Genomic DNA, 115,343 nt, shown 5'->3' with positions numbered 1-115,343 from the left:
TACCGTTGCCAGTCTAAGTCTCAGTCGTGACCTGATTCAATCCGGCGTCGGCCGTGATTTCAAAATTGTCTTCACTCCACTGCATGGAACAGGTAATGTGCCTGTACGTCGTGTGTTGGAACAGATCGGTTTCGAGCAGGTTCACATTGTGGCAGAGCAAGAACAGCCTGATGCTGAATTTTCCACAGTGAAATCCCCTAACCCGGAAGAGCGCGAAGCATTTACACTTGCAATGAAGCTGGGTGAATCGGTGGGTGCTGACATTCTGATCGGTACAGATCCAGACGCAGACCGCATGGGTGCGGTAGTGAAAGACAAGGATGGTAAGTATTTCGTACTGTCGGGTAACCAATCCGGAGCGATCATGGTGCATTATGTGTTGAGTCGATTACAAGAGACAGGTAAGCTGCCGAAAAACAGCGCGGTTGTCAAAACGATTGTAACAAGCGAGATGGGAGCGGTCATTGCCGAGCATTACGGTGCAGAAGTGATGAACACCCTGACAGGCTTTAAATATATCGGTGAAAAAATGAACCAGTTCGAAGCAACCGGCAGTCATACGTTCTTGTTCGGTTATGAGGAGAGCTACGGTTACCTGGCAGGCAGCTACGCACGTGACAAGGATGCAGTCCTGGCTGCAATGCTGATTGCTGAAGCAGCTGCTTATTATAAAAACCAAGGCAAAACGCTCTATGATGTCCTGCAAGAGCTGTACAGCCAATTCGGATATTTCCTGGAGAAGCTGGAGTCCCGTACGCTGAAAGGCAAAGATGGCGTAGCTCAAATTCAGGCGAAAATGACCGACTGGCGTTCTAATCCACCACAAGAAGTAGCCGGCATCGCTGTACAAGATGTGCTGGATTACTCCCTTGGCTTGGATGGCTTGCCTAAAGAGAACGTTCTAAAATTTATTTTGGCAGACGGATCATGGTTCTGCCTGCGTCCTTCGGGAACAGAACCGAAGATCAAAGTATACTTCGCCGTGCGCGGAGAGAACCTGGAAGACGCGGAAAGCCGTATCGAGCGTTTGGCTACTACGGTGATGACGCGTGTAGACGCACAATAAATACGAATGCAGTACTGAGCAAGAACATGAGAAAGCCTCTCCGCACCGTAAGGTTGGTTGGCGGAGGGGCTTTTCTTTTAGGTAAAAAGGGTAAATGTCTACGTCTATTTTGGATGAATTGCGGATAGATGCACGTTTGTTGACACAAGCTGTTTGTATCCGGTATTTATTCACTATTATGCAATGAAAATCATGAGCTGAACGTGCATTTGGTTCCAACACTTGAGGAGGTACATGTAGTGCGTCAAAAATGGCTTTATTGGAATACCGCTTCACGGAAGTGGCTGTGGATTGTTGTCATTATCGGTTTGATTGCTTCCATCCCTGTCATCAGTGATCGGGTACAAACGGAATCTTCCGCCAAAAAGGTGGAGCTTGTCTTCAATTATCGGGGGCTATTGGATATCTCGGCTTATCAGGCCCATCCGCAAGACTTCATGAATGAACAACTGACTCGGTTGAAAGACGCCGGAGTGACAACCATGGCGGTGTTCGAAAGTACACTGGATGAGTTGAAGAAGTCCCGCCGTCTGATGGTATATAACGGGCAGGATCTTGCGAACATGACCAAAAATGTCATTCCTGCTAACGATAATTACACGTATGTTCTATTCACAAATGAGGAAAATGCACAAACGTATACCCCTATCATTGAACAAACGTTCGCCGATCGGGAGATTCCTGTGCTTCCATGGGAATATGAAGGTCGTAGCGGCTTAATATTGCAGACTCCACCGGAGAATGCCAACATGCAGCCTTTGCAACCAGATCCGGTTGCCGTGAAGATGCTGCGTGATAAGGGATTTTACATTTTGCCACGGATTTCAGACAGTGTGCCTTATAATCAGGAATCCATGGAACGCCTGCTTACCTTCTTCGAAGAAAATGGGGTAAAGCGCATCTTGTTTGATGGTGATGCTGTGAAAGGGTACAATGATAATGCAGAGATGAAGAGTATCGATATGTTTGCCCAGTTGCTGAACAAGCACCATATTGGACTGGCGGCTATTGAGAATTTGAAGAAACCACAATCCGGTTTTGAGACTCTCTCCTATAAAATTGACTACAATGTAACTCGTCTGTACTCCTTAAGTGACGGGGATGCCAATCTGGATGTAGATACCATTGCTGACCGTTTTGTTTTGGCTACCAAAGACCGCAACATTCGTATGATCTATATGAATGCTTCGCCAAGTCGGAATACGGCCAAAGCCATGATCACCAATCCAATTGATAATCTGATCAATAGTTTGGGTGAGCCAGGTCATGCGATTGAACGTATGGGTAAACACGGCTTCGAACTCGGACAAGCTGAAGCGTTCACGGTTAAGGATTCTTCCATTCAGCGTTATGCTAAGCTGGTTGCCTTGATTGGTGCAATCGCAATGATTACGCTTATGGTTTCATATTTTGTACCACTGCTGACATTGCTTGTATTTGCACTGGCTCTGGTGGGTAGTGCCGGGTTATTCTTGCTCAAACCGACGTTGCTGGAGCAAGGAATTGCATTACTGGTAGCCATTAGTGCGCCAACCATTGCGATGGTGCTGGCGGTTCGTACAGTGAACTATCAGCAGCAGCGGCAGCCAGACGCGCCTGCGGGTCGTCGACTGGCACAAACGTTATTCTTATATGTAAGAACATCGATTCTGTCGTTCCTGGCGGTGCCTTTTGTCATCGCATTGCTGAACAGCATTACGTACAGTCTGGTTATCAACCAGTTCCGAGGCGTTAGCCTGTTGCACTTTGCACCTATGGCGCTGGTAGCAATTTATATTGTGTTTTACCGTGGTTCGGGTACATTTTCCATTAAACAAATTAAGGATATTCTTCGTACACCGATTAACGTATTGATGGTTGTATTGGCACTGGTTGCTGCTGTGGTTGGATACTATTATTTGAGCCGTACAGGAAACTCGGGTTCGGTTACACCGTTCGAAATGTTCCTGCGTACTACGCTGGAAGACACGTTCGGCGTGCGACCAAGATTCAAAGAATTTATGCTGGGACACCCGCTGTTTATCGTTGGCGTGTTCGCCGCTTTAAAATATCGTAAAGTCATCTTTGTGCTCATTATTGCAGCAATTGGACAATTGTCCATGGTGGATACGTTCGCGCATATCCATACGCCAGCTGTATTGTCACTCATTCGTGGAGTGATGGGATTGGGACTTGGCTTAATCTTCGGTATCGTTGCTGTGGGTGTGTGGCAAGTAGCGGAAGGATGTTGGAAAAAATGGTCACCACTTCTCAAAAGTTAGTCATCTCAGGATATTACGGATTCCACAACAGTGGAGACGAAGCGGTACTAAAGTCAATTTTGACTGCGCTGGAAGAGGAGAGTCACAGATCGAATGTCACGATTGAGCCGATTGTGCTCTCCGGTGATCCGGAGTGGACCACTTCAATGTATGGTGTACGTTCAGTACATCGGATGAAGTTGAAGGAAGTTCGCGAAGCGATCAAGGAAAGTGATGGTTTAATAAGTGGAGGAGGAAGTCTGCTGCAGGATGCAACTGGACTGAAATCCATCCCTTACTACCTGGGTGTCATCAAACTGGCCCAGTGGTTGAAAAAACCAACATTTATTTATGCGCAGGGCATTGGACCTGTAAATCGCAAAATTTTCAATCCGATGATTCGTTCGGTCTTTAAGGCTTGCAACTATGTATCTGTACGTGATGAACAATCCGCTGAATACTTACGTGGGCTCGGATTGCAGTGGAATCAGATTCATGTGGTCCCTGACCCGGTGATGGGTCTGCCACTGCCTGAAGCCAATGCGGAAGAAGTAAGTTCAGTCGCGGTTAATGCTCAAGGAGCAAGCGTTCATACCAAACTCCCTGTGATCGGCGTTTCGGTACGTTTCTGGGAGTCGGATCGTAAAGAGCTTACAGCGATTGCTGCTGGACTTAAGAAGCTTTGCTCCAAAAAAGCCGTTCACTTGCGCTTTATGCCATTTCACTTACCGATTGATGAGCAGGCTTCAAGGTTTGTCATGGAAATGCTCGGTGACCTCGGTAACAAGGGTAGCGAAGTAAGCATTACCAAGGATCTCACCGATCCGCAGCTGATGCTGCAGGAAGTCAGCAATTGTGATGTCGTTATCGGCATGCGTCTGCACAGTCTAATCTATGCAGCTTCGCAGTATGTTCCACCCGTTGGTATCTCGTATGATCCGAAGATTGATCAATTCATGCTGCGTCTGGATAGTGAAACCGTGGGCAGTACGGATGCGCTGGATGGGGATAAACTGGCGAAGACAGTGGCTAACCTGTTGGATCAGCGTTCACAGTGGCTGAAGGAACATGAAGAAGGCATCACCGAATTGAAGCAGGAAGCCAAAGTGCCTGCTCAGCAAATTATTAAATATTTAGGCCGCAAAGGGTGAAATAAGATGAATCAGACCGGACCAATACCTACCGTTTCAATCTATGGTATTCCTTTTTCCAAACTAACAATGAAAGAAACGGTGGAGGTTCTACGCCAAGCAGTGCTTACAAAGCAGCCGCACCATGTCATCACAGCCAATCCCATCATGGTCATGGCCGCGCTGGAGAATCCAGCGATGATGAAGGTTATGCAATCTGCAGAAATGATTGTTCCCGATGGAACAGGTGTTGTATGGGCTGCCAATTATTGTGGGGAGCCTGTGGCAGAGCGGGTGCCTGGATTTGATCTTTTACATGAATTGCTGCGTGTTGGAGAAAACTATCGGTGGGGCGTGTATCTGCTCGGTTCCACACCTGAGGTGATTCAAGAAACGGCAGTTCGGTTACAAGAGCAATATCCGGCGATTCGAATTGTAGGTTATCGCGACGGGTATTTTGGTCCGGCTGAGGACGAGCAGGTTGTCGCTTCCATCCGTGAAGTTGCACCTGATCTGCTGTTTGTTGCACGTGGGGCAGACACGCAGGAACCGTGGATTCACAAGTACAAAGATGCGCTTCAAGTTCCCGTTACCATGGGGGTTGGAGGCAGCTTTGATGTGATTTCGGGCAAATCCAAACGTGCACCTAAAGTGTTCCAAAAGTTAAGACTGGAATGGTTTTATCGTCTGCTTCGCGAACCTAGTCGGGCTGGCCGAATGCTTGCGCTTCCGAAATTCGCTGTCAAAGTGATGCGGGACAAAGAAAACGTGACTAAAGTCCGTTAAAATTAGGCTATTACGCGTAAAATGCACGTTTTTGCTAAAAATTGAGGTTGGCATTTCGCCTGTGATCAGCGTATAATTCATTCCGGATTACATGTGTGCCACTCAAATAAAAACGTTTAGTTGCACATGGCCACTCCGATGTCAGAATAACCTTTTGATCGCTGTTATCCCTGGATTTCTTTTATTAACCTTTGTAAGGTTGAAATCCCGTGATAAAGGCGAACGCTTCGCTTCTACAGGTTATTTCTGCCCTCTCCGTTCTGGTTCAAATGGTATTTTTATTAAAAGTGACGAACAATAATTTATATATAAAAAGAGATCAGGGGATTTATAATTTCTTACAGGTATTATAATTGGGGGTCGAATGTTCAAATGGTAGCGATCTTTATCATTGGATTTATCGTGTCAATGGGACTGGCTCTTGCCCTGACACCACTTGTCAAAAAGTTCGCAGTCAGAATCGGAGCAATGGATACGCCGAATGCTCGTAAAGTGCACACTCGGATTATGCCACGTCTTGGTGGTTTAGGGATTTTCCTGGCCTTTGTCATTACGGTTGCTGCACTGCTTCCTTTTGTGTCAGCATGGTTTACGACAAGAGACATGAGCTTTGTCAGTGCTTTTCTGATTGGTGGATCGATCATCGTACTGATTGGTGCATTGGATGACCGTTTTGAACTGTCAGCCAAAGTGAAGCTGTTCGGACAAATTGTTGCTGCTGCTGTAGTCGTATTCGGATTCAATATCCGTGTAGACTTCGTAAATATTCCTTTTCAGGATGCGTACTCCTCACTGGAAGCTTGGGTTTCCATTCCGCTGACGATTCTCTGGATCGTTGGTGTAACGAATGCGATTAACCTGATTGATGGTCTGGATGGTCTGGCTGCCGGTGTATCCGGTATTGCCATTGGTACCATTGCCGTGATGTCCTTCCTCATGGGTAATATGATGATTGCTTTGATGTGTCTTGTACTGCTTGGTAGTATTGTTGGATTCTTGTTCTTCAATTTCCACCCAGCCAAGATCTTCATGGGGGATACGGGATCTCTATTCCTTGGTTTCTCTCTGGCAATGCTGTCCATGCTTGGATTCAAACAAATTGCTGTCGTATCCTTCATTACACCGTTGATCATTATCGGTGTGCCGCTCTCGGATACCTTCTTCGCTATCATTCGTCGTGCGGTACAACGGAAACCGATTTTCTCACCGGATAAAGGTCACTTGCATCACTGCTTGCGTGAACTTGGATTCAGTCACCGTCAGACAGTGCTGATCATCTACGGTATTGCCGCATTTTTCGGTGTACTGGCGATTATCCAATCTTCCGCTGCGATGTTCGAAGCCAACTGGGTAACGTTCGTCGTGATCTGTATCATGATGTTCTTCCTCCAGGTTGGAGCAGAAGTCATCGGACTTGTAAGCAAAACCAGAAGGCCGGTCATTAACTTCCTGATGCGTATGCGCGTCAAGATGAACCCGGAGACCCGGTCGAAATCCTAAATAGAAACGCTTGATTACTGATCTTATTGAATATTCTTTCAGACCCAAACCTTGTCCCCTGTGGACAAGGTTTTTTGTTTATTTTGCTGTTTTTACTAAATAATTGGAACCTTTCGGCCGATAAAAAAGTTAACTGACTTAAATAGAGGAGAGATGATTGCATGCAGCGTACGAAGAAGCCGATGATTTGGCTGATGATGGTGGCACTGGTTGTATCTCTAATACCAGCAGGCCTTGCACCAGTCGCGTCGGCGGCAGGACAGACGAGTTATTTTACTCCAGATAATGCTGGGAACGTCCAATTGAAAAATACAGTAGGTCTCAAAATGAGTGGAACTGGCTTGGATGTGCTATCACGTTCAACTGCTTTTGTTGTAACTAACAGTGAACAGGCGGTAACGGGTACGTTCACTAACGTAACAGGCTCTACATTGGGTGCCAACGTTCAACTGATGAATCTAAAGGATGGCACTTGGGTTCCAGACAGCACGCGAGTAGCACCAGCGGTTGTAACGGTTGATCCAGATCGGCCAGACAATCGTTTTAAAGCAACACTTACATTGTTTCCCGGAATGAACAAAGTAACGTTTACCGGTTCCCAGGGACCAAGCGAACGTTCTGAAAGCTTCTATATCTTGTATGACTCTGTACCATACATTGAAAAGCTGCAAGTTTTGGGTGGAGCCGATAATCTTGATCTAAATGAAGGATCACAGGTTGTTGTAGATACGGGTGATGTGACTATTCAAGGTGTAGCCCACAACTCCTCTAAAGTAACAGTAAGTTTGAATAATGGTGAGGCATTACCAACAGCATTGTCTCAACAAGATGGCACATTTTTCTCGCCAATGCTTCGATTGAAGGCAGGCAAGAATGATCTAATCATCACAATTGAAAGCGGCGTAGACAAAAATAAATACACTTATTCTCTTCTCTACTATGATGAGGAAAATCCATTCTCTCAACTGGATTTGAATGAGGGTTCGGATGGACTATCGCAGAGTATGCTATCGGAAAGGCCTACTTATGGAGGTGACCCTTTACAAGCCAGTGTAACTGTTCAATTACTTTTGCCGGATGATAAAACAACTGCTGTTCCTGAAATCTCGGTGGATGGCGCATTGAGTGGCATTGTTCCAAAAATTGAACCCATTCCTAGTGTGGGAATCAACACGCCTTCATATGCTCTGATTTCGTTTAAAATACCATCATTGAAGTTTACAGAATCAGGAACTGCCCCTAATACTACGATCGATCGCTTGCAAAATCATTCGTTGAGTGTGAAGTATGGAAAAAACACAGCAAGTGTAAATATGAATTTTCAATATCTAGAGAATGAAACGGTTATTACGAATTTAAAATATCTTAAGGACTATAGCGGCTCTGGTGATGCACCAGAAGGGGTGCCTCTTTCGGGTTCAAGTGTCACTTCTGCGGATTTCTATATCCTCGTAGAAACCAGCAGAAATCCTAATGGAAGTGTGTTGACAGCCGAATATCTTCCAAGAAGCACAAGCTCGATTGAGCTCTCACCACCGATACAAGTATCACCAACTAAATACATCTATCAAATCAAAGGCTTCAAAAACGGAAATCAAACCGTTCAGTTCAAGTTTGCTGGATCAACATCAAGTCGTAATGCGACGATCTCGTTTGCATCCAAAAACTACATCTTCGTGAGCAACCTGACGGATGGTCAGACGTATGACATGAACTCCAAAAAAACAGATAAATTATTGGTTGAAGGTAAGTACGTTGACTTTGCAACATTAGATAGCAAGTACTTTGTAGCAGAGATTTTCGCAAATGGTGTAAAAGTGTATTCGACACATCCTGCAGCAAACACGACTCAAAAACAGTTGACTTTGGGCGCGGACGGAAGCTTTAAAGACGTTCAAATTGACATTGACGGGGATAATGGACCTTTATTCTTTGGGGAAAACCGCATCGTATTAACGGGTACAGGAACTGGAGAGAAAGGCCAGCTGAATGAAGTAACCAAAGAATTGCGCATATACATTAATGATAATAATGTATCGACAATCAACAATTTCCAGCCTGCACCAAGTAAAAATCGCTCCACATTCCTTGATCCGTATAATCCGGATGATCAATGGGTGAAAAACCTGTTTAACCTGTCCACGGATTTCACATTTGCCGACAAGAAATACACGACCAGCCTTAAAAATTTCGACTTGGCAATACGTGGTGCAGGGGCTATTCGAATGAGCCTGAGTATGGGGACTCAAACTATTTTTGACGTGAATATACCAGAAGGATCGGCAGGTAATACAACTTGGGCAGATCCAATAATTTCTCCGGAGTATGCCCTGAACAATGGTAATGTTATTGTGGATCGTGCCGGAAATCAAAAGGACTTTGTTGTACGGTTAAGAGATCTGAAAGCTGAGACGCCAGGGACATACATCTACACACTGGACCTTTACAACAAAACTGGAGCAAAGACAAGTCAAAAAGTAGAAGTGGTCAGAGAAGCTGCAGGTTATCGTATTATAGCTCCGCAACCTACTTCAGGTAGTCAGATTGTTGTCAACAAAAACTTTGTTCATTTTGATATTGAGGCAGAGGGAGCAACGTCCGTTATTATTGATAAAGAGACAGCTAAAAAGCTTCAAGGAACAGAAACGGACCGTTTTGCTCTTGATTATGTTGGACTCAAATCCGATAAAGTGAACAAAATTAAACTAACAATTGATCGTAATGGTGTAAAAACAACGAATACAATTGAAGTGTACTATACTAGTGCTACCGGAGTGGATTCACAGTATATGGCTCCTAAAGTAGCCACTAAGTACTCTGCCTTCAATAAACAGCTCGAGCTAAGCTTCCCCAAAGGGACGGTAATGGAAAGTTTAGACACCAGTGGAATCGCAAAGTTCTATCCTAATAACAAACTGTTGTTTGGTATTGCAGATCCGAATACTGGTATTGTGGAACGTCGTAACGATTACGGAAGTATTGTTGGTTTCAAAACAGAAGAAGGAGATCCCAATCCATTAAGCGTACCGGATGATTATTACAGAAGGTTCTCGGCAATCACGGGAGATTCTGTGAACTTTAGTCCGATTTCAGACATTTACTGGATTAGTGGAGGTTTAGGGGAGTCGGGCACAAGAGGCACTGACAACTACAAAGAACCAACAAATGGGATAGGTCCATACACTATAGATTCATTGTATGGTAACCCATTAACACCAACTGAGCGCAAAATCAAACCATCTCAACGTGGTACATTGACATTGACTTACGATTCTAACGTGGTAGATGACGCGGGCTCCACAATCTCGGTATTCTACTACTCTTCAAGTAGAGAATGGAAACGTATTGGTGGAGAAGTGGATTCCAAGAAGCATACAGTAACCGTTCCGTTCGATAATTTCGGGTACTATAAGGTCATGAAGCTTAGAAGAAGTTACAACGATATCACGAACCACGGTTGGGCCAGAAATATTCTTAATGCATTATACGCCAAAGGATTTATGGCACCATTGCGTTTTGAACAATTTGGAACAGATGATCGGACTTCCAGAGGAGAGTTTGCCACACTTTTGGTAAAAGGATTGAATCTTCCGATTACTTCTGATAGCAGAAGAACATTTACAGATGTGGCGCCTGGAACAAGTTCATATACTTGGGATTATGACAGTATTGAGACAGCCGCCAGAGCAGGTATCATTACAGGATTGACCGATGGTGTGTTTGGACCGGATCGTCCTCTCACACGTGAACAGGCAGCGGTCATGATAGCGAGAGCACTTGAGCTCAAGTTAGCTGCAAATGACAACAAGCTCCAAAGTGCATTGGCCAAGTCTTTCATCGACTCGGGCAGCATGGAGAACTACGCAGGTCCTGCTGTGCAAGCCGTTACCAAAGCGAAGATCATGGAAGGATCTCCTGTAACAGTTACCGGCCAAAGCAAACCACAGTATGCATTTAACCCGAAAGGAAACCTGACTCGTGCAGAAGCAGGTAAGATCGCGGTTGAATTGCTCAAGAAGAGTACCAAAGTATTCCCTAAAAACTTGAGTTAATTTATGTGATAGTATCGATGCATTTTAGGAAGGACCTGTCCCTTGCGCTAAAGGGGCAGGTCCTTTTTATGACTGTTATATAACTGATAAGAACACTTTTATAATAGAAGAAATAAGTTTTTTACCAATAACTATTTTTGTAATTTGCTAGAGTTTAAGATACAATAACGGTAAATACACAATGATCTAGAGGGTGAAGTTAGCTAATGAAACCGATTTATTCGAAGGCCCAGCTGGGCTACATGAAGGCAAAGACACAGTTCGAGAAGCAGGCAGTCATTCTGGAGAAAAAGTTGGAAGATACACGTAAGACGGAGGAGATCTCTCAGGAAGTGATGGAAGGGCTTGTACAGACTACTGGCTTCCATGATGCGTATAACAATCTGGTTCTGGCTGAGAATGAACTGATTGAATGGTCTCACACGACGATGAAGCATGAGAAAACGTACCGTGAGAACAGACAACCAATCGATGATATGTATCTGAGATTGAACAGTGATCCGCAGATGCGAGCTCAAATTATCGACCTTGCGATGAAAATTCGCTAACCTATATAACCAGAATAGTACGAAAAGCATCCCAGAATGGGATGCTTTTTATTTTATTTATTGTGGAATTTGTCGCTTCATAGTGTGAAACTCTGGGTATAAATAAACGTTGGCAACATAGAAGAAGCACCCTTTATATTGGAAAGAACACAGTTGCATCAATGTTTTATATGGGTTTTGAATGGCTATCTTACCCGCACTGTACCTATACATAAATAAATTCAAAACTTTTTTTGTGGAATCCGCAACTTTTTGAAATCTGCTGCGTTTAAGATGTAGAGTCAAAAACATTGGGCCTGTTACCAAGATTGACCTCGTGAAGAATCTTGTCTATTTATTAGAAAAAATTGCTTTACGACTCGGAAGACCCATTGTATAATACGTAGGTAGGATTAGGAAACTACTCTATTTTCGTATGGTTCTGCTTTACAACCTAGTTTACAAGTTTCTGTGATATGCTCACAGACATCATTTATATTAACTTGCTCACAACTCTGGAAAGGGGGTGCAACAATATATGAGGAATACGAGCGACCCTATTAAAGAAAATTCAAATGTTATGAACACCCAAGGAGGAGAAAAAAAGGTTATGAAGAAAATTTTATCCGTAGCATTGTCTACAGCAATGGCATTCTCGATGTTTGCATCTGTAGCATTCGGTGACACAGCAGTTTCACCACAACAACAGTTTGATGCATTGAAAGCAAAAGGTATCTTCACTGGTTACCCAGATGGTACTGCAGGTTTGGATAAAGACATGACTCGCGCTGAGTTCGCTAAAGTCATCACTAAATTGCTGGGTCTGAAAGAGATCACTGGAACTCTTTCTTACACTGACAAAAACTACACAGCTAAAAACTGGGCTGTACCTTACATCGAAGCAGTAACTGCTGCGGGTATCATGGAAGGTAAAAACGTTGAGAAGAAAATCTTCGACTTCAACGGTAAAGTAACTGTTTCCGAGATGGCTACCATCTTGACTCGTGCACTTGACCTGGAAATCCCAGCTGAAACTAACAACAATGCAGCTGATTGGGCTAAAGGTTACGTTCAAGCAGCAATCAACGCTGGTTTGATCGATTCTAAAGCTAACTTCGGTGCTAACGCTTCCCGTGAATTGCTTGTAGGCGCTGCTTACGCAATTGACCAAGCGCAAAGCTTGAAAGTTACTAAATACGAAGTAAGTGAAGGCGGTAAAGTCGTTACTTTCACAATCAGTGACGGCGAAACTGTAAAAGTTACTTTGGATAAAGCTCTTGAAGCTAACAAAGAAACTGAAGTGAAATTTACTTACAAAGATAAGAACTTCACTGAAAAAGTTACTTATGTTGTAGAAGCTGCAACTAAAGTACAATCCGCTACTTCCACTAACTTGAAAGAAGTAGACGTGGCTTTTGACGGTAAAGTAGACAAAGCTACTGCAACTGACAAAGGTAACTACACTGTAGACAGCAATTCCAAAGGAATCAAATCCATCACTTTGTTGGCTGACGGAAAAACAGCTCGCCTGTTGTTGAACGAATCCAGCAAATTCACGCAAGGAACTACTTACAAAGTAGCTGTGAAAAATATTAAATCTTCTACTGGAACAGTATTGCCACAAGGTGAAGTTTCCTTCACATCTGCTGACAACACTCTGCCTACAGTAGCAGAAGTTAAAGCTCTGGGAACTAAAGTTATCAAAGTGACTTTCTCTGAGCCGGTTGTAGCTCCAACAAGCAGCAACTTCCAATTGGATGATAAAGCATTTGTTGGATCTGTAACTCAAGGTGCTAACCAACGCGAAGTGATTCTGCGTGACTTCACTGGTACAATCTCTGAAGGTGCTCACAAGTTGACAACTTCTTTGGTTGAAGATTTCGCTGGTCTGAAATCTTTGGCTGCAACAACTGACTTCTCTGTAGCTGTTGACACTGAAGGTCCTAAAGTGACTGAGATCTCTGCTACATTGGAAAAAGTAACAGTTACTTTCGATGAGGAAATCGATCCTAACTCCGTTACTAACGATAGCTTCTACTGGAAATCAGGCGATACTAAGAAAACTGGTAAAGTAACACAAGTTGCTTCCAATGTTTATGAAGTTGAGTTTGATCAAGCTAACCGTCTGCCAGGTTATGAGTCCACTTTGTTCGTAGAAGTGAAAGACTATTCTGGTAACGCTAATGCTGTGAAAGAACACAAAATCAATGCAACTGTTGACTTGGTTCGTCCACAGGTAGTTGAAACTACTTTCGGTGATCGTACAAACACATTGACTGTACGTTTTGATAAAGCTGTAAGTGCAGCTGATAAAAAATACTTTACTGTGAAAAAAGGCTCTGATAACGTTCCAGTGAACAATGTTACAGCTGCTGATAGCTCTAATAAAATCTTCTATGTTACTTTCTTTGATACATTGAAAACTGGAACATACAACATTAAAGTAGCTGATGTTCAAGACACAACTGCATTGAGAAATACTTTGGTTGAGTACAATGGTACATTTGTGGCTAATGACAACCAAAGTCCTAATATCTCTTCTGTAGATTACAATGAGTCTTCCCGTAAAGTTACTTTGAACTTCGGTCGTGAGATGGATCTTTCTACGCTGAATAATAAAGGTAACTACTACATTAGCTTCCAGAAAAATGGTGGAAATGTACAAAACATTGCATTGCCAAGCGAAGTTACTGTTAATGCAGTAAACGGTGGTAAATCAGTTGTAGTACAATTCCCAGAGAACATTGATGGAACTAGAGTAACTTTCGGACCTAGTGGTTCAGTTCAAAAAATCACTACAACAGGTTTGAAATCTAGAACTGGTCAAGTAGTATCTTTGAGCGAAGCTACTCTTGCTACTTCCGCTAAAAATACTTTGCAATGGTCTGGAGCAGTTCAAAAAGATGCAAGAACATTTGAACTTGAATTCAACCAAGTAATTGCTAACGCTAGTGCAAATGATTTCCGCGTGAACGGTCAATACCCTGTTTCTGTAAGTATCGATGAAAATGTAGTTACACTTAAAACAGATCGCGACTATACAGGTGGTACAATCACTGTAGTTGCTAACAACTCCATTGAGACTTATTCAAACAATAGATTGAATCTGTCAACAGATGCTACATCTCCAGTAAATAATGCAGTTTCTCCACGTGTTGTTGGAGTAGGTACTGTATCTGGAACTGGTTTGGTAGCAGTGAGAGATTCGAGCAATAAATTTATTGTTAGATTCACTAACAATGTAGGAACATCTTCTGCAACGACTGAAGCACAACTTGGTAATGATTTCGTTATCATTAACTCCGCTACTGATAAAAAACTGACTGCAGGAGCAGATTATACTGCTACGTCTACAGGTACTTCGACAGATGTTGTAATTCAACTTCTTAACGATTTGAAAGCACCTGTAACAGTTAAAGTTAAAAAAGATGCTGAATTCTTGCGTGCTAATGGTAACGGTCCTTTGGCTGCTGAGTCTAGCGTATATACTGTTGCACCTTCAACAACTGCTTCCACTGACGTTGTAGATGGAACTGCAGTTTATGCAGCGCCTGTAGCTGCTGATACAGCAACAGTTAACGAAAAAGGTTTGAAATTCACTTATGGCGACACAGGAGTTACTGGAAATATCACTATTAATTTAGTGGTAAACGCAGCTGCTACTGTACCTGTAGCGTTCAGCGATGATTTCAAAACTATCACTGTTGATGGTACTGCTACTGTAGATCAAATCGTTGAAGCTGCTAAAAAAGTTACTAACTTGCCTTATAAAGTAGAAGCTGGTGCTGGAGTTCTTCCAGCAGCAACTACCACTTATGCTTTGACAGGTGGTGTTGATCAAGCAGTAGGTACAGTTACTATCACTCTTGATAAAGCTGCATCTAGCATTGTTAATAACAAGATCTCCGTTTCTACTACAGCTGGAACTAAAAACTACGATGCTAAACTTGATTTAGCTACTGGTGCTACAACTTCTACCAAAGTTATCGTTGAAGTTGGGGCTGATACAGTTCGTAACGGAGTATTGGCTGGTAAAGTAGTTGTTGATAACAAAACAGTAGCTTTGGACGAAATTATCGTACCTTAATTGACTGTAAATATTGAAAACCCAGAGGACTTAGTTCTCTGGGTTTTTGTTTTTTTTACAACAACATCGTAACTTTCTCACTCTCTCAAACGTTTATACTGATATTAACAAGCAAGTTATAGGGAGTTTGGAATTGGATCACAATAAGGCCATGATGACTTTTATAGCAAGCATGTTGTTAATCAGTTCAAGTGGAGGTATTGAATTAGCTGCGAATACGAATAGCGTATTGGGTGATTCATTACATAGTGGTACAACCCTGAGGATATCTGAGAGCATAGCAAAAACCTATCCTGTGAGTAAAATCGTATCCAAGAATGAATCAGTTAAACAAAATGTTAACGTTGATGCTTTAGAAGTAAATCTCGAAAATGGAACGAAAATTCCCCAAATCAATAAGCAGATAGAAATACCATTTACACAAGCATTGGATACAGCTACTCAAGACTTATATGCATATGACCTAGTGATCAAACAACTTGGAAAAACAAATATCCCAACATTGATACCAATGATCGACTACACTATTGCTGTTGAAGGAAACAGATTAATTGTAACTTTTTTAGTAGATTACTCTGACGAGTATTCCGTACAAGTTAGGGACTCCTTCTTTATTCGTGCCAATGGAATTCCTGCTTCACAGTCAGAGGTGTTCACGACAACAAGGAATGTTCAATTAATAGAGGAATAAGCAGATCCTCATTTTACTTGCCTAAAAACCAACAACATCGTAACTTTCTTTCCCTCTCAAACGTTTATACTATAAAGCAACAAGCAACTTATGGGAGGTTTGGAAGTGGATCATAAAAAGGTCATGATGACTTTGTTGGCAAGCATGTTATTTATTAGTACAAGTGGAGGTATCGCAGCTGCTGCGAATACGTCGACGAGTTCAAATAAAACATCGAAGAACAATGAAACTAACAATACAACGAAGAAAGAACAAACAACCACAGTTACAAAAGTAGTACATACATTGGCCAACGTTCCAGCAGTGAAAGTTACTGCGCGGAGTACCGTGAAGTTAACGGATGTGAATCTCTTGTCTCAAGATGATGGGAACACGGTAACATATACACTGACATATAAAAACAACGACAGCACACCAATGATGATGCTCGATTATTGGAGCAAAGTGAAGACCAAGGGTGGGACGACCTTTTCTCCGAAACTGATCGCCAAGGACCAGGAAAAAAAGACGGTATCACCTGGTTCTACGGTTGATCTTACTTATGTCATGAAGGTTGGACGTGAAGTGAAGCTGAGCGACCTGAACTTCCTCATCGTAAAATGGGATTTCAGTAAACCTAATTATGAAAGCACATTGGGGAAATTCAACGTTCCTGCTTCATATAGCATTACCACACCCGTAGGCAAAACAAAAACAGTTCGTTTGAGTGATTCAGCGGTCAAAGTTAAGGTGTCTGGGATCAAAGTATATCCGGGTGAAGATAAGAAGCAGTACGTCAAAGTTGGCGTGAACCTCAATAACATTAGTTATAAACTGCTGGATAACCCGAATATCAAGTGGATTTTGCGTACACCGAATGGTACGAACTATCCGTTAACCCCGGACAAAGACAGTACAGGCATCAGCATTCAGGCACAGGCCAATAAAACATTGAGCTTAATGGCCTCTTTACCCACAGCGTTGAAACTCGAAAAATCCGAATTGCTTCTTGTGGAAGAACAAGGTGAAGAGAAGACAGCCCTGCCTGTGGCCGCTTTACAACTGCCAGAAGCTAGTCAATCTAATGTAGATACAGCAGTAAACCAACCGAATATCATTTCTATTGATGGCCAACCTGTATCCACACTTCTTGAATCTGCACGTGTTCGTGGAGAAAATGAAGAATACGATCTAACGATGCAATGGGTTATTAAGAACCAAGGGAAGAAAGAAGTTAAAGTTCCTAAATATGGATTAGAGATCCGGACAGAGGATGGTACTTCCTACCCGATTGAGACGAAGGCACTCGATGATCTGAAGTTAAAGCCAGGTGCAACCAAGACAATTAAGCTGATCACGACCATTCAAGGTGATGGGGATACCAGCAAAATTAAACTGTATGCGATGACTCCGATAACGAAGGAAGAAAGTAAGGAAGGAAACACGAATCCTAGTAGCTTTGAGTTCTCCTATCCGGTAGGCATCTACGCTATTCCAGAGTCTGTAACTAGTGGAGATGGGCTTACTACTGAAACGGTGATCAAGAACAGCAAAGGTACATTCGGAGTGTCTGTCGGTTCTCTCCAACGCCTGCCATGGACAGACAGTGATATTATTGCTGCCAAGGTAACCATTCGTAACGCATCGGCCAAAACGGTTCAATTACCTGAACTGGAAGCGATGTTCACTATCGATTCCGCACGGATTGATGGAGATACGAAGCTGATTCGTGCGCAAGGTGGTAAGTTGCTCGGCCCAGGTATGACAACAGAAGCTTATCTCTTGACCAAAATTCCATCGGAATTGAACATGAGCCGTCTGGAAGTGACTTTATTAGAGAAGGTAAGCGAAGAAGAATCGAATGATTGGATTACCCTCAGTACGTCAGGCTTGATTCAACCACTTTCGTATGTAGGTGCAGGGAAGACCTTTACTCAAGGTACTGCCGAAAAAGAAACCGAGCTGGGTGTACGCAGAACCTATGTATATCCGGGATCTTCGTCCGATATAGTCTATACTGAGTTCGAAATGACGAATAAATCATTGCGTCAGAGCGGTCTTGCAAAATTAGTAGGGTATTATAAAACAGCCGATGGACAGTATTACAAGGCAACGGCTAAACAGGCTGATCGTGTACCAGGACCGGGTCAGAAGAGTGTTGTGACCTTCTGGGCCAAAGTACCGAAGAGTGTAACATCAACATCCGATATGCGACTGATCGTGGGTGAAGGTGTGGCTGACAACAAATTTGTATCCGGCGAAGGTGAAGCAACGGCGTATGTTAATGCCATGTCATTTGAGGTGCAGCCAAAATCCTTACCTGTCCTGTCGTCTCTGAATGATATCGACTTGTATCCGTACAAATTCTCTGGCAGCAATATCAGAGCGTATCTCACAGGTGGTACAGCGGTACAGATTGAGATGATTTACTCGTTAACCCAGGAAGAGGCCGTGGACAGCGGTGAATACGGACATAAATTGATTCTTTCTCTCACAGATGGATCTGGTAAAGTGTTCGATAAAGAGCTCACGCCGGGTACTGATCTGAAAACGGGTATTAATCAGACACTCAACTGGAGCATCGATGACACGGTCTTTGATAAAATACGCGGAGGTTCATATCGCGTAGCGTTGTATGATGTGTTTGAGGGGCAACGGATTCGCCTTGCAGAGCAAGGATACAGCTACGATGTGTCCAAACTGCCAAAAGAAGAACCAGAGTTTCCGGAAGAGGGTTCCGGCAACAACAATACAAAATAATAAGTAGATAGATTATCTATACTTCTATACCGGAATACAGACAAAACCTCGTTCCCGAGAAATCGGGAGCGAGGTTTTGCTTGTCCCCACAACATTTTTTCTCTATAGTTAAAGTTAATAGATTTCCAGAGGAGGAAAATAAATCACATGAAACCTTATATGAAAGTATCCCTGGCTGCGCTGGCAATTGGTGTTGGCGTATGGGTTGGCTCAGTATACAGCAATACGGCAATAGGTGCAGGCACAATTCAACCAGGAACAGCAGATGATCCTGTAGTCACCAAAAGTTATGTAGATCAACAAATTCAGCAGGCGCTGAGTGGCAAGATCTCCACGGGCAGTGGCAATACCAGTAGTGGTGCAGATAGTAATGCAGGCAATGGTAGCAATACTGGCTCAACTGGAACCGGAAACTCAAGTAACACAGGTGGCGATACCACGCTTCCTCCATTAGTATCCGGTGCTTCGGATGCGCTTGAGATCGTTATGGTGAAACCGGGTCAACAGTTGATCGGTGCAACTGGTGCGGAGTTCATCGTACGTAGCGGCAAGGCTGTAATTGTTAGTGAAGGTACGAATGGTGTAGCCGATCTGACGGACGGGGTTGATTTAACGAATGGTCAGGAAGCACCGAACAATCACCTGCTCTCTTTTCCAAAGGATGGGCGAGGTATTACGGTTCTTGAAGGTAACAAATATAGTCTGACCGTTATGGTTCGCGGTGGATACTCTTTGAAGTAGTTTGAGCATTGTAACCTGAAATTATTCAATATTACGTAATAAGGATTGCTGAGATTACCCAGTTCTAACAAACATTAATACGGCTAGCCTGCCTTGTTCCTGCTCACTCTATAACTGTACACAACCAATAATCGGAGGTGCAGGAATCATGGCTAGAAGTAACCGCAAAGTGGTACCCGAAAGTCGTCAGATGTTGGATCAGATGAAGTATGAAATTGCCGCTGAGTTTGGTCTGAATGTGGGATATGGCGGTAGAGGTCTTGCTGGTGCAGATACCGAATTTGGTTCTGAACTGGGTGAGGTAAGTGATCACTCCTATGGCCAGTACAAAGGCTGGGGCCATCTGACTTCCCGTGAGAATGGATCGGTTGGTGGAGAGATTACAAAAAGGCTGATTCGCCAGGCACAGCAGCACTTATAGGGTGTTTTCCTTATCCCAATCTGTTTGACACGTCTTGACAAATACGTTAAGATGGCAGTTGAGGTACGCAACCTTTTCCGCTAGGGAAAGGTTGATTTTTTGTTGAGGCCATTACCTGAAAAATCCTTATCTTCGTAACTGCGGACCCTGCGTCCTTATTCCGCCCGGAAAGCTTTCGAGGGTACAGTGAACGAATCAACGTAAATGTTTTGTTCGGGCAATCGCCATACTACTCGTTATGGGAGGTTGAAACTTCAATGTCTATTAAAGGCCGACATCTATTCACATCGGAGTCTGTAACTGAAGGACATCCGGATAAAATTTGCGACCAGATCTCGGACGCCGTGTTGGACGCGTTCCTGGCGAATGATCCAAACGCTCGTGTAGCGTGCGAAGTTTCCGTAGCAACAGGACTTGTGCTTGTCATCGGTGAGATCAGCTCCGCGTCTGAATATGTGGACATTCCGTCCATCGTTCGTAATACGATTAAGGAAATCGGGTACACTCGTGCCAAGTTCGGTTTCGATTATAATACTTGTGCAGTCCTGACTTCTCTGAACGAGCAGTCTGCTGACATCGCACAAGGCGTTAACGCAGCTCTGGAGAACCGTGACCCGGAACAAATGGCTCGCGAGACAGAGAATATTGGTGCCGGTGACCAAGGCCTGATGTTTGGTTTTGCAACCAACGAAACACCTGAACTCATGCCTTTGCCAATCGCATTGTCCCACCGTATCGCTCGCCGTTTGGCTGAAGTGCGTAAAAACGGTACATTGGAATATCTTCGTCCGGATGGTAAAACTCAAGTAACGATTGAATATGACGGTGACAAACCGGTACGTGTTGATACCATCGTCGTGTCTACTCAGCATGCTGAAGAGACTCTACTTGCGCAGATCCAAAAAGACATCAAAGAACACGTAATTCTGCCTGTCGTTCCAGCTGAATTGCTGGATGAGCAGACTAAATATTTCATCAACCCAACAGGACGTTTCGTTATTGGCGGACCTCAGGGAGATGCAGGCCTGACTGGACGTAAAATCATCGTAGATACGTACGGCGGTTATGCACGTCACGGAGGTGGCGCATTCTCCGGTAAAGATCCAACAAAAGTAGACCGTTCGGCAGCTTATGCAGCTCGTTATGTAGCGAAAAACCTCATTGCTGCAGGTCTTGCCGACAAAGTGGAAATCCAGCTCGCTTACGCGATTGGGGTAGCCAACCCGGTATCGATCAACGTGGATACATACGGAACAGGCAAAGTCAGCGAAGAGAAATTGGTTGAGCTTGTGCGTAACAACTTCGATCTTCGTCCGGCTGGCATCATCCGTATGCTGGATCTGCGTCGCCCAATTTACAGACAAACGGCTGCTTACGGTCACTTCGGTCGTACAGACCTCGATGTACCTTGGGAACAAGTGGACAAAGCAGACGTTTTGAAAGAGCAAGCAGGTCTGTAAGTTAACGATAAAGTCATCAATAGAAGCCCTTGGTTCCGATATGGAATCAGGGGCTTTTTACTTTAGACATTCGTATTTTCTTTAGCTTAGGATTAGAAAATAAATTGACATATTATAACTATTCACTAATCAAATATTTCCTTTTAGCCGAAATACATAAAGAGGTCTATACATTGTTCAGACAGATGAATATGGACGAGGAGGAACGAAAGGTGAGCATAAAAGGATTGATCCGTAAGGGGATCATCGGGTTATTAATTGCGTTGTTGATCACGCAAGGTTGGTATAGTGGTTTTGATTGGAAAGAAAGTAAAGTGTATGCTGATGATTTGACAAGTTTAGGAATTGAGTCTTCCGTACCAGCATTAGGAGCAAGCAATGCTGATAGTACATCACCATTTATTCTTGTTTTTAAGAAGCCGGTTAAAAAAGTTGTAGGAACGCAAGAGAACATATCCATATACAGATTGCCGGAGGAACGGCTTGTAGCAGAGGTTCCTGTGAGTTCTGGGGTGAACCTCATTCCTGACTCGCTAGGAACTCCAGATGTAGGAAAAACAATTACTTTTCAGTTACCTGAATCTCTTAAAGGTGGGTATTACGCAATTAGAATTGGTGGTAAATCTTTTGAATATGAAGCTAATGAACCCTTTAATGGATTGAATCAGGAGGCATGGTCATTCAGTACCAAGGGAGTAGGGGCGACAACGGCGGTTTCCTTTTCACCAGCTAACGGTGCAGTATCCGTAGCACGAGACTCAAATTTACGGGTAACTTATAGCAATCCTATTGAGGCCGGTGTGGGAGAAATTGAAATTTTCGAAGATGGTGTGCTGTTTGAGAAATATGATATGACATTAACGCAACCTCGTGTTGTGATTAGTGGGAATACACTTACGATTGATCCTATAAGAAGTTTTTCCAATAATGCTACTTACTCAGTTGGTATATCTCAAGGGGCTTTAAGAGATAAGGCAGGGAACGATGTTGCTGGAACAGGACTTAATGGATGGAACTTTAAAGTGTTTCAATCTGATCCTACTTCCTTAACAGTATCTTCCCTTTCACCAACTAATGGAGCAAGTGGGGTGGCGCTGACAGGAGAGTTGATAGTTACGTTTAACAAAGAACTGGATCCTCGTTATCCGGGATCAGTGTCGCTGAGAAATGCCAGTGGTGCAGTAATTGCAACAACAACAGCAGTGAACAGTTCGAATAATCGACAGTTACGAATCATCCCGCTAAATAGTCTAGCGAGTAATACCAGCTATATCGTGGACATTCCAGGAGGGGTATTACAGGACAAATCAGGAAATATATACATGGGGCTGAACGGAGCGTCGTCTTGGACATTCAGAACATTAACGCTGGATCGAACAGCTCCGGTTCTAAAGACATCTAAAATGTACAGTAATACTATTATTCGTCTCACTTATGATAAATTGCTCTCGAGTATAGATCCTTATACTTCAAGCTTCACGGTTACCGTTAACGGGGAGTCACGAAGTGTGAGCACGTCTTATGTGTCTGGGGATAGCGTCTACGTTGTACTAGATACAGGCGTAGCTGTAGGGCAAGTGGTACGAATTGCTTACTCCCCTGGATCATCAACGCGCAAGATTCAGGATTTATCTCTGAATTCCGCCGCTGCTTTCTCGGCCAGAGATGTGGAGAACAGTCTTGAATCGATTATGTCCAAACCAAGAGAAGGTAGTGCCTATAATAATACGATTAATCTCTATTATCCGGAGACCGTATATATTAATTCTAGTGAAACATTTAAACAATTCAGTGTGACTGCAGATGGGTCAGCAGTGGGTGTAAGTAGTATGTCGACTAACAACAGCTCTCTTGTTACTCTGAACTTGAGTCGTTCGATCACGAATGGTGAAGTCGTCCGTGTATCCTATCAGCCGGGTGAATGGTCTGTGAAGGATAGCCGCGGTCAGGCTCTTGCGGGTTTTAGCGGCTTTTACGTTCGTAATAGCATCGATACCAAGAATCCTGAATTCCAGAGTGCAGAGGTTAGCGGCAATAAATTGTGGATTCGTTATAACGAGCCGCTAAGTCGATCAAACAAGCCACTGAAGAGTCAGTATTCCGTACTGGTAGACGGCAAAGCCTTGTTTGTAAACGATTCGGAAATCGAGGATGATATTGTCACACTTACACTCGCTTCAGCGGTGACGAGCACACAGACCGTTACGCTGTCTTACGTTCCGGGGGCGAGCCGTCTAACGGACCTGAACGGTAACCCTGCTGGATACTTGGATTTAATCCCCGTGAAGTATACATACGGAAACGGAACGATCTTGTCGGGTGTACTACAAGGAGACACAATACTTATCAACTTCCGTCATGCTTTAAAGACAGAGTCGGTATTAACACCTTCTCAGTTCAATGTTCAGATCGGTGGCAACACAGTATCCGTTAACTCAGCATCTGTATCCGGCTCAGTCGTTACCTTGAAATTACCAAGCTCGGTAACTGCGGGCCAGACGGGTACAGTTAGCTATGCCCCAGGTTTAGTTTCGCTTAGAGATGCTCTTAATTCTGAAGTAGGGGCATTCGGCCCACTGACGTTGCAGCAAAGTGTAAGCTCTACTCCTACTACCACTCCACTGGAGGGAAAACCTTCCTGGATCACCGAATGGAGTGCTGCTGAATCCGGATTTGGGCAAGCGATGTTTGTGATGAATAATGATACGGCTTCTGTAGAAACCTCAACTTCACGCAATAATCGTTCTACGCGGCAGTTTACCATAGATGAGACGAAGCTTGCCCAAGCATTCGAGTATGCTTATTCAAGCGGGAAATTAAATCAACCCGTAATGTTTGAAGTACCAGAAAGTGAGGCGACTGCTTCTGTTGGCATCCCGTTTCATACACTCTCTCGGATGGCTGCAAACTATCGGTCGGGTTCAATTGGAATTAAGTATAGTGACAGTGTGTGGATCGTTCCCTTTTCCAAACTAGACGTTGTGGCTATGGGACAAAGTGCAGGTATAACGACTGCTCCTGGTACTGCTATATTATACGTACAGTTGGAGGCTCTTCCTATTTTCTCCTTAGGAACGCTGGAGTACATGCTGTCAAGTTTCAACGCTCAACGTTTGGCTAATGTAACAGAAGTCCATATTGATCTTTACAATGGTAATACCGGACAAAATGTAGAACAGAACATCAAAGGCCAGTTTTGGATGCAACTCCCTGGAAACACGTCAACAACCTTATCTAGTATGACAGCTGTTGATCCAGTTACACAGACTTTATCCTATGTACCAACAACATTCAGAAACACGACAGCTGGAATAATTGCTAAAGGGCAATTAAATGGCAATCAGATTGTAGTGCCTGTAACTCATTTGGTTAGTTTCCCGGATGCAAAGCCCTGGGCGCGTGATGCTATTACAGAGTTGGCATCAAAATGGATCATTAGTGCCGACAACCTTACTGCTTACAAGCCAGATAAGAAAATTACGAGAGCAGAATTTGCGGAATTGATTGCTAAAGGGCTGGGTCTGAAAGGGAATCGTGAAGCTGCGCAACGTTTCCGTGATCTTAATGGGAATAGTACAACGATTGCTTATGTTGGAGCTGCGGCAGAAGCCGGAATTATTAAGGGGGTTGAGGACAATAAGTTCAAACCCAATAGCTTAATAACCCGAGAACAGATGGCAATCATGATGATTAGGGGGATGGAATATGCTGGGCAATCAGCGACTCTTCAATCATCAGCTAAAGACACCTTATCTAAATTCAAGGATAACAAAAGTATAAAATCCAAAGATTCTGTTGCTAAAGCAGTACAGACAGGAATTATTCAAGGGGTGACTAAAACGGAATTTCAGCCCTTGGAAAACGCAACAAGAGCGCAGGCAGCAGTCATGCTAAAGCGCATGCTTAACAAAATAGGATATCTATAAAATAAAAAAAATTATTATGACTCAAAAAGAAGCATATCAGATTAAAACTAACTGATATGCTTCTTTTTTTTGAGATGGTTCTTGGGAATTTTGTAGGAGAACATGAAATTTAACTGCGAATCTAGAATTCAGAAAAAATTTCAAAACATAAGCTTGAAATCCATATTTTTAATCAATGAGTGCTAATATAGGCTCTAGGCGTAACTTTTTCCACAAAAAGTAGTCTATTAATAGAAGAGTATACTAGAAATCTCGCTATCTGCTGCCACATGGCAGAGATCGTGATATCTAAGATTGATATACAAGATGGGAGAGACGTTTCAAACATGCTGGGGAAACAAGGGAAACGGCTGAACGACGTTAAGGGTAGCAAGGCGAAGAAATGGGCGATTGTGACGCTGGCAGGCGTGATCTGGATTGCACCGGTTCTGGGAGCGGGACAACAGGTGTGGTCGGGAAGTTCATGGCAGTCAGTGGCTGCAGCGGCCTCTACAACAACAAGCAAATTGAGTGAAGAAATTCTGACTTCGGGTGCGAAGTTGATGAAATACAATTATACAACGACACGTTCCGGCTCGAAGGTGAACGTACTGGCAGATGTAATTCAAGTGGATTTGCAAAATCCCTATGTGAAGCTGGATGTCATGACAGGCAAGGGTGGCAATCTGAATAGTAAACAAAGCACGGGTGGCATGGCTAAGGAAAATGGTGCAGTAGCCGCCGTGAACGGCGATTATTTTAATGTATCCGGGGAACTTGCCCCAATTGGTGGACAGGTCTCGGATGGGGTGCTCGTATCTACTCCATCCGAACTGTCAGGGATGTATGCCCTCACCGTAACCAAAGACGGCAAGCCGATGATTGATGAATATTCATTCGATGGCACCGTGAAGGCAGATGATGGTTCAACGTTTGCTTTGCGTGGGATAAATAAAGAGGACTACACGGTCGAATCGAGCTCGGTGAAGTACAGTCACGCCAATTCGATGTATATTTATACACCGGCTTGGACGTCAACGAAACGGCCGAATGATCCTTCCACAACACCAACCGAGGTACTTGTGCAGAACGGTGTGATCACCCAAATTTCGGATAAAAAAGCGTTAAACATGACGGTGCCGGCAGATGGGTACATTTTGCGTGCGCATGGAACGGCAGCGACATGGATTATGACTCACTTGGCGGTAGGCCAGACGCTGAATGCGGATTACAAGTTGAAAGCCAAAACGACGGGGGAGACCGTTGATCCAAGCAACCTGCAGATGATGATCGGTGGACATACCATTCTGGTGAATGGTGGCAAGGCGGCTACTTTTTCCCGTGATATTGCTGCTTCCGGTATCGGTGGCATTCGTGCGAGAACAGCAGTCGGCTACTCCCAAGATGGTCGGTATGTCTACATTATTGCAGCGGAGAAAAACAGTAACAGCAGCGGTTTGTCGCTGACCGAACTGCAATCCTTCATGACCAGCATTGGTGTATGGAAAGGCATGAATCTGGACGGAGGCGGTTCCACAACGATGGTAACTCGTCCGCTTGGTGAGGAGACAGCAGGGCTTACGTTCAACACGGAGTACGGTACAGAGCAGCGTCAGGTCGTAAACACGCTGGGCGTGTTCTCTACGGCTCCGGAAGGTAAGCTGCAGGGCTTTGCCGTGAGTGGCAGCCAAACATTGCTAGTAGGGCAAGAGGGTAAGTATACAGCCAAAGGATATGACACCTACTACAACCCGATTGCGACAGGCGACATCAAGATGACATGGAAATCGAGCAACAACGGCATCGTGAGTGTAAGTAATGGAACGATCAAAGGTGTGAAACCAGGTACAGTGACGCTGACTGCAACAAGCAATGGAGCTTCATCTTCCATTAAAGTTACCGTGTTGGGCGGAAGTGAACTGGCTTCGCTGACAGCAGGATCTGGCTTGGGATCGCTCCAAGCGGGTACAACGATTTCCATTCCAGTAACGGCGAAGACCAAAGACGGACAAAGTGTGACAGTTCCGGCGGATTCGCTGACATGGGAGTTTATTGGATTCAAAGGTAAAGTGTCTGCAGACCAATTAACCGTATCCTCCGTGAACGCTGGCGCTCAAGTTGGCTATGCGATCGGTCGTTATGACGGCTACAGCACGGTGGTTGTGCTCTCCGCTGCGGCAAGTGAAACGATATGGGAGAACTTCGAGAATGTAAGCTACCCGATCAACTTCACGACCAACGCATCAGGTGTAACTGGATCGGCTTCCGTGACAGCGGGAACAGGTGAAAAAGCTGGCTCCAAGGTGTTACAGCTGAGCTATGACATGACCGCAGGAATAGGTAAAATGTATGCATATGCCCAATTGAACGGTTCCACTGGCAAAGAGATATCTGCAACAGCGACATCCATGTCGATGGATGTTATGGGAGATAAGAGCCTAAACTGGCTGCGTGCTGAATTTACGGATGCCAGTGGCAAAACGGTATATGCCGATCTCGCTAAGGCAATTGATTGGGATGGTTGGAAAAAACTGAACGTGGACCTGAATGGGTTGAATATTTCTTATCCGGCGAAGCTGAAACGGGTTTATGTGGTGAATGTGGAAGAAGGTCAGGATGAGCGTGCGAAGACAGGCAAGGTTGCTTTTGACAACATTGCTTTCACCATGCCATCCAAATCCAGTGAAGTGGGCTTGCCTACAGGAACTGCTTCTCTGGTGCTTGGACAGAAATCCATGACCGTAAACGGAACGAAAAAGGCAATCGATTCTGCGCCAGTACTGAAAAATGGTACAACATATGTTCCAATCAAGCATGTATTGGATGCTTTTGGCGGACAGGCGAGCTGGGATAGCAAAAATCAAAGAGTTACCGTCGTGCGCGGTGGCAAGCTGATTGATCTGGTTGTAGGCCAGAAAGAATTCATCATCAATGGCAAAAGACAAAGTGCAACAGTAGCACCTTACGTATCTGGTGGTAGGACTTTAGTCCCTCTCAGACTCGTTTCAGAGCAGCTTGGACTGACTGTAAAATGGGAACAGAACACGAAGACCGTTACCATCTCATCGTGATATGGTATGATATATACCGGAAACGATAGAAATGGAGTCGAACAAACGTGGATTTACAAGCCGATGCCATAGACCGCGTCATAAAAAACGCCATACAAGTCATGGAAAACAGTAAATATCAAATGTTTGAGATTATGGACTCGACTCGGAATGAGCTGAAAACGCTGAACGAGGAATTGAAGTCGGTTCTGAAGGAGACGGCGGAAACGATCGAGAAAGTAGATCAATTGGAGCTCAACTACCGCCGCTCCCGGATCCGGCTAACTGAGGTTAGCCGCGACTTCGTCCGTTATTCCGAGCATGATATCAAGCAGGCGTATGAGAAAGCGACGCAGTTACAGCTGGATCTGATGATTTACCGTGAGAAGGAAATGTATCTGAAAGCCCGTCGGGATGATCTGCAGAAGCGTGCCAAAAATGTGGAAGCTTCCGTGGAGCGCGCCGAGACGATCGGTTCCCAGATGGGGGTTGTACTGGAGTATCTGTCGGGTGAGCTGGGTCAAGTGACCCGCATCATTGAATCCGCCAAAAATCGACAAATGATTGGTTTAAAAATAATTTTGGCCCAGGAAGAAGAGCGGAAACGTATTGCCCGTGAGATCCATGACGGACCTGCGCAGATGCTCGCGAATCTAGTGCTTAGGACGGAAATTGTAGAAAGAATGCTCATAAAGCAGGATTTTAAGATGGTCCAGGCCGAAATAGTAGATTTGAAAGGCCAGGTTCGTTCGAGTCTTGGAGAAATGAGAAAAGTTATTTTCAATTTGCGTCCTATGGCACTGGATGACCTGGGATTGATTCCAACGCTTCGGAAGTACGTGCAGGATTTTGAAGAAAAAACAAAAATCCGCTCGCTTTTTGAAACGAGAGGCAAGGAACACCGTTTATCTTCGGCAATGGAGGCTGCGATCTACCGCCTCGTGCAGGAAGGTCTGTCCAATGCTGCAAAGCATGCTTATCCCACTTATGTTGTAGTGGAAATTACATACCAGGCTCAGCTCGTTAAGATTGTCGTGCAGGACAATGGGCTTGGGTTCAAACCGGAGCTTCTTGCGAAGAAGAGCAAGGATCATACCCACTTCGGTCTGATTGGGATGAGAGAGCGGGTTGAACTGTTAGAAGGAAGAATAGAGATCGAGTCCGCGGAAAATCAAGGAACCAAAATAGTGATTCATATCCCGACAAACGTGGATAAGGGAAAGGAGTAGCAGGATGGAAAACCGTGATACTGGAAAGACATCAATTAAAGTTCTTTTGGCTGATGATCATCAGCTGTTCCGTGAAGGTCTGAAACGCATTTTAAATATGGAGGACGACATTGAGGTCATCGGCGAATGCGGCGATGGGATTCAGGTGCTCGAATTCTGTAATCAGGATAAACCGGACATCGTATTGATGGACATCAACATGCCTGTGGAAAACGGGGTTGAAGCGACGGAGAAATTGCGTGAGCTGTTCCCGGATGTCAAAGTCATTATCTTGTCTATTCATGATGATGAGAGTTATGTGTTCGAGACGCTGCGTAAAGGTGCTAATGGCTACCTGCTCAAAGATATGGAGGCCGAGTCCCTGATCAATGCGATTCGTTCTGTTCATGAAGGGCATGCATTCATCCACCCTAAAGTAACTGGCAAACTGATCATGCAGTTGCGTCGTATGACGTACCTTAATGAGACAGGGGCAATGAGCGAAGGAGCTTCGAAGGAAGCAGGCGTTAAATTTGTCGCTGGCGACAATAATCCGCTTACTCGTCGTGAGGCTGAAGTATTGCGTCTGATGGCTGAAGGTAAGAGCAATAAAATGATTGGTGAGTTCCTGTTCATCAGTGAGAAAACAGTAAAAAACCATGTCAGCAGTATTTTGCAGAAGATGGAAGTGGATGATCGTACACAAGCGGTTATCAACTCGATCAAATATGGTTGGGTTACCCTCTAATATACGATTGTATTTAGAAGCAGTTTGATTATAGCAATTATAGGATTCTGTTTACTCGCGCCCATTCCAGAGTGTTGGACTGGTTAGCGGGTTAATGGACTTTATTACTGCAAATGAGCAAAGTGTGAAGTTAGGCGAACTTATGTTCAAGCTTCGGCATGAATGATTGAACGACCTGGCCTGTCTTCTTCGTCCGGTGTCGATCAGAATGGAATATGCGCTTTAGGATTTGCAAGTGTAACCCTTCGGGGAATGCAGCATATACTGCTGTATACAGGGATGTTCGCCATGGGTGAGCATGACCTTCCGAGGAGGTGCAGTTGCCATGGTTGCTCATCTGACTATGATTCTGCTCATATACTTCCTGGCGGCAATGGCCGTTCATGCCATGCACCAGCGCCATCTTTCCCGTCCGGACCCCGAGGGCTACGAGCAGATTATGCTCATTCCTTCCAATCAGGAGCAGCGGATTGAAGGCATTGTAAGAGCGCTTTGCCGGGAATTATTTTACCGTGGAAAGAGCTTCACATTGACGGTTGTCGCTGATCGTACGGAAGCCGAAACGGTTCGTATTATTGAGAAGCTTATGCATAGGCAAGGAATGGAGTTATCTTACTTGTCTGCTGTCCCTTCGGATATGGAACAGTGGAATCAGACTGGGAGTCATTCTTTTCGCCTTATCGATTTGCGTGAGCCAAAGCAGTAGATGCTTTTTTTTTGCAACAGTCGGGCTCATTAATTGTGCAAGCTGCTGAGACAGACTGGCTAAAGCGTGTCATCAGTCAGAATACACTTTCAATGAGGTCATGCCGGTTTGCCAAAATAAGCATAAATCTCATCATGTTTGAGGTTAAAGATTACAGCTTATGCTGTAGTCTTTTTTTGTCATTGTAGCCAAGCTTGCTGTTAAATTAAATATGGGTTTTTATGCAATCTATGGTTATTGTCCCTGTTGGAGTCTTGTGGGGATTGCAGCAAGAACCTTTTTGAAATCAGAAATCTTAAGTTAAAAGTATAGACGATGCAGATTGGAAAAAGTTTCGCATGATCAAAGAAAGATTATCGCTACTCATTGAATAGGTAAAATGATCGTAACGATTGCTTTTGGAAACTACACGACTTGTGGGACAACTGCATAATTGATATAGTGATAATACAAATGGATATTGAATGTATGAGATATGGACATGAAGCACATGCTCCGACGAATAGTCGGTTGGCATGTGCTTTTTTTGCGTTTTGGGACATGGAGGATGAGGGAGGAGAGCAGATGAAGGTTGGGTTGTATGTGTGCCGAGTGAGAGAAGAGTGGAAGATGGTGCTGTCACTGGATATCCGAGTGGATGTGGCGTGGTGGCTTGAGGGATTGAGCGGACAAAGGGTGTTGCGATGGTTAATGTTAGGCAGGGAGTTACCTTTAAGTCATGCCTCGTGGATGGTAGAGAATTTTGAGATGGAGCGAGGTATGGATCAATGGGGAGAGGGTCATTGGCAGGCGTATATGCTGCGCAAACTGGAAGAGTACGAGAGGGCCTCCGGGGAACTTGCGGCTAGGGGAGAGATGGCAGGCAATGCAGGGATTGTCGCTGAAAGAGGTGCGGAGGTGGGCGGGATGCCAGAGTCGTATCCCGCCGGGGAGTGGGCTCAGCTGGAGCGGGGCGCTGCCCTGCTGGCTGAGCGGCTTCTCGGCCGCCAATTGCTGGCGGCCGAGGCAGAGGCGCTGCTGGCAGATACCTCGCCGCAGCTTGCCTCGGTTTGGCGCGCGGCTGCGCAGCTCGCGCACTTGCGTGGGCGGCTGAGCATAACAGCCGCCCTGGAAGGGCCTGCCAAGCGGCGGCGGCAACGCCTTGCGTGGCTTGGTCGCGCGCACAGCGCGCCTCGCTGCCGCCGATGCGGCAGCTTTGCCGGGCAGCGCGTGCCCTGCGCTGCCTGCGGCCTGGCGGCGTGCGCCTACTGCGAGGCTTGCCTCGCGCTGGGGCGCAGCCGTGCCTGTGCGCTGCTGCTGCGTAGCGCAGCGCCAATGGCCGAGCCACGCGGTGCATCGCAGCGTGGCTCGGCCATTGTCCCCACCGAGGGCGGACTTGCCCGGTGGGGGCTCAGCCCTGCGCAGAGCGCGGCGGCTGCCGCGGCGCTTGCGTTTTTGGCCCAGCCATCCGCAGGGGATGGGCCGGGGAGGTTTTTGTTGTGGGCCGTGACCGGGGCCGGTAAAACCGAGATGATATTCCCTTTGCTCCAATACATATTGGAGCGCGGTGGAGGAGCGCTTGTGGCTACGCCGCGCCGGGACGTCGTGCTGGAGCTTGCCCCTCGTCTCGCGAAGGCGTTTCCTGACATCTCACTTGCTACGCTATACGGAGGCAGCACCGAGCGCTGGAAAGACGCGCAGCTCACACTCGCGACCACGCACCAACTGATGCGTTTTTACCAGGGATTCGATCTGGTCATTATCGACGAACTCGACGCATTTCCCTATCATAATGATCCCATGCTCGCTCATGCGGCGGCGTCCTCGTGCAAGCCTGATGGCCATTTTGTGTACTTGTCCGCTACGCCACCAGCTAGGCTACAGCGGGAAGCAGCGCAAGGGAAACTCACTCACGCCAAAGTCCCGGTCCGCTTCCACCGTCACCCTTTACCAGTACCGCGTTTACTGAAAATGCTTACCGTCGCCGAGTGTATTCGGAAGCGAGAGCTGCCCGCCACATTAAAAAAGAGCATTCAAACCTCCTTGCTACGGGATGCACAGGTATTTGTTTTTGTGACACGGATCGCTCAGATTGAGGCATTTGTAAATCTCATGCGTCGCATGTTTCCACAAATCCATATCGAAGGAACATCATCCCAAGATCCGGATCGCGCGAGCAAAGTTATTGCGTTTCGTGAACGGACCATACGTCTGCTCGTGACCACCACTATCTTGGAGCGGGGCGTCACCATTCCACGTAGCGATGTATTTATTTTGGATGCGGATAATGGTCTCTTTGACGAAGCTTCTCTGGTACAGATGGCGGGTAGAGCGGGTCGATCTATGGATGATCCAGCAGGAAGAGTCGTCTTCGCATCATCCCGTCGTACGCGTTCCCAGGTGAAAGCGGTGGCCCAGATCCAAAAAATGAACACCATCGCAAAACGCAAAGGCTACCTTCACCCGCCAACACACCCATAGATACGAAGGGAGGCAACAATCTAATGTCGAACTGGCTAAGCAGTATCACTGACCACGTACACCAACTTACCCATCGCCTGCATGGATTACTCGCCCCACCCGGAGCGACTTGTCTAACCTGTGGTACACGAGCCATATTGTCTCCGATCTACCCCGGCATCTGTCCGCGTTGTGTGCAGCAAATTCCATGGATTCGTTCCATTCGCTGTCTGCGTTGTGGTCGAGGGATCGGCTGCCCGGACTGTGTCCGCCCACACATGCAAAACCGTTCTTTCGTATGCAACCGCAGCGCCGTCCAGTATAACGCTCTAATGAAGGAATGGATTGGGATGTACAAATTCAGAGGCCACGAGCGCTACGCGCCACTGTTAACGGCTCTTACTGTTCAAGCATTTCAAGCAATGAGTGAAGAATTCAACCCTGTTTTGGCAAAAGAAACCCTGGCCCCCGCGGCTCATCCCGAAGCAGCGACGCGCAGCCGCCAGTCTCTGCTCCAAAACAATAAGCCGCGATGGCGGCCAGACGCCGTGACCTATGTCCCCGTCAGCGACGAACGCCTTGCCGAGCGCGGCTTCAACCAGGCCGAGCGGCTCGCAGCAGGACTTGCCGCAGCCGTCCGCCTGCCTGTAGTTGATCTGCTGCAGCGTCGGATCAACACCGCCAAACAAAGTTTCAAAACACGCGGCGAGCGTATTCAGACCATGCAAGATGCATTTGCAATGCAGCCGGATGGCCTGGAGTTGATACATGACTTGTATCAAGGCAACTCTCAATTCGCGCAAAAGGAGATGCATTCACAGCCAGCTAATTCTTATACGATTGGACAAGAAGCCTCTTCGAATTTCAGACCAACAACACAAGGCTGGAAAATTGCTCCCATACGCTTGCTAATGATCGATGATATTTATACAACCGGTAGTACTCTGGATGCCTGTGGAAAGATGATCTTAAACGCTGGATCTTCTATTAACCTTCCAATAGAGATTTACACGCTGACTTTGGCCAGATCTTAAGTTTAAAAATCGATAAGTGATATATGAAAAATGTATATTATATTTAACGTGATTGCATATCTGCATTATAGGTGGCATATTACTGATTTTCGAATAGCATTTGTGGGGTTTGTGCTCATTAGTTCTTCAACAGAGAAAGATTAGTGTGTATTTCTGCAAAATAACTTGTTCACATATCTATAAGATTGCGCATACATGCACCTTATACCCCTTTTATATTCGCAAAGAGGCTATGGACTTAAAGTGAGAAAATAAGGTAATGTATAGTTATTATCCATTCGGAAGAGGAAGTTTGAGAGGGGCGTTTTAGCGATGAATCTGGGTAATTGTCCGCGTTGTGGCAGATTATATGCGTTGAATTTTCGGGATGTATGCTCGAACTGTATAAAGGAAATTGAACTGGAATACCAGACTTGTGTGGATTATCTACGCGAAAACAAAGGCACTAACATACAGGAACTGTCTGATGCAACAGACGTTTCAATCAAAAATATTACCAAGTTCATTCGTGAGGGACGGATTTCCATCGAAAACGCCCCCAATATGATGTATCCTTGTGAAGTGTGCGGAACCCTGATTCGTGAAGGCCATATGTGCGACTCTTGCCGGAATCGTTTGACGAAAGATTTGGCTGGAGCGGCTCGAGAAGTAGGTCAGAAGGATAACGGCAGCATAGGCGGACGAACCTATAATGCTGTCGACAAACTGCGCGATTCATAGGAATGAGGGCTTAAATACAAGTTTTGCTATAACAAATGTTTTGGAACGTACCGATAAACTTATTAAAGATTATCGGTTTTTTTTATTATCCTAATCGTTCGAGAACATAAAGATAATGTAAGAAGAAACATTGATCGATGCAGATTCAAGGGAGACAGACCGCAGTTAGCAGTAGTTTTTCTTGCGATTATAGAATCCTTCAGCTTCGCTGAAAACGTATGAATTCTATAATCTAATAAAATCCTAAGGTGGAAGGAAGTGCGATTCGTATGAAAATCAATGAACCGAATAGAATTGGTGCAATCAATTCGTATCAAAGGAACGTTGAATCCAATCAGCAGGCTGATGCCAAAAAGAGCCGCCGTAAGGACGAAGTATCCATTTCTCCGGAGGCGATGAAGATGCTTGAGGAACAAGGTCGTACACAGGATGCAGGACGTTTACAGCGGATACAGGAACTAAAAGAACAGGTGAGTTCAGGAACTTACCAAGTGGACAGCAGTAAACTTGCTGACAAGTTACTGCCGTATTTTAAGTCTTTTGACAAGGAATAGGTGATTATGCAATGGCAGCGCTGGACAGATTAATTGCAGTTTTGCAGCAAATGGAACAAAACCACCGAGACATGCTGGCACTCAGCGAGATTAAGAGGCAGGTCATTGTCAAAAATGATGTGGACCAACTCATTTCTCTGATGAATAAGGAATCCAAGTTTATGAAACAGCAGGAGCCGCTCGAAAGTGAACGATTGAGCGCAGTTCATGAATTACTTCAGGAGCGTGGGATCAAATCTATGTTGAACCTGAATATCACAGAGATCTCCAAGCTTATTTTTGATCCAGCTGACAAACAGCGATTGCTTGAAGTCCAGAAGAAGCTCGCGGGAACATTGCAGGAGTTGAAAGAAATTAATCAATTGAATCAAAAACTGATCGAGCAGTCATTGATGTTTATTGATCTCTCAATGGACATATTTGCTTCTCGGCCGGAACAGGATGCCACATATCAGCATCCTGCTGATAAGAACGGTAATCCAGGGCGAATCGGACTTTTTGATACACGTGCCTGATTAATTAGGGGGAAACAAGGTGACATCTACTTTTCATTCAATCGAAACGGCTAAACGCAGTTTGTTCACACAGACGACAGCTCTTAGCACAACTGGTCACAATGTGGCCAATGCCAACACCGAAGGGTACTCCCGGCAAAAGGTAAACATGCAGGCATCTATTCCTATGGAGCCGTTTGCATTTTTGCACAGTACAACACCAGGACAACTCGGAACAGGGGTGGAGTTTGATTCCATTACCCGTGTCCGTGAGAAGTTTCTCGATGACCAGTTCCGTAATGAAAACAACAACTTTGGAAGTTGGTCTATTCAACGGGATACACTTGAGAAACTTGAAGCCATTGTGAATGAACCATCTGACACCGGATTTCGGACCGTAATGGATAACTTCTATAAATCCTGGTCAGATCTGAGTAAAAATCCGGAGGATGTTACTGCTCGTCGAATCGTAAAAGAGACGACACTGGCTCTGACAGATGCGATGAATCAGATCAGCCGCCAACTGGATGCACTGAGTCAGGATTTGGATAACAATATTGAAGTGAAAGGCAGTGAAATTCAAGGCTATCTTGGTAACATTGCCAACCTTAATAGCGCTATAGTTAAAGTAGAGTCTCTTGGTGATAACGCCAATGATCTTCGTGACCAACGTGATCTGATGGCAGACAAATTATCCAAGATTATGAATATTACTGTCACAGATTCTCCCCAGGGCTACCAGATCCAGATGAATGGACAAGCTCTTGTTACAGGTGGGGCAGTACAAGCAACGGTAGATTCGGCTTTTCTTAATACTGCTTATGCTGCGGGTAATCTCACGAATGGTGAAGTTCACGGGATGATTAAGTCGAGAGATACATTAGTCAGTGACTATAAGAAACAAATGGATGACCTGGCCAATACGCTTGCCAACGGAGAGATTCAGATTACCTTACCAGCAGGCTCAGTCCTGCCAGACAATACTGTTCTGGGTGGGGTGACATATACAGGGGCTGCACGTACACTGTCAGCTGATCTGACCGTTACGGTAAAAGGCTTAAATGGTCTACATCAACTTGGATACAGCATGGATGGAACGACTTCTCCTGGAGTACCATTCTTCACATCTTCTGATGGCGGAACTGCAATCACAGCTGGCAATATCTCATTGAACGCCGCGATTCTGGCGGATCCGAATAAGATCGCAACATCTTTAAGAACAACTACTGATGCCTCAGGAGCAGAGACCGTAATCAAAGGGAATAATACACTGGCGAATCTGCTTGCCAATCTTAAAGATACACCGATGAAGTCAGCTGATGGTTTGCGTAATGCCACGGTTGGTGCTCAGTTCAGTGCCATTGTGGGACAACTGGGAGTTCAATCTCAGGAAGCGGCACGTCAGACATCTAATTCGGAGTTTCTTGTAGAACAAGTAGATACTCGCCGTCAATCAGTTAGTGGTGTTTCCTTGGATGAAGAGATGGCGAATATGATCAAATTCCAGCATGCTTACAGTGCTTCTGCACGTTTTATGACTACCTACGATCAGCTACTTGATAAATTGATAAATTCTACCGGTACGGTCGGCAGATAATAAGAGGGGACTGACATAGAAGACGATGAGAATTACGAATAATATGCTTAGCTCACAGTTGGTTCTTAACTTGAATCGGAATGCACAGCAGATGAACAATACACAAACTCAACTGGCAACAGGCCGTAAAATCAATAAACCGTCTGACGATCCGGTAGGGATTACATACTCCCTTCGTTATCGTGCAGAACTGTCTTCCAATGAGCAGTATCAAAAGAATGTGGATAGCACGATTTCATGGTTAGATTTTAATGATACGGTAATGGATCAGGCGGGCAGTGTAGTTGAACGTTTAAGGGAACTAACGGTGCAGGCAGGGACTGGAACCAACCCACAAGCTGCACTGGATAGTATTAATAAAGAGGTAAAGCAACTTAAGGCACAACTCGTTGATATTGCAAACAGTAAACTGAACGGGAAATACATTTTCAATGGCGAAACTTATGATCAAAAACCTTATGACTTTCCTACAAGCGGTGATGGTTCATTTGATACAACCAATGCAGCGGCAGTGATAACCGACCCTGGCAAGATTAATTTCATTGTTGGTGAGAGCATACAAATGCCGATTAACGTAACTGGTAATGAGTTTTTTGGGAATTCAACCGACACAGACAATCTATTTGTAGTATTTAATACAATCAGTCAAGCACTTACAGATGGGAATTTGGAAGAACTGTCTAATCAGCTTGATACAATTGACAGTCGCACAGACAAAATGCTAGCTATTCGTGCAGATGTTGGGGCTAAAACCAACAGGGTTGATCTTATGCAAGGAAGATTAAGTGATCTAGAGGTTAACTTAACTGATTTGCAATCCAAGGTTGAGGATGCGGATTTCGCAGAATTGTCCATAAAGTCTAAAATCCAAGAGAATATTTATAATGCTTCGCTGTCCGCTGGTTCTAAAATTATATCTCAGAGCTTAGTTGATTTCCTGAGATAAATAGGAAGGGTGATCTTTTGAAAACTCTCCCCATCCTACAAATCCGCACAACTCCTTCTGTTTTGCATATTGATGCTGATCTGGGCCAGCAATCTATTCGCCAACCGAAGGCAGATGTTCAGATGAAGACACGTCCGTCTACACTGACTGTGGAGAGTCATCCGATCCGATTCGAAGTTGATCAGAGCAGAGCAATCTCTGCCTATACTGGCGGCAACATGATTGATATGAATGCTCGCATATACTCAGGGATCGAGAAATTATTTCTGGAAAATATGGCTGAGCGTGTTCAGCAAGGGAATGAGCTGGCGGCTATACACAAACCAGGCAATACGATTTCGAATATTATAGGGACCAATTGGAAGTCCAAGCCCTTCCCCGAAACAAGAACGCCCGCCTCTATGGATAACGTGGATATACGCATTGAGACGCGTGCACCAAGTGTTCGTTTCGAAGCGGCTGTCTCTGAGATGAACGTCACCGTAAATAAACCTGAGATTGAGTATCAGCGTGGCAAGTTAGACATTTATGTTAAGCAGTATGCTTCTATACAATTCACTCCACCTGCTATAGATCTGGAGTTATAAGCTATAATGAAAGCTATAGACGGTCATTCGTATGCCTGCTATAGCTTTTTTTGCATCAAAAAAACTATCGCCAAGGAGGCGTTTATGATTAAGATTCATACAAGCATGTGGGGAGAAGTAGAGGTTCAGGACGAAGAGGTATATCAATTCCCGAAAGGTTTACCTGGCTTCGATGAAGAGACTGAATTTGCATTGATTCCTTGGGAGGATACGCCTTTCAGTTATTTACAATCTGCAAGGGAGCCGGGATTGGCATTCCTCTTGGTAAATCCGTTTACTTTCGTACCGGATTATAATTTCGAATTGGGAGAGGTAGATAAGGAAGAATTGGAGATTATAGAGCAAGTATCCGTGTACTCTATGGTCACCATTCATTCACAGGCGAATAAATCAACAATGAACCTGCTTGCACCCTTAGTTCTTAACCCCGAGCAACATATAGGGAAACAAATCGTGCTCCATCAGTCTTCTTACGATACACGCCATCTGATCTGGGCAGAAGACGATGCCAAATCAGTGAAAGGTGGAGTGTAAATGCTGGTATTATCACGTAAAAAAGGCGAGTCCATCGTCATAGAGGATCATATTGAGGTAACTGTGCTAGCAGTAGAGGGTGATACAGTACGAATCGGGATCTCTGCACCCAAGCATATTGATATCTTCCGTAAGGAAATATATTCATCCATCTTAGAGGCTAATCGGGAATCTGCAACCCCGCTTGCAACCAATATTGAAGCCTTTATGGAACGTCTACGAAATACAGAACTCAAAAAAAAATAAAAATATTCCAATTTGCTATAAACAGTTGCTCTCTCTCTGTCGATATATAATTTAGACGCTGCTTCGGCAGGGCGGCCGACCTTAATGTCGCGGCGTTTACCACATGGATGTGGAACTAATTTATTTTCAGGGAGGAAATACCACAATGATTATCAACCACAATATTGCAGCAATGAACACGCACCGTCAGCTTTCCGTAAACACAACAAACACAAACAAATCCATAGAGAAACTGTCTTCGGGTCTGCGTATCAACCGTGCAGGTGATGACGCTGCCGGCCTGGCAATTTCCGAAAAAATGCGTGGACAAATTCGCGGTTTGGACATGGCTTCCAAGAACTCGCAAGATGGTATCTCGCTGATCCAAACGACTGAGGGCGCATTAAACGAAGTGCACTCGATCCTGCAACGTCAAAGAGAGCTGGCTGTACAATCCGCTTCGGACACTAACGTTGGCGCTGACCGTACAGCTTTGAATGATGAGTTTGCACAGTTGACAGCAGAAGTTGGCCGTATCAAGGATACGACTCAATTCAACACGATGAACTTGCTTGATAAGAGTGCAGGGACTGCGGGTGTATTGAAGTTGCAAGTAGGTGCTAACAAAGATCAAACTATCGATCTCAAGCTGGATACCGCAGGTGTCGATCTTACAGCTATTGAGACAGCTTTGAAGGCCGCTGATATTACAGATCAGGCGAAATCAAACACGGCAATCGCTACGTTAGATACGCAAATCGCATCCGTGTCTTCAGGCCGCAGTTACCTGGGCGCGGTGCAAAACCGTCTGGAGCACACGATTAACAACCTGAACACATCGTCTGAAAACCTCTCGGCAGCGGAATCTCGCGTACGTGACGTGGACATGGCGAAAGAAATGATGGCACAAACCAAGAACAATATCTTGGCACAAGCTTCCCAAGCTATGCTGGCGCAAGCGAACCAACAGCCACAAGGTGTTCTGCAATTGCTTCGTTAATTTTAAAAGCTTGTTTAGAAGAATCAGAGCATCTAGCTCTGGTTCTTTTTTTGTTTTATTTTCTTATAATAGGTTACGAGCTAGAGTGTTTTTTCCGATAATTATAGTAACGACTCTTCAAAAGAAAGGAAGAAATTTTTACATGACTCAAACTATTCTTTCAGCACAATATATGCAAAAATTTTCTTGTATTGGTTCTGCATGTGAAGATAGCTGCTGTTCCGGCTGGCGCGTAGATATTGATGAAAAGACCTATCAAAAATATCGTAAAGTTAAACACTCGAAATTAACTCCTATGCTCAAAAAATTCGTTTCCAGAAATCGTTCCAATCCGAATAGTCTCAGATACGCTAAACTAAAAATGGATGATCAGAAAAATTGCTCTTTTTTGAATGAAAATAAATTATGTTCGATTCAATTAGAATTAGGAGAATCTTATCTTTCTAAAGTTTGTAGCACATATCCACGAAATATAAATAGAGTGGATGAAGGACTTGAAAAATCAGCTACAGTTTCTTGTCCTGAAATCGCAAGATTAGCCTTACTTAATCCTGATGGAATTGAATTTGATCAAATTATTCAAAGTGGAGAGGCAGAATCTAGCCGTCATAGAGTGCTAAATACCCAAAATGAAAATACGGCTCCTATTGCTGAATATTTCTGGGATTTAAGAATTTTCACCATACAGATTTTGCAGGATCGAAACTATGAGCTTCAGAATCGATTGATTTTCTTGGGAATGTTTTATAAAAAACTTGATGAATATATGAAGGAAAGTCGCTACAAAGAAGTGCCTCATTTGATTTCTAGCTATAAAATTATGTTTAATGATTCAAGTTTGAAAAATTCTTTTGATGCAATCCCCGTGCAACAGGTAGTACAAATGGAGTTGATTAAAAAGATTGCTCAGCAAAGATTTGTTTACGGGATAGGAAGTAAGAGATACCTGGAACTATATGATAAGGTGATAAAAGGATTGGATGCTTCTGGAGATTCACTTTTGGACGAAAAAGCTGCTGTATATGATCGTGCTTTCCACTCTTACTATCGTCCTTTCATGTCAGAACACGAATATATTTTGGAAAATTATCTGGTCAACCATGTTTACCAAAATCTTTTCCCTCTTTCTGGTTTTGATGAGGTCTTCGACAATTACGTCTTGCTTGTAATCCACTATGCGATTATTAAATTGCATCTTATCGGACTTGCTGGTGCGGAAGAAGGTCTTAGTCAAGAGTCGATAATTGCTACAATTCAGGTTTTTTCCAAAGTAGTTGAGCATAATAGTTTGTTTTTAACTGGAATCTTTAATCTCTTAAAAGATAACGGTTTTACAAGTATGGCTTACATGTCTGTATTGATCAAAAACTAACTTCAAAAAAGCGAATTTTCGGAATTCCTAAACCATTCACTTCTCATTGCCGATAATAAGGAGTAATGAGTGAATTTGAATGTCGGAGGGGTTCGGAGATGAATATTCAGTTTTCGCTGTCAGCCAAAACTAAGTCTGAGGTTTCACCTGCGATTGCTGGCTTGGGCACTCTTGGAACAATTGTGTCCGCTTCCCATGGAACTAAGGATTTGAACAATCTTGTACAACAAGGACTTGTTACTGCTTCTTTAGGGCAAGAGCAATTGATTAGCCGCATCGAGAAGGCAGTAAAAGCGTTAGAAGGTCCGCAAACTACCCTGGACATTAGCATTCACGAAAAAACAAATCAAATCATAGTGAAAGTGCTTAACAAAGAGACTGGTGAGTTACTTCGTGAGGTTCCGCCTGAAAAGACATTGGATCTAGTAGCTAACATGATGGAGCTCGCTGGAATTATTGTTGACGAGAGAGTATAAGAGGGAGGGAAATTAATGGTTACAAGAGTTAATGGCTTTTCGGGTATGGATATAGATAGTTTGGTCAAAAGCATGATGGCATCCAAGCGAATTCCTTTGGATAAAATGAATCAAAATAAACAGGCTCTGCAATGGCAACGAGAGACTTACAGAGAAGTAAACAGCCAACTGTTTGATTTCGGGAAAAACAAGTTGACAGCTCAAGCTAGTGGTTATCGTAATTCAGCTGCTCTCAACACGCAAATTGCAACTATGAAAGATAGCAGTGGCAAAATGGTTGATTCGGCAAGTTCTGCCGTTAAGGCTGAAGCACTGGCTTCGGCTAATGGTGTTCAGATGGCTGTAACAGTTACGAAGTTGGCTACAGCAGCCAAAATCGAAACACCTCCAAAGTCTGGAATTAAAAATATGGATACTTTAGCAACTCTAAAAGGCTCTACTGATCTTACTGAGCAGTTCAAGGTTACAATCAACGGAAAGACCCTTGATTTTAAGGCTACTGATCAACTTTCTTCTGTTCTTTCCAAAATTAATGCTGACCCGGATATGAAGGTTAAAGCTGCTTTTGATGATTTATCAGGGAAGCTCATACTTACGTCTAAAATAGAAGGCTCAGCTAGCACAATTGAGATTCCTGGGGCTTTAAAACCTGAAGTTAGCGGAGACTTTGCAGTAAACAATAGTTTTTTAACACTGTTCGATACACAGCAAAATTGGACTGACAAGGCAGTTGCAGCAAAGGGGGAGCAAGCCGAGTATTCAATTAATGGTGGGGAAGTATTGAAAAGCGATTCAAATTCTGTCACGCACAATGGAGTTAAATTGACGTTCCAGGGTTTAACTGCTGATAAAGGTCCTATTACTGTAACAACCCAAACGGACCCTACTAAAGCGCTTGAAACAGTCAAAACCTTCATTGATGATTACAATAAATTGATCAATAATTTAAATACGATGATCAGGGAAGAAAAATTCAAGGACTTTCCTCCTCTTACAGAAGAGCAACGTTCTACTATGAGTGAAACCGATATTACAGCTTGGGAGAAAAAAGCTAAAAGTGGTTTACTTAAGAATGATCCATTCTTAAAAACAATGCTTAGTGAGATGCGATCTGCCCTGCAGGTTCCTGGCTTAAGCTCAATGGGAATATCGACTAAATATTATTATGAGAATGGTAAACTCCACCTAGACGAACAGAAATTCAAAGAAGCTATTGAATCGAATCCGCAGCAATTAACTGAGTTATTCCTAGGGACAGGAGAAAACGTATCTCAATCCATATTCGGTAAATTAGCATCTGCTGCAGATAAGGCAATGGATAGTATTTCTAAGAGAGCGGGTACATCAAAGTTTGATGGAAGCACCACGGTTGCTTTTAAACCTGAAAGCATCATGGGTAAACAAATGGAAGACTATAATAGTCGTATTAAAAGAATGACAACTCAAATGAGTGCTGTTGAAGATCGCTATTACAAACAATTTGCAGCTATGGAAGCAGCAATGACCAAATATCAGTCGCAACTCTCACAGTTGACAGGATCAGTCGGTTAATTCAATTCACAATAATAATTATGTAAAGGGTGAATGAGAAGATGATGACTTCCCCACATGAGAAATATCGCCAAAATGCAGTTCAAACTTCTCCTGCACAACTTCTAATCATGACTTACGATGGAGCAATTCGTTTTGTGAAAACAGCGATTCATGGAGTCGAAAATGGAGATATTGAGAAAGCAAATCTCTTTTTCGGAAAGGCTCAGACGATCGTATCTGAACTTATGGCTACTTTAGACCGCTCTTATGAAATATCGAAAAGTTTATTTTCCTTATATGAATATATGAATCATCTTCTAATTCAAGCCAACATCAAAAAATCCAAAGAACTGGCCGAAGAAGCTCTCGGCTACCTGTGTGATCTAAAAGAAACCTGGATCGAAGCCAGCAAACTTGATTCTGCGACTCCGGCGCCTTCCGTAGGGAGTGCGGTTAATGTCTGATTCGATCAGACTTCTCGAAGAGCTGTCGGAAGATATCCAGAGCAGGCTGGGTGCGCTGACTTATGAAGAGCTCTCCGAACTGATGGATCGAAGACAGATCATCGTAGATCAGATCGAACAGAAAGCATCGGAAAGTCCACTAACAGAATCAGAAAAACAGTGCATAAGAGCGGTTATTGGCCGTGATATGACAATTCAAGTTCGCATTAATTTCTTACGCAACGAAGCGGCTCATTGGCTGAAGCAGCGCAATCAGGCTAAAGCACAACGAAGGACCTATGAAACAGCTTATACGCCAGATGCTTATCTGATGGATAGTCGGAAATAGAATGTAACAACAAGGCATCCGGTGCTTTGGAGACAAAGGAGATATGCAGCTTCTGTTTCCACTTGCCGGATGCCTTATTTATTTTGCTGGATATCGGAAGAACTTGATTTAAACTCTTAGATACCTTAGCTCGGATCATGTGTTAAGGTATTCTTGTTATATGGCTCTGCGGTATTCATTCGGAATTATGTAGATGTAAAAGTTTTGTTTTCCTACTGTATTAGTGATTTGCTTTTATGTGATATTTTGTATTGCCCTAATATATCCCTTATCAGATATATCTCAGCTTCATACTCATCGAGATGATGGAAGGAAAGTGTGTTAGACAGTACTTGTAGATCATAACATATCCACCTTCTGCTTCGTTCATATACTCATGCTGCGGCTTCCTGCCATAACTTTGCCGTATCAGGATACAGATATTGTTGCCCGGGAAACAGATTGAACACCATGACTCTTGAACAGTTATCCAGTTCATTCAGATAAGAATCAAAACCGATCGCGTTCTGAGTACAAGACACTGTTATTATAGGTCCTGAACTGTATCCTGGTATCAGACAGCATACGCACACCATTGGCAGGGAAGGAGTTATCAATCGTTTTACCTTTAGTATCTACGAATGTTAGCGGTTGTAATACGCTTGAGCGTACAATGAATGATTTAGCTAATTTGAAGTTAGAGGAACTCTAAACAGTAGTTAGCAGTAGATCTGGATTATCCTTTGATTTGGATCGCCACTACCATTCGTCTAGTGACTTGCTTGAATTGTTGGAAGTGGTTATTTATAGATATGGGCTATACACCGCAAGTTTAGTGAGGAATAAGTTTTTTTATGGAACCTACTATTAAAATGATCGGCAACTAGTAAGTACTCAAAGTAAGAGTGATTTGCAAAAATTAGTTTGCTTGAAAGAGATGAAATTATGAATAGGAGTGAAATATTATGAATGCTCCAAAGGCACTTGTACCAACATATATGCTGGACTTTAAATGTATCGGTTCTGAATGTGAAGATAGCTGCTGTATAGGATGGAAGGTGCGAATTGACAAGAAAACCTATAATAATCTAACAAGTATTCCGCAGAAAGCGTTAAGAGAAAAACTTAAAAATGGTATGGAAAGATTAGAACCCTCTAATAGAACTAATGAACATTTTGCACAAATGGAGATGGATAGGAGAACAGGATGTTGTTCTATGTTAGATGAACAGAAGCTTTGTACAATACAGAGATCTCTTGGAGAGAGGTATTTGGCACCAATATGCGCTACTTATCCACGTAATATATTTTGGGTAAATAACGAACAGGAGATTTCTGCGGTGATGTCCTGTCCAGAAGTGGCCAGATTAGCATTATTAAACCCTGAAAAAATGGAGTTTACGTATACAGAGCCTATGGTGCAAGCTAATGCACAAATAAAGGAAAGGGTTACTACTCAATACAATTCTTCTTTTATGAATTTCTTCTGGGAAATAAGAATTTTTGCTATTGAAATTATCCAAAATAGACAATTCAGTTTTTCACATAGATTGATCTTATTAGGATTGTTTTGTGAACAATTACAACAATTAATAAATCAAAACTTAGAAGATGAAACTAATGTTAAAGGACTTATAGAAAAGTTTAAAGTAATAATGGATGATGATGAAGTATTACAAGATTACGATACTTTCCCCGCTGATCATGAATTTCAATTTATAACGTTGAATAATATCATTTCTAAAAATCTCGGCAATATTGGATCGGACAGTAGGTTTGCGTCGTGTGTACAAGATTATTTAGAGGGCCTTAATGAGCAAAAAGAGTTAGGTAAACTTGTTGATCTAGTGAGTTTCTACCAAAACGGATACCTTGATTACTATAAACCCTTTATGGATGACCATGAATTTATTTTTGAAAACTATGCAGTGAATTATATTTACTCTCACTTATTCCCTAAGAGTGAAAAAAGAAATGTGTATAGACTATACACTATATTAGTAAGTCATTATACGCTTTTGAAACTCCTTCTTATTGGGATTTCTATAAAAAATAAAGGGTTGACAAAAGACGAAGTTATAAAAGTTGTCCAATCATTCACTAAAACAGCGGAACATACAAATGTGTATGTGGAAAATATAATTGAATTTCTGGAAGATGAAAAATATGAAGCAATGGGATATCTATGTTTGCTCATTAAGAATTGATATATTCAATGAAGTGTATTCAACAAAAAACTACAAAAAATTCCAAGAAAACATTTACTTTACCAATTGACAATGGATAACTTTGGATGGTATAGTCTGAATTGTGGGCAAGGGTCTTTGACACAACCTCACTTCATTTGATGACGAAGGGAATGTTAGTGCATGCAAGGTAAAGTAAAATGGTTCAACGCAGAAAAAGGTTACGGTTTCATTGAAACTGAAGACGGCGGCGACGTATTCGTACATTTCTCCGCAATTCAATCCGAAGGATTCAAAACTTTGGAAGAAGGTCAATCCGTAGAATTCGACATCGTCGAAGGCGCGCGTGGACCGCAAGCAGCTAACGTAATCAAATTATAATCATCCGGACAATCCGACCTACATATATGGTTAGATGGTTACCAATTGAATTATCGCTAGCATCAGACTCCGGTTTTTCCGGGGTCTTTTTTTGTTTTAATAGATTCGAAATTTGAGAATCAGCCGAAGAACAGTATTCTTATGAATTTGATAGATTCAAGACATAGTTTGTATTCATTTTACATAATAGATTGAAGGAGCTCGGAAACGGTTAATTACATCATCAAGCGCCTAATAAGATCATCCATGTTAATTAACGATTATGCCTCAAAATGGTGAAATATCGCGAAATATGGCGGCAAGCCTATGTTGGCTGATGTGGCTTGAACAGATGTCATTATTCGGTCACAGGGAGTTTTTACATGGCGCTTACATTCGTGTTATAATGAAGTGGCAAAGGAAAAGGAGGAGTGCCCTATGAATTTAAGTATTCGAGGTCAACAAATCGAGGTTACCGATGCTTTGAAGGATTATGTCGACAAAAAGTTGAGTAGACTCGAGAAGTATTTCGATGCACCCCTTAACTCTGACGGTGCTGTTACCCTGAGCACGACGAGAGGCTTGCATACAGTAGAGGTGACGATCCCTTTGAAAGGCATTGTGCTCCGCGCCGAGGATGAGAGCGACGATATGTACGCATCCATTGACTCCGTGGTGGACAAGCTGGAACGTCAGATCCGTAAACACAAAACGAAAATTAACCGTAAGTTCCGCCAGGAAGGCAGCCTGAAAACGCTCTTCGTCGAAGATCCGACAGGTACAGTGGCTACCGCTGAACTGGATGCGGAGACCGAAGATGATGACCTGGAAGTGGTACGGACGAAACGGTTTATGTTGAAACCGATGGACGTGGAAGAGGCTATCCTCCAAATGAACATGGTTGGCCACAATTTCTTCGTATTCTCCAACATTGAGAACGAAGAAGTCAGCGTTGTGTACAAACGGAACGATGGTAAATACGGTTTGATTGAACAAGGTTAACGGATTGAGTGAAACCTAACTTAGTTCTGTAACTGAACCAATGAACTGAAATGAAAAATGATTCCTTAATAATAACGAATGAACACAGGGACTATAGTCTCCTGTATTGGATTAAACTAACAAGAGCCTCCATCCTTTATGGGATGGGGCTCTTTTGTGCGTGGATGGGCTGGAAAAAGTCGCTGAAGCAAGATTGTGAAACTATTTCCCATGTTACTGCGTCTAATAGTATAGTAGGAATGAGACAAATCTATGCAAAGTGAATGCAAAATTATAAGTACTCACGGAGAAGTCATTAAAACATATTCTTTTTCTCTATATTGATATTTTCATCCAAATTTACCATCAAAATTCGTTAACATGCCTTATCTAACTGGAAAATGAAACGATAGAATCCAGGGCTTCCGCTAACGACTATGATTTTTTGCACTTAAACTCCATCGGAGAGGCTTCAGAAGTTCAAAGAAGTGTGCCGTGGCGTGTTGCGGCGACCCTTACAAACTGTTACAATTTATGCAAGAGAATCATTGTCCTGATGGGGAATTGTCAACGAATGATCGCTAATCATAATCAATGACAGGCACAGCACCATGAACATGATTCATAAGGCTCAGTATTCGGCTTATTTCTAATAACCGGATCCGGTTGAATACCGAATCAGCTTCATGAGGGAACCTTGGCAAGCCTGGAGTTGATTCATTTATATTATTTTTTTATATCGTTTGTCACCCCCGGGCAAGTGGATGCATATCCATCCGATGGTGTCGCGTGGCGGCAGCAGGGGGTCTATTCTGTTTTGCACGAAAGGGGTATACCATGCTAGGACTTGTCAAAAAGATCTTCGGCGACATGAACGAACGTGATGTTAAACGTCTGATGAAGACAGTCGATGTGATCAATAAACTGGAACCACAATTTCAGGCTCTGTCTGATGAACAACTGAAATCCAAAACGGATGAATTCCGTGCCCGCATTGAAAAGGGAGAAACAACAGATGAACTTCTTCCTGAAGCATTTGCAACCGTACGTGAGGCATCTCGCCGTGTACTGGGCAAACGTCACTATGACGTACAGATGCTCGGAGGCATTGCCCTGCATGAAGGCCGGATTTCAGAGATGAAGACGGGTGAAGGTAAGACACTGGTAGGAACACTCCCGGTATACCTGAATGCATTGACGTCCAAAGGTGTACACGTGGTAACAGTCAATGATTATTTGGCTCAACGGGATAGCCAGGAAATGGGACAAATCTATGAATTCATGGGCATGACGGTAGGGGTTAACCTGAGCGGTATGGACCATGCTTTGAAACAACATGCTTATGCATGTGATATTACGTACGGAACGAATAATGAATTTGGCTTTGACTATCTGCGTGACAACATGGTGTTGTACAAAGAGCAGATGGTACAACGTCCTTTGTTCTTCTGTATCATTGATGAAGTGGACTCCATTCTGGTCGATGAGGCACGTACACCTCTGATCATTTCCGGACAAGCTCAGAAATCGACAGATCTGTACTATGCAGCTGACCGTTTCGTGAAACGTCTGGTTCCAGAAGAAGACTTTACGGTGGACATCAAGGTGAAATCCGTAGCTTTGACTGAAGCTGGTGTGGCGAAGGCGGAGAAAGCATTTGGTATCGAAAACTTGTATGATCATGCCAATGTTACGCTCAACCATCACATCGTACAGGGATTGAAAGCTAATGTAATCATGCGTCGTGACGTTGACTATGTGGTGAGTGATGAAGAAGTACTGATCGTCGATGAATTCACAGGCCGTCTGATGGCTGGACGTCGTTATAGCGATGGATTGCACCAAGCGATTGAAGCCAAAGAAGGCATTGAAGTACAGAACGAGAGCATGACTCTTGCTACGATTACATTCCAGAACTATTTCCGGATGTACCGCAAGCTCGCGGGAATGACGGGTACAGCGAAGACCGAGGAAGAAGAATTCAAAAAAATCTACGGTCTCGAAGTATTGCAGATCCCAACCAACCGTCCAAACAAACGCGATGATATGGCTGATGTGGTGTACAAGAGCATCGATGGCAAGTTCAACGCGGTTGTGGAAGAAATCGTGGCACGTCACAGCAAGAACCAACCGGTTCTGGTTGGTACAGTCTCCATCGAAAACTCCGAGCGAATTTCTGATATGCTGAAACGCCGTGGTGTCCGTCACCAGGTATTGAATGCCAAATATCACGCTGAGGAAGCTGAGATCATCACAGGAGCTGGACAAGCCGGTGCAGTAACGATTGCAACCAACATGGCTGGACGGGGTACAGATATTATCCTGGGCGAAGGTGTAGCTGAAGTGGGCGGCCTTCATATCATTGGTACAGAGCGTCACGAATCCCGCCGGATTGATAACCAGCTGCGTGGACGTGCAGGACGTCAGGGTGACCCGGGTTCTACACAGTTCTACTTGTCACTGGGTGATGAGCTGATGAGACGTTTCGGTGCAGACAATGTACTGAACATGATGGAGCGTCTTGGCTTTGAAGAAGACCAACCGATTGAGAGCCGGATGATTACCCGTGCGGTAGAGTCGGCACAAAAACGGGTTGAAGGTAATAACTTTGACGTACGTAAAGTCGTTCTCCAATATGATGATGTTATGAACCAACAACGTGAAATTATATATAAACAGCGCCGAGAGGTGCTTGAGTCCGAGAATATCAAACAGATCGTTATGGATATGATCAAGCCTTCCATTGAACGTATCGTGGAAGCTCATTGCAGTGATGATATTCCGGAAAACTGGGAACTGCAGGAAGTTGCCGACTACATGAACAGCAAACTGCTGGATGAAGGTTCAGTAACGAAAGATGATCTGTGGGGCAAAGAAGCAGAAGAGATTATCGACTACCTGTTTGAGAAAGTTCAGAACAAGTACAATGCACGTGAAGAGCGAATCGGTGAAGAGATGGTTCGTGAATTCGAGAAAGTGGTTGTGCTTCGCGCAGTAGATAGCAAATGGATGGATCATATTGACGCGATGGATCAATTGCGTCAAGGTATCCACCTTCGTGCCTACGGCGGTACAGATCCACTGCGTGAGTACCAGTTTGAAGGCTTCGAAATGTTCCATCAGATGATCGCTTCGATTCAGGAAGAAGTGGCAACTTATGTGATGAGAGCACAAATCGAGAGCAATCAGGAGCGTCAAGCGGTTGTTGACGAAAGTCAGATCTCGACAAGTGGCGAACCTACGGAGAAACGTCCGGTAAAAGTTTCTGACCAAATCGGACGCAACGATGCTTGTCCATGTGGCAGCGGCAAAAAGTTTAAACACTGCCACGGTCAAGAGTAGACTCTCTTATATTACCCTGTGTATAAGTTGGATCTAAATTTTTTACACCATAACGGAGAGTGCGGAAGCAATCTGGAGAAGCTACGCGTTCGCCTTTATCACCGGATTTTTCCCTTGTGAGAGGGAATCGAGAAAATCTGGGGATAAGAGCGATCGGAAGATGCTACTGTAATTGGAGTGGTAAGGTGTAACGAATGATGGATCAACTTAAATAGAATGACATGAACGGCTCCTTGCAGCCGGGTATTCCAAATGATCAAGTGAAGGATGCATAACCTGTAATTGGTGCATAGTTATAACTATGTGACCATGAACATGGAGAAGAGGATTGCCGACATAAAGGTAACCGAGACTCCAAGGTGAAACATCGGAAACTTGATCTAGAGGAATGCCCTGAATGCGGGGAGCTTATCTTAATGAAAAGAGGAATTGCACATGATCGATCCAAGCGTGAAGCAGGACCTGCGTGAAATAGGCAAGAAACTAACAAATCTTAGGGGGTCTCTTTGACTTAGATCTTAAGCAAGAGATGATTGAGAATTTCGAAGTGAAGATGTCCGCCCCGGATTTCTGGGATGATAATGATAAGGCACAATCTTTAATCGCTGAGCTGAACGCGGTAAAGGGATCTGTGGATCAATACACCAAGCTGCAGCAGGATTATGACGATGCAGTGATGATGGCAGAATTGGCTGACGAAGAAGGCGATGATGATCTGGCTGTGGAGATCGGCAACAGCGTGACAGCCATCGTAAGCAAGGTAGAAGCGTTCGAGCTACAGCTTCTCCTGAATCAGCCGTATGACAAGATGAATGCGATTCTGGAGCTTCACCCGGGTGCTGGTGGTACCGAGTCACAGGACTGGGGACAGATGCTGATGCGGATGTATACACGCTGGGCTGAGAAACGTGGCTTCAAGGTTGAGGTGCTGGATTATCTGGCAGGAGATGAAGCAGGCATCAAGAGTGTCACGCTATCCATCAAGGGGCATAACGCTTATGGGTATCTGAAAGCCGAAAAGGGTGTCCACCGATTGGTGCGGATCTCACCTTTTGACTCATCAGGCCGCAGACATACTTCCTTCGTATCCTGTGATGTGGTTCCAGAGATTGATGACACGATTGAATTGGACATTCGGACAGAAGATCTCAAGATCGATACGTACCGTGCGAGTGGCGCGGGTGGACAGCATATCAATACCACCGACTCAGCCGTACGGATTACTCACCTTCCAACAGGTGTGGTTGTAACGTGCCAGAATGAACGTTCACAGATCAAGAACCGTGAGCGGGCGATGACGATGCTTCGTTCCAAATTGTATGAGCGTAAAATTGAAGAACAAAAACAACATCTGGACGAAATCCGAGGAGAACAGTCGGAAATTGCGTGGGGTAGCCAGATTCGGTCCTATGTGTTCCATCCCTATAGTATGGTAAAGGATCACCGTACGAGCGTGGAGACTGGAAACACAGGAGCAGTAATGGATGGCGACCTCGATGGATTCATCGATGGTTATTTGCGCAGCCAGATTAAAGTAGATACCGATTAATCAAAAGTTCCTGTATAGACCCGATACGTGTAGGCGTATGCTGGGTGTATACAGGGGCTTTTTTTTGAGCATATATACAAAAAAGGAGAGCAAGATGACATGCAACAGCAACAGCAGTTACACAATAACCGCAAGAAGAGGTTAACCACGCTCATTCCCCTGAACGGGCCATGGAGAAACGTTGTAGATACCGTATCCATTATTTTAGGTTCGTTTTTGATTGCCGTGGCCTTTAATTTATTTTTACTTCCGAACCAGATTGCTTCAGGCGGGGTATCCGGGTTATCGATATTAGGCAAACATTGGCTGGGACTTGAGCCGGCATACACCCAGTGGGCTATTAATATTCCACTTCTGATCGCGGGTTTTCTCCTGATTGGCAAGCAGTATGGTATACGTTCTGTACTCGGCAGCGTTGTACTGCCACTGTTTGTATATCTTACGAAAGACTGGGCCATTCCAACAACGAATCCACTGCTCGGTTCTCTCTATGGAGGAATTGGGGTTGGTCTCGGGATTGGAATTGTATACCGAGGTAGAGGTTCAACAGGGGGCATGAGTATTCTGGCCAGAATCGTTCAGAAATACAGCGGACTGAGTTACTCTCTTTGCGTTGTGATGATGGATGCTACGGTCATTATTATGGCAGCCTTTGTATTGTCATTGGAGCAGTCACTCTTTGCTCTGATCGGGTTATACGTTACAGGAAAAGTCATTGATGCCGTCGAGATGGGGCTTGGTAACTCCAAGGTAGCTTATATTATTTCCAACCAGACCGAACCGATTACGAAGGTGATTCTGGATGATCTGGATCGCGGACTGACGAAGCTGGAGGCAAAAGGTGGTTACACCGATGATCAGCGAACCGTACTGATGGTGGTCGTTGGACAGAATGAGGTGCCGAGACTAAAAGCTTTAATTCGGTCAGTGGACCCTGGGGCTTTTGTCATTATTAGCAATGCGCATGAAGTACTGGGCGAAGGCTTTAAGCGTGGGGAATTGTAAGGTACAGCGAGTAGGGCACTCTATAAATCAAACTTAACACATTCACATGATAACGGAGAGCACTCTAGAGGTCATTCGTTTAACTTATAAGAAAGTAAATATATAATCTAAAAAAGCAGGTACTCCTCCACCAGAAATAGCTGGAAAGGAAGTACCTGCTTTTTGTTTTGTCTTTTGGAACGAAAATCACTGTACTACTTACTGTATTTGCTATAACTAATGTATTTACAGAATCGGAGACAGCAGACGAGAAATCGCTTCTTTAAATTTGATCTTCACACTGCGTTTATTGTATTCCTCCAGCGTCATCTCACGGGATACAAGAAGATCATGCTCAAACGTCTGCACAAGAGTAGTCGCAATCGCCTCGTCATACATAAATGCATTTACCTCAAAGTTCAATCGGAAGCTGCGGTAATCAATATTAGCGGTTCCCACAGATGCGACCATACTGTCGATAATGAGCGTTTTGGCATGAATAAAGCCGTTATCGTAGATGAACACGGTTGCTCCCACTTTTAACAACTCACCGATATAAGATAGCGTAGCCCAATATACAAAGGCGTGATCCGGTTTATTTGGAATCATAATGCGAACATCGATTCCTGACAGGCACGCAAGACGAATGGCTTCGAATACACTGGCATCTGGAATAAAATAAGGCGTCTGAATCAGAATCGAATGTTTGGCTCCATTAATCATTTTCAGATAACTGTTCTTGATATGCTCTGTCTCTGCATCCGGTCCGCTAGATACAATCTGCATGGCAGTTGTCCCTGTGCCCTCAATATGAGGGAAATGCGCCGGAACATATGGTGTATCGTGCTGCTTGGACGCTTCATTCCAATCCAGGAGAAAACGAGTCTGAAGAGCATGGACGGCATTACCCTGAATACGCAAATGAGTATCGCGCCAGTAACCGAACTTGGAATTCAAGCCGAGATATTCATCCCCTACATTAAACCCGCCTGTATATCCAAGGTTACCATCAATGATGACGATTTTACGGTGATTTCGGTAGTTCATACGCAGATTGATCAGACTGAATTTGGATGGGAAAAAGACCTCAACTAAACCACCTGCTTCGCGCAATTCTTTGAAAAAGCGTTTGGATACCCGCCGTGATCCCAGCGCGTCATACAGCAGACGAACTTTGACACCTTCTTGCGCTTTACGAATAAGTGCATCCCGGATTCTTTTACCGAGTCGGTCGCCTCTATAAATGTAATATTGCACGTGAACATGATCTTTTGCTGCCTCGATATCATCGAGCAACCGCTGAAATTTGTCTGTTCCGTCGGTAATAATCTCGACCGCGTTGTCTTCCGTCAACAGAGCATCGTTTTGCTTCAGGTTCATATATATCATGTCCTGACTACTCTCTGTCGCTTGATTACGGAAAGGTGTTCTATTATCTTGCAGCTGTGCAAGCTGGGCAGCAATACGTTCTTCAAGCCCAAGCTTCTTACGCTCTTTCCACTGGAAAAGTCGGTAGCGCGTCAGGTTTTGCCCTGTTAATAAGTAGAGTACAAACCCGAACACCGGAATAAAGTTCAAGACGAGCAGCCAAGCCCAGGATGCACTGGCATCCTTTCGTTCGAAGAAAACGACCGCTGCAGCGAAAATAATATTCAGGCCCAGGAGTACAACAAGTAAAATGGATTCGATATGCACTGTAGTCCCCCATGTCTCATAATGACCATCATGAATCCATTCATAAACCCTTTATCGTGTAGATTGATTATGAATTAGATCCTGGTTGTAATGTTTCCTATAATACGTATTTTAGCAGAAGTATACGGGTTCGTCCGCAGATGTTGGAAAGATATGTTCGGAAGTGATGAGAATCCATGTAAAATTGATGATAGAGTGTTGTATTTATATAACTAGAGTCGTATAATAATACACAAATATGCATAGAAGCGACGGAATTGCTGTATGAAAGCTCTTTTGGAGCAGGAGAACAGTATAAGTAGCGCATACGACAAGATTGGGGGAGCGAGAGTGAATAACAAATTAAAAGTGGCAATCGTCGGTTCCACCGGCTACGGCGGGGTGGAGCTGATTCGTTTTTTCCAGAACCATCCGCAGGTTGAAATTACTTCGGTAATCTCTTCATCCAGCAGTGGTGAGTCCATCGCAGATGGATTCCCGCATTTGACGGACGTGATTCAGAGGCCACTCGACGGCGTAGACCCGGCTGAGATCGCAAGTCGTGCAGATCTGGTGTTCACAGCAACCCCGTCTGGTGTAAGCGCAAAGCTCGTTCCGAGCCTGCTTGAAGCGGGTCTTAAGGTCATTGATCTGTCTGGAGACTTCAGACTCAAGGATGGAACGGTGTATGAAGAGTGGTATAAACATCCGGCACCATCTGCTTCATTGCTGGAACAGGCGGTATACGGCATGGCAGAGGTGTATGGCGACGAAGTGAAGGGCAAAAACTTTATTTCCAACCCAGGCTGTTACCCAACGGCTACGTTACTCGGATTGATTCCAGCTGTTGAAGCAGGGTGGATTGACCCTTCCAGTATAATCATTGATGCTAAATCCGGCGTATCTGGTGCAGGGCGGGGAACAAGTCTGACGAATCATTATACAGAAATGAATGAGAATTTCAAAGCATATAAACTGAACAAACATCAGCATATTCCCGAAATCGAGCAAGTGCTGGGAAATATCACTGGCACTCCAGTCACAGTAACGTTCACAACTCAACTGGTGCCGATGACGCGTGGAATCATGAGTACGATGTATGCCAATCTAACTGGTGAACACAGTGACCGTGAAATCGTTGATCTGTACCGCAAATATTATGAGAATCGCCGGTTTGTGCGTGTACGTGAGCCGGGGATCTGGCCTTCAACGAAGGAAGTGTACGGATCGAACTATTGTGATATCGGATTTGCGGCTGACCCTCGTACAGGTCGTTTGACGATTATTTCGGTCATCGACAACCTGGTGAAAGGTGCATCCGGGCAAGCCATTCAAAATATGAACCTGATGATGGGATGGGAGGAGAACCTCGGGCTGAACATGACGCCGGTATATCCATAAGGGTTTGAATCATTGGGAGAGTGTCTAGACGCAATTCCGAAACCACGTGGGGAAGACGGATCAGGCAAAGCAAGCGGACAATCGGCATGCAGCCGAACGCATAACGGGGGATAACATATGGGAACAAATGTGGAGCAAAAGGCTTTTACAATAGTTGAGAACGGAACGATTGTAACCCCGCACGGGTTCACTGCTGGTGGACTGCACTGCGGATTGAAAAAAACGTCTCGTAACGATATCGGAGCGATCCGCTGTGACGTGCCGGCAACTGCAGCTGCGGTGTATACAACGAACGTGTTCCAGGCTGCACCTTTGAAAGTCACACGTGAGAGCTTGAGCAATGGACGCCTTCAGGCAGTCATCGTGAACAGCGGGAATGCCAATGCGTGTACTGGACAACAAGGTGAAGAGGATGCCTACGCCATGCGTACGGCGGCTGCACGTGAATTGGGAGTAGCAGAAGAGGATGTTGCTGTCGCTTCTACAGGTGTCATTGGTGAATTGCTGAAGATGGACGCTGTACACTCGGGGATTAGCGGACTTCCGGCACGTTTGGGCAAAGAAGCAGAAGAAGCGGAGCATTTTTCCCAAGCTATTCTGACAACTGATTTGGTGAAAAAGGAAGCCTGCGTCTCCGTTGAGGTGAACGGTAAAACGATTACCATTGCAGGTGCCGCCAAGGGATCGGGGATGATTCATCCGAATATGGCGACCATGCTGGCCTTTATGACCTCTGATGCGGTCATTGGTGCAGAAGCGTTGCAGCGGCTGTTACGCCAGGCGACCAATCATACATTTAACATGATTACAGTGGATGGAGATACGAGCACGAACGACATGCTGGTAGCAATGTCCAGTGGTCTGGCAGGTAACGAAGAACTGACTATGGAACATCCGGATTGGGAAGCTTTTGCTGCCGGATTTACTTATGTATGTGAGGTGCTTGCCAAAGCCATTGCGCGCGATGGCGAAGGAGCAACCAAGCTGGTAGAAGTACAGGTAACGGGTGCAGTAAGTGATGAATCTGCGCAAGCTATTGCAAAGACCGTCATTGGGTCCAGCCTGGTGAAATCCGCGATGTTTGGCGCTGATGCCAACTGGGGACGGATTATTGCAGCCGTAGGGCGCGCTGGACAGCCAGTGAACCCGGAGACGGTTGATATCCGTCTGGGAGATATCTCTGTTCTTGCTCAATCCCGTCCAGTCGTATTTGACGAAGAAGCGGCGCTGGCCTACTTGCAGACGGATACCGTACGCATTGTGGTCGATCTGCGCCACGGCGAGGGAACAGCCATCGCATGGGGCTGTGACCTGACTTACGACTATGTACGAATTAACGCGGCATACCGTACGTAATAAGCAACTATTTATATTTACACGTTAACGGAGAATGCTGCTTTCCTATGAGTAGCTGCTTCGTAAAATATGTTGAAAATGTATAAGGATTGAACTTTCTTTGGTGGTTGATAACTGCCAAGGTAGTGGAGGAGTCGGAATCGATTCTGTAGAAGCGAAGCGTTCGCCTAAAAGCTTTCTGAAAGAAAGCTGCATCGGAAGCATAAGCTGTCTCCGAGTTTTTCCCTTAGAGAAGGGGAATCCAAAAAACTTGGAGACAACAGCGATCAAAAGAACGATCCGAATTTGTAACGGCTAGACCCGTCTAATCTGGATTTATTAAGTGTTAGGCCTTTTAGAATATTTGAACGAAAGGAGTGCCCTCATGAATTCAACATTGCAAAATGAGAGTACCGGAACTGAAGCAGGTGCCGAGAAGCAGACGTTTGTAATGAAATGTGGAGGAAGCACGCTGGCGGCGTTGCCTGAATCCTTTTTTGCAGATCTGCGTGACTTGCAGTCCCAGGGAACTCAGCCTGTCATCGTACATGGCGGCGGCCCTGCGATCTCGGATAATTTGAAGAAGCTGGGCATTGAGACCGAATTTGTGAATGGATTGCGCAAAACAACGGAACCCGTGCTGGACGTCGTGGAGATGGTTCTTGCGGGGACTATTAACAAACAGATCGTACGTTTAATCCAACGTGTTGGTGGACGTGCGCTGGGATTGTCGGGTGTGGACGGTGGTTTGATCCAGGCGAAACCGGTTAGCAACCATTCAGAGATCGGTTGGGTAGGTGACGTAACTGGCGTTAACGCGGAGATTATTCAAGGTATTGTGGGAATGGGCTATATGCCAGTTATTGCGCCAGTTGGTGTGGATGCATCCGGTCAGCGTTATAACATCAATGCGGATACAGCCGCAGGTGCGGTAGCTTCCCATCTCGGAGTGAGTCGGATGATCGTAGTAACCGATGTCCCTGGCATCATGAAGAATGTAGGCGGCGAGAAAAAAGTACTGCAATCCGTCTCTGTACAGGAAATTGAGGATATGATCCAAACCGGAGAAATCTATGGCGGCATGATTCCAAAGGTACGTGCAGCCATCGCTTGTATTCACGGCAAAGTGCGTGAGGTCATCATCGTAGATGGCAGCGAACCACAGATCCTGAGCCGTGTGCTCGGCGGAGAAACGATCGGAACCCGAATTATCCGTATGCAGTAAGGTGAAGTTGTGATAACCATAGGAATCAACATTATGTACACGGCATTTTTTATATAAGATGAACTGGACATGACACGAGAACGGAGAGTGCAGTACCAATCTGAAGAAACAAAAACGCGAGAACGGAGAGGACAGAAATAACCTGAAGAAGCGGAGCGTGCGCCTTTATCACTGGATTTCCACCTTTAAACAATTAATCAAAGAAATCTGGGGATAACAGCGATCGGAAGGTTGTTCTGTCATCGAAGTGGGAGTATGCATATGTTCGGAAGGTGGACTGCAATCGGAGTGGCCTTGTGGAAAGCAGGTTTAGCTTATATGGTTTGCCTAGTGTACTCATACCAACAAATAAGGAGTGATAGGTGATGGCAAAAGGCAATGAACAGCCAGGTTCTGGCACAGCAGTAGCGGGCGTAGCAGCGACAGGTGCAGCGGCACAGACGGAAAGCTCTCTTTTCCAAACGTATGCGCGTTATCCAATCAGTTTGGTCAAAGGTAAAGGTAGCTGGCTGTGGGATGATCAGGGCAATCGTTATCTTGATTTCATGTGCGGGTTGGCTGTAACGAGTCTGGGCCATGCACCGGAGAAAGTCGGAACCAAGCTGAAAGCTCAGATTGATGAGCTGTGGCATGTATCTAACCTGTTCCAGATTCCAGGTCAGGAAAAAGCGGCGGCTTTGTTGACTGCAAATACGTGCGCAGACGCTGTATTCTTTTGTAACAGTGGTGCAGAAGCGAATGAAGCGGCAATCAAACTGGCGCGTCGCTATCACCAGAAGGTAAAAGGCACAGGTCGGTACGAAGTCATTACATTTGCCCAATCCTTCCACGGACGGACACTCGCAACCTTGACAGCAACTGGGCAGGATAAGGTGAAGGAAGGATTTTTGCCATTGCCAGCCGGATTCGTAACCGTACCATTGCATGACACAGCGGCTCTCGAAGCGGCGATCGGACCCAATACAGCAGCGATTATGCTGGAGATGGTGCAAGCCGAGGGTGGCGTGCATCCGGTCAAACCAGATTTTGTCCACCACGTTCGCAAACTGTGTGAAGAGCACGGACTGCTGTTGATTGTAGACGAAGTACAGACCGGAATGGGACGTACAGGCAAACTGTTCGCGCATGAGCATTATGGCATTGAGCCGGACATTTTCACGGTAGCCAAAGGTATTGGTAGTGGATTCCCTGTAGGTGCGATGCTGGGTAAAGGTTATTTGAAGGATGCGTTTACTGCGGGCAGTCATGCAACAACGTTTGGCGGTACACCGCTTGCTTCTTCTGTGGTCATTGCAACGATTGAAACCATGCTCGAAGATCATTTGCCAGAGCGTGCAGCTGAAATGGGCGAATACCTGATGAACTCTCTGCGGGAGCGTTTGGCTGGTAATTCGTTTGTAAAAGAAGTTCGGGGTTTGGGTCTGCTTGTTGGAATCGAATGTGCTGAAGCGGTAGGCGACATCGTGCTTGCTGGTCAGAAACGAGGCATTCTCTTTGTTTCCGCAGGACCGAATGTCATTCGTCTGCTTCCAAACTTGTATGTGAGCAAGGAAGAGATAGATCAGGCGGTATCCTTGGTAGCTACGTTGATTGAAGAGCATGTGGCTGCGAAGAACGCTTAATAAGGCTTTATACAACCTTTCTGACTCGGGGCCTTCATGGGCCTCGAAGCGGAACTAAATGATGAATCATGAATCCCTGTAGCCGCGCGGTAAACTAGCGGAAGATGAAAGTGAGTAGTCGGATGGCAAGATATCAACCTTCTACACTTTTCTGCCCATGCGGGTGCAGGGAACCGGAAATAAGGAGGACAACACTAACATGACACAAGCGCAACAGACGGAAAAGGTACAGAAGGTCGATCTTAGAGGCCGAGATTTCATTGAATTTACAGATTATACAGCGGAGGAAATCCGCTATTTGCTGGACCTTGCGATTGAGATTAAAGGCAAACAAAAAAACGGTGTGCCGTATCAGCCACTCCAAGGCAAAACGATCGGACTCATTTTTGAAAAATCATCTACACGTACGCGTGTATCTTTTGAAGTCGGTATGTTCCAACTGGGTGGACACGCGCTCTTCCTGAGCAAAAATGATATCCAACTCGGTCGCGGGGAAACAACACATGATACAGCCAAAGTCCTGTCACGTTACCTGGACGGCATCATGATTCGTACCTTTGGACACCATAATGTGACTGAACTGGCACAACATGCGGATATTCCGGTTATTAACGGACTGAGCGATGCAGCACATCCGTGCCAAGTACTCGCAGACTTCCAAACTGTGCTGGAGCACAAAGGCAAGCTGGAAGGTCTGAAAATGGCTTATGTCGGAGACGGCAATAACATGGCTCATTCCCTTATGCTTGGTGCAGCGAAGATGGGTATGCATGTTGCAGTAGCGACTCCGGAAGGCTATGAGCCTGACAGCGCAGTTGTAGAGCAGGCGCGCAGCATTGCACAGGAGAGCGGCTCACAGGTGACTGTAACGTACAGTGCTCAGGAAGCTGTGAAAGATGCGGATATCGTGTATACGGATGTATGGGCGAGCATGGGTTTTGAAGAGGAACAGAAGATTCGTGAACAAGCATTCGCTGCGTATCAGGTCGATGAGGAACTGATGAAAGGCGCGAAGCCGGATTATATGTTCCTGCACTGCCTGCCAGCTCACCGCGGAGAAGAAGTGAGTGCTGGGGTAATTGACGGACCTAACTCCCTGATCTTTGATCAGGCGGAGAACCGACTGCATGCGCAGAAAGCATTGATGGCTGCGTTAATGAGCGAATAGATGCTGTTTGCCTGAATGGGTTGATTTTAGGCGCAGATTTCGCGATGATAGATAAAAGTTTATAGCAACTGATCTTGGGGAGGACCATTGAACATGGCTAAAGAAAAAATTGTACTCGCGTATTCAGGCGGGTTGGACACATCTGTAATTTTGAAATGGTTGAAAGAAACATATGATGCAGAGATTATCGCATTTACGGCGGATATTGGACAAAAGGATGAACTGGACGGCCTTGAGGAAAAAGCTCTCGCTACAGGCGCTTCCAAAGTGTACATTGATGATCTGCGTGACGAGTTCGCCAAAGATTTCATCTATCCAATGTTCCAAGCTGGTGCCCTTTATGAAGGACAGTATCTGCTTGGCACAAGTATCGCACGTCCACTGATCGCTAAACGTATGGTGGATATCGCTCGTGCAGAAGGCGCTACAGCAATTGCTCACGGCGCTACGGGTAAAGGGAATGACCAGGTTCGTTTTGAGTTGAACGCAGCTGCGTTGACACCAGACATCCAAGTCATCGCGCCTTGGCGCCTGGAAGAATTCCGCAATCAGTTCCCTGGACGTGCCGAGATGATCGCTTACGCAGAAAAACACGGCATTCCGGTAACCGCATCGGCGGCTAAACCATACTCCACAGACCGTAACCTGCTGCATATCAGCTATGAGAGTGGCGTGCTCGAAGATCCTTGGTTCGATCCAAGTGCGGACGAGAACAAAGACATGTTCCTGCTTAGCAGTGCACCTGAAGATGCGCCGGATCAAGCGGAATATGTTGAACTTGAATTCGAACAAGGTGACTGTGTTGCACTGAATGGTGAGCGCCTGAGCCCACTGCAAGTGATGGAGCAACTGAATGAGCTGGGTGGCAAACATGGTATCGGTCGTGTGGACATGGTAGAGAACCGCTTCGTCGGCATGAAGAGCCGTGGTGTATACGAGACACCAGGTGGAACAATTCTGTTCACGGCGCACCGCAAAATGGAATCCATCACGATGGACCGTGAAGTCATGAACCTGCGTGATAGCCTAATCACACGTTACAGCACACTCGTTTACAACGGCTTCTGGTTCGCACCGGAACGTCTGGCGCTGCAAGCGCTGGTGACCGAAAGCCAGAAAAATGTAACAGGTACCGTTCGAGTGAAACTGTATAAAGGCAACATCATCGGCGCAGGTGTGAAAAGCCCTGTCAGCCTGTACAACCCTGACATTGCCACGATGGAAGCTGATCCAACACAAGCCTACGATCAAGGGGATGCAACGGGCTTTATCCGCCTGAATGCATTACGTTTGAAAGTAAATTCCGGTGTGGAACAAAACAAAAACTAATTTCATTATGCATATACAGCATCACGATAATAACTGACAAGGCGGGCCGTTCTTGCACATCTGGCAGGAGCGGCTTTGTCCATGAGCGAAAGGGGAGTACTCACTGTGAGCAAGCTGTGGGGAGGACGTTTTACCAAACAAACCAATCACCTGGTTGAGGAATATACAGCGTCAATCAACTTTGACAAAGCGTTGGCCGAGGAAGATATTCAAGGAAGTCTGGCTCATGTCACGATGCTGGGCAAATGTGGAATTCTGCCAGCAGAGGATGTAGAAACGATTAAGGAAGGTTTAATCACTGTTCTGCATAAAATCCGTGCAGGCGAAGTGGAATTTTCCGTATCGGATGAAGACATCCACATGAATATTGAGAAAAACCTGATCGATACCATCGGCCCTGTAGGCGGCAAATTACATACGGGACGCAGCCGGAATGACCAAGTGGCAACCGATATGCACTTGTACTTGCGTGAGCGCGTAGTTGGATTTGTTGGCATGCTGCACTCGTTGCAGGAAGCGCTGATCGGACAAGCCAAAGATAATCTTGATACGATTGTACCGGGATATACGCATCTTCAACGTGCACAACCGATTCTGTTCGCTCATCACCTGATGGCGTATGTATCGATGTTCCAACGGGATGCAGAGCGTCTTATGGACAGCTACAAACGCATTAACGTTTTGCCACTGGGTGCAGGTGCGCTTGCAGGCACAACGTTCCCAATTGACCGTCATTTTGTGGCGGAACAACTGGGCTTCGATGGTGTATATGAGAACAGTCTGGACGCGGTCAGCGACCGTGACTTTATCGTAGAGTTCCTGGCAGCCGCTTCGCTGATCATGACTCACTTGTCCCGTCTGAGCGAAGAGTTGGTACTTTGGAGCAGCACGGAGTTTGGATTTGTTGAATTGGATGATGCATTCTGCACGGGCAGCAGCATTATGCCACAGAAGAAAAATCCAGACGTTCCGGAACTCGTTCGTGGTAAAACAGGACGTGTGTACGGCAACCTGATCGGTTTGCTGACAGTGCTGAAATCTCTTCCGCTCGCTTACAACAAAGACATGCAGGAAGACAAGGAAGGCATGTTTGACACGGTAGCGACGCTGGAAGGTGCACTTCAATTGTTCGCTCCGATGATTGCAACGATGACGGTCAACAAGGGTCGGATGCGTCAAGCAGTCAATCAGGATTTCTCCAACGCTACAGATATTGCGGACTTCCTCGTGGGCGAAGGTTTGCCATTCCGCCAAGCGCATGAAGTTATCGGTAAGACGGTATTGTATTGTATCCAGAACGGCAAGTATTTGCTGGATCTGACCATCGATGAATTCCGTCAGTTCTCTCCGTTGTTCGATGAGCGTATTTACGATGTGCTGCAACCAGAAGCGGTTGTAAATGCTCGTAATGTTTACGGCGGAACAGCTTCCAATCAGGTGGCTGAGGCGATTGGACGTAGTGAAAAGGTGCTTGAAATTACAGAGCAATGGATCACCAATCGGGGATAATGCCACAGTTACTAGAATGAAATAAAGATATATAACGCAAAAGCTGGCCGAGAATTTCTTCTCAAGGGCCTGCTTTTTTGTGTGTTACAACGATCTAGATATGCTCAACTCAACATTTACTGGATAACAGCGATCGGAAGGTTGTTCTGTCATTGGAGTGCCAGTGTAAATATGCATTAGTTGAACTTATATAGTTATTTCTGTACATATCTAACTAAAATGCAGTGGCTTCATTTAAATTTCTCGACTACTTACGTTCACGCAAAGGCAACCATTTCAGCACATTCTGAATCTTCTCGTCCCAATATCCCCAGTCATGTCCACCGGGTTCTTCCTCGTACGTCAGTTGGAAATCGGTCTGTGCACAAGCTTTACGGAACGATTGATTCTCTTCATACAGGAAATCTTCTGTCCCACAGCATTGGTAGAGCAAAGGTTTTGGGCCCTGAATTGCTTTGCTTTCTTCGAGCAGATGCAGCAAGTCATTCTCCGAGCCTTTAATCTCTGCTCCGAAAATCCGCTTGAATTCAGCATCACTTAATGCCTTAACAATTCGGTTATCCATATGCGCTACCATGTCGAGCGCTCCGGATAAACTTGCCGCAGCGGCGTACTGCTCCGGTTTGTGAAGTGCCAGTTTGAATGCCCCGTAGCCACCCATGGACAATCCGGCAACGAAGTTATCCTCACGTTTGTGTGATAGCGGGAAAAAGGAACGTGCAAGTGCAGGCAGCTCTTCACTGATGAATGTCCAGTAGCGTCCACCTTCCGCCATATCCGTATAGAAGCTGCGATGTACCTGAGGCATTACAACAGCAATACCAAGGTCCGCAACATATCGTTCGATGGATGTACGACGCAGCCAGATGGAGTCATCATCCGATAGGCCGTGCAGCAGATACAGCGTGGGATGTAACCCCGGGCCGGATACGTTCTCCATGCCAATCTGATTGTGGGTCTGTTGTGGAAGAATGACATGCATGCTGGTGCTCAGACCAAGCGTGTCAGAGTAAAAGTCGCATTTAATAAGTGCCATGTATAGGAGAAACCCCTTTCATAAGTCCATTAACGATGTGTTCTGACCCGATTCAATAGGATGGGATCTGAATCCATAATGGTTCCATAGTGTCTATAATAAACAGTATACGCAAAGCCTTTTCATTGCAATAATAAGAAATTCTCCACTAGTTATTCACCTCCTTTACAGCGTAACAATGTTATGTTACACTCTTTTCAACACAAAGGGGGACCATATATGACGGATGATTTGATCTCCAAAAAAGAATTGCTAGACCTGACGGGTATCTCCTACGGCCAGTTGTACCGCTGGAAGCGGAAGAATCTCATTCCGGAGGAATGGTTTATTCGAAAGTCGTCTTATACGGGACAAGAGACTTTTTTTCCAAAACAACAGATTTTACTGCGGATTGACAAGATTCTCAATATGAAGGACGGCTTGTCACTGGATGAACTGGCAGACGTGTTTTCACCAACTTTGGGTGAAGTGGAAATGTCCGCTCAGGAGCTGTTAGAGCGAAACATTGTTTCGAGCATTTCGCTTGAGCTGTTGAAAGAAGCGGGTCTGGAGCGGCCGCTGTATGCTTTGGAGCAGATCATGATGCTTTATGTACTTGATAAGCTGCTAATGAGCGGAGATATTACCCGCCAGGAGGGTACGCTGCTGATCGATGTCATGTCCGAGCATTATTATCGTTTCACAGGCAAACCAAGCGAGCTGGTGCTTATTCGCAAGATGGGTGTCCCTTCATTCATGCTGGTAACAGCAGGAGCAGAGCTTTATTTTGATAATGGTGTGAAGGTCGTTCTCAGGCAGTCGATGGGGACGTTCATGGAAGAGTTAAAACTCAAATTGGGATAAGGAGAGGATCATATATGGAGGAACGTAATTTGCGCAATGATCTGAACGTAGCGGGCATGAGCCAAACGGCAGGCGGGAATTTTCACCGGGTATCTATCGATGGCATGGCTAAGGTAAACGGTAACCTGGACTGTACCTCCATGAATGTGAATGGAACATTGAAGATGCACGGTGCTTTGAGCTCAGAGAGCGCAACGATCAACGGTATGTGCACGCTGAACGGCCCCGTGATCAGTTCTCGTGTTCGTGTGGATGGCTTAACAACCATTAACGGAGACCTCCGAAGCCCTGAGCTCGAAGTCAACGGGAAGTGTACTGTTCGCGGACGGGTTGATGGGGAACGGATTGATATTGGTGGCGTGATCGATATTGAAGGCGATGTACAATGTGAGTCTTTGAATGTACAGGGCAATATTAAAATTAGTGGCTTTCTGAATGCGGGAACGGTAGAGATCAGGCTGCATACATCTTCTTCGGCGAGAGAGATTGGCGGGGAACGCATTGATATTCGGCGTAAGGAACAGACTGGTTTTTGGAAAAGTATTGGCCTTGGCGCTACTCCGTCCTTCAAGTCATCCTTGATTGAGGGGGATGAAATCGTGCTGGAAGATACCGAGGCTGATATTGTTCGTGGTAGCAAGGTTCATATCGGTCGTGGCTGTAACATCAGGTTGGTCGAATATTCGGGTGAACTAGAGGTTGATCCAGATGCCAAGGTGGGCAGCAGTCAGCGGATTTAAATTTTGATATGAAAAGAAAGGGATGTGATGGATTTGAATAACCATTTTGCTGGTTCATTGGATAAAAAACATGACATTAGCATCATCGGCGACGGCAGTTCTTCTGGCGGTGTGTACGGCAAGGTCAAGGTAGTGGGGGATTCCTCATTTAATGATAATCTGATCTGTGATCAATTCAAATGCACCGGCACATCCGTCATATACGGATCTCTGGAATCAACGGATATCAAAATTACGGGAACCCTTACCCTGAAAGAGCGGGCTGCTGCCGGCGACGAAGATCAGGAGGGCAATTATACTTCTAACCTGTATGCAAAAGCTGAACATATGAAAGTAGTAGGCGAGCTTCATGTGTCAGGCGATTGTCAGGTGGAGAATATGAAGTTGAATGGCCGTTTTACGATAACGGGTATGCTCAGTGCCGAAAGTATGACACTTAAAATTATGGGTCCATCCGAGGTCAAGGAAATGGGCGGTTCCATCATATCAGTAAAGAATTCGCGGGGAAAACTGCTGGAGGGTTTGTTCACTGGTAACAAGTCTATTCTCAAGGCCAATCTGATCGAAGGCGACGAAATTGAACTTGAGAACACGGAGGCCGAGGTTGTACGAGGAGATAAAATAAAAATTGGCCCTGGGTGCCGAATTGGTACTGTGGAATACCGCTCTTCTCTGCAAATTCATCCGCAATCGGAAGTTTTGGTGCAAAGCAATCGGTCCTTGGACTGATTATCCGCCGTAACTTTTCGGATATACTAATTCAGTCATATGAATCGGATGTGAATGGGAGAGATTGAGTAGAATGGCTACACGTAAAAATAATATTGGATTGGTGCTGGCAGGGTTACTGCTAAGCATACTGATGGCTTCGATGGACAATACCATCGTGGCAACAGCTATGGGCGACATTGTCGGGAAGCTGGGTGGGCTCGACAAATTCGTATGGGTGACCTCTGCTTACATGGTGGCCGAGATGGCCGGTATGCCAATCTTCGGTAAGTTATCCGACATGTACGGACGGAAGAAGTTTTTTGTTTTCGGAATACTGGTATTTATGCTCGGATCCGCATTATGTGGAACGGCAACATCAATCGTTGAGCTGACGATGTACAGAGCTATTCAAGGTATTGGTGCAGGTGCTCTGGTACCGATTGCCTTTACGATTATGTTTGATGTGGTCGCACCGGAATCACGGGGTAAATTGGGCGGTCTGTTCGGAGCTGTGTTTGGTTTATCCAGCGTATTTGGTCCACTGCTGGGTGCTTACATCACGCAGTATGCGACATGGGAATGGGTATTTTATATCAACCTGCCGCTTGGTTTGATTGCGTTTGTGTTTATTGCATTTTTCTACAAGGAATCTCATCAGCATCAATCCCAACAGATTGACTGGCTGGGTGCTATCACACTGATTGGTGCGGTAGTATGTCTCATCTTCGGGCTTGAACTGGGCGGCAAAACGTATGCCTGGGGCTCATGGCAGATCCTCGGTTTGTTTGCCGGATTTGTCGTGCTAGCGCTGCTCTTCCTGTTTGCAGAAACGAGAGCCAAGGAACCCATTATCTCCTTCGGCATGTTCCGTAACCGGGTGTACTGGTCCAGTAACGTTATTGGCATGTTCAGTGGTGCGGCGTTTATTACCGCATCCGTGTACATTCCCATCTTCATCCAGGGGGTACTCGGTGGCAAAGCGACCAACTCTGGTCTCGTGTTATTGCCCATGATGTTGGGGTCCGTTGTGACGGCTTCCATGGGTGGGGTACTGATGACCAAAATCAAGTATCGCAACATTATGATTCCTACACTGGCCTTGCTTGTGGTTGGTCTTGGATTGCTGACGACACTGGATGAAACTTCATCTCTATGGACGATACGTATATTCATGGTGATGATTGGTCTCGGTGTAGGGGCGTCGTTCTCGGTACTCAGCAATGCAGCCATGAACGCGTTTGAACCGCAACGACGCGGAGCGGCAAGCTCCACACTTAACTTCCTGCGTTCACTTGGGATGACGATGGGCATTACGATCTTTGGTATCGTGCAGAGCCAGGTATTTACGCGCAAAATGAATGATGCCCTCGCCGGATCAGCGGCGGAAGCAGGGGGCGCTGGTGCTCCTGCAGGCGGCGTGCCTCAGGGAGTGGATCTAAGTGATCCACATGCGCTGCTATCGCCAGAGCTGAGAAAAGCGATTCCGCCTCAGGTGCTGGATACCATTACGCATGCGTTGTCTTCATCCATCGTGCAGCTCTTTGCCTGGGCTGCGATCCCGGCTGCACTCGCGTTGATTGCTGCTTTCTTCATGGGTAATGAGAAGATGGTTATCGGTGAGGAGCAGAAAGAGTACACAGGCGGACATTAAAAGGTTTCAGTCTAATCAATACACAATATGTATCTGTAAAACAAACGAAAGACACATCTCTCGAGGGACCCCGAATGGGGAACAGGAGATGTGTCTTTTTCTATTTGTAATTCGTTTGCTGAGTTGAGCCTATCCTATCCATGTGCACGCATGTGAAAAAAAAGATTAAGGCTGCTTCGTGTCGCTGATGCCATCCTCTACAACTGATGGCTCTTTGGGATCAGGCAGGTTAGTATGACCAGAGCGGGCAATCAGGCGATTCTGGGCTTTGTATGTGTCACGTGTAATGGTTTTGGATTCGACAATTTTACCATTTACCTTTTTGGTGCGCAGCGTCTCCACAATATATCCGGGTTGACCGTTTTGGAGCACCTGTTGAGCGCCGTCAGGCAGCACATTACTCGATACATATTTGACGGGAGCACTTAATGTCTCAATTGTACGGGATTCCAGGGCATAACTGACGTTCTCCGGGAAGGTCCCGAAAAATTTGACGGTTAAGCTTCCACCTTCCACTTTGGCATGAATGAGCAGAGACTTGCCGGTATTGTTTTTGAACCGAAAATTGATGGAACCTGAGGCGAACGTGGCATCCAGCCCCTTCGGCAAATATTTGACGGGCAGGGAGTGGTTGCGGCGTTCTACAATGTCCAGTCCGGTCAACAGGGCTGCGTTGTAAACGGTGCTTGATACCTGGCAGATGCCGCCTCCAATGCCGGGGGTCAGTTGCCCATTCACGATAACCGGGGCTTCCCGGAAACCATAGTCTTCCTCTGCCTTCCTAATGACCTTCTCATAATCAAAAGTACCATTTGGCGGCAAAATCATGCCGTTAACGGCTTGCGCTGCTGCGCTGACGTTATGTATCCGGCCTGCACTGCTGTTTCCAAGGCCAGTGGAGAACTGAATGATCTTCCGGTCAATTCCCTCTTGGCGCAGCGAATCGAGAGTCACTTCGGGTTGCAGTGTATACAACGGCAGCTGAATCAACAGCGGGTTGGGCTTCGCATCATGGTCCAGTGGAGCGAAATCCCGGTGCAGCTTAGCCTGCATCTGGCTCGCGAGTTCATCCCAGGCGATCCGGCGGACGCCTTTTTCCGGGATGTACTGGACCTTGTCACTTGCGGTAATGCGGCGAACAGCGTTCGCGGGTGTACCGAAGGTTTCCTTTTCCCAGGCAGGGGTAAGTTGCTCTTTCAACGATTTTGAATTGTAAGTCAGCTTCAGAGACCACTCCTTGATGAAATGATATCGGGCATACGCGCGCTCCCACAGATTGCCTTCATCCAATTGCTGCACAGCTGTCCGGAAGTCATCAGCACTGTAGCTTGCGCCTGTCTGGGCGGCGGTGAACATCATTGTTTTTGGTGTAGGATCGTCAACCTCCAGGGTGATCGGCCATGCTTCCATTTGTTTTAATCGTTCATCCAGTGCCGGTAGAACTTCCTTGCGATTCACGCCCTCAACCGACCACTCCGCAACACGTACCCCTTCCGGTAGGGCGGGTTGGTTCACGTACATATACAGCAATCCATAGGACGCGGAACCGAGTAATAGGATGGAGAACAGTGCAATGACCATCAAATGTATTTTTTTCATATCCGTACGCTCCTTTGTACTTCTGTTGTTCCGCATTTCGTAACACTTTCCATATATATGATCCAATGATGGAAAACTTTCGGGTACTCAATAGGTAACAAATTTGTTACAATAAAATTCATATGAATCCATGCTTCACCATCGAAAAAGGGGCGAAATGGATTTTCCCTGATGAAATTCAGGTCTTTTTAAAGGAAATGCCAAGATTGTGTCGAAATGATAATGGCTAACTATGCAACGGGAAGTGATGATGTGATAGAAATGCAGGACGTGTGGAAGACCTACGCCAATGGTACCCACGCATTACAAGGGGTGTCGGTGAAGATCGACCGCAATGAATTTGTCTATATCGTCGGTCCGTCCGGCGCAGGCAAATCGACATTTATGAAATTGATGTACAGGGAAGAAGTTCCGACCAAAGGACAAATATCCATTAACGGATTTAATATCGGAAAGTTAAAGCCACGCAAAATTCCTTACGTACGCCGGAATATCGGCGTTGTGTTCCAGGATTTCAGGTTGCTGCCACGCATGACGGCATTTGAGAATGTGGCATTTGCCATGGAAGTTATTGAAGCACCGAAGCGTCACATTAAGAAACGAGTGATGGAAGTGCTTGATCTGGTTGGATTGCGCAGCAAGGCGAATCGTGAACCTTCACAGTTGTCGGGTGGGGAACAGCAGCGTATTGCCATCGCACGTGCCATCGTGAACAATCCGTCTGTTATTATTGCGGACGAGCCTACGGGCAACCTTGATCCGGAGACGTCATGGGGCATTATGCAACTGCTGGATGAAATTAATTTCCGCGGGACAACCATTGTCATGGCAACCCACAACAAGGATATCGTTAATACGATGCGTAAACGGGTTATTGCGATTGAACGGGGACAGATTGTACGGGATCAGATGAGAGGGGAATACGGTTATGAATTTTAGTACTCTCTTGCGCCATTTACGGGAGGGATTCAAGAACGTATTCCGCAACGGCTGGATGTCCGTGGCCTCCATCATGTCCATTATCGTGTCTCTGCTCATTCTGGGCGTGTTCATGCTGCTGGTGCTCAATGTGAATTCCATGGCCAACCAGGTGGACAGTCAGGTCGAGATCAGTACGTTTCTTGAGCTGAACGTGGATGAGAACCTGCGTAACACGCTGGAGCAGGAAATCAGTGCGATGCCTGAAGTCAGTGAAATTCGTTTTGTCTCCAAAGAAGAGGGACTCAAAGAGTTCCGTGAACGTCTCGGAGAAAGTGCAGACAATGTGCTAAGCGGTTTCGATGTGGATAACAATCCACTGCCGGAGACCATTGAAGTAGAGGTTATTGAACCGGAAACCGTCACTTTTGTGGCGCAAAAAATCGAAGCATTGAACGATAAACACCCGGAGAAGCCGATCATGAAAGTGAACTACGGCAAGGAAACAGTGGAAGTGTTGTTCAAATTTACGAAGCTTGTCCGGAATATCGGATTTATTTTTGTTGGGGGACTGGGATTAATGTCCATGTTCCTGATCTCGAATACGATTCGCGTAACGATTCTGGCCCGGCGCCGGGAGATCGGTATTATGAAACTGGTTGGAGCAACCAACACGTTCATTCGCTGGCCTTTCTTTGTCGAAGGGGCATTGATTGGATTGATCGGTTCGGCGATTACGGTAGCGGTACTGTTCTTCGGTTACAGCCGCCTGATGGCCACAATCGGTCAGGATGTATTCATGCAGATGCTTAATTTGATTCCACTCGGTGATATTTGGCTGTTGTTTGGAACATTGTTGATCGGACTGGGTGTGCTGGTTGGTATTTTGGGAAGTACATTGTCCATCCGTAAGTCTCTTAACGTTTAATCGAAAAAGAATGGCAAAGCAGGTTCATATATGAACGCTGTTTGACGATATGTAGTAAAGACGGAGTCTTTAGTGTAAAGAAAGCAAAGAACATGCTGTTCACCACCTGTGCAGGTTGCTTTCTTGTGAATTCATAGGATGGGGGATCACATTTTGAAAAAAACAGCTTCGCTACTGGCTCTAACGTTATTGGCCAGTTTGACGCTTCAACCTTCTGACGGATATGCCAAGAGTAGCATTAGCGACATTGATCAGCAGATTCAGCAACTGGAGAGCAAGGCGGCTTCGGCCAAAAAGGAGCAGCAAAAGGCTGCCAGCAACAAAAAGGAAGCCCAGCATTACAAGAACAAGACCAATGCTTACTTGAAAGTCGTCATGGAGCAGATCAATGTGGTTAGTGATGAGCTGGCAAACGTATCCTTGCAGATTGAAAATACGGAAGAGGATCTCCGGACAACGAAAAAAGATCTGCAAGCTGCAGAAGAACGTATCGTTGCAAGAGAGAAATTACTTGAATCACGTGTACGGCTGATGTATACAGATGGTGCCGTTTCTTATCTCGATGTGTTGTTAACTTCCACAAGCTTCACTGATTTCCTGACTCGTGCCGATTCACTGAAAACGATTGTGGATCAGGATCAGCATCTGCTGGATGAACACAAAAAGGACAAGCAGCTCGTCGTGGACAAAAAAGCAGAACTCGATGTGCAATATGCAGAAGCCAAGAGTCTGTATGCGCAGAAGAAACAGCGTAAGTCCCAATTGAATGAGAAGGAACAGGAGAAGCAAGTGCTTCTCGCTTCCTATGATGCTAAAATTGAAGAGTCTGAAGAGCTGACGCAAGAACAGGAAGATGTATTGATGCAGATTGCCAGCAAGCGTTCGGCCCTTCTGCAAGAGAAAAATAAATTGCGTGAGCAACAAGCGGCGGCGGCCGCCAAAGCAAAAGCAGCAGCTGCTGCACGTGCCGCGGCTGCTGCGAAGGCGCCGACCAAGGTCAGCTCCAACAGCAGTAGTAGCACATACTCCAGTGGTAACGGCATCTTTGGGATGCCAGTATCAGGTGCGCGTGTATCTTCCGGTTTTGGGCCTCGTATTCACCCGATCACGGGCGAAGTAGGTAAAATGCATGCAGGTGTAGACTTTGCTGTTGCTCAAGGAACGTCCGTTCATGCCGCTTCAGGCGGGATCGTCATCATGGCTGAATGGTATAGTGGATATGGTTACACCGTCATTGTTGACCACGGAGGCGGATTATGGACGCTATACGGTCATTTACGTGAAGGCGGATTTAAGGTTAGCAAGGGTGACACGGTAAGCCGTGGCGATATAATTGCTGAATCAGGCAGTACAGGCAACTCCACTGGACCGCATTTGCATTTTGAAGTACGTGATAATGGAACAGCAGTGAATCCATTTAACTATTTGTAGTTTTTAGCCAACAGTTGGAATGGAACAAACATATTCCGTACAAGCTAGGCATATACTAAGCTGGCATGTTCAGGGAATGATTCACGGAACAATTGAATTTGACACGCTTCAATACTAAAGGCGGTGACAAACGGATGATGAAGAAAAGATCGGCCCTGCTGCTTGTCATTGTAGCCCTTCTCGGAGGCAGCCTGCTTACGCTGGTGCTGATGAGCTCTCCTGGCCTGGCACAGACGACACCTGGGGAAGGATTGCTCGCAAGCGTTACTGGCAGTTCGCAGCAGAAGAACGATTTGAAGAAGATTGAAACCGCGATGGATTTGATCTCAAGCAACTACTATAAAGACGTGGATCAAACCAAACTGATTGATGGTGCGATCAACGGCATGATGGAATCCCTTGGTGATCCGTACTCCAACTATATGGGGCAGGAAACAGCAGCCCAGTTCGAGGAGTCGATTGAAGGTTCATTTACCGGAATCGGCGCAGAGGTATCCTCACAGGACGGGAATGTCGTAGTGGTATCACCGATCAAAGGATCACCTGCCGAGAAAGCGGGTATTCGCGCGAAAGACATGATCATGTCCGTGAATGGTGAATCTCTGCAAGGTTTGGAACTGAACAAAGCCGTTAACAAAATCAGAGGTCCAAAAGGCAGTGAAGCGAAGGTACAGGTTAAACGTGCCGGATCTTCCGAACTGATTGACTTTGTCATTGTACGTGATGACATTGATCTGGAGACGGTGTACGCCCACATGGAGGATAACGGTGTTGGTGTTATTACGATCACCCAATTCTCGCTGAACACAGGAGATCGCTTCAAAGAAGAACTGGCGAAGCTGGAGAAGCAGAACATGAAGGGCCTGATCATTGATGTTCGTAATGACCCGGGTGGTGTTTTGCAGGTCGTTATTGATATTGCAGAGCAATTTGTTCCGAAAGGCAAAGTTATTGTTCAAGTCGAAGACAAGAACGGTAAAAAGGAACAAAGCAAATCGAACGGATCAGGTAAATCGTACCCAATTACGGTATTGATGAACAAAGGAAGCGCGAGTGCGTCGGAAATTTTGGCTGGTGCATTGCAACAGTCGGCAGGCGCAACGCTGGTTGGAGAAAACTCCTTTGGTAAAGGAACCGTACAAACGAGTTATGACAAGCAGATGGGTGATGGCAGTCTGCTGAAAATCACCATTGCGAAATGGCTGACTCCGAACGGAGACTGGATTCACGAAAAAGGGATCAAACCGGATATTGCGGTGAACCAGCCGGATTACTTCTCGGTGGCACCAATCAACAAAGAAAAATTACCTTTGAAATACGACAGCAATAGCACGGATGTGAAAAGTGCGCAGACGATGCTGAGAGGACTTGACTTTAAGCCGGATCGTGTAGATGGATACTATGACCAGAAGACAGAAGAAGCGGTCAAAGCATTCCAGAAACAAAAAGGCATTCAGGCAACTGGCCAGATTGATGAGAAAACCGCGGAATCACTGGAAGCGGCTCTGATTGAACGCATTGCCAATCCTCAATATGATGCACAGCTGAAGCGCGCGATCGAAAATGTCTCAAAGGATATTTCGTCCGCAGTGTCGAAGCCATAAAGAAGGCTGATTTTCAGCCTTCTTTTTTTCTGAACCGGCTGAAGGAGAGGGGTGACCGTCCACAATGGAATGGGCTTGGCCATGGTTGACCACATTAGGAGAAGCATTGTTGCAGTTGTTTATTCAGCCGTTTTATTATATTGCGGTAATCTTGATTGCTCTCGTTTATCATCGTCAACTCTTACAGGAACGTAAATTGTTCCACGTTCGTCTGCAAAGCTCGATCACACAGACCATTCGTGCAGTACTTGGAGGTATTGTGATTGGTGCAATGGTCTCAATCGTGTCGTTGTTTCTTGGGGCACATCTTACACTGAGCAGCCTGATCTGTATATGGGCAGCTACGTTATTTCTGGCATTATTCCGTATCCGATACTTATGTTTTGCTTATGCTGCAGGTTTGCTTGGCGTGTTGCAGTTTGGTTTAAATCTGGCTTCGGGCTGGCAGCCGGCAGGATGGATGGGAAGTGTCACTGAAGCATTACGTGCGCTGGATATGCCTGCACTTCTTGTGCTCGCAGCAGTATTACATATCGGTGAAGCACTGATGGTACGTATGCAAGGGGTATCCATGGCATCGCCTTTGCTCTTCGAAGGTAAACGCGGCAAGCTCGTTGGAGGATACCAGTTGCAGCATTTCTGGCCGATTCCGTTACTGATTCTTGTTCCAGTTACGGGCGGGGCCGAATTGCCATGGACCGCTTTGATCAGCGGAGGAAATGGCTACATGTTGGTTGCGCTACCGATTATGCTGGGATTCGGAGAAGTTACGCAAAGTATGCTCCCCGGGGAAAAAGTCCAGATTTCCGCAAAACGATTGCTGCTATATGGGACAGGGCTACTTGTGCTCAGTCTCTTGGCTGCATGGTGGTCTCCACTCATGGTTGTTGCAGCCTTGGCTGCTTTCATTGGGCATGAGTTCCTGGTGTGGTACAGTGGCTTCGAGGAGCAAAACCGCAGCCCGCTGTTTGTACACCCTGAGCACGGCCTGAAGGTACTGGGTGTCATTCCTGATAGTCCCGCAGAAGAACTGGGAATTGAAGCTGGGGAGACCTTGTACAAGGTGAATGGCGTATTGGTGCATTCGCCGGAGCAATTACATCGCGCTTTGCGTATGAATCCGGCCTTTTGTAAGCTGGAGGTACGCAATCATCAGGGTGAGAGCAAGTTCATGCAACGGGCGATCTATGAAGGAGAGCATCATCAGCTCGGGGTGCTCATGGCCCCGGACAATCATGAAGCCTGGGCGCTCCGCTTGCGTCCGCTAACTCTATTTCATATCGTAAGTCTCAAGTTGTTCGCACGACGTCGGAAAGATCAGCTTAATGTTGAGGCTCCACTAGCATTGCCACCCGCCCCGGCGGGGGAGCAAAGATCTGTAGAGATGTAATGAAGAAAGGGTATTTCCTCCGCCATATTAGGCGAGGGAAATACCCTTTTTGCTACTTTTTCAACATGAAAATGGCGATTTGAGTCCGGTCGCGCAAACTAAGCTTGCCGAGAATATCCGTAACATAGTTTTTGACCGTGCCTTCACTTAAAAATAGCTTCGCGGCAATTTCTTTATTGGACAGCCCTTCTGATATAGCCTCCGCAACAGCCAGTTCCATACGGGTTAGTCCGTAAGAGCCAATGGGTTCATGTGTCTGAGGCGCTGCAGTAGGACGAAGTAGACTCGCGAGCTTACGAGCAATATCAGGATGAATCAACATATCCCCGTTATGTACAGTCTTGATGCCCTGAATGATCCGGTCAGGTGGCACATTTTTGAGTAAATAACCGCTGGCTCCGTTTTGCAAAGCCTGGATAATATACTCATCATCGTCAAACGTAGTAAGCATCAGTACACGCACGTCAGGGAAACGTGTTTTAATGATTCGGGTACCTTCAACTCCATCACAATCTGGCATGCGAATATCCATAAGTACAACGTCGGCAATTGTTCCGGACTCCAGCAGTTCCAGAGCTTCCCGGCCGTTTGAAGCTGTACCTGTAACGGTAATGCCGGGATCGAGTCCAAGCAGGACTTTGAGACTTTCACGGATAAAGGAATCATCATCCGCAAGCATCAGCCGAATGGACTGAGGGCGAACAGAATGGCTCGAGTTATTTAATTCATTCAGGTCAGACATGAGCAAATCACTTCCTTTTTCAGATCAGTTCAGCTTTGTTTGCCATGGGTAGGCGTGTAATCACCGTATAGGGATAGTCCGACTTGATCTCCAGTTTCCCACCAACCAGCTGTGTGCGTAGGCGCATTCCTTCAAGTCCCATGCCGAGTCCTGTAGACTCTGACTTTACTCCCGGGTTAGCACGAGATCTTTCATGTCTTCCTTTCGTTTGTTCCTTGGTGGAAAGGGTATGGATCTTCCCATCGTTGCTGATGGACATACAGATCTCTCTTTCCCCAAATTCCAGTTCCACACTAATCGTATTGGCATTACCATGACGGAGTGCATTGGTCACGGCCTCTTTGGCATTTTTGTACAAGACAATCTGCATACTGGGATAAAGTACATGTGAATGCCCACGAACTTCGTAACTCGTTTTCACACCTGTTTCCCGGCCAACGTCTTCAAGCAGACGATCTAACGCGTAGGCATCGGATATATAAGAGTCAGGCCGCAATTTGTGAAGCGTGGTTCGCATGTCATCCATACTGGCGGCCAATTGATCCCGAATCTGTCTCACCATTTCCGTGCCCTGTTCTGGGTGTATAGGTAGGGTGAGGAGGGCTGCCTCAGACATCATTTTGGTGCGAATTAGGCGATGACCAATATCATCATGAAGCTGTCTGGATATCCGGGTACGTTCCTCAACCTGTGCCGCTCCTTCAAGTTGCTTCGTGAATTGCAGCAATTGTTCGCGTGCCTCCTGAAGCTCGTAATGTTTACTGCGCAGCTCATCGTATACCTGTTCAAGTTGCCCACGGCTGCTGGCGCTTCTAGAACCCTGCCAAGAGAGTGTTGCGGTGATGAGCAGGAGCAAGTTACCTGCAACCCGAGCCATTGTCTCTTGGGTGAAGCTAAAAGGAATGGCCGTGTTGGTGTGAAGTGTAAGCCATGCATGAAGCTCCTGTGGTGGGGCGTAATACCAATGTAGCGCAATATTGCTGGCTATAAGCTGAATGGCGAGCATTAACCATCGCTGGGTCCTATCCAGTCTGTACATGTACACATAAAGCGCAGATAAGGAGAGGAAAAACATAAATGGGCCATATAGAGCGATCAGCCAGCAGCTTAAGAGGATTTCGGCCACGAGCAGCAAACGCTGCATACCTGAACGGGAGAAGTCTTTCCACACCGCGAGTCCTAGCGCAATGATAATATACAGAGTATAGCTATCTTCTTGTTCCAGGGGTAGCACCAGAATGTACAGGACCGCAGGAACTATGAGTAAACCGTATTGCAGCAACCGCATCGGCATATGTCAGAGACATCCTTTATTTTAGAAGTGAAGGTATACCTTCCGGTTATGTATGTCGATTATATCATATGCAGTTTTCCCAACCGAAGATGACTTAAGTCACCTTTGTTTCATGACCTTTCGTACCTTCGCAGAAGATCACAATTCGTTACAATACAGATATGAAAATCCAGTCGCAGGAAGCTGGACGGAAGAGGAGTGTATAATCTATGGCTATGCTTGAAGTGGATCACGTCGTGAAACGATACGGTAGCAAGCTGTCAGTGGATCATTTAAATCTGAGTGTCGGTAAAGGTGAAATTTTTGGATTGCTTGGACCCAATGGAGCAGGGAAAAGTACCACCATTAGCATGATTGCCGGTCTTTTAAATATGGATCAGGGTGAAATTCGGTTGGATGGCATATCGGTCAAGGAACGGCCACTTGAAGTGAAACGCAAAATCGGACTGGTACCACAGGATCTGGCTCTATATGAAACGATGACCGCTGCAGAGAATGTAACTTTTTTTGCCCGACTATATGGACTCCGTGGAAAAATGCTTAAAGAAAGAGTGCAGGAATCCCTCGAATTTGTAGGTTTGCAGGACAAAGCGAAGGATGCCCCGTCCACTTTCTCTGGCGGTATGAAACGCAGGCTGAACATTGCGTGTGCCATTATGCATCGGCCGGATTTAATCATTATGGATGAACCAACAGTGGGCATTGACCCGCAATCACGGAATCATATTTTGGAGTCCGTCCGTACGCTTAATCAGATGGGGTCAACCATTATTTATACAAGTCATTACATGGAGGAAGTTGCTGCAATCAGTCACCGGGTAGCGATTATGGATCAGGGGCATATCATTGCCTGCGGCACCGAAGCAGAACTGAGAGAACGGGTTGCATCTGAGGAAAAAATAGTGCTCACCACTTCGGGCATTGGTCACGACGTTGTGGAGGAGTTAAAACTTCACCCCCGTGTGCGGGCGGTAGAAGTATCAGACGATACATTGACCATTACGCTGCCTTCTGCACAGCAGGACCTACAGGATATGCTCTTCATTTGCAGCAAACATGAAATCTCCATTCAATCGCTCAAGGTTGAAGAGCCTGATTTGGAAACGCTCTTCCTCAATCTGACCGGACGTACGCTTCGGGACTAGGAGGATGTCAGATGAACATATGGCATATTTGCATTTTTGAATTGAGACGGATTCTGAGAATTCGTTCCGTTCTGCTGAATCTGTTTATTCTGCCGCTGCTGCTCATCTTTATATTGGGTACTGCACTCTCCAGTACAATGGGGACGGCAAAAGAAGCCATTCCTGACCCGGTGAGAGTAGGGATCATTCAAACAGAAGAGGATTCCGGTTCTGGAGCGATCAGCGAAGCTTTAAATACATTTGTGACATCTTTGGCAGTAAGCGAAATGATGAAGGTACAGAACATACCTACGGAAAAAGAGGCTGTAAGTGCACTGCGACGTGGTGATCTGGATTTTGCCGTAATTGTCCCATCAGATCTGGAGGAGCAGATCATGAAAGGGGAAGAGGCAAGGTTGCAATGGATATTGGGGAAAGATGGCACGCTCAATGTTGTAGGTGAGACTTTGTTTACGCGGTTCACGGATGAACTGAACAGACAGGTCGCTGCGGCGAAAGTGTTAGGTCCTGACGCAGTAGCTGCAATGTCTGAGCATTCACAGACCAATAGAACGAGCTCTTCATATATAGCCGTCAGCAGTCCCGGAGAAGTGGGTACCTCTTATAGTGCTTCACAATATTATGCAGCTTCCATGCTGGCCATGTTTATGCTTTACTCAGGTATGACAACCAGCAACAGTCTGTTTGGTGAAAGAGATAAAAAAACGCTAACTCGCTTACAAGCAGCTCCAATCGGCAATGGGGTCATTTTTGCAGGGAAAATTGCAGGCAATAGCCTAATTGCTTTCTTGCAGGCCATCATCATCGTACTGGCGACACATTGGTTATATGGTGTGAACTGGGGCACACATCCCTGGCTAATTGTTCTAATCTGTGTGCTGATTACGCTGGCTTCCATGACTCTCGGCGTGATTGTTACCCTGCTTTTCAAGAATTCCGCATCCGCAAGCGCCGCTCTTCAAGGCATCATTATTGCCATGACATTTATTAGCGGTGGATTTACACCCATTGCCGTTGGTTTTGTACAGCGAATAAGCGAATTTACGGTAAACCACTGGGCTTTGCAAAGTTTTCTGCGGATGATGCTGAACGCCCCCTTAAGTGAGATTATGTACAGCATCATGATGCTTGGTTCGGTATGTGCGGTAATGGTGGCGGCAGCGGGACTGATCTATAGAAAGGCGGGATATCGCTATGAATAGCCTGAATATTGCCTGGCTGATGATCCGGCGCACGATATTGCGAAAACGGGGTTTCATCACGTTCTTTCTTCTTCCTTGCCTTGTCGTCACAGGTACAATTGCGCTGTTTGGGAGCGAGGAGGGAACACGTGCCGTCATTCCTTATGTAAACGAGGATCAGGGTGCAGCAGGCAGATGGATATTGGATGAGCTGGGCCGCAAAGAGGAATATCTGCTCAAACCCATGAACAACGTTGCGGAAGTTAAGGAAGCCATTGCGCAGCAAAGGGGGAGTTCAGGACTCATTATCCCGGCGCATTACACGGACAATTTACTGCAAGACAAACAACCTGAAGTTCAGCTAGTGGAACTTCGTGTCAGTGAAAGCTCCTATACTTTGAGGGCTGCGGTTGAAGGTTTGGCAGCGGGATTGAGACAATCTGCTTCGGCAGTATTGGCAGCGACAGATGCGGCATCAGGTGAGACTTCTGATCCAACTCTGGCCCAAGCCAAATTTAAAGAATTGTTACTTGAACTAGGCAAACATCAAATTTTGGGTGAAGCAACTGAGCTGAAGATTTATCCAAAACCGGGTTTGAACAACGTAACCGGATTTACGATTATGTTCATGATGGGTCTGCTGACCAGTACAGTTGCTGTTATTATGGAAGACCGCAGGCAGCGGACGATGGCAAGAGTCTACACGGCGCCGGTCCGCGCTTATGAAATCGCACTGGGCAATTTTCTGGGGAGTTTTGCGATCGGTTTGATCCAAATTGTTTTGGTACTGGGGATTAGCAGATGGGTGCTTCATTATGATGCGGGGATTCCATTTGGCATCCATCTTCTTATTTTGGCCGCATTTATGCTGGTCTCCATGGGGATTGCGAGTACGGTTGCCGGCTTGATTCGTGAATCCAAAAATGCAACCATGCTGAATTCACTGATTATCACACCGACGTGTATGATTGGTGGCTGTTTCTGGCCGCTGTCGATCATGCCGGATTACATGCAAAAACTCGCTAATTTTGTTCCGCAGAAATGGGCGATTCAAGCAGTGGAAACGATCTCTGCTGGCGGTACGTTGTCGGACATTGCCCTACCACTGCTGATTCTGTTTGGCATGGCAGCCATTTTGCTGACGGTCGGTTCTGCGATTCTTCGTCCCAGCCAGCCAGGCGTAGATGCGTAAAGTGTGAATCGTTTGTATGATGAAGGTAATCACATCGTGTGCCATTGCTGTAAAACGAAGGGAAAAATTGATCCGCCTTTTTTGCAATAAAAGTATAGAAGTAAAAACAAAAAGCACGTTCTGCTGAATCGAATTCAGTAAGAACGTGCTTTTTATAATAGAGCAAGGATACTTCATACGAAATGTTTGAGATTAAGGCTGGAGTTGACGCAAGACGGTGATTTCCACACGTCTATTTTTTTGCCGCCCTGCTGCGGTGGTATTATCCCCAGTTGGGCGCGTATCCGCGTATCCGGCATATTGAAAGCCGTCAGGGTCGAGCTTTTCTTTATCGAGAAAAAATCGCAATACAGACAGTGCGCGTTCACCGGAAAGCTCCCAATTGTCTTTATAGGTAGCGTTTGCCCCGACAGGAACGTTATCCGTATGCCCTTCAATGCTAACAACGGTGCTCAGATCACGGAACAAGCTTGCCAATTTGCTTAGTGTGGGTGAAGCATCACTTTTGAGTGCGGCTTTTCCCTGATCAAACAGGAAGCGGTCGCTGAGTGTGATAGAGATGCCTTGCGGCTTGTCCGCAACAAAAATCTGATTTTCCAGTTTATTGTCCTCGATATACTGGGTAATCACATTGAACAAATTTTGCAGCTCCTGCTCCTGTGATCTGAATTGCTCTTCACGCTCCGTAAGTGGCTGATCGTCATCATCTGGCTTACTTGTCTCGGAGCCGGAAGAGGGTCCTTTGCCTTCTCCGGGGTCTTCGCCCTGAATCTGGGAAGGCGGATTCTTGGTAATAGCTTGTCCAGCTGTACCACCAATACCTTCACCTTGATCGAGCAGGGAGTTGGATTGGTTGAAAGTATTTTGCAACGATTGAGTAACCACATCGTATTTACCAGAATCCAGATGGCTCATGGCATACATGATCACAAAAAAGATCAGCAGCAGAGTAATGAGATCGGCATAGGTAATCATCCAGCGATCTCGATGATCTCCAGGTTCACGTTTTCCGCGCCGTTTACTGCGCCGACTCATCCAATCCCTCCTTCACTACAGGACGTGTAATCTGGCGGTGAGTAAGTGTGAAGGACTCCAGCCGTTTACGCACAAGCTGAGGGTTTTCCCCGTTCTGGATGGATAATACGCCTTCGAGCAGCATTTCCATCGTCTGAATTTCGTCTGCTCCACGGGATTTAATTTTGGAAGCAATGGGTAAAAAGATAAGATTGGCGCTGGCGACCCCGTAGAGGGTTGCGGTAAAGGCAACAGCAATCGCTGGGCCGAGTCCAGTAGGATCGGTCAGGCTGCCGAGTACCTGAATAAGTCCCATCACGGTACCAATGATACCCATCGTTGGAGCATAACCGCCTGCTGATTCAAAAATTTTGGCATAACCTTCATATTTTTGTTCGACGGAATCAATCTCCATCTCCATGATCTGGCGAACAACATCCTGATCTGTGCCATCGACAACCATCTGAATACCATCTTGCAAAAATGGATGCGGATGGTCCATTACTTTTCGTTCCAGTGCAAGCACGCCTGAGCGGCGAGCGATTGAAGACATATCTACAAGTTCTTCAACCCACTGGCTTGAGTCATTGTTGTTACGCCCAAAGGCCATGCGGAGGGCAGCAGGAATCGTACGCAGCCGATGTGCAGGGAAACTGGCAACAACTGCGGCAATCGTTCCACCAAATACAATTAGAGCAGCCGTCTTTTGCATCAGACCGGATAATTGGCCACCTTCCCATAAAAAACCACTAATGACTGCGGCAATCCCGGCAATAATGCCGATAAGTGTCGCAATATCCATAAATTAACCCACTCCTATCTTTAGTTCGCGATTGCATCACTTGCACAGACGAGGTATAATTATACGGGAACAAATATTCCTATTACTATAAGTTTTCCCATATGTAAATTCGGGGAACTTCGACAATATATAGTGACTATTATTTTAGACGATAGGGTGAGATACGGCAATGAGCGATATTATAATGAGCGACAAAACGTTCGAAATCGAATCAGAGTTTTCTCCCCAAGGTGATCAGCCTGCAGCCATTGAAGAATTGGTGAAGGGCGTTCAGGAGGGGAAGAGATATCAGACATTGCTGGGTGCAACCGGTACGGGTAAGACGTTCACCATTGCACAGACGATTGCCAAGCTGCAACGTCCCACACTGATTATTGCCCACAATAAAACGCTGGCAGCTCAGCTTGCAAGTGAGTTCAAAGACTTTTTTCCAAATAACATGGTTGAGTATTTTGTCAGTTACTACGATTACTTTCAGCCAGAGGCCTATATTCCTTCCTCGGATACGTACATCGAGAAGGATTCAAGTATCAATGAAGAGATCGATAAGTTGCGCCATGCGGCTACGAGTTCATTGTTTGAACGCAGAGATGTCATTATTGTAGCGAGTGTATCCTGCATCTATGGTTTGGGTTCGCCGCACTCCTATTCCAGCATGCTTCTGTCCCTGCGGGTAGGGATGGAGAAACCTCGCAATCAGATTTTGTCCCGTCTGGTGGAGATTCAGTATCAGCGAAATGACATTAACTTTGTGCGTGGTACGTTCCGCGTTCGCGGTGACGTTATCGAGATTTTCCCGGCATCGAAGGGTGAACATGCGATTCGGGTGGAATTGTTCGGTGATGAGATTGAGAAAATTACGGAGATTGATGTGTTAACCGGAGAACTGGTTGGGGAACGTGAGCACATTGCGATATTCCCGGCATCTCACTTCGTAACCCAGGAAGAGACGATGAAGGTTGCGCTAGTGAATATTGAGCGTGAACTGGAAGAGCGTCTTGAAGTATTGCGTGAACAGGGGAAATTGTTGGAGGCTCAGCGACTGGAGCAACGTACACGGTACGATATCGAGATGATGAAAGAAGTCGGTTTTTGTTCAGGGATTGAAAACTATTCCGGCCCACTGACATTCCGCGAACGAGGCGATACACCTTACACGCTGATGGACTATTTTCCGGATGATATGTTGATTGTGGTCGATGAGTCCCACGTGACTCTTCCACAGATCCGTGCGATGTATAACGGTGACCAAGCACGGAAGACTGTACTGGTTGATCACGGATTCCGTCTGCCATCTGCGCTGGATAACCGCCCTCTCAAATTCGATGAGTTTGAAGGGAAGATGGATCAGATTATCTATGTATCTGCGACACCAGGTCCTTACGAGATTGAGCATACGGATACGATGGTGCAACAGATCATTCGTCCAACCGGTCTGCTTGATCCAATTATTGAACTGCGTCCAACGAAGGGGCAGATCGATGACCTGATCGGTGAGATTAATGACCGGATTGCGAAAGACGAGCGGGTCCTGATCACAACATTAACGAAGAAGATGTCCGAGGATTTAACAGATTATCTGAAGGAGATCGGAATCAAGGTACGTTATTTGCACTCCGAGATCAAGACATTGGAGCGTATGGCGATTCTACGTGATCTAAGGCTGGGGGTTTTCCATGTCCTTATCGGAATCAACTTGCTCCGGGAAGGTCTGGATCTTCCTGAAGTTTCTCTGGTAGCCATTTTGGATGCCGATAAAGAAGGCTTCTTACGTTCGGAACGCTCACTGATTCAAACGATTGGCCGGGCGGCGCGGAACAGTGAAGGTCGAGTTATCCTGTACGGTGACAAAGTGACAGATTCGATGGAAAAAGCGATGAAGGAAACGGAACGCCGTCGTGCGATCCAAATTGCGTATAACGAAGAGCATGGTATTACACCACAGACGATTCGCAAAAAAGTGCGTGATGTGATTGAAGCAACCAAAGTTGCCGAATCCAAGAAAGACTATCTTACAGGCGCTGCCGAGAAGATGTCGAAGAAGGAACGTCAGTCGCTTATTCAGCGCCTAGAGGCAGAGATGAAAGACGCAGCCAAAAACTTGCAGTTTGAGCGTGCTGCTGAACTTCGTGATGCATTGCTGGAACTGCGCGCAGAATAGCTTATTAAGGCAGACAGCATAAGTTTAAGATAGAGGCACAGTAGAATGTGTCGCAGCATGGATAGATCTGCAACAAGAGAACGGCCGGGTGGCCGTTCTCTTGTTGAGTCAGGAAATCAGTGATATCTACCGATAATTAGACATGTTGAAAACGTAAAATCAGGTCTATACTGATAGAAAAGTTGAAATTGGTTAAAAGGTTTATAGGAAAACATTTGGAAGTCGTGTACCCAGGAGCCGAGCCGAAGGCAATGGCGACACTTGCGAACGAGGCAAAGCCGTGAGCGCCCTCTCGTTGTAGAGCGGCCGTCTAAGAGACCGGCATTTGGCCGGGATCTTGGACGAAGCTGCGGGCACACGACAACCTTCACATAGCAAGACCCGACCATTCACCATTGCACCGCCTGTTTCGGGTGTCCAGAGGGCTGCGCCCTCTGGGGCCCTCCCTTGGAAGGGAGGGTTTGGGAGGGATCGAAAAGCCTTTAAAAAAGGTTGGAATTTCAACATTGAAAGGATGAATACCATTGGCGAGCGAGAACATTGTCATCAAAGGCGCGCGAGCGCATAACCTCAAAAACATTGATATCACCATCCCGCGTGACCGTTTTGTTGTATTGACCGGTCTGAGTGGCTCAGGCAAGTCCTCGCTGGCTTTTGATACGATATATGCCGAAGGACAGCGACGATACGTTGAATCATTATCGGCTTATGCACGGCAGTTTCTGGGGCAGATGGAGAAACCGGACGTTGATTCCATTGAAGGATTGTCACCGGCTATCTCCATAGATCAGAAAACGACAAGCCGTAACCCGCGTTCCACCGTCGGAACCGTTACGGAAATTTATGACTACCTGCGTCTGTTATTTGCACGTGTGGGACATCCTCATTGTCCGGATCATGGCGTGGAGATTAGCTCCCAGACCGTAGAACAAATGGTTGACCGCATAATGCAATATCCTGAGCGGACCCGGTTGCAGATTCTGGCACCGATTGTCTCTGGACGCAAGGGTGAACACAAAAGCATATTTGCCGATGTGTCCAAGCAGGGCTTCGTTCGTGTACGGGTGAACGGTGAATTGCGTGATTTGTCGGAAGATATTCAATTGGAGAAGAACAAAAAGCATACGATTGAAGTCGTCGTTGACCGGATCGTGATTAAGGAAGAAGTGCAATCACGTTTGGCCGATTCTATTGAGACTGCACTTAATCTGTCCGGTGGACAGCTGCTGGTAGATATTATGGGTGAGGAAGAGCTGCGCTTCAGTTCCAACTTTGCCTGCCCGGTGTGCGGATTCAGTATTGAAGAGCTGGCGCCGCGCATGTTTTCGTTCAACAGCCCATTCGGTGCCTGCCCGGATTGTGATGGATTAGGTGTCAAAATGATTGTTGACCCGGACCTGTTGGTGCCGGATCGAAGCAAAACAATTGAAGAGGGTGCGTTTGATGCCTGGACAGGTGGTACATCCACCTATTATCCGCAGTTCCTCAAATCGGTATGCGAACACTTTAACATTCCGCAAAACGTACCTGTAGAAGATCTGCCTGCTGAACAAATGAACAAGCTGTTGCAGGGTACAGGTACGGAGAAAATTCGTTTCCGGTACGAGAATGATTTTGGACAACGGAAAGAAGCATTGGTTACCTTTGAAGGTATTGTGAATAATCTGGAGCGTCGTTACCGTGAGACAGCATTCGAAGGTATCCGTGAATTCATTGAAGGTTATATGAGTGCCAAGCCTTGTGGAACATGTAAAGGACAGCGACTGAAACGTGAAAGCCTTGCTGTTACGATTAACGATCACAACATGGCGTATGTGACAAGTTTGTCCATTGGAGAAGCTGGCCGTTTCTTCGATTCGCTACAATTGAGTGAGAAAGAAGAAATAATCGCCAAACTTATTTTAAAAGAAATCAACAGCCGTCTCGGCTTCCTAGTAAACGTAGGACTGGATTACCTGACCCTGAGCCGTGCTGCAGGAACGTTGTCCGGTGGTGAAGCCCAGCGGATCAGACTGGCGACACAGATTGGTTCCAGCCTGATGGGTGTGCTGTATATTTTGGATGAGCCGAGTATTGGTCTGCATCAACGGGATAACGATCGTCTGATCTCCACACTCGCTCACATGCGGGATATCGGTAACACACTGATCGTGGTTGAACATGATGAGGATACGATGATGGCCGCCGATTATATTATCGATATTGGTCCGGGGGCAGGTATCCACGGTGGTACCATCATGTCGCAGGGTACACCGGAAGAAATCATGAATGATGAGAACTCGCTAACGGGTCAATATTTGAGTGGGCGCAAGTTTATTCCGGTACGTACCGAACGCCGTAGTGTCGGGGACCGCTGGCTGGAAGTGCGTGGAGCGAAGGAAAATAACCTGAAAAACCTGAATGTAAAAATTCCAGTGGGTGTATTTACCGCAGTAACGGGTGTATCCGGCTCGGGTAAATCGACGCTAATTAATGAGATTTTGTATAAAACGCTTGCTCGTGATTTGAACCGTGCACGGGTACGTCCAGGTCAGCACAAAGAGATTCGCGGTCTGGAACATATTGATAAAGTTATTGATATTGACCAGTCACCAATCGGACGAACACCACGCTCCAACCCTGCTACGTATACAGGCGTCTTTGATGACATCCGTGATCTGTTTGCACAGACCAATGAAGCCAAAGTGCGCGGATACAAAAAAGGTCGGTTCAGTTTCAATATTAAAGGTGGACGTTGTGAAGCATGTCGCGGGGACGGCATTATCAAAATTGAGATGCACTTCCTGCCGGATGTCTACGTGCCTTGTGAGGTCTGCAAAGGCAAACGGTATAATCGCGAAACACTTGAAGTCAAATACAAAAATAGAAATATTGCAGATGTGCTGGAAATGACGGTAGAGGATGCAACGCAGTTCTTCGAGAACATTCCGAAAATTCATCGCAAAATGCAAACCTTGCTCGACGTGGGGTTGGGCTACATTAACTTGGGCCAGCCTGCAACAACGTTGTCCGGTGGTGAAGCACAACGCGTGAAGCTCGCTTCCGAGCTGTATCGTCGTAGTACGGGTAAAACGATCTATATTCTGGATGAGCCAACGACCGGTCTTCATGTCGATGATATTGATCGTCTGCTGAACGTCCTGCACCGTCTGGTGGATTCCGGTGAATCGGTACTCGTTATCGAGCATAACCTGGATGTTATCAAAACAGCCGATTATATCGTTGATCTGGGTCCGGAAGGTGGAAGCGGTGGCGGAACCATTGTTGCGACAGGTACGCCTGAGGATATTATTAAAGTGGAAGCTTCCTATACCGGTAAGTACTTGAAACCAGTATTGGAGCGGGATACGGAACGAAGCAAGACGTTACAATTGACGGAGTAAATGCTCCAGTTTACAGGTTGTTTGTGAATATCTAACCCTTCTTTTCATGAAGTAGATGGCATCGGTGTATGATCTGATGTCCTCTTCTTTCGAGGAGAAGGGTTTTCTGATATTTTACCGTTGTGCCAATCTTAATATGACATCGGTGAAAGTGTTTACATATGTGGTAGATCAAGCATTCCATCAATCTACTGCCAAACTGGATTTTTTTCATTTTTCTGGATGATAGGGCTTGCATTACAAGCAGGGTACAGATAACATAGAGGAAGATATTAGGGTATGCGTTTAGCTGTTCAACTATGGTGAGGAGGTCTGTCTATCCATGCTGTTTGCAGAAGCTGCCGCGGCGAGTACTTCGAATTTTAATGCGTTTGATATTTTTGTCATCTTATTTACGATCCTGATTTTCATTGGAGTTGTCCGACTGGTTCGCGCACCGAAGAAGAATTTGTTTGCTATCGGATTTGCAGTGGTTAGTCTGCTGGTATTCCTTTTGACGGACTATGCCATGATTACCGGTTGGTTTGGTTCGTAGAGACACCGCTGAACTTATTTGAAAACAGCAAGTAGAAGAACAGACAAACACTTTCCAGAGAATTAAGGAGGGTGTTTTTTTGTGTTTTGCAGAGTGGTTCGGATAATACGGTCTTCTCTATCGAAATTAGGTCTTAAAGAGATTGTACAGGAATAATTTGTATGTTAAATTTGAGGATACCGGTATTGCAGATAATAGAGAAAGAGATTCAGTAATGGATCATATGGTTCGGTTGAATAACGGAGGATATATAGAGAGGGTTAGGTGAGAGAATGAGAGTGTTGGGGAAAAAGGGCGTAGCCATACTGATGGCTGCTGTACTCTCGATCAGTGTTGCAGCAACGGCTGGGGCAGCGGAGTCTTCATCAAGTATGCAAGCCAAAATGGTAGATGGACAAGTATATGTTAGTTCAAAGGATTTGGTCAAAGCGCTCGGAGGAAGTGGGCAATATGACGCCAAGTCTGGAACGTTTCAGTATAAGGGCAGTGAAGCAGTCCCGAAAGTAATTGAAAAAGTATCTCCTTCTGTTGTAGGCATTATCGGCAAATCTACTGAATTACAGGATGGCGTCACATCGGATCGCTATAACCTAGCTCATGGCACTGGCGTGATCATCCGCTCCAACGGCTGGATTGTGACGAATGCCCATGTGGTTGATGGATTAATCAATCCGTTGGTCGTGACGACTGATGGCAATACATATAAAATCACCAAAACATACAGTGACCCGTTAAGCGATATCGCTCTAATCAAAATTAATGCCAAATCTCTTAAACCGGCGACCTTCGCCAAAGCTTCCCAAACAACTGTTGGAGAAACCGTCATTGCCATCGGTACACCGATCTCCTTCTCTTTGCGTAACTCGGCGACAGTGGGCGTAATCAGTGGTCTTAATCGGGGAGTGGAGGCTACCTATCGGTTGATTCAAACAGATACAGCCATTAACCCTGGCAACAGCGGCGGACCGCTGGTCAACCTCAAAGGTGAAGTTGTTGGTATTAACTCTATGAAATTTTCAGCAGTGGGTATCGAGAGCATGGGATTTTCAATTCCAGTAGATACCGTTCAATATATTATCAATCAGTTCTTTGAATACGGAAAAATCAAGCGTGCAAGCCTCGGCTTGCAACTGGAAGAGAGCTGGTCAGCGATTGTGGGCCTGCCTACTGATGATCCTTTGACGATTACGGGTGTGCTGTCAGCTCAAGCGAAGAAAGCCAAAATTAAAGAGGGAGATGTGTTATACAGTGTAGCAGGCACACGTGTGTCCTCTGTGGTGGATATCAATGAGCTGCTCAAAACGTATGTGCCAGGACAGAAGGTCAAACTGTTAATGCAAACGGACGGCGATATTGTCACTCGTACGGTGGTCCTTGCTGATCGAGCGGATATCCAAGACGATGAAGATGAGCAGTTCACTGTAGATGAAGATCAATAAAGCCCGGCGAGCAATCCGGATCCAGAGAGGACGAATGAACGGAATGAAAATATCATTTTTACGTGTGCTAAGCACAGGTATGTTAGCCGGGATGCTGAGCATTGGAGCGGCATTGCCTGCGTGGGCATCCGATCTTATAACAAGTGAGCTGCGGATCACAGCGGGTAGTACGAGCGCCTATATCAACGGCAGCAAGCAGGCAATCGCCAAACCATATCAGTTCAAAGGCGTTACGATGGTTCCTGTTGGTGTATTCAAGAAGGCTTTTGGCAGCGAGATCCGACTGGAGAAGAATGATGTGGTCAAAGTTAAGGAAGGTCCGCATACTGTCACCTTAACCATTGGCAGTTCGATTGCCTGGGTGGATGGATTCAAAAAAGAGATGGGCGCAGCCCCAAAAATGGTAAATGGCGTGCTCATGGTGCCACTCCGCCCGGTAGCTGCGGGGATTGGTGCTACTCTTGCTCCAAGCAGTTCAGGAGAAATGGTCATTCGATTATTGCAAACGGACGAATCGGAGGATGAGGACGAGGGCGGCATTAATCTGGACGAAGGCAAAACGAGAATTGGTAACAGTTATTACGGCTGGTCCATTAATTACCCATCCGACCTCATGATTCTGCAAACGGGTGAGCAGGAGCGCATGATGACATTTGGCGCGGAGGACAGCAGTTATTATCTTGAAGTGTACGTGAGTGACCAGGATGTGAGTCTGGATTCGGATGATTTGTTACAGCAGCTTGTTCAGGAAGCAAAAGAGAGCGGAGATACGGTGCTCGACCGGGAATCGATTGCCAAAGGGAAAACACCTTATGCCCGGATTGTGGTTAAGGATGCGGACGGGGTGTTATGGGAAATGCGCCAATATATCCATGATGGTCGCCAATATGACGTATACCTCGCGGATTATGGAGCACTGAATTACAAGGATCTGGGCAAACGTGCAGCGCTACTCAATTCATTCCAGCCTACTTATGCTCAGTCCGATCGTACAATTAAGGATCTTTCAACCGTGGATGAGGGTATGCGCTCTACCTGGAATGATGATTATGGCATTGAACTGAAGATTCCAGCAGGCTGGTCCATGGACAACACCCAGATGATATACGAAGCCAAGGATGGTGCATATCTGCAACTACGTGTTACATCTGCACCGAAAGGTGCGACGGTCAAAGAGTGGAGTGGCCAACTGGACAAGTGGATGCGTGAGACATTCACGCCGGAAAGTTATGAGCCGATAGGTTCGTATACGATGGATGTATCAGGCGAGACTGCCGAAGTGAATGAGTTCCGTTATAACTTTGGCGATGGATGGCAGACGGAGTTCGATGTTCTTTTGCAAAAAAATGGCTATCGCTATTATGCAGAGTATACGTTCCCTGAGGAGCAGACGATGGATCGGGAATGGTTTAAGAGTATCATGAAGAGTGTTGAGATTGATTTTGATACCGTATCTGATAATTTCGGACAGCTGGATGAAGACCCATATTTGACGGATAAAACAAAATCTGTGACACGAACGTCCAAACGTTATCATTACAGTGTAGATATTCCACGTTACTGGACGCCGTACAATGATCGGTTTGAGTATTCTCCTGTCGTGTATACCTTCACAGGTGGTCAATTCTCCATTGCCGCGAGTGAGGACAAATCCATTGAAATGACTGTCAGTCAACTTAGAGAGGCGTATGCGGAAGCAACCAAAACGCGTAAAAACTTCAAGTTGCTTAGCAGTGAGGAGTTGACGTTTGCGGGTGTGCCTGCGTTTTCCTTTATCTATCATGAAGTGGACAATGGTGTGCCGTATACCGGACGTCAGATCGTGTTTGAACAGAACGGAACGACGTATACCATTACGAGCGGGCTGAATGACGCCAACAAGACGGAAGTGCAGGCAGCAGCGCTGGAAAAAGCCGTGAACTCATTTACTTTTATCAAATAATACGAAATACTGAAATAAATAGATGTATGTTGCCGGAGGGTCGAGAGATCTTCCGGTTTTTCGTATATGCATGTTGAGTGAGATGGAAATGAAAATGATAAACGGTTTTTTCAGGAAAGCGTAGAAGAGTCGTTGCAGAAGTGGTACACTATACTAGTTCAGGAGTTATGACTGCTGTTCTGAAAAATAAGAATGACTGTAGGCTTGGGAATCAGGCAATACAGACATAATGTATAGATATAGCGATACAGTGACAATGCAGGCGTATGGAATCAAGGAACAGGATTAGCGTACAGGGTATTAGGGATGAAATCCGGCTATGCCGGTTATGGGGAGGATACACATGAAAACAGCAACAATACGAAGAGAAGACGTTGAGCTTCTGGCACCCGCAGGTGACTGGGACTGTATGCGTTCGGCGGTAGCCAACGGCGCGGATGCGATTTTCTTCGGAGTCGAAAAATTTAATGCACGGGCACGGGCGAACAATTTCCGTATGGACGAGCTGCCTGAGATTATGGCGTTTTTGCACAGTTATGGCGTAAAAGGTTTTTTGACCTTTAATATATTGATTTTTGAAAATGAATTGACGGATGCCAAAGAACTGATCGACGCTTGTGTCGATGCAGGTGTGGACGCCGTGATTGTACAGGATTTGGGTCTGGTCAAAATGATTCGCGAGATCTCGCCGGACTTCCCGATCCACGGTTCAACCCAAATGACGATTACGTCACCGGAAGCGGTGGAGTTTACGAAGCCGTTTGATATGGAACGTGTCGTGCTTGGACGGGAGAACAACCTGAAGCAGATTCAGAAGATCGGAGAACAGGCGAAGTTACCGATGGAAGTATTTGTTCACGGTGCGTTGTGTGTGTCTTATTCCGGGCAATGTCTGACTTCTGAAATGTGGGGCGGACGCTCCGCCAACCGTGGGGAATGTGCACAGGCTTGTCGTCTGCCGTACGACCTGATGGTAGATGGCGAGCATAAACCAATGGGCGATGTGGCGTATCTGCTGTCTCCGAAGGATCTGGCTGCGATTGACTTGATGCCGGAACTGATCGAAGCAGGCGTAACTTCCTTCAAAATCGAAGGACGTCTCAAAACGCCAGAATACGTGGCCAACGTGGTTAGTAAATACCGCAAAGCGATTGACCGTTACTTTGATGGAGATAATACTCCTCCAAGTAAGGAAGAAGTTCGTGAATTGCAGCAGAGCTTCTCTCGTGGATTCACACACGGTTTCCTGGACGGAACGAATAATAAACAGCTGGTTGACGGTACGTTCCCGAAAAGCCGTGGCGTCTATCTGGGTCGTGTAGACCAAGTATTGCGTGATGGTGTCGTCCTGAAGCTTGATGCACCAGTGAAACGTGGAGACGGAATTGTATTTGATGCCGGAGATCCGACGAAGAAGGAAGAGGGCGGACGTGTCTACGATGTACGTCGCAAAGGCGTGAAGCTTGAAGGCGAAGCAGAGGAAGGCTGGATCGTGGACGTTGTACCAGGCCGTAGTGACGTGGACCTGCGCCGCGTGAAAGTTGGCGACAAAGTATGGAAAACGAATGATCCGGCGCTGGACAAACGTCTGCGTCAGAGCTTTGAAATCGAGAAGCCTTATCGTATCTTCCCGGTAAACGTAAAAGTTATCGGCAGCCCAGGGCAGCCGCTTAGCACATGGTGGACGGACGTGCAGAAGGGCACGACGGTCCGTGTTAATTCCGAGATGGAACTGGATATTGCCCAGAAGCGTCCAATGACACACGAACTGCTCGAAGAGCAATTCGGACGTCTGGGCGGCACTGTTTTCCAGCTGGAAGAATTGGACGTCAACTTGCACGGTGACGTCATCATCCCGATGCGCGAGTTGAATAACATTCGCCGTCAGGCGGTGGAACAACTCGCGGGCGAGCGCCCTAAACCGCCCGTCTACGTGAAACGGGCGGTGGAAGTCTACGGCGATGCAGTTAAACCGGCAGCGCCAGTTGCTCGCGGTCATGCGGAGCTGACCGCGCTCTGCCGCAGCCTGCCCCAAGTGGAGGCAGCGCTGGAAGCAGGTGTCGGCATGATCTACGCCGACTTCGAGTTTATCAAGCAGTTCCCGGCAGCGGTGGAAGCTGTTCGTGCCGCAGGCCGCAAGATTGCGTTGGCAACACCACGCATTCATATGCCTGGCGAGAACGGGTATCACAACAACATCCTGCGTTTGCAGCCGGATGCTGTGCTCGTACGTAATACGGGTGCATTGTACTTCTACTTGCGCCACCGGATGGAGAACCCGGATGCGAAGCATCCTGAATTGATCGGTGACTTCTCACTCAACATTGCCAATCACAAAGCAGTGGAACTGTTCCTGGAAGCGGGTTGTGACTGGATTACGCCTTCTTATGACCTGAACATTCAGCAAATGGTTGATTTGCTGGGACACTCCCGTACAAGTCAGACGGAAGTCGTTATTCATCAGCATTTGCCGATGTTCCATACCGAGCACTGTGTGTACTGTACGTTTATGAGTGAAGGAACCGACTTTACGAACTGTGGACGTCCATGTGAAGATCACCGGGCTTCCTTGCAAGACCGGATCGGCATGTCTCACCCGGTACGTGTGGACGAAGGTTGCCGTAATACCGTGTATAATGCGGTGGAACAATCCGGTGCAGAATACCTGACCAACTTCATGGATCTGGGTGTATCCCGCTACCGTGTGGAATTCCTGGAGGAAACTCCAGAGCAGGTGCGTGAGGTTATTGATCTGTATAACCGTGCTCTGCGTGGCGAGATCAGTGGTACACAAGTTTGGAAAACGCTGAAAGCAACAAACCAGCTTGGCGTAACGCGTGGTCAACTGGTGAAATAATAGATCGAAACCGGAACAAACAGCAACAGGCATGAAGTATGAAGCAACCCCAATCTCTGCTTTACGGAGCTCTTGGGGTTTTTTCTATAAAAGAGACTTGAACTACACCTATACTAAATTCGTATGTGTTATCTTGTTTGTCAGAGAAATATAGGAGGCGAAGAACCGTGGCGCCATTCACGATGATGGATATCAAATTGCTGTGCGGGGTCACGGCTTTCAAACGGGGAGAAGCGTATAACCAATCTGGGAGGGTGACCAATCTGGTTGCCAGTCAGGATGAACGTCATTACGAAGCTGTGGTTCGAGGTACAGAACGATACAAAGTAACGGTTGATCTGGATGATGCAGGTGAGGTTGTTGCCGGATGCAGCTGTCCGGGCGATGGGAGATATTATGACTATTGCAAACACGTGGCTGCCGTTTTGCTGGCGATTCATGAATGGGGAGAACAGCGTGACACGGGCTCTCAAACATCCTCGAAGCTGGTGTCTAAACCTGATCGTGGCTCCAGTTCCAGAGTAGGAACGCTGGTGGAGGAGAATGAGTGGGAGCGTCCAAACTCCATTTCAAATACCGACTCAGTAATGAATGTGGGATCTCATTCAACTTCATCTGCTCAGGCCATTGCAGCCGAGCCAGTGTCTTCCGAATCCAAGCTTGATGACCATTCGGATATGGATCGTCCGTCCGTACATTTCGCCCAAGCGGGTCGACCAAGCTCAGCTCCTGGATGGGGTAGATCAGCAGATAAACCTTCCTACCGCACAGCAGATCAGATTCTTTCCATGTTTGCCAAAGAACGCAGCCCCCTGCAATCAAATGATCGTAAATACACTACGCCTGTAACCCGGTCTTCATTGCGGGAGGAGCTGCAGCTCCAATTTATATGCAAGCTTGTGCAGGTTCACAAAGGCGGAGCCAAACTCGCGCTTGAACTGAAAGTAGGAAATAAACGCCTGTATGTCGTTCAGAAAGTGAAGCAATTCCTGAATTGCATTGAGAATGGTGAGCCGATGTCGTTTACCAAGCTATTTTTCTACGACCCTTCAATGCATTATTTTCGGCCACAGGATCAGGCGATCTTGTCTATGCTTATTCGGATGAGGCAGAGTGAGGAAGCTTACCGCGAATCCATCTCCGGTTACTTGGGTGCTTCAGACGGAAGAGATATATTGATTGCTCCTCTGGTCTGGAAGCCTCTATTGGATTTGCTGCTGCAGGCAGATAGCCGGATGGAGGGAACAGGGTTAGCCAATGGTCCACTCACTTTGGGTGAAGGGGCACTGCCATTATTTTATCGTATTGCGCAGGGGACTAATGAAGGATATCAGCTTGAGATTTCCGGATTGCGTGAGTTAATTCTTCTTCCAGCCTATGATGCTGCCGTGGTGGAAGGGCAATTGCATATGTTGGAGCCGATGCAGATGCGAAGTCTGGAGGATTTGAGCAGAGCGCTCACTTCTTATGGAATCAAGGAAAGTATCGATATTTCTGCTCAGCAGGTGGATGAATTCGTGCAGCATGTAGTGCCGGAATTGCGTACACTTGGACATCTGTCGATCGACTCCCAGGTGAGAGAACGAATCGCAGAGCCGGAGCTTGCGCCAAAGTTGTATATTGATTTCTACCGGGAACGGATTACTGCGCGTCTGGAGTTTGATTACGGTGTAATGGTGATTAATCCGCTGGCCGAATATTTGATCGATGAGGAAGAGAAAAAGGTGATTTTGGTACGTGACCGTCATGCGGAGCGTAACCTGATCGACCGACTAGATCGCTCTTTCCTGGAACGGGATGGCAGTGTATGGGCAAGTGAACGAGAAGATGCGGTATACGATGTGATGTATCATTTGCTGCCGGAGCTTGAGAAGCAGGTAGATGTCTATATCCCGAATGCGGTGAAGGCCATGGTGCAATCCTATCCGACACCGCCGAAAGTTCGGGCAGATCTGGGCAAAGGCTTGGATTGGCTGGAGATCTCATTCGAGATGGAAGGTGTAGATGAGCTGGAGCTTCAGGAAATTATGCGCAGCATTGTGGAAAAGAAACCGTATTTCCGCTTGCGCAGCGGTGTGTTTGTCTCTCTCGAAAATGACGGAGCGGACAGCTTTGCACACATGGCGGATTCCCTTGGACTGGCGTCGGGCGATATCAATGGCAGTCATATACGGATGCCGGCAGTTCGGGCGTTACAGCTTCCGGGCCGGGACGAGGTTTCCGGACATGTGAAGTGGGGCGGTTCTCTGAAACGTTTCCTGGATGACCTTCGTGATCCTGAGCGGATGGATTTTGCATTACCGGATGCGCTTGCTCCCGTGTTGCGTGATTATCAGGCCAGTGGATATCAGTGGCTGCGTACACTCGCATTTTACCGATTTGGCGGTATCCTGGCGGATGATATGGGACTTGGTAAAACGCTGCAAAGTATCGCCTATATCGCGGCAGAACTGAAAGAAAAGCCGAAACAGCACATAAGCAATCCAGGTGATGTTGATTACACTGTCGATGAGGGAACTTTCGGGAATAACATCCCAGATGAAGTACAGGCCGGACTGTTGGACCAACAATCTACTCATCCCCCGGTACTCGTCGTTGCACCAGCTTCGTTAACGTACAACTGGGCCAATGAATTTGCCCGATTTGCGCCGCATTTGCGAGTTCTGATTGCAGCTGGGCAGAAAGACGAACGAGCTAGTATGCTCGAAGGTATGGATGACGCAGATGTTATTGTGACGTCCTACCCGCTATTGCGCCGCGATCTGGACACATATCTCGGGAGAACGTTTCATACGCTTATTTTGGATGAAGCCCAGTCTATCAAGAACTCTTCTTCCCAGACAGCCCAAGCGGTTAAACAGATTGAGGCACCACGTCGCTTCGCTCTTACAGGAACACCCGTGGAGAACTCATTGGATGAGCTATGGTCGATCTTTGAAGCGGTTTTCCCGGGCCTATTTCCAAGCTATCGCAGATTCCGGGACCTGCCTCCTGAACGAATCGCGCGAATGGTCCGTCCGTTTATTCTTCGCCGTCTGAAGAAAGATGTGCTGGAGGAATTGCCGGATCGAATTGAAACCGTTCAGCGCTCCGAGCTGAAGGACGAACAGAAGAAACTGTATGCCGCGTACCTGTCTCAGCTTCAGGATGAGACATCCAAGGATATGGAAGAGAACGGCTTTCAGAAGAACCGGATTAAAATACTGGCTGGTATTACACGCCTGCGCCAGTTGTGCTGTCATCCCGCTCTCTTTGTGGAGGGTTATAAAGGGGATTCCGGGAAAATGGAGCAGCTGCTGGAGACGGTCCAGGATTGTCTCGCTGCTGGGAAACGCATTCTCATCTTCTCCCAGTTCGCTAGCATGCTGAATCTGATTCGACAGACGCTCGCTGCACAGGGGAGAGATTTGTTCTACCTGGATGGTCAGACACCTGCACAGAGTCGGGTAGAGATGTGTCGCAGATTCAACGAGGGTGAAGCTGAGCTGTTCCTGATCTCCTTGAAGGCTGGTGGAACCGGATTGAACTTAACAGGTGCAGATACTGTTATTTTATATGACCTTTGGTGGAATCCCGCCGTGGAAGAACAGGCCATCGGACGTGCCCATCGTATGGGGCAGAAACAAGTCGTACAGGTTATCCGCCTCGTTACGGAAGGTACGATTGAGGAGAAGATTTTGGAGCTGCAGCAGCGCAAAAAAGATTTGATTGCCGAAGTCATTGAACCCGGAGATCGAGGATCGACCACCTTATCCGAGCAGGATATCCGGGAGCTGTTGATGGTATAATGAAGTCTGCCAAATTAGTATTCGATTTATCTAATATATAATTATTTCTCCACCAGAAGGAGCGGATCTAGCGTGCGTATTCGCAAAGCAATCATTCCAGCGGCCGGGCTCGGTACCCGGTTTCTGCCTGCAACGAAGGCGATGCCCAAGGAAATGCTGCCCATCGTTGATAAACCAACGATCCAGTACATTATTGAAGAAGCCGTGGCTTCAGGCATTGAGGATATCATTATCGTAACAGGTAAAGGTAAACGGGCCATCGAGGATCATTTTGACTATTCATTCGAATTGGAACAGAATCTGGCTGGTAAACAGAAGTGGGATCTGCTGAATGAAGTTCGCAAGCCCTCCGAGATGGCAGACATCCATTATATCCGTCAAAAGGAACCAAAGGGTCTTGGGCACGCCATCTGGTGTGCCCGCAAGTTTATCGGAAACGAACCATTTGCCGTGCTACTGGGGGATGACATCGTGGAATCCAATCATCCTTGTCTTCAGCAGATGATCGAAGTTTATGATGAATTGCAATCTCCGATCGTAGGTGTGCAGCCTGTTGATTGGAGCGAAGTGTCACGTTACGGGATTGTGGACGGGGAATTGGTATCTCGCACCGAAGATCGTGTGTACCGTGCGCGTCGTTTGATCGAGAAACCGAAGACGGAAGAATCACCTTCCAATTTGGCGATTATGGGACGTTATATTCTGACGCCGGATATCTTCGATATTCTTGGTCAGCAGTCTGCTGGCGTGGGCGGAGAAATCCAGTTAACGGATGCCTTGTCCCGTCTGAATGACCAACGACAGATTCTCGCCTATCATTTTGACGGTCTGCGTCATGATGTTGGGGAGAAGCTTGGTTTTATTGAAACCACGATTCATTATGCCCTTCAGCGCCCGGATTTGCGGGAGGATTTGTTGAAGTATTTGGAGCATATAGTACAGAACAAATAGAGAAATCGCTATGATCAAGCCCAGCCGAAAGTAAAACACCGGCTGGGTTTTAATTATTTTATGGAACAACGTATTGAAATATCATGATTTAACCAGGCCAATGAACGATCACTTGCCCGATGCTTTACATATACATAGATTAATATGAAGAAATGCTGTTAATAGCAATAACGGAGGGATAACATGAAGGTGATTCCGCTGTTTATGGATGGCGCAGCTATATTGGAACCTAAGGTTTATGGCGATCATCGGGGATATTTCATGGAAAGTTATAATGAGCGTGTTCTGTATGAAAATGGTATACATCATGTGTTTGTTCAGGACAATCAATCCCTGTCCGCCGAAGCTGGAGTTCTTCGCGGACTTCATTACCAGCTTCAGCCCAGAGCACAGACCAAGTTGGTCAGAGTAATATCCGGAGCCATCTATGATGTTATTGTAGATATTCGTACGACTTCACCAACCTTTGGACAGTGGAAAAGTGTCATTCTTAGTGAGTATAATCAGCGGCAGTTGCTTGTCCCCCAAGGTTTCGCTCATGGATTCTGTACACTGGTGCCACATACACAGGTGACATACAAGGTGGATGCATACTATTCGCCTGAACATGACCGGGGTATTTTGTGGAACGATCCAGCGCTCGGAATTGATTGGCCTGTGTCGGATCCCATTCTCTCCGAGAAAGATCAGAAGCACCCTTTACTTCAAGGGGCGGAACTGAATTTTGGCTAACTAAAACAAGCTTCTCGGATCGAACATTATCTGGGGGCAGAAGGAGAGAGATAACATGAAACTGCTCGTTACTGGAGGGGCTGGATTTATTGGCAGCAACTTTGTGATGTATATGCTTCGTGAGCATCCTGATTATGAAATTGTTAACGTGGATTCCTTAACGTATGCGGGCAACCTTGAGAATTTGCAATCCGTAGAATCGAATTCTCAATATACGTTTATCCGAGCGGATATCACTGACGTTCAGCAAATGGAACAAATTATATCCCAAGGGATCGATGTAATCGTCAATTTTGCGGCTGAGTCTCATGTGGATCGCAGCATTCTGTCCCCCGATATTTTTGTGCGTACCAATGTACTCGGAACTCAGGTGTTGCTGGATGCGGCGAAAAAATATCAAGTTACCAAATATGTTCAGGTGTCTACGGATGAAGTATATGGCTCACTTGGTCCAACAGGTTTGTTTACAGAAGAGACACCATTGATGCCGAACAGTCCATACTCTGCCAGTAAAGCGGGTGGGGATTTGCTTGTCAAAGCGTATCATGAAACCTTTGGTTTGCCTGTAAACATTACACGTTGTTCGAACAATTATGGACCTTTCCAATTTCCAGAGAAACTTATACCGCTTATTATATCTCGTGCATTAAATGATGAGGCTATTCCTGTCTATGGCGATGGGCTTAATATTCGTGATTGGCTCTATGTAGAAGATCACTGTAGTGCTATCGACCTGGTCATTCATAATGGCAAGATTGGAGAGGTATATAACATCGGGGGAAATAATGAACGTACCAATATATATATTGTTGAAAAGATTCTAGAACAACTAGGCAAACCTGCAAGTTTGATTCAATATGTACAGGATCGACTAGGCCACGACCGACGTTATGGGATTGACCCGACCAAATTGCATACTGAGCTTGGCTGGAAGCCCGTGCACAATTTTGAGACAGGGATCAAGGAAACCATCCAGTGGTATCTGAATCATCAGGAATGGTGGACACGAATTCAATCAGGTACGTATCAAGATTATGTAAAACTTCAGTATGGTGATCGAATGGGTGATCCTACAAAATGAAGTATAGAGTAATGGTGACGGGGGCTGCGGGACAGCTCGGATACGATGTTGTAAAGATATTTCGAGCTGGTGGTCATGATGTCATGGCCTGTGACAGGGACCAATTGGACATTACCGATCAACAGCAATGCAGAGAAACCATTAACGCTTTCCAGCCTCACATCATCGTTCATTGTGCTGCCTATACAGCCGTTGATAAGGCCGAGACAGATGAGGATATGGCGTACACAGTCAATGTAACAGGCACTAGAAATATAGCCGTTGCTGCAGAGAAAGTGAAAGCCAAACTGATTTATATTAGTACCGACTACGTATTTGATGGCACGGCAACGAGGCCTTATCAGGAATTTGATTTGACGAATCCGCAGACCGTGTATGGCAAGTCAAAGCTTGCCGGAGAGAGACTGGTCGAGAGTCTCTGCACGCGATGGTTTATTATACGAACATCATGGGTGTTTGGAGTACACGGCAGTAATTTTGTCAAAACCATGTTGGAACTTCTGGAGAAGCGTCCCCGACTTCAGGTCGTTCATGATCAACAAGGGTCGCCCACATATACTGTGGATTTAGCCAGACTCGTGAGTGAACTTTCATTAACTGAGAAATATGGTATCTACCATGCCTCTAATTCTGGAATGTGCACCTGGTATGAATTTGCACAGGCCATTGCAGAAGAAGCATCCAAGCAATCCGGATTCAAACTGAGTGCTGTTCTCGAGCCTTGTACCACCGGGCAATTCCCACGTCCTGCTCCTCGACCTCAATATTCCGTAATGGATCATCTCGCTATTCGTACAAACGGTCTGCCACCCATGAGAGCTTGGCGCGAAGCTTTGATCGCATTTCTGAATGAATTGAGTGTGCAACAAACCGAATAGATGGTGCTTCTTATCCATCCGAAATACTGCATCCCTAGATTTAACAGCCGCCTTCGGGCGGCTTTTTGTTTTACACCTCTCCAATCAGGGTAGTTAGCTATCAAAAAGGAAAAACCGCACATGCTTCGTCATATCATCTTATTCGTACTCTTTTTCTTCCCTACCACCCTGATAAGGATGTGAACGCCATATGAAACGAATTGCCGCCGTCATTACACTACTCATCGTAACCGTGGGCACACTCTTTTTTGCCTATGACAGTCAGAGCGAGGAGCAGCACGATGGGTTTACGGCCTATCGACTGATTGCTCATGCCATGGGCAGTATCCGTGAACAGCCTTACACCAACGCCTATGAGGCGATGATTGCCAATTATGAGAAGGGCACACGCGTGTTTGAGATTGACTTTATGCTGACCTCGGACCGCAAAGCAGTAGCCAGACATGAATGGACCGCCAACATGAGCAAAATGCTGGGACAGGACGAGGAGTTACCCGAAGACAAACAGGCTGGAGCATTGACACATGATGAATTTATGAATACCCCTATTCTGGGCATGTACCAACCGATGGATGCCGACGGCATTATGGATGTATTAGCCAAGTACCCGGATATGTATATCGTGACCGATACCAAAGAACAGAAGGACGAGGATATTCAGCAGGTGCTAAAATCACTCGTGGACGCAGCCAAGAAACATGACCCTTCAATTCTTAATCGGGTTGTAGTACAGATCTATAACGAGCCGATGCTCGAAACCGTGAAAGAAATCTACGCGTTTCCTTCTATTATTTATACCCTTTATGCTACGCAGGATACTGAAGCTCAGGTGGTTGATTTTGTACAAAAGAATGACATCGATGCCGTAACCATGCCGGAATATAAAGTAAACCAGAATTTCGTGGCCAAGCTGAAGCAGGCAGGAGCCGTCACCTACGTTCATACCATTAATGACACCGATCAGGTAGCAAACTATGAGAAATGGGGCGTGTACGGCGTGTATTCGGATGTATTAACCGAGCAGGAACTGGATGAGATGAACACACGTTTTGCCTGGAAACCTTGAGTATAAAATTATGATTCAGAGGTTGCGGTATTCCTACTTGAGACTTTGGATCCAACTCTACTCAAGATATTGATGTTCGAAGTGGCAGCAGGCGCTGGCTTAAATTCTGTAGCATCACATCCCTGCCATCTAAAATTACAGGCTTCTCCTGCAATTCCAGGGAAAAGTCTGTGATTTTTTGTTCCCCTTTTTATACGAACATTGACACTCACTCCCTGCTGACTTAGACTTAGTTTACAAGCTTTTTAGGATGCAGAAGAACCTCTGGAGGAATGTTCGTTGATAGACATGATTAAGCAGTGGAGACATGTATTTAAGCTAGACCCGGACCGGGAAATAACGGATGAAGCACTTGACCTGATCTGCATGTCGGGTACCGATGCCATTATTGTTGGTGGGTCTTCGGGAATTACCTATGACAACACGGTTGACCTGATGTCCAGAGTACGTCGCTACGAGCTGCCCTGCGTGCTAGAAGTATCCGAGCTGGAGGCAGTTGTGCCTGGTTTTGACGGATATCTGATTCCGATGGTGCTGAATGCAACGGATAGCAAATGGATGATCGGACAGCACCAGCAAGCCATCGAGCGTTACGGTTACTTGATCCCATGGGATCTGCTTATTGCAGAAGGTTATATTGTCCTCAATGCCGACTCCACTGTTGCCCGAATGACGGGAGCGGATACGGAATTAACGACGGATGCTGCGGTTGCTTACGCCCAGGCTGCGGAACGTCTGCTAAACCTGCCTATCGTATATATGGAGTACAGCGGAACGTTTGGAGATATGGAGCTGGTTGGAGAGACACACAGACAACTCACCAAGGCGCATCTTATCTACGGCGGCGGGATTGATAGTCCGGAGAAAGCTGGACAAGCTGCACAGGTCGCAGACACCGTTGTGGTTGGAAACATTGTGTACAGTGATTTGCACAAGGCGTTGGAGACTGTCCAAGCTGTGAAACAATCCGTTTAATCGGTTTAGTTTACCATTCCCCCAATTTCCCCTCTTGATCTGTTAAAATAGAACTTCGGCTTTGCTAAATAGAACAAGTTACATGAGCGCAATGTCGTTTACACAAGAACGTAGACTGCAATGGAGAAGCGGAGCGTTCTCACTTTTTCAACAACTGAAAGAACTGAAAGATAGTAATTGCAGTTCAATTGTAATTTCAACTACTCTTAAATATAAGCTAAACTAATTTTTACACGAGAACGAAGAGGACAGAAATAAGCTGGAGAAACGAAGTGCTCGCATTTATTACCGGATTTTCACTTTGAAAAAAGTAGATCAAAAAATCCGGGAATAACGGCGATCGGAAGATTATTCTGTCATCGTAGTGACGAGTGTAACCCTTAGTACTACTTATATCGATTTCAACCAATGAAAGGAGCATGCATGCATGCAACCTGTAAATATACATGATGCCGTAGCACGGCTTAACACCCCCCAACGGCAAGCCGTCGAGGCGACGGATGGACCGCTATTGATTATGGCTGGAGCGGGCAGTGGCAAGACCCGTGTGCTAACACACCGGATTGCCTATCTTATTGCAACGCGAAAAGCACCCCCTTGGGGCATTTTGGCTATTACGTTTACGAACAAAGCAGCACGCGAGATGCAAGACCGGGTATCCCAACTGGTTGGCAGCTCTCAGGGTCGTGACATCTGGGTATCAACGTTTCACTCCATGTGTGTGCGTATTCTGCGCCGTGACATTGAACGCATCGGCTTTACCTCCAATTTCAGCATTTTGGACTCATCTGACCAATTATCTGTCATTCGTAGTTGTATGAAAGACCAGAACATCGACACCAAGAAATTTGAGCCAAAAGCCGTTCAATCGATGATGAGTACCGCGAAGAATGAATTGATCAGTCCGGAGCAATATGAGAAGCAGGCTGCTGACTATTTTGAAGGCATTGTGGCGAAGGTATATAAGATGTATCAGAAACGGCTCAGAGCCAACAACTCGCTCGATTTTGATGATCTCATCATGGCGACTATTCAACTTTTCAAAGAGGTACCGGAAGTTCTCGACTTTTACCAAAAGAAATTCCAGTACATTCACGTGGATGAGTACCAGGATACCAACCGTGCGCAGTACATGCTTTGCCGTATGCTTGCTGATAGTCATCACCGCATTTGCGTCGTAGGGGATAGTGACCAATCAATTTATCGCTGGCGTGGAGCGGATATCAGCAACATCCTGAATTTTGAGAAAGACTACCCTGAAGCCAATACGATTTTGCTCGAGCAAAACTATCGTTCCACTTCGAATATCCTGAATGCAGCTAATGAGGTAATCGGCCTGAATACTGGGCGCAAACCGAAGAAACTGTGGACGGACAAAGAGGGTGGCTCAAAGATCAAGGTGTACCGTGCGGATTCCGAACATGATGAGGGGTATTTTGTAACCTCCGAGATTAGTAAAAATGTGAAGAACGGCAAATCCTATCAGAACCATGCCATTTTGTACCGTACCAACGCCCAGTCCCGGGTTATAGAGGAAATTCTGATTAAGTCTGATATTCCGTATCAGATCGTTGGCGGCATCAAGTTCTATGATCGTAAAGAGATCAAGGACATTCTGGCGTATCTGCGCCTGCTTTCGAACCCCGATGATGACATCAGCCTTACCCGGATTATTAATGTACCAAAACGCAGCATTGGTGATACAACGGTAGCGAAGCTGGCAGCTGCAGCAGGAGAACGGGGGATTTCAATATACCGTGTGCTTCAGGTTGTGGACGATCTCGGTTTTGCCGGTCGAACGCGGAATGCGCTGGTGGAGTTCTATGATATGATCGCCGCGCTGCATCAGATGGTAGAGTATCTGTCTGTGACTGAATTGACCGAGAAGATTCTCGAGATGAGCCAGTACCGACTTGAGATGCAAAATGAAAACACACTCGAATCCCGTGCACGGTTGGAGAACATTGATGAGTTCCTGTCCGTAACTATGGAATTTGAGAAAAATAATGAAGACAAAACGCTCGTTTCGTTCCTCACCGATCTCGCACTGATTGCGGATATCGACAGTATGAACGATGATGAAGAGGATCAGAGTGACGCAGTTACCCTGATGACGATGCACAGTGCCAAAGGTCTGGAATTCCCTGTCGTCTTTATCGTTGGTATGGAGGAAGGAGTTTTCCCACACAGCCGGGCCTTTATGGATAACGAGGAGCTGGAGGAAGAACGCAGACTGGCTTATGTGGGCATTACGCGTGCGGAAGAACAACTCTTCCTGTCTTGCGCGCAAATGAGGACCTTGTTCGGACGCACAACGGCGAACCCGCCTTCGCGCTTCCTGGATGAAATTCCGGATGAGCTAAAAGAAGATACTTCGATGGCTCGTGACCGCTACCGTCGTGGTAGCAGCGCAGGTGGATCATATGGTGGCCGTGGACTTGGTGCCAGTGGAGGAAGCAATTTTGGTGGCGGAGCAAGCAAGCTGTTTGATCGTCAGAGCCAAAGCGGTTCTTCCGCTTCGTCAGTTACTTCCTCACGGGTTACCATGAGTACGTCGTCCAGTACATCCAGCACGCCTGCCCCGTCGTCGGCATCTAAACCGGTCGCTGCCGGAGCTGGTTCTGACGGATTCAAAGCCGGAGATAAAGTACAACACGGCAAATGGGGAACAGGTACCATTGTTGGGGTGAAAGGCTCGGGTAATGACACAGAGCTTCAGATCGCATTCCCGGCCCCGGTTGGCCTAAAACGTCTGCTTGCAGGCTTTGCCCCAATCACCAAAGTGGAATAGAAATTCATGAACGAACTTAGAGATTGCTCTAACGTTCGTTCTACATAGATCCAAATTATAATAACGGAGGGATGGCCCTGTATGGACCCGATGCACCGGATGGAGCAACTCGTTACCGAGCTAAACCAGCATAATTATCAGTACTACACGATGGATCAGCCGCAGATCAGCGACAAGGAGTATGATCTTCTGTACGACGAACTGGTTACGCTGGAACAGGAGAGTGGCATGGTTTTGCCTGATTCTCCGACACAGCGTGTGGGTGGTGAACTGCTCAAAGGGTTTACACCGCATCGCCATTTATCCTCATTGTGGAGCTTGGACAAAGCCCAGAATATAGAGCAGCTGCGAAACTGGAATACTCGCGTGCTCAAGCTGGTCAATGACTACAACACCAAAAATCCGGACAATCTGTTGCCCGAACCTGGCTATGTGATTGAACTGAAGTTTGACGGTTTGACCCTGAATCTAACGTACACAAACGGTGAGTTGGTTCAAGCCTCTACGCGTGGAAACGGAGCTGTAGGGGAGGGCATTTTGGCTCAGGTTAGAACCATTAAATCTGTTCCGCTTAAAATCCCGTATACAGGTGGCACAATTGAAGTCCAGGGTGAAGGCATCATGAACCTGTCTGTATTGAATCGTTATAATGAAACGGCAGCAGAGCCGCTCAAAAATGCCCGGAATGCCGCAGCAGGAGCACTGCGCAACCTTAATCCGAAGACTACCGCTGAGCGACGGTTGAACGCCTATTTCTATAATGTAGGTTATTCGGATGATATTCAGTTTGCTAACCATCAGGAGATGATGGACTTTCTCCGTGAGAATCGATTCAAAGTCAATCCGTCCATTACGTATTTCCATGAGTTTGATGATGTGATGGAGCAGTTGGCTGCGATACAGGAGAGCCGTGGTCAACTAGACTACCTGATCGATGGAGCTGTTATCAAAATCACAGACATGCGCACCCGTGAAGCACTGGGTTACACGGATAAATTCCCGCGTTGGGCGGTAGCGTACAAATTCGAGGCGGAAGAGACCACAACCGTTCTGAACTCTGTAGTCTGGAATGTGGGTCGTACCGGCAAAGTAACTCCACTTGCTCGAGTTGAACCGGTTGAGCTAGCTGGGGTAACGGTACAGAACTGCACGTTGAATAACGTAGGTGACATTGAGCGGAAAAATCTGAAGTTTGCCTTGGGTACACGTGTCTTTATCCGTCGTTCCAATGATGTTATTCCTGAGATACTGGGTAAAGTGACTGAAGAGAGTGACGGCGAGGAAATCGTGTTTCCTGAGCAATGTCCGGCATGTGGATTCCCGCTGGAACAGCGTGGAGCGCATTTATTCTGTAACAACAAGCTGGCGTGCAAACCGCAGACGGTGGCCCGGATTTCTCATTTTGCTTCCCGTGATGCTATGGACATTGAGACATTCAGCGAGAAAACGGCGATTCAGCTGTACGATGAATTGAACGTGCGTGAGCCTGCTGACCTGTATACATTGCAATTCGATGATTTGGTGAAGCTGGAGCGGTTTGGTGAAAAGAAAGCGAACAACCTTATTGCTGCACTGGAGCAGAGCAAGGATCGTGACCTCGCTTCGTTCCTATATTCACTGGGTATTCCGAATACAGGTAAATCAACTACACGTATGCTGGCTGATCATTACCGCGACCTGCATGCCATTATGAATGCAACGGCAGAGGAACTCGTTGAACTACCTGATGTAGGTGGTATTGTAGCTGAGAGCATTGTGACTTTCTTTGCAGACCCGTTTACAAAGGCAGCTATCGAGAAGATGCTGAATTTAGGCGTGAAAGCTCAGGCGCCTGAGGCACCAGCAGCGATTGTGGAAGATTCCTTCTTCAGTGGCAAAACGGTCGTGCTGACCGGAACGCTGCATCAACTTACGCGGGAAGAGGCAACGCAACGACTCGAAGCACTTGGAGCGAAGGTAACGGGTAGTGTCTCCAAAAAGACAGACCTCGTTATTGCCGGAGAGAAGGCAGGTTCTAAACTGACCAAAGCTCATGATCTCGGCATTCCTACCATTGAGGATGAGGACGAACTTGTACGTCTTTTAAATCAAGAGGGATAGATTCTGAATGTGGAGTAGGCTTTGATTAAATCGGAGCGTAACTCGAATAAGGTATAGATAACTTAAAGACCCCTGTACCACGAATAAGTGGAACGGGGGTCTTTTGTTTGCACATTTATTTAAACTCAACTGTATATCGGCAGTAACTCAAATCAGGAACGCGCCTGAGAAGCACCAGTAAGCCATGCATCCTTGTCATAACCTCGTTCTTCCCAGTAGCCGATATGTTCGCTGTCAATCAGTTCAATACGATTCAGCCACTTGACAGACTTATAGGCATACATCTGGGGAATGACCAAGCGTACCGGACCGCCCAAATCTGCCGGGATCGGTTTGCCGTCATGCATGACAGCTACCATAATATCATCCATCTGTGCCTGATCCATCGTTATCGCATCCGTATATACACCGTCCCCGGAGTAGAACTTGACGCTGTGCGCTTCGGGTTTTACGCCTGCTTGGGTCAAAAGTTGCTTAAGAGATATTCCCTCCCAAGTATTCTTATATACAGACCAGCCTGTAACGCAGTGAAAGTCGCTGACCTGAACGGTACGTGCAAGTTTCACGAACTGCTCCCAGTTCCATACCTGTGCCCGTTCAACAAGCCCATCAATCCGGAATGACCAGTTTGCATTGGAAAAGGAAGGTATCGGTGTAACCGTGTATACGCGAAAATGACCTTCAGCTCCGCCTCCGACGGGCGGTGAGGAAGCTGGCAGCGCTTGTGGCAAAGGCACCATGTGATTGGGGTCGTTCTCCAGCATGCTATCAATACTATTGTCTAGTTTGAGGTTTCGTCCAACCCATGATATAAAAGTAGGCCCCAAAGTCACAGCTAGGCCCACGCCTACAGCAGAACGAATAAATGCCCGCCGTGTATACACGGGTTGAGGTTTCTCTGGTTGATGGAGAGGACTCTCCTTAATGGTACGTATAGATTCGGTAGAAACTACCGCTGCTGGCGTTGTATATTCATCAGGAGCATCAGTTGAATGCACCCTATTTCTACCCTCTGCTACAACTGTCGTTGCTTTTACTGCACGGCGTGCAGGATCTTTTAACCATCTCGTTCGTGTAATGGAGTGGTAGATGATATAAGGCAGGCCCACCCAAGTCAGCAAATCATGAACCAGAAGCGCGGCATTCGACCATCTCGGCCCAGCGAGCTTGAACTGCCATAACACTATACCTGATAACAGCCACCCTACCAGCAGTGCAAGAACAACGATTGTATTTGCTCTCTGCCATGGCCTATTGCGAAGTTGTTTCCAGTGCTTTCCGGCCAAAAGTAAGTAATACACCACAGGTGCTAGCATAGCTAGACCGACGACAATATGTAGCCACTTTAACCATACGCGTCCAATCCCGAGTAACTCACGCCAGAAACCACCGACCAACATAAGACCTGATACCGCGAGGATGACAACAATCCAGGCATTCCAGGCATGAATGGAAACGAGCTTTTTACCATAACCCTTTCGAATGTTCTTCAGCCATTGCTTCATATGCTTTCACCCCATATAGGTTATTCATCAGAACATCCTCGATATAAATGAAGCCGATTGTGATTAGAGAGCGGTTCTGAATTTAGTATTATTGTGTACTGTGTCAGTGATTACTTGAACGGGAGTATCATATTCATTCCTTATTCTATATTATATATACCTTATTATAGAGCGTTTTGGATCACTTGTATCAAAAGGTGAAGGGAAACACTTCTAATATAAAAGTATCCTCTAATTGGTTATCTAATACTATTGGTTCAAAAGTAGATGTACCCTTTCTGTTTTAAGTAAATAGAATTCATTTTTCAGTAACTCGAAGTATCTGTATGTAAATAGAGTTGATCCATCCGGATTCATATAATCTGTCGATTGATGTAGTTGAGAGTTTCGTTAGATAGCGGGAGTTGTGGATTATAAATCATTTATATAAAGGTTATTAAAAAGTGCTTGCTAAATAAATTAGATCATGATATATTATTTCTTGTCGCCTCAAGCGAATGATTGTCGAAACGCTTTGAACGCTGACGAAAAAAAGAGTTGACAGTTAGTTAGTCGACATGATAAGATAAGATTCCTGTCCGGTTGACAAGCATTAACACAAACGGACAACAAGTTCCTTGAAAACTGAACAAATGGATAGTAACTTTTGATTCATAATGAATCGTCAGTTTCAAAATGAGCTTATCGCTCTTTTCAATACCACCGATGATTTTCATAGCGTCTAACCACGCTGCTGAAATTCATCTTTATTGGAGAGTTTGATCCTGGCTCAGGACGAACGCTGGCGGCATGCCTAATACATGCAAGTCGAGCGGACTTGAAGAGAAGCTTGCTTCTCGGATGGTTAGCGGCGGACGGGTGAGTAACACGTAGGCAACCTGCCCTCAAGTTTGGGACAACTACCGGAAACGGTAGCTAATACCGAATAGTTGTT

At 46.0% G+C, this 115,343-nt stretch carries 84 protein-coding genes and 1 rRNA gene (1 of these 85 running past the window's edge); 75 read left to right on the top strand and 10 right to left on the bottom strand.

Going from position 1 to position 115,343, the window contains the following annotated elements; all coding sequences use genetic code 11:
* The 19 genes from BLS14_RS12310 to BLS14_RS12220 all read left to right on the top strand — a co-directional run.
* Window positions 1–1,066, top strand: partial view of a phospho-sugar mutase gene (locus tag BLS14_RS12310; protein ID WP_090951896.1) — the 3' portion only. The gene continues 656 nt to the left of window position 1, outside the view; the window shows 1,066 of its 1,722 coding nt (coding positions 657–1,722); its start codon lies beyond the left edge, outside the window; it ends in the stop codon at window positions 1,064–1,066.
* Window positions 1,067–1,305: 239 nt separating this feature from the next.
* Window positions 1,306–3,327: a DUF5693 family protein gene (locus BLS14_RS12305; RefSeq protein ID WP_090808912.1), complete on the top strand. Its 2,022-nt coding sequence runs from the start codon at window positions 1,306–1,308 to the stop codon at window positions 3,325–3,327.
* Window positions 3,303–4,457 carry a polysaccharide pyruvyl transferase CsaB gene (csaB, locus tag BLS14_RS12300; RefSeq protein WP_090951893.1) on the top strand — a complete coding sequence of 385 codons (1,155 nt, stop codon included), beginning with the start codon at window positions 3,303–3,305 and terminating at the stop codon, window positions 4,455–4,457. The genes BLS14_RS12305 and csaB overlap by 25 nt, the downstream gene beginning before the upstream one ends.
* Window positions 4,458–4,463: 6 nt before the next feature.
* Window positions 4,464–5,222, top strand: a complete 759-nt coding sequence (locus tag BLS14_RS12295) for a WecB/TagA/CpsF family glycosyltransferase (RefSeq protein WP_072733619.1) — start codon at window positions 4,464–4,466, stop codon at window positions 5,220–5,222.
* Window positions 5,223–5,594: 372 nt separating this feature from the next.
* A complete protein-coding gene (locus tag BLS14_RS12290) occupies window positions 5,595–6,722 on the top strand; it encodes a glycosyltransferase family 4 protein (RefSeq protein WP_090951890.1) in 1,128 nt (375 codons plus the stop codon).
* 161 nt (window positions 6,723–6,883) lie between these two features.
* On the top strand, window positions 6,884–10,774 hold the full coding sequence (locus tag BLS14_RS12285) for an S-layer homology domain-containing protein (RefSeq protein WP_063567740.1): 3,891 nt from the start codon (window positions 6,884–6,886) through the stop codon (window positions 10,772–10,774).
* Between the two features lie 206 nt (window positions 10,775–10,980).
* Entirely contained in the window at window positions 10,981–11,322 is a 342-nt protein-coding gene (locus tag BLS14_RS12280; protein WP_053782862.1) for a hypothetical protein, read from the top strand.
* Between the two features lie 517 nt (window positions 11,323–11,839).
* On the top strand, window positions 11,840–15,388 hold the full coding sequence (locus BLS14_RS12275) for an S-layer homology domain-containing protein (RefSeq protein ID WP_090951887.1): 3,549 nt from the start codon (window positions 11,840–11,842) through the stop codon (window positions 15,386–15,388).
* A gap of 133 nt (window positions 15,389–15,521) precedes the next feature.
* On the top strand, window positions 15,522–16,079 hold the full coding sequence (locus BLS14_RS12270; protein ID WP_090951884.1) for a hypothetical protein: 558 nt from the start codon (window positions 15,522–15,524) through the stop codon (window positions 16,077–16,079).
* Between the two features lie 105 nt (window positions 16,080–16,184).
* On the top strand, window positions 16,185–18,818 hold the full coding sequence (locus tag BLS14_RS12265; protein WP_090951881.1) for a hypothetical protein: 2,634 nt from the start codon (window positions 16,185–16,187) through the stop codon (window positions 18,816–18,818).
* A 147-nt stretch (window positions 18,819–18,965) separates the two neighbouring features.
* Window positions 18,966–19,559 carry a hypothetical protein gene (locus BLS14_RS12260; RefSeq protein ID WP_090951878.1) on the top strand — a complete coding sequence of 198 codons (594 nt, stop codon included), beginning with the start codon at window positions 18,966–18,968 and terminating at the stop codon, window positions 19,557–19,559.
* A 148-nt stretch (window positions 19,560–19,707) separates the two neighbouring features.
* Complete coding sequence (locus BLS14_RS12255; protein ID WP_053782866.1) at window positions 19,708–19,980, top strand: alpha/beta-type small acid-soluble spore protein; 273 nt, start codon at window positions 19,708–19,710, stop codon at window positions 19,978–19,980.
* A 257-nt stretch (window positions 19,981–20,237) separates the two neighbouring features.
* A complete protein-coding gene (gene metK, locus BLS14_RS12250; RefSeq protein WP_063567744.1) occupies window positions 20,238–21,440 on the top strand; it encodes a methionine adenosyltransferase in 1,203 nt (400 codons plus the stop codon).
* A 212-nt stretch (window positions 21,441–21,652) separates the two neighbouring features.
* On the top strand, window positions 21,653–25,366 hold the full coding sequence (locus tag BLS14_RS12245) for an Ig-like domain-containing protein (RefSeq protein ID WP_176854481.1): 3,714 nt from the start codon (window positions 21,653–21,655) through the stop codon (window positions 25,364–25,366).
* 326 nt (window positions 25,367–25,692) lie between these two features.
* Window positions 25,693–28,416 (top strand): stalk domain-containing protein, encoded by a 2,724-nt coding sequence (locus BLS14_RS12240; protein ID WP_090951872.1) that lies wholly within the window; start codon window positions 25,693–25,695, stop codon window positions 28,414–28,416.
* Between the two features lie 47 nt (window positions 28,417–28,463).
* Window positions 28,464–29,624: a sensor histidine kinase gene (locus BLS14_RS12235; RefSeq protein ID WP_024631628.1), complete on the top strand. Its 1,161-nt coding sequence runs from the start codon at window positions 28,464–28,466 to the stop codon at window positions 29,622–29,624.
* A 4-nt stretch (window positions 29,625–29,628) separates the two neighbouring features.
* On the top strand, window positions 29,629–30,351 hold the full coding sequence (locus BLS14_RS12230; RefSeq protein WP_063567747.1) for a response regulator transcription factor: 723 nt from the start codon (window positions 29,629–29,631) through the stop codon (window positions 30,349–30,351).
* 325 nt (window positions 30,352–30,676) lie between these two features.
* Window positions 30,677–31,057, top strand: a complete 381-nt coding sequence (locus tag BLS14_RS12225; protein ID WP_064641914.1) for a hypothetical protein — start codon at window positions 30,677–30,679, stop codon at window positions 31,055–31,057.
* A gap of 564 nt (window positions 31,058–31,621) precedes the next feature.
* Window positions 31,622–33,517: a helicase-related protein gene (locus BLS14_RS12220; RefSeq protein WP_090952640.1), complete on the top strand. Its 1,896-nt coding sequence runs from the start codon at window positions 31,622–31,624 to the stop codon at window positions 33,515–33,517.
* 113 nt (window positions 33,518–33,630) lie between these two features.
* Here the strand turns inward: BLS14_RS12220 and BLS14_RS33100 are convergent, their stop codons facing one another.
* Complete coding sequence (locus BLS14_RS33100) at window positions 33,631–33,774, bottom strand: hypothetical protein (RefSeq protein WP_256336408.1); 144 nt, start codon at window positions 33,772–33,774, stop codon at window positions 33,631–33,633.
* On the opposite strand from BLS14_RS33100, the gene BLS14_RS12215 reads away from it, so the two are divergent.
* From BLS14_RS12215 to BLS14_RS12145, 15 genes are all read left to right on the top strand, one after another.
* Window positions 33,775–34,530 (top strand): ComF family protein, encoded by a 756-nt coding sequence (locus BLS14_RS12215; RefSeq protein WP_256336407.1) that lies wholly within the window; start codon window positions 33,775–33,777, stop codon window positions 34,528–34,530.
* Window positions 34,531–34,842: 312 nt separating this feature from the next.
* Entirely contained in the window at window positions 34,843–35,250 is a 408-nt protein-coding gene (locus BLS14_RS12210; protein ID WP_090951867.1) for a TIGR03826 family flagellar region protein, read from the top strand.
* Between the two features lie 269 nt (window positions 35,251–35,519).
* Window positions 35,520–35,804: a flagellar biosynthesis anti-sigma factor FlgM gene (gene flgM / locus BLS14_RS12205; protein WP_090951865.1), complete on the top strand. Its 285-nt coding sequence runs from the start codon at window positions 35,520–35,522 to the stop codon at window positions 35,802–35,804.
* 11 nt (window positions 35,805–35,815) lie between these two features.
* A complete protein-coding gene (locus tag BLS14_RS12200; RefSeq protein WP_063568401.1) occupies window positions 35,816–36,319 on the top strand; it encodes a flagellar protein FlgN in 504 nt (167 codons plus the stop codon).
* 19 nt (window positions 36,320–36,338) lie between these two features.
* Window positions 36,339–37,895, top strand: coding sequence for a flagellar hook-associated protein FlgK (flgK, locus tag BLS14_RS12195; protein ID WP_090951862.1), 1,557 nt, complete (start codon window positions 36,339–36,341; stop codon window positions 37,893–37,895).
* 25 nt (window positions 37,896–37,920) lie between these two features.
* Window positions 37,921–38,841 carry a flagellar hook-associated protein FlgL gene (flgL, locus tag BLS14_RS12190; protein ID WP_063568403.1) on the top strand — a complete coding sequence of 307 codons (921 nt, stop codon included), beginning with the start codon at window positions 37,921–37,923 and terminating at the stop codon, window positions 38,839–38,841.
* Window positions 38,842–38,858: 17 nt separating this feature from the next.
* On the top strand, window positions 38,859–39,428 hold the full coding sequence (locus BLS14_RS12185) for a DUF6470 family protein (RefSeq protein ID WP_063568404.1): 570 nt from the start codon (window positions 38,859–38,861) through the stop codon (window positions 39,426–39,428).
* Between the two features lie 84 nt (window positions 39,429–39,512).
* Entirely contained in the window at window positions 39,513–39,962 is a 450-nt protein-coding gene (gene fliW, locus BLS14_RS12180) for a flagellar assembly protein FliW (RefSeq protein WP_090951859.1), read from the top strand.
* Window positions 39,963–40,208, top strand: coding sequence for a carbon storage regulator CsrA (gene csrA / locus BLS14_RS12175; protein ID WP_063568405.1), 246 nt, complete (start codon window positions 39,963–39,965; stop codon window positions 40,206–40,208).
* A gap of 145 nt (window positions 40,209–40,353) precedes the next feature.
* A complete protein-coding gene (locus BLS14_RS12170) occupies window positions 40,354–41,187 on the top strand; it encodes a flagellin N-terminal helical domain-containing protein (RefSeq protein WP_090951856.1) in 834 nt (277 codons plus the stop codon).
* A 142-nt stretch (window positions 41,188–41,329) separates the two neighbouring features.
* Window positions 41,330–42,559, top strand: a complete 1,230-nt coding sequence (gene fliB, locus BLS14_RS12165) for a flagellin lysine-N-methylase (protein ID WP_090951854.1) — start codon at window positions 41,330–41,332, stop codon at window positions 42,557–42,559.
* Window positions 42,560–42,657: 98 nt separating this feature from the next.
* The gene (locus BLS14_RS12160) at window positions 42,658–43,035 is read left to right on the top strand and encodes a flagellar protein FlaG (protein WP_063567531.1); all 378 of its coding nucleotides are present in this window, start codon (window positions 42,658–42,660) and stop codon (window positions 43,033–43,035) included.
* 15 nt (window positions 43,036–43,050) lie between these two features.
* Complete coding sequence (gene fliD / locus BLS14_RS12155) at window positions 43,051–44,586, top strand: flagellar filament capping protein FliD (RefSeq protein ID WP_090951851.1); 1,536 nt, start codon at window positions 43,051–43,053, stop codon at window positions 44,584–44,586.
* A 41-nt stretch (window positions 44,587–44,627) separates the two neighbouring features.
* Window positions 44,628–45,032, top strand: coding sequence for a flagellar export chaperone FliS (fliS, locus tag BLS14_RS12150; RefSeq protein ID WP_063567529.1), 405 nt, complete (start codon window positions 44,628–44,630; stop codon window positions 45,030–45,032).
* A complete protein-coding gene (locus tag BLS14_RS12145) occupies window positions 45,025–45,360 on the top strand; it encodes a flagellar protein FliT (RefSeq protein ID WP_063567528.1) in 336 nt (111 codons plus the stop codon). The genes fliS and BLS14_RS12145 overlap by 8 nt, the downstream gene beginning before the upstream one ends.
* 374 nt (window positions 45,361–45,734) lie before the next feature.
* On the opposite strand, the gene BLS14_RS32535 is transcribed toward BLS14_RS12145, so the two are convergent.
* The gene (locus BLS14_RS32535) at window positions 45,735–45,881 is read right to left on the bottom strand and encodes a hypothetical protein (RefSeq protein WP_176854479.1); all 147 of its coding nucleotides are present in this window, start codon (window positions 45,879–45,881) and stop codon (window positions 45,735–45,737) included.
* 423 nt (window positions 45,882–46,304) lie between these two features.
* Between BLS14_RS32535 and fliB (BLS14_RS12140) the strand changes: the two genes are divergently transcribed.
* The 6 genes from fliB (BLS14_RS12140) (at window position 46,305) to BLS14_RS12115 (ending at window position 54,762) form a co-directional block, all read left to right on the top strand.
* Window positions 46,305–47,546 carry a flagellin lysine-N-methylase gene (gene fliB, locus BLS14_RS12140; RefSeq protein WP_090951849.1) on the top strand — a complete coding sequence of 414 codons (1,242 nt, stop codon included), beginning with the start codon at window positions 46,305–46,307 and terminating at the stop codon, window positions 47,544–47,546.
* A gap of 162 nt (window positions 47,547–47,708) precedes the next feature.
* A complete protein-coding gene (locus BLS14_RS12135) occupies window positions 47,709–47,906 on the top strand; it encodes a cold shock domain-containing protein (RefSeq protein WP_024631599.1) in 198 nt (65 codons plus the stop codon).
* A gap of 417 nt (window positions 47,907–48,323) precedes the next feature.
* A complete protein-coding gene (hpf, locus tag BLS14_RS12130) occupies window positions 48,324–48,887 on the top strand; it encodes a ribosome hibernation-promoting factor, HPF/YfiA family (protein WP_053779540.1) in 564 nt (187 codons plus the stop codon).
* 816 nt (window positions 48,888–49,703) lie between these two features.
* A complete protein-coding gene (gene secA / locus BLS14_RS12125; protein WP_063567525.1) occupies window positions 49,704–52,208 on the top strand; it encodes a preprotein translocase subunit SecA in 2,505 nt (834 codons plus the stop codon).
* A gap of 435 nt (window positions 52,209–52,643) precedes the next feature.
* Window positions 52,644–53,757, top strand: a protein-coding gene (prfB, locus tag BLS14_RS12120) for a peptide chain release factor 2 (RefSeq protein WP_143021535.1) whose coding sequence is annotated in 2 segments (ribosomal slippage) — window positions 52,644–52,715 and window positions 52,717–53,757 — 1,113 coding nt in all. Because the reading frame shifts where the segments join, the coding sequence is not laid out codon by codon here.
* A 99-nt stretch (window positions 53,758–53,856) separates the two neighbouring features.
* Window positions 53,857–54,762, top strand: coding sequence for a YitT family protein (locus BLS14_RS12115; protein ID WP_063567523.1), 906 nt, complete (start codon window positions 53,857–53,859; stop codon window positions 54,760–54,762).
* 225 nt (window positions 54,763–54,987) lie between these two features.
* Here the strand turns inward: BLS14_RS12115 and cls are convergent, their stop codons facing one another.
* Window positions 54,988–56,436, bottom strand: coding sequence for a cardiolipin synthase (cls, locus tag BLS14_RS12110; RefSeq protein ID WP_063567522.1), 1,449 nt, complete (start codon window positions 56,434–56,436; stop codon window positions 54,988–54,990).
* Window positions 56,437–56,766: 330 nt separating this feature from the next.
* Between cls and argC the strand changes: the two genes are divergently transcribed.
* The 7 genes from argC (at window position 56,767) to argH (ending at window position 66,004) form a co-directional block, all read left to right on the top strand.
* Window positions 56,767–57,816: an N-acetyl-gamma-glutamyl-phosphate reductase gene (argC, locus tag BLS14_RS12105; protein WP_090951845.1), complete on the top strand. Its 1,050-nt coding sequence runs from the start codon at window positions 56,767–56,769 to the stop codon at window positions 57,814–57,816.
* Between the two features lie 117 nt (window positions 57,817–57,933).
* On the top strand, window positions 57,934–59,172 hold the full coding sequence (gene argJ, locus BLS14_RS12100) for a bifunctional glutamate N-acetyltransferase/amino-acid acetyltransferase ArgJ (protein ID WP_090951842.1): 1,239 nt from the start codon (window positions 57,934–57,936) through the stop codon (window positions 59,170–59,172).
* Window positions 59,173–59,536: 364 nt separating this feature from the next.
* The gene (gene argB, locus BLS14_RS12095) at window positions 59,537–60,376 is read left to right on the top strand and encodes an acetylglutamate kinase (RefSeq protein WP_090951840.1); all 840 of its coding nucleotides are present in this window, start codon (window positions 59,537–59,539) and stop codon (window positions 60,374–60,376) included.
* A gap of 365 nt (window positions 60,377–60,741) precedes the next feature.
* Window positions 60,742–61,998 carry an acetylornithine transaminase gene (locus BLS14_RS12090; RefSeq protein WP_090951837.1) on the top strand — a complete coding sequence of 419 codons (1,257 nt, stop codon included), beginning with the start codon at window positions 60,742–60,744 and terminating at the stop codon, window positions 61,996–61,998.
* Window positions 61,999–62,197: 199 nt separating this feature from the next.
* Window positions 62,198–63,166, top strand: a complete 969-nt coding sequence (gene argF, locus BLS14_RS12085) for an ornithine carbamoyltransferase (protein ID WP_072733580.1) — start codon at window positions 62,198–62,200, stop codon at window positions 63,164–63,166.
* Between the two features lie 93 nt (window positions 63,167–63,259).
* Entirely contained in the window at window positions 63,260–64,495 is a 1,236-nt protein-coding gene (locus tag BLS14_RS12080) for an argininosuccinate synthase (protein ID WP_063567516.1), read from the top strand.
* Between the two features lie 105 nt (window positions 64,496–64,600).
* Complete coding sequence (gene argH / locus BLS14_RS12075) at window positions 64,601–66,004, top strand: argininosuccinate lyase (protein WP_053779582.1); 1,404 nt, start codon at window positions 64,601–64,603, stop codon at window positions 66,002–66,004.
* Window positions 66,005–66,251: 247 nt separating this feature from the next.
* Here argH and BLS14_RS12070 read toward each other — a convergent pair whose 3' ends face one another.
* A complete protein-coding gene (locus BLS14_RS12070; protein ID WP_090951835.1) occupies window positions 66,252–67,040 on the bottom strand; it encodes an alpha/beta hydrolase in 789 nt (262 codons plus the stop codon).
* A 219-nt stretch (window positions 67,041–67,259) separates the two neighbouring features.
* Here BLS14_RS12070 and BLS14_RS12065 point away from each other — a divergent pair, with 219 nt between their 5' ends.
* From BLS14_RS12065 to BLS14_RS12050, 4 genes are all read left to right on the top strand, one after another.
* Window positions 67,260–67,883, top strand: coding sequence for a YhbD family protein (locus tag BLS14_RS12065; RefSeq protein ID WP_090951833.1), 624 nt, complete (start codon window positions 67,260–67,262; stop codon window positions 67,881–67,883).
* A gap of 14 nt (window positions 67,884–67,897) precedes the next feature.
* A complete protein-coding gene (locus tag BLS14_RS12060; RefSeq protein WP_090951830.1) occupies window positions 67,898–68,623 on the top strand; it encodes a polymer-forming cytoskeletal protein in 726 nt (241 codons plus the stop codon).
* Between the two features lie 27 nt (window positions 68,624–68,650).
* Window positions 68,651–69,352 (top strand): hypothetical protein, encoded by a 702-nt coding sequence (locus tag BLS14_RS12055; RefSeq protein ID WP_090951828.1) that lies wholly within the window; start codon window positions 68,651–68,653, stop codon window positions 69,350–69,352.
* Window positions 69,353–69,425: 73 nt separating this feature from the next.
* On the top strand, window positions 69,426–70,985 hold the full coding sequence (locus tag BLS14_RS12050; RefSeq protein WP_063567511.1) for an MDR family MFS transporter: 1,560 nt from the start codon (window positions 69,426–69,428) through the stop codon (window positions 70,983–70,985).
* A 165-nt stretch (window positions 70,986–71,150) separates the two neighbouring features.
* Here the strand turns inward: BLS14_RS12050 and BLS14_RS12045 are convergent, their stop codons facing one another.
* Window positions 71,151–72,584 (bottom strand): VanW family protein, encoded by a 1,434-nt coding sequence (locus tag BLS14_RS12045; protein ID WP_090811890.1) that lies wholly within the window; start codon window positions 72,582–72,584, stop codon window positions 71,151–71,153.
* Between the two features lie 252 nt (window positions 72,585–72,836).
* Here BLS14_RS12045 and ftsE point away from each other — a divergent pair, with 252 nt between their 5' ends.
* The 5 genes from ftsE to BLS14_RS12020 all read left to right on the top strand — a co-directional run bounded on the left by ftsE (window position 72,837) and on the right by BLS14_RS12020 (window position 78,855).
* Window positions 72,837–73,523: a cell division ATP-binding protein FtsE gene (ftsE, locus tag BLS14_RS12040; RefSeq protein ID WP_024631580.1), complete on the top strand. Its 687-nt coding sequence runs from the start codon at window positions 72,837–72,839 to the stop codon at window positions 73,521–73,523.
* Window positions 73,513–74,430 (top strand): permease-like cell division protein FtsX, encoded by a 918-nt coding sequence (gene ftsX, locus BLS14_RS12035; RefSeq protein WP_063567509.1) that lies wholly within the window; start codon window positions 73,513–73,515, stop codon window positions 74,428–74,430. Before ftsE ends, ftsX begins: the two co-directional genes overlap by 11 nt.
* Before the next feature lie 153 nt (window positions 74,431–74,583).
* The gene (locus tag BLS14_RS12030) at window positions 74,584–75,861 is read left to right on the top strand and encodes a murein hydrolase activator EnvC family protein (RefSeq protein ID WP_063567508.1); all 1,278 of its coding nucleotides are present in this window, start codon (window positions 74,584–74,586) and stop codon (window positions 75,859–75,861) included.
* A 134-nt stretch (window positions 75,862–75,995) separates the two neighbouring features.
* Window positions 75,996–77,465 carry a S41 family peptidase gene (locus BLS14_RS12025; RefSeq protein ID WP_063567507.1) on the top strand — a complete coding sequence of 490 codons (1,470 nt, stop codon included), beginning with the start codon at window positions 75,996–75,998 and terminating at the stop codon, window positions 77,463–77,465.
* 64 nt (window positions 77,466–77,529) lie between these two features.
* Complete coding sequence (locus tag BLS14_RS12020; RefSeq protein WP_072733573.1) at window positions 77,530–78,855, top strand: PDZ domain-containing protein; 1,326 nt, start codon at window positions 77,530–77,532, stop codon at window positions 78,853–78,855.
* Window positions 78,856–78,907: 52 nt separating this feature from the next.
* Here the strand turns inward: BLS14_RS12020 and BLS14_RS12015 are convergent, their stop codons facing one another.
* The gene (locus BLS14_RS12015; protein ID WP_090951825.1) at window positions 78,908–79,597 is read right to left on the bottom strand and encodes a response regulator transcription factor; all 690 of its coding nucleotides are present in this window, start codon (window positions 79,595–79,597) and stop codon (window positions 78,908–78,910) included.
* A gap of 19 nt (window positions 79,598–79,616) precedes the next feature.
* Entirely contained in the window at window positions 79,617–80,891 is a 1,275-nt protein-coding gene (locus tag BLS14_RS12010; protein WP_090951823.1) for a sensor histidine kinase, read from the bottom strand.
* A 209-nt stretch (window positions 80,892–81,100) separates the two neighbouring features.
* Between BLS14_RS12010 and BLS14_RS12005 the strand changes: the two genes are divergently transcribed.
* The 3 genes from BLS14_RS12005 to BLS14_RS11995 are packed head-to-tail and all read left to right on the top strand — an operon-like array spanning window position 81,101 to window position 84,409.
* On the top strand, window positions 81,101–82,036 hold the full coding sequence (locus BLS14_RS12005; protein ID WP_079695673.1) for an ABC transporter ATP-binding protein: 936 nt from the start codon (window positions 81,101–81,103) through the stop codon (window positions 82,034–82,036).
* Between the two features lie 11 nt (window positions 82,037–82,047).
* Window positions 82,048–83,238, top strand: coding sequence for an ABC transporter permease (locus tag BLS14_RS12000; RefSeq protein ID WP_090951820.1), 1,191 nt, complete (start codon window positions 82,048–82,050; stop codon window positions 83,236–83,238).
* Complete coding sequence (locus BLS14_RS11995) at window positions 83,231–84,409, top strand: ABC transporter permease (protein WP_090951819.1); 1,179 nt, start codon at window positions 83,231–83,233, stop codon at window positions 84,407–84,409. The genes BLS14_RS12000 and BLS14_RS11995 overlap by 8 nt, the downstream gene beginning before the upstream one ends.
* Window positions 84,410–84,601: 192 nt before the next feature.
* Here BLS14_RS11995 and BLS14_RS11990 read toward each other — a convergent pair whose 3' ends face one another.
* On the bottom strand, window positions 84,602–85,444 hold the full coding sequence (locus BLS14_RS11990) for a flagellar motor protein MotB (RefSeq protein WP_090811903.1): 843 nt from the start codon (window positions 85,442–85,444) through the stop codon (window positions 84,602–84,604).
* Entirely contained in the window at window positions 85,428–86,225 is a 798-nt protein-coding gene (locus tag BLS14_RS11985; RefSeq protein WP_072733566.1) for a flagellar motor protein, read from the bottom strand. Before BLS14_RS11985 ends, BLS14_RS11990 begins: the two co-directional genes overlap by 17 nt.
* Window positions 86,226–86,394: 169 nt before the next feature.
* On the opposite strand from BLS14_RS11985, the gene uvrB reads away from it, so the two are divergent.
* From uvrB to ligA, 15 genes are all read left to right on the top strand, one after another.
* Window positions 86,395–88,386, top strand: a complete 1,992-nt coding sequence (uvrB, locus tag BLS14_RS11980; RefSeq protein WP_063567499.1) for an excinuclease ABC subunit UvrB — start codon at window positions 86,395–86,397, stop codon at window positions 88,384–88,386.
* A 524-nt stretch (window positions 88,387–88,910) separates the two neighbouring features.
* On the top strand, window positions 88,911–91,769 hold the full coding sequence (uvrA, locus tag BLS14_RS11975) for an excinuclease ABC subunit UvrA (protein WP_090951816.1): 2,859 nt from the start codon (window positions 88,911–88,913) through the stop codon (window positions 91,767–91,769).
* Window positions 91,770–92,091: 322 nt separating this feature from the next.
* A complete protein-coding gene (locus BLS14_RS11970; protein ID WP_063567497.1) occupies window positions 92,092–92,304 on the top strand; it encodes a hypothetical protein in 213 nt (70 codons plus the stop codon).
* A gap of 272 nt (window positions 92,305–92,576) precedes the next feature.
* Entirely contained in the window at window positions 92,577–93,743 is a 1,167-nt protein-coding gene (locus tag BLS14_RS11965) for a S1C family serine protease (RefSeq protein ID WP_256336402.1), read from the top strand.
* Window positions 93,730–95,685, top strand: a complete 1,956-nt coding sequence (locus BLS14_RS11960) for a stalk domain-containing protein (RefSeq protein WP_256336401.1) — start codon at window positions 93,730–93,732, stop codon at window positions 95,683–95,685. The genes BLS14_RS11965 and BLS14_RS11960 overlap by 14 nt, the downstream gene beginning before the upstream one ends.
* 343 nt (window positions 95,686–96,028) lie before the next feature.
* Complete coding sequence (locus tag BLS14_RS11955) at window positions 96,029–98,542, top strand: U32 family peptidase (protein WP_072733564.1); 2,514 nt, start codon at window positions 96,029–96,031, stop codon at window positions 98,540–98,542.
* A 167-nt stretch (window positions 98,543–98,709) separates the two neighbouring features.
* Window positions 98,710–102,330 (top strand): DEAD/DEAH box helicase, encoded by a 3,621-nt coding sequence (locus BLS14_RS11950; RefSeq protein WP_090951813.1) that lies wholly within the window; start codon window positions 98,710–98,712, stop codon window positions 102,328–102,330.
* A 72-nt stretch (window positions 102,331–102,402) separates the two neighbouring features.
* Window positions 102,403–103,281 carry a UTP--glucose-1-phosphate uridylyltransferase GalU gene (gene galU, locus BLS14_RS11945; RefSeq protein ID WP_063568272.1) on the top strand — a complete coding sequence of 293 codons (879 nt, stop codon included), beginning with the start codon at window positions 102,403–102,405 and terminating at the stop codon, window positions 103,279–103,281.
* A gap of 183 nt (window positions 103,282–103,464) precedes the next feature.
* Window positions 103,465–104,013, top strand: coding sequence for a dTDP-4-dehydrorhamnose 3,5-epimerase (rfbC, locus tag BLS14_RS11940; protein ID WP_064641968.1), 549 nt, complete (start codon window positions 103,465–103,467; stop codon window positions 104,011–104,013).
* Window positions 104,014–104,068: 55 nt separating this feature from the next.
* Window positions 104,069–105,094: a dTDP-glucose 4,6-dehydratase gene (rfbB, locus tag BLS14_RS11935; RefSeq protein WP_090951810.1), complete on the top strand. Its 1,026-nt coding sequence runs from the start codon at window positions 104,069–104,071 to the stop codon at window positions 105,092–105,094.
* On the top strand, window positions 105,091–105,972 hold the full coding sequence (gene rfbD / locus BLS14_RS11930) for a dTDP-4-dehydrorhamnose reductase (RefSeq protein ID WP_072733561.1): 882 nt from the start codon (window positions 105,091–105,093) through the stop codon (window positions 105,970–105,972). The genes rfbB and rfbD overlap by 4 nt, the downstream gene beginning before the upstream one ends.
* A gap of 190 nt (window positions 105,973–106,162) precedes the next feature.
* Entirely contained in the window at window positions 106,163–107,038 is an 876-nt protein-coding gene (locus BLS14_RS11925) for a phosphatidylinositol-specific phospholipase C/glycerophosphodiester phosphodiesterase family protein (protein WP_072733560.1), read from the top strand.
* A gap of 288 nt (window positions 107,039–107,326) precedes the next feature.
* On the top strand, window positions 107,327–108,013 hold the full coding sequence (locus BLS14_RS11920; protein ID WP_371121635.1) for a heptaprenylglyceryl phosphate synthase: 687 nt from the start codon (window positions 107,327–107,329) through the stop codon (window positions 108,011–108,013).
* A gap of 427 nt (window positions 108,014–108,440) precedes the next feature.
* Window positions 108,441–110,804, top strand: a complete 2,364-nt coding sequence (gene pcrA / locus BLS14_RS11915) for a DNA helicase PcrA (RefSeq protein ID WP_090811933.1) — start codon at window positions 108,441–108,443, stop codon at window positions 110,802–110,804.
* 81 nt (window positions 110,805–110,885) lie between these two features.
* A complete protein-coding gene (ligA, locus tag BLS14_RS11910) occupies window positions 110,886–112,904 on the top strand; it encodes an NAD-dependent DNA ligase LigA (RefSeq protein ID WP_090951804.1) in 2,019 nt (672 codons plus the stop codon).
* Between the two features lie 152 nt (window positions 112,905–113,056).
* On the opposite strand, the gene BLS14_RS11905 is transcribed toward ligA, so the two are convergent.
* Window positions 113,057–114,409 (bottom strand): molybdopterin-dependent oxidoreductase, encoded by a 1,353-nt coding sequence (locus BLS14_RS11905; protein ID WP_072733556.1) that lies wholly within the window; start codon window positions 114,407–114,409, stop codon window positions 113,057–113,059.
* A 746-nt stretch (window positions 114,410–115,155) separates the two neighbouring features.
* On the opposite strand from BLS14_RS11905, the gene BLS14_RS11900 reads away from it, so the two are divergent.
* A 16S ribosomal RNA gene (locus tag BLS14_RS11900) occupies window positions 115,156–115,343 on the top strand; the annotation flags it as partial.

Origin of the sequence: Paenibacillus sp. OK060, from assembly GCF_900101205.1 — a bacterium.
GTDB lineage: Bacteria > Bacillota > Bacilli > Paenibacillales > Paenibacillaceae > Paenibacillus > Paenibacillus marchantiae.
The sequence above is the reverse complement of the archived record's forward strand: the minus strand, read 5'-3'. Positions and strand labels throughout refer to the sequence as shown.

Coding starts and splice junctions, on each gene's coding strand:
- csaB (WP_090951893.1), top strand. CDS start 3,303: ATGGTCACCACTTCTCAAAAGTTAGTCATCTCAGGATATTACGGATTC.
- BLS14_RS12060 (WP_090951830.1), top strand. CDS start 67,898: ATGGAGGAACGTAATTTGCGCAATGATCTGAACGTAGCGGGCATGAGC.
- argJ (WP_090951842.1), top strand. CDS start 57,934: ATGGGAACAAATGTGGAGCAAAAGGCTTTTACAATAGTTGAGAACGGA.
- BLS14_RS11970 (WP_063567497.1), top strand. CDS start 92,092: ATGCTGTTTGCAGAAGCTGCCGCGGCGAGTACTTCGAATTTTAATGCG.
- BLS14_RS12025 (WP_063567507.1), top strand. CDS start 75,996: ATGATGAAGAAAAGATCGGCCCTGCTGCTTGTCATTGTAGCCCTTCTC.
- metK (WP_063567744.1), top strand. CDS start 20,238: ATGTCTATTAAAGGCCGACATCTATTCACATCGGAGTCTGTAACTGAA.
- secA (WP_063567525.1), top strand. CDS start 49,704: ATGCTAGGACTTGTCAAAAAGATCTTCGGCGACATGAACGAACGTGAT.
- BLS14_RS12070 (WP_090951835.1), bottom strand. CDS start 67,040: ATGGCACTTATTAAATGCGACTTTTACTCTGACACGCTTGGTCTGAGC.
- csrA (WP_063568405.1), top strand. CDS start 39,963: ATGCTGGTATTATCACGTAAAAAAGGCGAGTCCATCGTCATAGAGGAT.
- BLS14_RS12115 (WP_063567523.1), top strand. CDS start 53,857: ATGCAACAGCAACAGCAGTTACACAATAACCGCAAGAAGAGGTTAACC.
- BLS14_RS12225 (WP_064641914.1), top strand. CDS start 30,677: ATGGTTGCTCATCTGACTATGATTCTGCTCATATACTTCCTGGCGGCA.
- BLS14_RS12170 (WP_090951856.1), top strand. CDS start 40,354: ATGATTATCAACCACAATATTGCAGCAATGAACACGCACCGTCAGCTT.
- BLS14_RS12010 (WP_090951823.1), bottom strand. CDS start 80,891: ATGCCGATGCGGTTGCTGCAATACGGTTTACTCATAGTTCCTGCGGTC.
- rfbC (WP_064641968.1), top strand. CDS start 103,465: ATGAAGGTGATTCCGCTGTTTATGGATGGCGCAGCTATATTGGAACCT.
- hpf (WP_053779540.1), top strand. CDS start 48,324: ATGAATTTAAGTATTCGAGGTCAACAAATCGAGGTTACCGATGCTTTG.
- fliB (WP_090951854.1), top strand. CDS start 41,330: ATGACTCAAACTATTCTTTCAGCACAATATATGCAAAAATTTTCTTGT.
- argB (WP_090951840.1), top strand. CDS start 59,537: ATGAATTCAACATTGCAAAATGAGAGTACCGGAACTGAAGCAGGTGCC.
- BLS14_RS12055 (WP_090951828.1), top strand. CDS start 68,651: ATGGATTTGAATAACCATTTTGCTGGTTCATTGGATAAAAAACATGAC.
- BLS14_RS11955 (WP_072733564.1), top strand. CDS start 96,029: ATGAAAACAGCAACAATACGAAGAGAAGACGTTGAGCTTCTGGCACCC.
- BLS14_RS12050 (WP_063567511.1), top strand. CDS start 69,426: ATGGCTACACGTAAAAATAATATTGGATTGGTGCTGGCAGGGTTACTG.
- fliB (WP_090951849.1), top strand. CDS start 46,305: ATGAATGCTCCAAAGGCACTTGTACCAACATATATGCTGGACTTTAAA.
- BLS14_RS12230 (WP_063567747.1), top strand. CDS start 29,629: ATGGAAAACCGTGATACTGGAAAGACATCAATTAAAGTTCTTTTGGCT.
- ftsX (WP_063567509.1), top strand. CDS start 73,513: ATGAATTTTAGTACTCTCTTGCGCCATTTACGGGAGGGATTCAAGAAC.
- BLS14_RS12260 (WP_090951878.1), top strand. CDS start 18,966: ATGAAACCTTATATGAAAGTATCCCTGGCTGCGCTGGCAATTGGTGTT.
- BLS14_RS12000 (WP_090951820.1), top strand. CDS start 82,048: ATGAACATATGGCATATTTGCATTTTTGAATTGAGACGGATTCTGAGA.
- BLS14_RS12240 (WP_090951872.1), top strand. CDS start 25,693: ATGCTGGGGAAACAAGGGAAACGGCTGAACGACGTTAAGGGTAGCAAG.
- BLS14_RS12215 (WP_256336407.1), top strand. CDS start 33,775: ATGCAAAACCGTTCTTTCGTATGCAACCGCAGCGCCGTCCAGTATAAC.
- pcrA (WP_090811933.1), top strand. CDS start 108,441: ATGCAACCTGTAAATATACATGATGCCGTAGCACGGCTTAACACCCCC.
- BLS14_RS12160 (WP_063567531.1), top strand. CDS start 42,658: ATGAATATTCAGTTTTCGCTGTCAGCCAAAACTAAGTCTGAGGTTTCA.
- BLS14_RS12020 (WP_072733573.1), top strand. CDS start 77,530: ATGGAATGGGCTTGGCCATGGTTGACCACATTAGGAGAAGCATTGTTG.
- ligA (WP_090951804.1), top strand. CDS start 110,886: ATGGACCCGATGCACCGGATGGAGCAACTCGTTACCGAGCTAAACCAG.
- BLS14_RS12220 (WP_090952640.1), top strand. CDS start 31,622: ATGAAGGTTGGGTTGTATGTGTGCCGAGTGAGAGAAGAGTGGAAGATG.
- fliD (WP_090951851.1), top strand. CDS start 43,051: ATGGTTACAAGAGTTAATGGCTTTTCGGGTATGGATATAGATAGTTTG.
- fliW (WP_090951859.1), top strand. CDS start 39,513: ATGATTAAGATTCATACAAGCATGTGGGGAGAAGTAGAGGTTCAGGAC.
- BLS14_RS12090 (WP_090951837.1), top strand. CDS start 60,742: ATGGCAAAAGGCAATGAACAGCCAGGTTCTGGCACAGCAGTAGCGGGC.
- BLS14_RS12200 (WP_063568401.1), top strand. CDS start 35,816: ATGGCAGCGCTGGACAGATTAATTGCAGTTTTGCAGCAAATGGAACAA.
- flgM (WP_090951865.1), top strand. CDS start 35,520: ATGAAAATCAATGAACCGAATAGAATTGGTGCAATCAATTCGTATCAA.
- BLS14_RS11965 (WP_256336402.1), top strand. CDS start 92,577: ATGAGAGTGTTGGGGAAAAAGGGCGTAGCCATACTGATGGCTGCTGTA.
- rfbD (WP_072733561.1), top strand. CDS start 105,091: ATGAAGTATAGAGTAATGGTGACGGGGGCTGCGGGACAGCTCGGATAC.
- argF (WP_072733580.1), top strand. CDS start 62,198: ATGACACAAGCGCAACAGACGGAAAAGGTACAGAAGGTCGATCTTAGA.
- BLS14_RS11925 (WP_072733560.1), top strand. CDS start 106,163: ATGAAACGAATTGCCGCCGTCATTACACTACTCATCGTAACCGTGGGC.
- flgL (WP_063568403.1), top strand. CDS start 37,921: ATGAGAATTACGAATAATATGCTTAGCTCACAGTTGGTTCTTAACTTG.
- BLS14_RS12275 (WP_090951887.1), top strand. CDS start 11,840: ATGAGGAATACGAGCGACCCTATTAAAGAAAATTCAAATGTTATGAAC.
- BLS14_RS12285 (WP_063567740.1), top strand. CDS start 6,884: ATGCAGCGTACGAAGAAGCCGATGATTTGGCTGATGATGGTGGCACTG.
- BLS14_RS12045 (WP_090811890.1), bottom strand. CDS start 72,584: ATGAAAAAAATACATTTGATGGTCATTGCACTGTTCTCCATCCTATTA.
- BLS14_RS12065 (WP_090951833.1), top strand. CDS start 67,260: ATGACGGATGATTTGATCTCCAAAAAAGAATTGCTAGACCTGACGGGT.
- BLS14_RS12280 (WP_053782862.1), top strand. CDS start 10,981: ATGAAACCGATTTATTCGAAGGCCCAGCTGGGCTACATGAAGGCAAAG.
- BLS14_RS11990 (WP_090811903.1), bottom strand. CDS start 85,444: ATGAGTCGGCGCAGTAAACGGCGCGGAAAACGTGAACCTGGAGATCAT.
- fliS (WP_063567529.1), top strand. CDS start 44,628: ATGATGACTTCCCCACATGAGAAATATCGCCAAAATGCAGTTCAAACT.
- BLS14_RS12210 (WP_090951867.1), top strand. CDS start 34,843: ATGAATCTGGGTAATTGTCCGCGTTGTGGCAGATTATATGCGTTGAAT.
- BLS14_RS12135 (WP_024631599.1), top strand. CDS start 47,709: ATGCAAGGTAAAGTAAAATGGTTCAACGCAGAAAAAGGTTACGGTTTC.
- uvrB (WP_063567499.1), top strand. CDS start 86,395: ATGAGCGATATTATAATGAGCGACAAAACGTTCGAAATCGAATCAGAG.
- BLS14_RS12145 (WP_063567528.1), top strand. CDS start 45,025: ATGTCTGATTCGATCAGACTTCTCGAAGAGCTGTCGGAAGATATCCAG.
- BLS14_RS11985 (WP_072733566.1), bottom strand. CDS start 86,225: ATGGATATTGCGACACTTATCGGCATTATTGCCGGGATTGCCGCAGTC.
- BLS14_RS12295 (WP_072733619.1), top strand. CDS start 4,464: ATGAATCAGACCGGACCAATACCTACCGTTTCAATCTATGGTATTCCT.
- BLS14_RS11905 (WP_072733556.1), bottom strand. CDS start 114,409: ATGAAGCAATGGCTGAAGAACATTCGAAAGGGTTATGGTAAAAAGCTC.
- BLS14_RS12255 (WP_053782866.1), top strand. CDS start 19,708: ATGGCTAGAAGTAACCGCAAAGTGGTACCCGAAAGTCGTCAGATGTTG.
- BLS14_RS12080 (WP_063567516.1), top strand. CDS start 63,260: ATGGCTAAAGAAAAAATTGTACTCGCGTATTCAGGCGGGTTGGACACA.
- BLS14_RS12005 (WP_079695673.1), top strand. CDS start 81,101: ATGGCTATGCTTGAAGTGGATCACGTCGTGAAACGATACGGTAGCAAG.
- BLS14_RS11920 (WP_371121635.1), top strand. CDS start 107,327: ATGATTAAGCAGTGGAGACATGTATTTAAGCTAGACCCGGACCGGGAA.
- BLS14_RS11995 (WP_090951819.1), top strand. CDS start 83,231: ATGAATAGCCTGAATATTGCCTGGCTGATGATCCGGCGCACGATATTG.
- BLS14_RS12015 (WP_090951825.1), bottom strand. CDS start 79,597: ATGTCTGACCTGAATGAATTAAATAACTCGAGCCATTCTGTTCGCCCT.
- BLS14_RS12290 (WP_090951890.1), top strand. CDS start 5,595: ATGGTAGCGATCTTTATCATTGGATTTATCGTGTCAATGGGACTGGCT.
- BLS14_RS11960 (WP_256336401.1), top strand. CDS start 93,730: ATGAAGATCAATAAAGCCCGGCGAGCAATCCGGATCCAGAGAGGACGA.
- rfbB (WP_090951810.1), top strand. CDS start 104,069: ATGAAACTGCTCGTTACTGGAGGGGCTGGATTTATTGGCAGCAACTTT.